Annotated in this window: 86 protein-coding genes and 4 pseudogenes (1 of these 90 running past the window's edge); 26 read left to right on the top strand and 64 right to left on the bottom strand. The window is 71.6% G+C overall.

Annotated elements, in window-relative coordinates; genetic code table 11:
* From ASC60_RS24765 to ASC60_RS24675, 19 genes are all read right to left on the bottom strand, one after another.
* Positions 1–1,630 carry the 5' portion of a hypothetical protein gene (locus ASC60_RS24765; RefSeq protein ID WP_055554590.1) on the bottom strand. Its footprint begins 539 nt before the window's first position, so 1,630 of the gene's 2,169 nt are visible here — the first part of the coding sequence; it begins with the start codon at positions 1,628–1,630; its stop codon lies off the left edge, out of view.
* The gene (locus ASC60_RS24760) at positions 1,627–5,439 is read right to left on the bottom strand and encodes a putative baseplate assembly protein (RefSeq protein WP_055554588.1); all 3,813 of its coding nucleotides are present in this window, start codon (positions 5,437–5,439) and stop codon (positions 1,627–1,629) included. Before ASC60_RS24760 ends, ASC60_RS24765 begins: the two co-directional genes overlap by 4 nt.
* Positions 5,436–8,627, bottom strand: a complete 3,192-nt coding sequence (locus ASC60_RS24755) for a putative baseplate assembly protein (protein ID WP_055554586.1) — start codon at positions 8,625–8,627, stop codon at positions 5,436–5,438. Before ASC60_RS24755 ends, ASC60_RS24760 begins: the two co-directional genes overlap by 4 nt.
* On the bottom strand, positions 8,624–9,007 hold the full coding sequence (locus ASC60_RS24750; RefSeq protein ID WP_055554584.1) for a GPW/gp25 family protein: 384 nt from the start codon (positions 9,005–9,007) through the stop codon (positions 8,624–8,626). Before ASC60_RS24750 ends, ASC60_RS24755 begins: the two co-directional genes overlap by 4 nt.
* A complete protein-coding gene (locus tag ASC60_RS24745) occupies positions 9,004–9,351 on the bottom strand; it encodes a hypothetical protein (RefSeq protein WP_055554583.1) in 348 nt (115 codons plus the stop codon). The genes ASC60_RS24750 and ASC60_RS24745 overlap by 4 nt, the downstream gene beginning before the upstream one ends.
* Positions 9,352–9,386: 35 nt before the next feature.
* Positions 9,387–9,920, bottom strand: a complete 534-nt coding sequence (locus ASC60_RS24740) for a phage baseplate assembly protein V (RefSeq protein ID WP_055554581.1) — start codon at positions 9,918–9,920, stop codon at positions 9,387–9,389.
* 30 nt (positions 9,921–9,950) lie between these two features.
* Positions 9,951–11,090 (bottom strand): hypothetical protein, encoded by a 1,140-nt coding sequence (locus tag ASC60_RS24735; RefSeq protein WP_055554579.1) that lies wholly within the window; start codon positions 11,088–11,090, stop codon positions 9,951–9,953.
* Complete coding sequence (locus ASC60_RS24730) at positions 11,080–11,475, bottom strand: hypothetical protein (protein WP_055554577.1); 396 nt, start codon at positions 11,473–11,475, stop codon at positions 11,080–11,082. Before ASC60_RS24730 ends, ASC60_RS24735 begins: the two co-directional genes overlap by 11 nt.
* Before the next feature lie 6 nt (positions 11,476–11,481).
* Positions 11,482–12,168 (bottom strand): hypothetical protein, encoded by a 687-nt coding sequence (locus ASC60_RS24725; RefSeq protein WP_055554575.1) that lies wholly within the window; start codon positions 12,166–12,168, stop codon positions 11,482–11,484.
* A complete protein-coding gene (locus ASC60_RS24720; protein WP_159043305.1) occupies positions 12,165–12,701 on the bottom strand; it encodes a hypothetical protein in 537 nt (178 codons plus the stop codon). Before ASC60_RS24720 ends, ASC60_RS24725 begins: the two co-directional genes overlap by 4 nt.
* A gap of 153 nt (positions 12,702–12,854) precedes the next feature.
* Complete coding sequence (locus ASC60_RS24715; protein WP_079038585.1) at positions 12,855–19,487, bottom strand: DUF4157 domain-containing protein; 6,633 nt, start codon at positions 19,485–19,487, stop codon at positions 12,855–12,857.
* Positions 19,484–19,807: a hypothetical protein gene (locus ASC60_RS24710; RefSeq protein ID WP_055554572.1), complete on the bottom strand. Its 324-nt coding sequence runs from the start codon at positions 19,805–19,807 to the stop codon at positions 19,484–19,486. Before ASC60_RS24710 ends, ASC60_RS24715 begins: the two co-directional genes overlap by 4 nt.
* A complete protein-coding gene (locus ASC60_RS24705) occupies positions 19,798–21,840 on the bottom strand; it encodes an ATP-binding protein (protein WP_055554571.1) in 2,043 nt (680 codons plus the stop codon). The genes ASC60_RS24710 and ASC60_RS24705 overlap by 10 nt, the downstream gene beginning before the upstream one ends.
* Before the next feature lie 36 nt (positions 21,841–21,876).
* Positions 21,877–22,857, bottom strand: coding sequence for a DUF4255 domain-containing protein (locus ASC60_RS24700; RefSeq protein ID WP_055554569.1), 981 nt, complete (start codon positions 22,855–22,857; stop codon positions 21,877–21,879).
* A 6-nt stretch (positions 22,858–22,863) separates the two neighbouring features.
* On the bottom strand, positions 22,864–23,577 hold the full coding sequence (locus ASC60_RS24695; RefSeq protein ID WP_055554567.1) for a hypothetical protein: 714 nt from the start codon (positions 23,575–23,577) through the stop codon (positions 22,864–22,866).
* Positions 23,570–24,319 (bottom strand): hypothetical protein, encoded by a 750-nt coding sequence (locus ASC60_RS24690; protein WP_055554565.1) that lies wholly within the window; start codon positions 24,317–24,319, stop codon positions 23,570–23,572. Before ASC60_RS24690 ends, ASC60_RS24695 begins: the two co-directional genes overlap by 8 nt.
* A 65-nt stretch (positions 24,320–24,384) precedes the next feature.
* A complete protein-coding gene (locus ASC60_RS24685) occupies positions 24,385–24,909 on the bottom strand; it encodes a phage tail protein (protein WP_055554563.1) in 525 nt (174 codons plus the stop codon).
* Positions 24,910–24,916: 7 nt separating this feature from the next.
* On the bottom strand, positions 24,917–26,764 hold the full coding sequence (locus ASC60_RS24680; RefSeq protein WP_055554561.1) for a phage tail sheath C-terminal domain-containing protein: 1,848 nt from the start codon (positions 26,762–26,764) through the stop codon (positions 24,917–24,919).
* Between the two features lie 493 nt (positions 26,765–27,257).
* Positions 27,258–27,647 carry a VOC family protein gene (locus ASC60_RS24675; protein ID WP_055554560.1) on the bottom strand — a complete coding sequence of 130 codons (390 nt, stop codon included), beginning with the start codon at positions 27,645–27,647 and terminating at the stop codon, positions 27,258–27,260.
* A 111-nt stretch (positions 27,648–27,758) separates the two neighbouring features.
* Here ASC60_RS24675 and ASC60_RS24670 point away from each other — a divergent pair, with 111 nt between their 5' ends.
* Both ASC60_RS24670 and ASC60_RS24665 read left to right on the top strand, forming a co-directional pair.
* Positions 27,759–28,646 (top strand): LysR family transcriptional regulator, encoded by an 888-nt coding sequence (locus tag ASC60_RS24670; RefSeq protein ID WP_055554558.1) that lies wholly within the window; start codon positions 27,759–27,761, stop codon positions 28,644–28,646.
* A 218-nt stretch (positions 28,647–28,864) separates the two neighbouring features.
* On the top strand, positions 28,865–30,034 hold the full coding sequence (locus ASC60_RS24665) for an aminotransferase (RefSeq protein ID WP_055554557.1): 1,170 nt from the start codon (positions 28,865–28,867) through the stop codon (positions 30,032–30,034).
* A gap of 37 nt (positions 30,035–30,071) precedes the next feature.
* Here the strand turns inward: ASC60_RS24665 and ASC60_RS24660 are convergent, their stop codons facing one another.
* Both ASC60_RS24660 and ASC60_RS24655 read right to left on the bottom strand, forming a co-directional pair.
* Positions 30,072–31,373, bottom strand: a complete 1,302-nt coding sequence (locus ASC60_RS24660; RefSeq protein WP_055554555.1) for an MFS transporter — start codon at positions 31,371–31,373, stop codon at positions 30,072–30,074.
* A 133-nt stretch (positions 31,374–31,506) separates the two neighbouring features.
* The gene (locus tag ASC60_RS24655; RefSeq protein ID WP_055554553.1) at positions 31,507–32,730 is read right to left on the bottom strand and encodes a CdaR family transcriptional regulator; all 1,224 of its coding nucleotides are present in this window, start codon (positions 32,728–32,730) and stop codon (positions 31,507–31,509) included.
* 172 nt (positions 32,731–32,902) lie between these two features.
* On the opposite strand from ASC60_RS24655, the gene ASC60_RS24650 reads away from it, so the two are divergent.
* Positions 32,903–33,709, top strand: a complete 807-nt coding sequence (locus tag ASC60_RS24650; protein WP_055554551.1) for an SDR family NAD(P)-dependent oxidoreductase — start codon at positions 32,903–32,905, stop codon at positions 33,707–33,709.
* A gap of 75 nt (positions 33,710–33,784) precedes the next feature.
* Positions 33,785–34,067 (top strand): annotated as a pseudogene (locus ASC60_RS43125) (hypothetical protein); the annotation flags it as partial.
* Between the two features lie 4 nt (positions 34,068–34,071).
* Here the strand turns inward: ASC60_RS43125 and ASC60_RS24645 are convergent.
* The 8 genes from ASC60_RS24645 to glyA all read right to left on the bottom strand — a co-directional run bounded on the left by ASC60_RS24645 (position 34,072) and on the right by glyA (position 43,747).
* A complete protein-coding gene (locus ASC60_RS24645) occupies positions 34,072–35,268 on the bottom strand; it encodes an FAD-dependent monooxygenase (protein ID WP_055554549.1) in 1,197 nt (398 codons plus the stop codon).
* A gap of 142 nt (positions 35,269–35,410) precedes the next feature.
* The gene (locus ASC60_RS24640; protein ID WP_079038584.1) at positions 35,411–36,103 is read right to left on the bottom strand and encodes an HAD family hydrolase; all 693 of its coding nucleotides are present in this window, start codon (positions 36,101–36,103) and stop codon (positions 35,411–35,413) included.
* 51 nt (positions 36,104–36,154) lie between these two features.
* Positions 36,155–37,255, bottom strand: coding sequence for a winged helix DNA-binding domain-containing protein (locus tag ASC60_RS24635; RefSeq protein ID WP_055554546.1), 1,101 nt, complete (start codon positions 37,253–37,255; stop codon positions 36,155–36,157).
* 102 nt (positions 37,256–37,357) lie between these two features.
* Positions 37,358–38,005 carry a sarcosine oxidase subunit gamma family protein gene (locus tag ASC60_RS24630; RefSeq protein WP_055554543.1) on the bottom strand — a complete coding sequence of 216 codons (648 nt, stop codon included), beginning with the start codon at positions 38,003–38,005 and terminating at the stop codon, positions 37,358–37,360.
* Positions 37,998–40,895, bottom strand: coding sequence for a sarcosine oxidase subunit alpha family protein (locus ASC60_RS24625; protein ID WP_055554542.1), 2,898 nt, complete (start codon positions 40,893–40,895; stop codon positions 37,998–38,000). The genes ASC60_RS24630 and ASC60_RS24625 overlap by 8 nt, the downstream gene beginning before the upstream one ends.
* Positions 40,892–41,188 carry a sarcosine oxidase subunit delta gene (locus ASC60_RS24620; RefSeq protein WP_055554540.1) on the bottom strand — a complete coding sequence of 99 codons (297 nt, stop codon included), beginning with the start codon at positions 41,186–41,188 and terminating at the stop codon, positions 40,892–40,894. The genes ASC60_RS24625 and ASC60_RS24620 overlap by 4 nt, the downstream gene beginning before the upstream one ends.
* An 11-nt stretch (positions 41,189–41,199) precedes the next feature.
* Positions 41,200–42,420 (bottom strand): sarcosine oxidase subunit beta family protein, encoded by a 1,221-nt coding sequence (locus tag ASC60_RS24615; RefSeq protein ID WP_055554538.1) that lies wholly within the window; start codon positions 42,418–42,420, stop codon positions 41,200–41,202.
* A gap of 13 nt (positions 42,421–42,433) precedes the next feature.
* Positions 42,434–43,747 (bottom strand): serine hydroxymethyltransferase, encoded by a 1,314-nt coding sequence (gene glyA / locus ASC60_RS24610; RefSeq protein WP_055554537.1) that lies wholly within the window; start codon positions 43,745–43,747, stop codon positions 42,434–42,436.
* Between the two features lie 94 nt (positions 43,748–43,841).
* On the opposite strand from glyA, the gene ASC60_RS24605 reads away from it, so the two are divergent.
* A complete protein-coding gene (locus ASC60_RS24605) occupies positions 43,842–44,507 on the top strand; it encodes a GntR family transcriptional regulator (RefSeq protein ID WP_055554535.1) in 666 nt (221 codons plus the stop codon).
* An 89-nt stretch (positions 44,508–44,596) separates the two neighbouring features.
* Positions 44,597–44,734 carry an aldehyde dehydrogenase family protein gene (locus ASC60_RS41770; protein WP_199831036.1) on the top strand — a complete coding sequence of 46 codons (138 nt, stop codon included), beginning with the start codon at positions 44,597–44,599 and terminating at the stop codon, positions 44,732–44,734.
* A 12-nt stretch (positions 44,735–44,746) separates the two neighbouring features.
* On the opposite strand, the gene ASC60_RS24600 is transcribed toward ASC60_RS41770, so the two are convergent.
* The 3 genes from ASC60_RS24600 to ASC60_RS24590 form a co-directional block, all read right to left on the bottom strand.
* Positions 44,747–46,003, bottom strand: coding sequence for a serine hydrolase (locus ASC60_RS24600; protein ID WP_199831035.1), 1,257 nt, complete (start codon positions 46,001–46,003; stop codon positions 44,747–44,749).
* 197 nt (positions 46,004–46,200) lie between these two features.
* Positions 46,201–46,872 (bottom strand): response regulator transcription factor, encoded by a 672-nt coding sequence (locus ASC60_RS24595; protein ID WP_055554820.1) that lies wholly within the window; start codon positions 46,870–46,872, stop codon positions 46,201–46,203.
* Complete coding sequence (locus tag ASC60_RS24590; RefSeq protein ID WP_055554533.1) at positions 46,859–48,049, bottom strand: sensor histidine kinase; 1,191 nt, start codon at positions 48,047–48,049, stop codon at positions 46,859–46,861. Before ASC60_RS24590 ends, ASC60_RS24595 begins: the two co-directional genes overlap by 14 nt.
* A gap of 47 nt (positions 48,050–48,096) precedes the next feature.
* Between ASC60_RS24590 and ASC60_RS41765 the strand changes: the two genes are divergently transcribed.
* The gene (locus ASC60_RS41765) at positions 48,097–48,765 is read left to right on the top strand and encodes a hypothetical protein (protein ID WP_159043304.1); all 669 of its coding nucleotides are present in this window, start codon (positions 48,097–48,099) and stop codon (positions 48,763–48,765) included.
* A gap of 145 nt (positions 48,766–48,910) precedes the next feature.
* On the opposite strand, the gene ASC60_RS24580 is transcribed toward ASC60_RS41765, so the two are convergent.
* The 10 genes from ASC60_RS24580 to ASC60_RS24535 all read right to left on the bottom strand — a co-directional run bounded on the left by ASC60_RS24580 (position 48,911) and on the right by ASC60_RS24535 (position 66,117).
* Positions 48,911–49,417 carry an inclusion body family protein gene (locus ASC60_RS24580; protein ID WP_055554531.1) on the bottom strand — a complete coding sequence of 169 codons (507 nt, stop codon included), beginning with the start codon at positions 49,415–49,417 and terminating at the stop codon, positions 48,911–48,913.
* A gap of 4 nt (positions 49,418–49,421) precedes the next feature.
* Entirely contained in the window at positions 49,422–51,254 is a 1,833-nt protein-coding gene (locus ASC60_RS24575) for a thiamine pyrophosphate-binding protein (RefSeq protein WP_055554530.1), read from the bottom strand.
* Positions 51,251–53,293, bottom strand: coding sequence for an FAD-dependent oxidoreductase (locus ASC60_RS24570; RefSeq protein ID WP_055554528.1), 2,043 nt, complete (start codon positions 53,291–53,293; stop codon positions 51,251–51,253). Before ASC60_RS24570 ends, ASC60_RS24575 begins: the two co-directional genes overlap by 4 nt.
* A gap of 304 nt (positions 53,294–53,597) precedes the next feature.
* Positions 53,598–56,273 (bottom strand): endo-beta-N-acetylglucosaminidase, encoded by a 2,676-nt coding sequence (locus tag ASC60_RS24565; protein ID WP_055554526.1) that lies wholly within the window; start codon positions 56,271–56,273, stop codon positions 53,598–53,600.
* Positions 56,186–58,510: a glycoside hydrolase family 3 N-terminal domain-containing protein gene (locus ASC60_RS24560; protein WP_055554525.1), complete on the bottom strand. Its 2,325-nt coding sequence runs from the start codon at positions 58,508–58,510 to the stop codon at positions 56,186–56,188. Before ASC60_RS24560 ends, ASC60_RS24565 begins: the two co-directional genes overlap by 88 nt.
* Entirely contained in the window at positions 58,497–59,798 is a 1,302-nt protein-coding gene (locus ASC60_RS24555) for a hypothetical protein (RefSeq protein ID WP_055554523.1), read from the bottom strand. Before ASC60_RS24555 ends, ASC60_RS24560 begins: the two co-directional genes overlap by 14 nt.
* Before the next feature lies 1 nt (position 59,799).
* Complete coding sequence (locus ASC60_RS24550; RefSeq protein WP_079038583.1) at positions 59,800–60,669, bottom strand: carbohydrate ABC transporter permease; 870 nt, start codon at positions 60,667–60,669, stop codon at positions 59,800–59,802.
* Positions 60,669–61,628, bottom strand: coding sequence for a carbohydrate ABC transporter permease (locus ASC60_RS24545; RefSeq protein ID WP_055554521.1), 960 nt, complete (start codon positions 61,626–61,628; stop codon positions 60,669–60,671). The genes ASC60_RS24550 and ASC60_RS24545 overlap by 1 nt, the downstream gene beginning before the upstream one ends.
* A complete protein-coding gene (locus tag ASC60_RS24540; protein WP_055554519.1) occupies positions 61,625–62,920 on the bottom strand; it encodes an ABC transporter substrate-binding protein in 1,296 nt (431 codons plus the stop codon). The genes ASC60_RS24545 and ASC60_RS24540 overlap by 4 nt, the downstream gene beginning before the upstream one ends.
* Positions 62,917–66,117, bottom strand: coding sequence for an alpha-mannosidase (locus ASC60_RS24535; RefSeq protein WP_055554517.1), 3,201 nt, complete (start codon positions 66,115–66,117; stop codon positions 62,917–62,919). The genes ASC60_RS24540 and ASC60_RS24535 overlap by 4 nt, the downstream gene beginning before the upstream one ends.
* A 153-nt stretch (positions 66,118–66,270) precedes the next feature.
* On the opposite strand from ASC60_RS24535, the gene ASC60_RS24530 reads away from it, so the two are divergent.
* Positions 66,271–67,392: a LacI family DNA-binding transcriptional regulator gene (locus ASC60_RS24530; protein WP_079038582.1), complete on the top strand. Its 1,122-nt coding sequence runs from the start codon at positions 66,271–66,273 to the stop codon at positions 67,390–67,392.
* Positions 67,393–67,487: 95 nt separating this feature from the next.
* On the opposite strand, the gene ASC60_RS24525 is transcribed toward ASC60_RS24530, so the two are convergent.
* From ASC60_RS24525 to ASC60_RS24510, 4 genes are read right to left on the bottom strand one after another with little or no spacing between them, the layout of a single operon-like run.
* Positions 67,488–68,648, bottom strand: a complete 1,161-nt coding sequence (locus ASC60_RS24525; protein ID WP_055554515.1) for an FAD-binding oxidoreductase — start codon at positions 68,646–68,648, stop codon at positions 67,488–67,490.
* Positions 68,649–68,708: 60 nt separating this feature from the next.
* The gene (locus tag ASC60_RS24520; protein ID WP_055554816.1) at positions 68,709–69,461 is read right to left on the bottom strand and encodes an amino acid ABC transporter ATP-binding protein; all 753 of its coding nucleotides are present in this window, start codon (positions 69,459–69,461) and stop codon (positions 68,709–68,711) included.
* 8 nt (positions 69,462–69,469) lie between these two features.
* A complete protein-coding gene (locus tag ASC60_RS24515) occupies positions 69,470–70,420 on the bottom strand; it encodes an amino acid ABC transporter permease (protein WP_055554513.1) in 951 nt (316 codons plus the stop codon).
* On the bottom strand, positions 70,417–71,328 hold the full coding sequence (locus tag ASC60_RS24510) for an ABC transporter substrate-binding protein (RefSeq protein ID WP_055554511.1): 912 nt from the start codon (positions 71,326–71,328) through the stop codon (positions 70,417–70,419). The genes ASC60_RS24515 and ASC60_RS24510 overlap by 4 nt, the downstream gene beginning before the upstream one ends.
* 131 nt (positions 71,329–71,459) lie before the next feature.
* On the opposite strand from ASC60_RS24510, the gene ASC60_RS24505 reads away from it, so the two are divergent.
* Positions 71,460–72,413 (top strand): LysR family transcriptional regulator, encoded by a 954-nt coding sequence (locus ASC60_RS24505; protein WP_055554509.1) that lies wholly within the window; start codon positions 71,460–71,462, stop codon positions 72,411–72,413.
* Positions 72,414–72,522: 109 nt separating this feature from the next.
* On the opposite strand, the gene ASC60_RS43120 is transcribed toward ASC60_RS24505, so the two are convergent.
* The 4 genes and pseudogenes from ASC60_RS43120 to ASC60_RS24490 all read right to left on the bottom strand — a co-directional run bounded on the left by ASC60_RS43120 (position 72,523) and on the right by ASC60_RS24490 (position 76,136).
* Positions 72,523–72,864, bottom strand: a complete 342-nt coding sequence (locus tag ASC60_RS43120) for a helix-turn-helix transcriptional regulator (RefSeq protein WP_234357119.1) — start codon at positions 72,862–72,864, stop codon at positions 72,523–72,525.
* Between the two features lie 15 nt (positions 72,865–72,879).
* Positions 72,880–73,332 (bottom strand): annotated as a pseudogene (locus ASC60_RS43115) (tellurite resistance TerB family protein); the annotation flags it as partial.
* 184 nt (positions 73,333–73,516) lie between these two features.
* Positions 73,517–74,131, bottom strand: a complete 615-nt coding sequence (locus ASC60_RS24495; protein WP_234357107.1) for a transporter substrate-binding domain-containing protein — start codon at positions 74,129–74,131, stop codon at positions 73,517–73,519.
* A gap of 64 nt (positions 74,132–74,195) precedes the next feature.
* On the bottom strand, positions 74,196–76,136 hold the full coding sequence (locus ASC60_RS24490; protein WP_055554506.1) for a beta-N-acetylglucosaminidase domain-containing protein: 1,941 nt from the start codon (positions 76,134–76,136) through the stop codon (positions 74,196–74,198).
* Between the two features lie 243 nt (positions 76,137–76,379).
* Here ASC60_RS24490 and ASC60_RS24485 point away from each other — a divergent pair, with 243 nt between their 5' ends.
* The 4 genes and pseudogenes from ASC60_RS24485 (at position 76,380) to ASC60_RS24470 (ending at position 81,161) form a co-directional block, all read left to right on the top strand.
* Complete coding sequence (locus ASC60_RS24485) at positions 76,380–77,960, top strand: FMN-binding glutamate synthase family protein (protein WP_055554504.1); 1,581 nt, start codon at positions 76,380–76,382, stop codon at positions 77,958–77,960.
* Positions 77,961–78,063: 103 nt separating this feature from the next.
* Positions 78,064–78,693, top strand: a pseudogene (locus ASC60_RS24480) (CocE/NonD family hydrolase C-terminal non-catalytic domain-containing protein); the annotation flags it as partial.
* Positions 78,694–78,905: 212 nt separating this feature from the next.
* The gene (locus tag ASC60_RS24475) at positions 78,906–80,003 is read left to right on the top strand and encodes an AI-2E family transporter (protein ID WP_055554500.1); all 1,098 of its coding nucleotides are present in this window, start codon (positions 78,906–78,908) and stop codon (positions 80,001–80,003) included.
* 57 nt (positions 80,004–80,060) lie between these two features.
* Positions 80,061–81,161: an alpha/beta fold hydrolase gene (locus tag ASC60_RS24470; RefSeq protein WP_055554498.1), complete on the top strand. Its 1,101-nt coding sequence runs from the start codon at positions 80,061–80,063 to the stop codon at positions 81,159–81,161.
* 53 nt (positions 81,162–81,214) lie between these two features.
* On the opposite strand, the gene ASC60_RS24465 is transcribed toward ASC60_RS24470, so the two are convergent.
* The 8 genes from ASC60_RS24465 to ASC60_RS24430 form a co-directional block, all read right to left on the bottom strand.
* Positions 81,215–82,915, bottom strand: coding sequence for an ABC transporter ATP-binding protein (locus ASC60_RS24465; protein WP_055554496.1), 1,701 nt, complete (start codon positions 82,913–82,915; stop codon positions 81,215–81,217).
* Positions 82,912–93,810, bottom strand: a complete 10,899-nt coding sequence (locus tag ASC60_RS24460) for a non-ribosomal peptide synthetase (RefSeq protein WP_055554494.1) — start codon at positions 93,808–93,810, stop codon at positions 82,912–82,914. Before ASC60_RS24460 ends, ASC60_RS24465 begins: the two co-directional genes overlap by 4 nt.
* Before the next feature lie 96 nt (positions 93,811–93,906).
* On the bottom strand, positions 93,907–95,694 hold the full coding sequence (locus ASC60_RS24455; protein WP_055554492.1) for an ABC transporter ATP-binding protein: 1,788 nt from the start codon (positions 95,692–95,694) through the stop codon (positions 93,907–93,909).
* Complete coding sequence (locus ASC60_RS24450; protein WP_055554490.1) at positions 95,691–96,755, bottom strand: iron-siderophore ABC transporter substrate-binding protein; 1,065 nt, start codon at positions 96,753–96,755, stop codon at positions 95,691–95,693. Before ASC60_RS24450 ends, ASC60_RS24455 begins: the two co-directional genes overlap by 4 nt.
* An 85-nt stretch (positions 96,756–96,840) precedes the next feature.
* Positions 96,841–97,674: an ABC transporter ATP-binding protein gene (locus ASC60_RS24445; protein ID WP_107097163.1), complete on the bottom strand. Its 834-nt coding sequence runs from the start codon at positions 97,672–97,674 to the stop codon at positions 96,841–96,843.
* A gap of 123 nt (positions 97,675–97,797) precedes the next feature.
* A complete protein-coding gene (locus ASC60_RS24440; protein WP_055554486.1) occupies positions 97,798–98,877 on the bottom strand; it encodes an iron chelate uptake ABC transporter family permease subunit in 1,080 nt (359 codons plus the stop codon).
* Positions 98,874–99,932, bottom strand: a complete 1,059-nt coding sequence (locus ASC60_RS24435; protein WP_055554484.1) for an iron ABC transporter permease — start codon at positions 99,930–99,932, stop codon at positions 98,874–98,876. The genes ASC60_RS24440 and ASC60_RS24435 overlap by 4 nt, the downstream gene beginning before the upstream one ends.
* 3 nt (positions 99,933–99,935) lie before the next feature.
* Positions 99,936–101,264, bottom strand: a complete 1,329-nt coding sequence (locus ASC60_RS24430) for a lysine N(6)-hydroxylase/L-ornithine N(5)-oxygenase family protein (RefSeq protein WP_055554482.1) — start codon at positions 101,262–101,264, stop codon at positions 99,936–99,938.
* A 247-nt stretch (positions 101,265–101,511) separates the two neighbouring features.
* Between ASC60_RS24430 and ASC60_RS24425 the strand changes: the two genes are divergently transcribed.
* Positions 101,512–102,459 (top strand): methionyl-tRNA formyltransferase, encoded by a 948-nt coding sequence (locus tag ASC60_RS24425; protein ID WP_055554480.1) that lies wholly within the window; start codon positions 101,512–101,514, stop codon positions 102,457–102,459.
* A 32-nt stretch (positions 102,460–102,491) separates the two neighbouring features.
* Here ASC60_RS24425 and ASC60_RS24420 read toward each other — a convergent pair whose 3' ends face one another.
* Complete coding sequence (locus ASC60_RS24420) at positions 102,492–102,818, bottom strand: hypothetical protein (RefSeq protein WP_234357106.1); 327 nt, start codon at positions 102,816–102,818, stop codon at positions 102,492–102,494.
* A gap of 148 nt (positions 102,819–102,966) precedes the next feature.
* Here ASC60_RS24420 and ASC60_RS39595 point away from each other — a divergent pair.
* Positions 102,967–103,173, top strand: a pseudogene (locus ASC60_RS39595) (LacI family transcriptional regulator); the annotation flags it as partial.
* A gap of 82 nt (positions 103,174–103,255) precedes the next feature.
* On the opposite strand, the gene ASC60_RS44135 reads toward ASC60_RS39595, so the two are convergent.
* Positions 103,256–103,333, bottom strand: a complete 78-nt coding sequence (locus ASC60_RS44135) for a 50S ribosomal protein bL37 (protein ID WP_370443954.1) — start codon at positions 103,331–103,333, stop codon at positions 103,256–103,258.
* A gap of 173 nt (positions 103,334–103,506) precedes the next feature.
* Here ASC60_RS44135 and ASC60_RS24415 point away from each other — a divergent pair, with 173 nt between their 5' ends.
* The 4 genes from ASC60_RS24415 to ASC60_RS39590 are packed head-to-tail and all read left to right on the top strand — an operon-like array spanning position 103,507 to position 105,335.
* Complete coding sequence (locus tag ASC60_RS24415) at positions 103,507–103,689, top strand: ribbon-helix-helix protein, CopG family (RefSeq protein ID WP_055554478.1); 183 nt, start codon at positions 103,507–103,509, stop codon at positions 103,687–103,689.
* Position 103,690: 1 nt separating this feature from the next.
* A complete protein-coding gene (locus tag ASC60_RS24410) occupies positions 103,691–104,038 on the top strand; it encodes a glyoxalase/bleomycin resistance/extradiol dioxygenase family protein (protein WP_055554476.1) in 348 nt (115 codons plus the stop codon).
* Between the two features lie 31 nt (positions 104,039–104,069).
* Entirely contained in the window at positions 104,070–104,927 is an 858-nt protein-coding gene (locus tag ASC60_RS24405) for a class I SAM-dependent methyltransferase (RefSeq protein WP_055554474.1), read from the top strand.
* 48 nt (positions 104,928–104,975) lie between these two features.
* On the top strand, positions 104,976–105,335 hold the full coding sequence (locus tag ASC60_RS39590) for a SpoIIE family protein phosphatase (RefSeq protein ID WP_370592961.1): 360 nt from the start codon (positions 104,976–104,978) through the stop codon (positions 105,333–105,335).
* On the opposite strand, the gene ASC60_RS24395 is transcribed toward ASC60_RS39590, so the two are convergent.
* Positions 105,313–106,014 (bottom strand): type 1 glutamine amidotransferase domain-containing protein, encoded by a 702-nt coding sequence (locus ASC60_RS24395; protein ID WP_055554470.1) that lies wholly within the window; start codon positions 106,012–106,014, stop codon positions 105,313–105,315. The genes ASC60_RS39590 and ASC60_RS24395 overlap by 23 nt on opposite strands.
* Before the next feature lie 111 nt (positions 106,015–106,125).
* On the opposite strand from ASC60_RS24395, the gene ASC60_RS24390 reads away from it, so the two are divergent.
* The gene (locus tag ASC60_RS24390; protein ID WP_055554468.1) at positions 106,126–106,746 is read left to right on the top strand and encodes an L-threonylcarbamoyladenylate synthase; all 621 of its coding nucleotides are present in this window, start codon (positions 106,126–106,128) and stop codon (positions 106,744–106,746) included.
* A gap of 2 nt (positions 106,747–106,748) precedes the next feature.
* On the opposite strand, the gene ASC60_RS24385 is transcribed toward ASC60_RS24390, so the two are convergent.
* Positions 106,749–107,039 carry a hypothetical protein gene (locus tag ASC60_RS24385; protein WP_055554466.1) on the bottom strand — a complete coding sequence of 97 codons (291 nt, stop codon included), beginning with the start codon at positions 107,037–107,039 and terminating at the stop codon, positions 106,749–106,751.
* Positions 107,040–107,306: 267 nt separating this feature from the next.
* Here ASC60_RS24385 and ASC60_RS24380 point away from each other — a divergent pair, with 267 nt between their 5' ends.
* The 5 genes from ASC60_RS24380 to ASC60_RS24360 are packed head-to-tail and all read left to right on the top strand — an operon-like array spanning position 107,307 to position 112,841.
* On the top strand, positions 107,307–108,911 hold the full coding sequence (locus ASC60_RS24380) for an ABC transporter substrate-binding protein (RefSeq protein ID WP_055554464.1): 1,605 nt from the start codon (positions 107,307–107,309) through the stop codon (positions 108,909–108,911).
* A 1-nt stretch (position 108,912) separates the two neighbouring features.
* Positions 108,913–109,842, top strand: coding sequence for an ABC transporter permease (locus ASC60_RS24375; protein WP_055554462.1), 930 nt, complete (start codon positions 108,913–108,915; stop codon positions 109,840–109,842).
* Positions 109,843–109,856: 14 nt separating this feature from the next.
* Positions 109,857–110,822: an ABC transporter permease gene (locus ASC60_RS24370; RefSeq protein ID WP_055554460.1), complete on the top strand. Its 966-nt coding sequence runs from the start codon at positions 109,857–109,859 to the stop codon at positions 110,820–110,822.
* Positions 110,819–111,802 carry an ABC transporter ATP-binding protein gene (locus tag ASC60_RS24365; RefSeq protein ID WP_055554458.1) on the top strand — a complete coding sequence of 328 codons (984 nt, stop codon included), beginning with the start codon at positions 110,819–110,821 and terminating at the stop codon, positions 111,800–111,802. Before ASC60_RS24370 ends, ASC60_RS24365 begins: the two co-directional genes overlap by 4 nt.
* 40 nt (positions 111,803–111,842) lie before the next feature.
* On the top strand, positions 111,843–112,841 hold the full coding sequence (locus tag ASC60_RS24360; RefSeq protein WP_055554814.1) for an ABC transporter ATP-binding protein: 999 nt from the start codon (positions 111,843–111,845) through the stop codon (positions 112,839–112,841).
* Positions 112,842–112,872: 31 nt separating this feature from the next.
* Here ASC60_RS24360 and ASC60_RS24355 read toward each other — a convergent pair whose 3' ends face one another.
* Entirely contained in the window at positions 112,873–114,063 is a 1,191-nt protein-coding gene (locus ASC60_RS24355; protein WP_055554456.1) for an alginate lyase family protein, read from the bottom strand.
* Between the two features lie 147 nt (positions 114,064–114,210).
* Positions 114,211–114,528, bottom strand: coding sequence for a hypothetical protein (locus ASC60_RS43110; RefSeq protein WP_234357104.1), 318 nt, complete (start codon positions 114,526–114,528; stop codon positions 114,211–114,213).
* A 362-nt stretch (positions 114,529–114,890) separates the two neighbouring features.
* On the opposite strand from ASC60_RS43110, the gene ASC60_RS41760 reads away from it, so the two are divergent.
* Positions 114,891–115,262: a hypothetical protein gene (locus ASC60_RS41760; RefSeq protein ID WP_055554453.1), complete on the top strand. Its 372-nt coding sequence runs from the start codon at positions 114,891–114,893 to the stop codon at positions 115,260–115,262.
* Positions 115,263–115,343 lie beyond the last annotated feature (81 nt).

Below are 115,343 nucleotides of genomic sequence, written 5' to 3'. Positions count from 1 at the left end.
TGACCTCGATGGTGCCGAGGACGCTGCGCTCGATCTGCACACAGGCGGTGGTGCGCTCCAGGACCAGGCTGGGCTCGTCCGGGGAGCGCGGCTCGCACTCCGGCTCCAGGGACCAGCCGGGCACCAGGGTGCAGTGGCGCAGGACGACGGTGCCGACCGGGCCGGTGACATTGAGCCCGCGTCCGGCGATGAGCAGTCCGTCCAGCACGATGCGCGGGGCGTCGCGGCGTCCCGCGCACTCCTCCGGCGCCCGGATGTTGAGCGCGTCCGGCCGGTTGCTGTACCAGTCGAGCAGCCGGATCACGGGCCGTGTGCCCTCGGCGGCGCGCACCTGGAGCCGGTCGCCGGGGTCGAGGTCGAAGTCCAGTTGCTCCTGGTAGGCGCCGCTGTGCGTGATCTCGATGATGCCCTCGGGGCCGCATCGCCCGGCCCGGCGGTCGTTCTTCCACTGCTCGTAGGCGTCCATGATCCGCTGATGGCCGCATCCCGGGCCGACCCGGTAGATCCGGGCGTCCGGCGGGGTCGCGCGGTCCTCGCGCGCGTACTCGCCGCCGCCCAGGTCGTCGGCGAAGGCGTAGTGGTAGGTCACCCAGACGCCCTGCCGTGGCGCGGAGCGCGATCCGAAGGCGATCCGGCCGAGCACCGGGTCGATGGCCACCTGCCCGCGCTTCGGGCGGTAGCGCCAGTCGGTCAGGTCGGCCACGACGAGGTCGGACGGCGGTACGGGCTCCTGGTGTCCGTCGCGCCAGATGGCGAAGGACTTGCCCGGGCCGTAATAGTCGGCGAGCCGGTCCGCGAGCTGTCTGCGGCGGATGTACGCCGGGACGTTGTCGATGGCGGCGATGTGCGAGGCCGACGGTTCCGGCTCGGGCCGGGTCACCAGGGGTGTGTCGTTGCCGAGGATGGAGAAGGTGTACAGGTCGCGGGCCCGGTCGACGCAGTACGCGGGGGCCCGCGTCACCGGGTACGGCTTCAGCCGCCACACGAACAGGCCGACACCGGCCGGGGTGCAACCGCCCTGCCCGCGCCGGGAGTCGGCGCGCCGTACGTCCACCGAGCGGGCCACCGCGGAGAACGGGCCGCCCGCGAGGTCGAGTGCCGAGCCGTCCCTCAGGTCGGCGAGGCGTCCGCGGGCGAGCCTGCGGGCGTCGGTGTCCCCGTTGCCGGTCAGGAGCCTCACCGGCTGCTGGTGGGAGACGAGCCGGGACAGCTCCACGGCCCGTGCGGGCCATCCGGCGACCGACGCCGACAGCTCCTCCAGCAGCGCGAGGGTGCCCTTGCGGCGCCGGTGGCCGACCGTGGCGGCCACGTCCCGGCGCGGGGCCAGGGCCTCCGCGAGCCGCCGCCGGGAGGCGTCGGGGCGTCCGCCGTCGCGCAGGCCGGTGGCGAGCACCCGCTCGTAGCCGGGCAGCGGGCGGTAGCCGACCAGGTCGCCGAGGTAGGGCAGCACCCAGTCGGCGGCGGTCTCCACGAACCAGTCCTCGTATTGCCGCTCGACCCCGTCGCGTACGAGGTCGGCCTGCTCGGCGATGACCGCGAGCAGCGCGCGCAAGGGCTCGCCCGCCTCGGCGTCCCGGAGCCGATGCCACTGCGGGAGCAGCTCGGCGAGCCCGTCCGGCTCCCTGGTCATGATGTGACCTCCGTCAGAATCAGCGTGTCGGGGACGTCGGGCGTGAACAGCGCGAGCTGTGCGGGCCTGATGCCGCGGAAGACGAACACCGAACGGCCCTGGGGCAGGCGGGCGGTGTCGGTGATGCCGGGGTTGAGGCGCAGCAGTTCGGCGAGGGTGATGCCGCCCTGTGCCGCGATGTCGGTGAGCGTCTCGCCGTCGGACGCGGTGACGCGGTAGGTGTCCTCGGCGTAGGTGGCGGACCGGGCGGGGACGGTGGCGCTGGGTGTGGTGAGCTGTTCGGCGAGCCGGCTCAGCTCCTGCGGGGTGCTGGAGGCGGGGACGCCGGTGAAGGCGTCGACGTCGACGTAGTCCACGCCGGGCACGGACTGCGCGGTGGCCAGCACCTCCGACAGCCGGGCGGGTTGGCCCAGCTCCCGGCCCGGGTAGCCGAGTTTCGCCAGCAGCGCCGCGCGCACGCGCGGCTCGACGAGCGCCCAGGTGTGGTCGGGCGCCACTTTCACCCGCGCGGCGAGCAGGAGGAGCACGAGTTCGCGCGGCTCGACCCGGACCGGGAGCCGCGCGTCGCCGTACTCCGCGAGTGAGGCGCGCAGGGCGCGCAGCACCTCGGCGTCGTCGGCGATCGGCACGTCGTCCACTCCGGCGACCGTCACGTGCAGCACCTTGCGTCGCCCGTCGTGGAGTTCGGCGGCGTGGGCGCGGCCTATGCCCGCCCGGGAGCGGGCGAAGTCCTCGTAGTCCTGGACGGAGACGAGGCGGTCGAGCGCGGAGACCGCGAGCGGGATGGTGCGGCGGGTGAGGCCGGGGCCGTCGCCCACGGCTCCGCCGGTGGCGGGCTGGGGGTTGGTGACGGCGGTGACGCCGAGGGGGCGGGTGAGGGGCTGGGTGATGCGGTTGGCGGGGACGTTGGCCGCGCCGTGGGGGCCGCCGGTGCCGAAGCGGTAGCGGGCGCGGACGTTCTCGTGGCCGGTGGGGAGGCGGGCGCCGTGGACGCCGTCGCCGAAGGTCACCGTCGTACGCCCGTCCGCGGCGGTCCCGATGACGTAGATCCGCTCACGCGGCCCGCGCCCGGCGAGACTGTCGGCCCGGTGCCAGAGCAGCCCGTCGACGCGGATTTCGAGGGCCGGGGTCGCGCCCAGCGGATTGCCGGCGGGCAGCCAGGTCAGCGGGGACTGCCAGAGCGCGAAGGTCTGGTGGGCGCGAGTGGCGTCGCCGCTGCCGATCGGCTCGTCGCGGCTCTCGCCGTGGGTGGCGGGGACGACGTTGCCCAGCACGCGGACGGTGTCGCGGCGGTAGCGGTGGCCGAGGTCGGCGGTGAGCGTGAGGACCGTGTGGACGTGGTCGCCGGGCAGGTCGGGGTCGACGCGCTGTTCGACGCCCGCGACGACCGCGAGTTCGGTGCCGCGGACGGCGGCGGAGCCCGGGAGGTCGGTGCGCTCGCCGGAGACGACGACGCGGCGGCCGGGACGCAGCCCCTGATACAGCTCGGCCAGTTCGAGTTCGTTGCCGTGCACGTCCTCGCCGAGCGGTTCGTCGGCGAGGCGGAGCGGTTCGCCGCCCGCGTGGACGGTGGTGTCGCGGATCGCGGAGAGGACGACGTCGTGTTCGTCCAGCCAGGGATCGGCGAGGGTGAGTTCGGTGCCGCGGCCGGTGATGCCGTAGGTGGTGTACGCGGCGGTGCGCACGGCGGTGACGCGGGTGGTGACGAAGGCCAGCTTCTCGTCGCCGGGCACCCCGCCCTCCGCTCCCTTGCGGGGGCGCTCGATGGCGACCCAGCTGCCGACGGTGATGCCGCTCAGGACGGAGTCGAGCGCCAGGACGTAGCGGTCGGCGGGTTCGGGGACGGTCGCGATGCCGATCTCGACGGCCGGTGGCTCGCTGCCCGGGGTGTAGCGGATGGTCAGTTCGTACCGGCCGAGGGGGACCTGCTTCTGCTCGCCGCGCGCGAGCCGCCACTGCGGGGACTCGCCGCCCTCCACCTCCACCGCGATGTGCACCCGGCCGTCCTCGGCGGGGCGGGAGACGAACAGGGTGTACGCGGGCAGGCCGGGCAGGAGCCTGGCGGTGACACCGGGCTCCTGGGTGTCGACGGGGCGGCGGCTCAGCCAGCTCAGGTCGTGGTCCTGGCCGGTGCGGGTGGACAGTTCGATCCGGCCGGGCGGGAGGTCGAACGTCGCGTTCTGTGGCAGGTTCTCACCGCGTTGCACCGAGGTGCCGGTCTCGGTGTGCTGGAACTCGGCCTTCACCGGCACCTTGCCCGCCGTGTCGTACACGACGCGCATGCTGGTCAGCGCGCCGCCGGTGAGCGGCCAGTCGACCTGCCGGATGACGCGGCCGCGGTCGTCCTGCACGGCCTTCAGCGGCGCGGTCGCGCCGAAGGGCGCGGCGGTCACGCGCATCGCCAGCAGTTCGCGGAGCAGCGTGGTGGCCTGCTGGGGCGGGGCGGCCTGCCGCCAGGCGGCGTACAGCCCGGTCCGAAGGCGCGGGTCGAGGGCGGCCAGGAGCTGCGGGGCGAGGTCGGAACCGGGCGCGAGGAGACGCCCGGCGGGCCCGGCCCCGGCCGCTCCTGCCGGGGGCCGTACGACGCTCGTGCGCAGGGCGGGGAGTACGGCGCCGAGCGCGCGCAGGGCGGCCGGGGCCCGGGGGCCGGTCTCCTCCGGACGGTCGTGGGTGAGCTGCGAGCGCGGGCCGACCTGGGCGGGCTGTGCGGTGTCCAGTTCCCCGGCACGCTCGGCCAGTTCGCCGATCACCGCCTCCAGCCGCTCGAACCAGGCCGCGACCTCCTCGTACGGGGCGGCCAGCGCCTGCGCCTCCGCCAGCCGGGCGTGCGGTTCGGCGAGCCGCCGGGCGAGCTGGCCGGGGCGGGTGATGTCGTCGAGGTCGGCGCGGAGGGGGCCGAGGACCTGGGCGTCGAACTCCTCGATCAGCCGGCTGACGGGGCGGGGGTTCGGATGGTCGGGGGTGGGTTCGGGGTCACCGGTGTCCGGGTCCGGCTCCGGTGGGGTGATCCACTGCCGGAGTTCGTCCACCAGCTCCTTGAAGGAGGCGGGCGGGGACTGCGGCAGCCCGATGGCCGTCACCTCCTCGTCCCGGTCGATGCGGATCCGGGAGACCGGCAGCAGCAGGCGCTGTCCGTCGGTGCCTTCGCCGGAGCCGGTGAAGACGAAGAGGAGCTGGTCGCCAGTGGCCAGGCCGGTGGAGGTCCCGGCGACGAGCAGTTCGGAGCGCTGCTTCAGGTCGTCGGGGGTCAGCAGGGCGGGGCGGCGGCGCCGGACCGCCAGCTCGTTCCAGGACCAGTGGGCGGTCAGGTCCTCGTCGGTCTCGAAGGTGTGCGACTCCTCGTCGGAGGCGGCGGGCACGCTGTGGCTGATGGCGCCGCGCGGGATCGTGACAAGGACGTCCTCGGCGCGCGGGTCGCGGTCCACGGTGTACGCGAGGTGGGTGTCGGCGGCGACGCCCGGGCGCGGCACATGTCCGACGAGGCGGCCGAGCAGCGCGAGTGAGCGGTCGTCGGCGGCCGTGCGCAGATACCCCTCGTCGGCGATCCGCTCGGAGTGGAAGGTCAGCAGGTCACTGAGGACGGCCCAGGCGTCGAGCAGTCCGACGGCCGGGTCGTCCGGGGTGCGGACCGTCAGGTCGCGCAGCGCGGGGTAGGCGGGCGAGGCAAGCCGGTCGAGCATGGCGGCGAGGAACGAGCCGTACTCCCCCACCCGGTAGTCCAGGGCGGCGCGGCCGGGCGGGTTGTAGAGGGCGCCGGGGGCGCGGCGCTCGTCGTGGCCGCCGCAGCCGCAGGCGCAGCCGGCGCTCATCGCGCACCTCCGTCGTTCCGTCCGTCGTTCAGGGTGATCTCGATGCGGCCGCGTTCCGGCCGGTCGGGGTCGTTGTCGCATTGGGCGACCTCCAGCGGGCCGAGCCGCAGCACGCCTGCCTCCCTCTCTCCGTCGTCGGGGTGGAACATCCGCCGCAGCCGGGTGACCGCCACGCTCTCGACACCGGGTACGGCCGCGGCGACGGCCACCAGGCGGCTGAGGCGGACCGGTTCGCCGAAGGTGAGCGCGTCGGGGTGGAAGAAGCCGAGCCGTCCACCGGGCAGCGGGCGGCTGCCGAGCACCCGGTACAGCTCGGCCAGGATCTGCCCGTGCTGGTGGCCGGGCGCGGCGCACACCTCGACGGCGATGTCCAGCGGTACGGGGTGGGCGGGCCCGACGACCAGGTCGTGCCCGATCCGGCGGTACCGCTCCAGGGCGTGCGCGACGGAGTCGAGCAGGGCTTGCCGCGGTGCGCCGGTCCCGTGCGCGTCGATGGCGATGTGTGCTTCCCCGGTGCTTCCGGTCCAGCGGATCTCGGCCGCGGCCCGCTGTACGCCGGGGAGTTCGGTGGCGAGCGCCGCGTAGTCCTCGGCGGTGATGGCCCGCAGCCGGGTCCGCTTGAGGTCCAGCGGGGCGAGCTGGCGTACCTGCTCGACGGCCTCGGGTCCGGTGCCGCCGACGGCGGGCAGCGGATTGCGCACCTTGGCCACCGGCATCGGCTCTCCGGTGGCCGCCTCGTCGGGGTCGTCCGGATCGCGGGCGAGGACGAGGTGGTTGATGGCCTCCGCGCCGACATTGCCCGCGGTGCCGCCGCCGAGCCGGTAGTGGAGACGCAGCCGGGCCCCCGGGGCCGGCCCGGCGCCGTGGCGGCCGTCGCCGAAGCGCAGCGCGATCCGCCCGTCGTCCCGCAGCTCGCCGACGAAGTGGCGGTCGCGGGGGCCGGATGCGAGCAGATCCCGGCGCGGGGTCCAGGTGTCGTGCCCGTCTTCGACGCGTACGGCGGGCAGCGCGGCCCGGGGGTCGGGGGTGAGCGCGGCGGCGGGGCCGTGCAGCACCGGATCGTCCGGGTGCAGCCCGTGTGCGTACGCCCGGCCCCAGCTGTGGCTGATCTCCCAGGCGATGTGCGGGCCGAGGACCGTGCCCGCCCCGGCGCGTGCGGTCAGCACGGCGAGGCGGCGCCGCTTCGCGGCGAGCAACTGGTCCGAGCGGTGCAGCAGTTCACGGAGCGCGCGCACCGGGTGGCGGGCCAGTTCCAGCCGTTCCAGCAGACGCGGCCCGAACAGCACGGTCAGCTCGCCCGTCTCGTCGTCCGAGAGCCCGTCGTGGTCGCGGGCGCCGCGCCACAGCTCCAGCAGACGGTGCCCGACCCGGTCCGGGATGGCGGCCAGCCGCTCGGCCTGGCCCGCCGCGATGTGGCGCGGGTCGGGGAACGGCACGGTCTGGGCGACGGGCGAGCGCTGGAGCACCGGCCGGAAGCGGGGTGCGATGCCCGGGTAGAGGCCCTGCGCGAGCAGCGTCCTGAGCGCCTCGGCCTGGGCGTACGCGGTGCCGGGCACGACCCGCTCCCGGCGCTGCCCGGCACGCTCCAGGCCGAGCCCGGCCCGTTCGGTCCGGTCCTGGCCGACGACGGTGAACAGTGCGGTCACGTCAGCGGCGGTGAGCTGCCCGCCGTGGCGGGTCTGGTCCAGGAGGGAGCCGATGAGCCGGGCGGGTTCGTTGCCCGCGTCCTCGTCGAAGCAGCCGAAGGCGGGCGGCGCACAGGACCCGGCGACGGGCGGAACGGGAGGGACGGCGACCGTATCGGGCAGGCCCGGCTCGCACCCCCAGGTCAGCGAGCGGCCGTGGTCGGCCGGGGCCACGTTGCCGCGCGCCACGGTCACGTCCTCGACGAGGGCGCACTCCGTACCGGCGCGGGTGGCCAGGCAGAGCGGGAACGGCAGCGCGTCCGCCTCGGCCCAGGTGACCTCCAGCACCGGCTGCTGCGCCAGCCGGTCGACGGCGGGGGTGACGGAGGTGAGGCGTACGGCGTGCCGGTGGGCCGGGTCGGCGTCGCCGGGGATGCCGGAGCGGGGGCCGCGAACCTCCTCGAAGAGCAGCAGATCGCCGGGGCTCAGGTCGAGGGCCCGCTCCTGGCAGCCGTCGTCGGTCCACTCGTCGCGTAACGTCGCGGCGCTCGCGCCCCTGGGCAGCGAGCAGACCTCTCCGCCCCAGGTCCACAGCCGGATCGCGTTGTGCGCGGGCCGCAGCCGCAGGGGCCGGTCCGACACCGGTTCGAAGACCTCCACCGTGCCGCGCTCGTCCAGCACGGCGAGGTCGCGGTCGTCGATGACGGTACCGATCTCGGGCCGGTCGCGGGGCGCGAGCGTACGGACGTCGACGGCGGCGAAGCGGTACGTGCCCGGGCGCAGCGTCAGCCGCTCGGCGGCTTCGACGGCGACGTACGCGCGGGCGGCGCAGCCGTCGTGCATCGGGTAGTCGATGAGCCTCACGTGGCGGCGTACGGAGACGCGACGGCGGGCGGTGTCGAGATAGGCCTCGGTGGCGACGGCGTCCTGGTGGTAGCTGATCTGATCGGCGGTGTGGGCGAGGAGTTCGGCCAGGGTGGTGCCGAGGTCGGCGGCGTTGCGCTCGATCCATTCGGGGGTGGTGAGGCGGAGCCGGTCGAGGACCACCGCGCGGAGGGTGTCGTAGTCGCGGGCGGTGTAGTCGATGACGGGGGCGGGCCGATAGGTGGCCGGGCCGTCGTCCTCCCCCTCCTTACAGTCGAAGGGGGTGGGGCAGTCGGGCCTGAAACGGAACTCGGCGCGGTAGTAGCGCTGGTCGAAGCCGGGGAAGGGTTCGTCGCCGGGGCGGCCGTACGGGTCGGTTTCGACGAGGGAAAGCGTGTACGGCGACGTATCCCCGGCCCGATCGACGGTGACGTACAGCTTGTCGTCGAGCTCGGGGTCCTCCTCCCGCTCGACGGAGATGTCATCGACGGTGATATCGGTGATCCGCCGCCCGCCGTCGATGCGCACGTTCTCGGGGGCCAGGCCGTGGGGGGCCTTGCCGAGGAAGGAGACGGTGAGGGTGAGGCCGTCGTCGGCCACTTCGACGGCGTCGACGCCGTTGAGGTGGGCGGCGCGGACGCGGTGACGCCGGGTGGGAGTGTGCGGGGTGTGCTGGGTGTGCGGGGTGTGCGGGGTCATGCCGCTCCCCTCCCCTCGAACACCTCGTCGCGGAGGCTCGCGGTGGAGCGCACCACGTACCGCAGATGGACGCGCACGACGTTCTCCTCGCTCACCACGCCCAGCGCCTCCACGTCGATCAGCTCGCCGAGCCAGCGCTGGAGCGCGGCCTGGACGGAGAGTTCGAGGGCCGAGGCCAGCTCGGGGCTGTTGGGCGTGAACACCAGGTCCAGCAGCCCGCATCCGAAGTCGGGCCGCATGACGCGCTCGCCGGGGCTGGTGAACAGCAGTTGCTCGATCAGGTCCCGTAGGTGGTCGTCGTAGTCCGCGTGCGCGGTGCGCCCGCGTCGATCGATCCTGAACGGGAACGCGATGTCCGTACGCGATGTTCGTGCCCTCACTGGCACACCACTCCTTGTCGTCCCTGTCCTGTGGCGGCCACGACCGGCGGGCCCTGGGGAACCATGGCCGCCGTGAAGCACTGCGCGGCGGTGGTGTCGAGCAGCACGGGTGCGCCATCGACCAGCACGCCGTCGCGGTCCGGGATCCACCGGACGGTGGTGCACGGCACGGGCAGCCCGTCGACGGTGTGCGGGCAATCGATGACGGCGAAGGCGTCGGCCGCGCCCGGCACGGGCTGCCCGTCGAGGAGCACCCCGGAGGACGGAACGGACACCGGACGCGCCCGTCCGCCGTGGGGGCAGCTGATGGTGGTGGTGTGGCTGACGAGATTGCCGGATGGCACTGCGGTCCCTCCCCGTTTGCGCTGGTGCTCCGCGCTTATCGCTTCTTGGGCACGGTCAGCCGGCCCTGGTTGATGTCGACCTGGTCTCCGCGGAGCGACACGGACGCCCCCTGGCCGTTGTCGATGTGCACTCCGGTGGCGTCGATCCTCAGCGACGCGCCACCGGGCGCCTGGAGGAGAATCCCCTCGGCGGGCACGTCGGACATCACGAACTTGTGCTTGCCGGGCGTCTGGATGACGACGGGGTGGGCGGTCGCGGGGTCGGGCCGCGCGTCCTCCGGCAGCTGCTCCCGCGCCCCGAACCAGCACCCGGTCCAGATGGGGAAGCTCGGATCTCCCTGCTCGAACTCCACCCACACCCCCGCCCCGACGGACGGCACGACGTACTGCCCGGCGGGGCGCCCCTGATCCCCGGCGAAGGGGAAGCACGGCATGGCCCACGTGCTGGGCTCGTCACCGAGCACGTCCGGCACGTCGGCGGTGATCCTGCCGATGCCGAGCGGATCCTGGTTGTCGCGGACCCGTCCCCGGAACTTGCCGAGGAAGCGGTTGTTGGGCGCAACGGCCATGTGGTGGTCCTGATCCTTCCTGGCGGGGACTCACGGTCGAACGGTGCTGCTGCGGGCGACCAGTCCTTCGCGGGAGATCGTGAAGTTCTGCTGGAACGACCCGGGGCGGATGGTGTGGGTGACGGACTTGACGTAGTACTCGCCGTCGTACGTCTTGCCGGCGCCCCGCACGCCGACCAGCTGGCGCGGCTGGAGGATGTACCCGTGCCGGTTGACGTCCAGCGACCCGGACCCGGAGATCGCGTCCGCGGAGGTCGCCGCCCGCGCCATCGCCTCGGCCTCGGCCTGCCCCCGGTCCATCTTGGCCGTCCCCGAGAGCGTCTTGCGTTTCAGCGCGGGTGTGGGCCGTTTGCCGAGGGGCGGGCGGAGGGGGCTGATATCGGGCTGCGGGAGGAGCGTGGAGTCCCGGGTCCTGGGGTCTTGGACCCGGGCCTGTGGTTCCTCCCGTGCGGTGCCGTCGTAGGCGAAGGTGAGCTGGTCGACGGTGGAGTTGACGTCCATGTTGACGTTGAGCGCGTGCTGCGGCCGGCCGATGCGCCGCTCGGGCCCCCAGTAGGCGAGGGAGCGCTCGGGGGTCGGCCCGGGTTCGAGGTAGAACGTGAACCCGTTGGCGCGGGCGAGTTCGTTCAGGTATTGGAGGTCGGTGCCGGTCTGGTAGTCCACGCGCTGCTGGACGTTGGGGGTCTGCGGGATCTTCTCGTCGATGATGTGGGTGCGGATCCCGTAGTCCTTGTACTTCTGAAGGATCCGCTCGACGCGTCTGGCGGGGCGGAGGCCGGGGTACCGGTCGGTCCGCTCCTCGAGGTCCATCAGCAGGGTGAGGTCCTCGCCGGTGACGGTGAGAGTGGTCTGCCCCGGCTGGTTGCTGGCCCCGACCTCCTGCCGCACGATCAGGCCGTCGAGCAGCACGATGGGGGTGCCCTTGACGGCCGCCGTCATGATCACCCTGGTCCGGGGGTCGAAGAACCCCTCGGGCAGCAGGCGATCGATGATCGCGCCCTTCTTGGTCAGGTCGAAGGCGATCTGAAAGCCGCTCCGCTCCCCCGCGGTCATGGTGATCTGCGCGGAGAGCAGCGCCTCGGTCACCTCGGGCGGTACGGGGCGGGTGAGCTGGGGCCCCATTCTGAGTTCCAGGTGGATGGGCCCCTGCCCCACGGGCTCATCGGCCATGGCCACCTCCGGGGAATCCGCCCGGCAGCGGAATCTCTATCTCTCGGCCGGGCTCGGCGGTCAGCTCCCGGGGGTCGAGGGTGGGGTTGACGTCGGCGATCCGCCACCACTGGCCGGGGTCTCCGAGGTACCGCTGGGCGAGCTGGTCCGGCCGCTCGCCGCTGCCGACGGTGTGCGGCACTGTCTCATCCTCGGCTTCGGCTTCGGCTTCGGCTTTGGCTTCGGCGAGGGGTGGCAGCAACCGGCGCTTGACGTACCGCACTTCGGTCCCGTCGGGCTGGGTGTGCACCCCGATCTCGGCGTCGTGATACCGGCTGGTGCGGGGGTACGGGTGCGACCCCGGTACCCCGTCCAGCGCGCTCTCGTACGGTTGAATCCCGGCCATCTGCCTCTACACCCTCCCCAGCCCGATGTCCCCGTTGCTGAGCCCCAACGCGCTCAGCGCCCCTCCGCGCGCTGCTGCGGCCAGCCGCTCCTTCTGGGCAAGGTGCGCGAGGTACAACTCCGCGCCTCGGTGCCCCGGGGGGAGGTCGCTGACGGTCAGCACCTTGAGGCCGATGCTGAGCGAGGCCCGTATGGGGTTGAGGTTCACGTCGAAGGCCGACTCGTTGATCGACAGCTCGGTGATGCGGACCGGCATGACGCGCTTGCTCCCCCAGGTGAAGAGGGTCAGCGGCATCTCGATGGGGGTGATCTCGATGGTCCCCTTCTTCGACAGCCGCGAAGCCTCGCGTAACTTGGCCGTGGTGGGCTGCACGAGCATTTCCAGCACGGCGAGCTGCGGATGAATCCCGTCGGGTGCCGCCACCTCGAACTGATCGGTCGCGTCGATCTCGGCGGTGAACTTCCACGTCTCCTGGGCGGGGCCCTTGAGTCTGAGGGCCTCGTTCCTGTCCCCGCTTCCACTGCCCCCTCCGCCGCTGTCGGCCTGGTCGCCGGCGGATTGGGGGGCGAGAGAGCGCTCCAGGGTGTCGGGGTTGAACTGCAGCACGATGATGCGTTGGGGGGTGCCGCGGTCGGGGTCGACGATGACGATGCCGGAGCGGATGGGTTTGGGGATGTCGGCGTAGCGGGTCACAGGCGGGCCTCCAGCCTCTGCCGCAGGGGCTCATAGTCGTATTCCGGGAATTGCTCTGGAAATTTCTCCAGCATGACATTGAGGCCGACGGCGGTGGTGTGCATTTCTGTCGTGTTGAGGTCGACATCCGCGAAGAGATACTGCCAACCGCAGGTACCCTTGGTCACGAGTACGGCGTCGAGGTATGCAAGGTAATCCAGGTCCAGCCGTTCCAGTCGGTGAAGCCCTGCGTCGTAGAACCAAATCTCATGCTGATCACTTGCTGTCACATACATTCCGGTCACACTGCCTGATCCGCTGTGCGGTTCACTGTCGATGACCTTGAGAGCCCCCAACTTCGCATAGTCGGACACGGGAAGAGTCGGGTCATCGGGAGGGAATTCGTCACCAGTAAAGCTCTTGTGGAGATGCACGAGGCAGAACTCCCCCACGATGAGCGGGCCCTCCACCGAACGCCAAATGGCATGAATCTCGTCAGCGCCGAGAAACAAGCGATCGACCCCATCCAGAGGGAACCCCAACACACGTGACATCTCACGAGCCGCACTCCCTGCATCCGCGCGGACCCCGGAAAGAGGTGAGATACTGTGATTCCCCAAGCGAAAAAGTGGACTATCGGACAAGTCTTGCACGGAGGCGGCGACCCTGACCTCATAAGAAGGATTATCAGACATTTCAAGAGCCCCTCAGTTTCGAGAATTTTCAAACGGAGCGTCCCACAGGATATCTCGCTTCCGAGCACGAATCTTTTTCATGATGCGCACGATGTTCGCCAGTTTGAAGGAATCCTTCAGATTCTTGTTTTTTTGCAGATCAAACATGAACCCCTCTACATCTTTCGGATTATGGAAGACCTGGCGAGGAATGGGCACCTTGCCGTTCTCAGAGTCACGGGTATAGCGCGCACCATCACCCGTGAGCCCTGCCAGATACCTGGCCGCCCTTTCCGTCAGCGTCTCTTTGCCGAGGAAGTTCCTTATCGTCTCCGCGCCCGCACTATTAATCGGCAGTTTTCCGTGTTCGGCAGGATCCGGCTTGGGTATACTCGACTGAGAATACGTATCTTTCGCGCCTTCATCTTTGTCCCAGTCACGAGGGGACCGACCCGTCCCCTTCTTGTGCGTATACGTTCCGTAGGACGACTTGATATAGCTCGGGAACCCCGGGAAGTCGGCATAACCGAACTGCGCCTCCGACTCGTACCAAATCATTCTTTCCGTATCTGGCACGTCCTCGTAGGCATCTCCTTCGATCTCTCGGTAAAAGGTGAGATTGGTCTGCTGACTCCTGGCGGGCACCAGATTTTTTCCGCCCGCCGACCCCCCTAGAGCTTCCGGCAGAAGATGCATACGCACCCAGGCGGTTCCCTTTGTCATTTGCTTGTGCAGGACGTACTGCCAACCGAGCGGTTGACCATCTTCTGCCAAGTTCGGCTTCTCGCCCGTACCCTTGACCACCTTACTGAGAAACTCCCCCTCGGTCTTCTTTCGAGAGATGTTCGGGACACCATTCATATAGTCAGCGACCGTGGCGGGAATTGGGTCTTCCGCGCGCTTGGTTATTTGAGGGTCCGGGAGCTTCTGCTCCTCCAGGTAGTCCGTCCTCGCTTTCGAGTCAGGGAATCCGTCGATCACCTTATCCGGAGGGTTCAGCCTCGCGTGGTCCTCAAAATGACCGCGACCACCGCGCCGCTCCAGAGAGGCAAGCCGATACCACCGTCGTAGGACTAAAAGGGTGCCGCGGTGAAGTGCCTGCGCAACTCCAGGCCGTAGCAGCTTCTTTAGGATCGCCCGGATTCGCTCCACTGCGTTGTTCAGCCTCTTCTGCTTGGCGCCCCCAGAATTTTCGTCCTTCTTCTGCTTGCCCTTCTCCGGCTTGGACTTCGGCCTGCCCGGGCCGCTCTTGTCGGGGTGGGGCTTGCGCTTGTTGGGGCCCTTCTTGTTCGGCCGCCTGCCGGGGCCGTCCTTGTCGGGTTCGGGCTTTCGGGGACCCGGCTTATCGCCGCCCTTGTCCGGCTTGGGCTTCTTGCCGTCGCCTTCCTTGGGCCTGGTGGGCTTGTCGCCGTCCTTGTCGGGCTTGGGCTTCTTCGGGTCCTCCTGGCCGGGCTTGGTGGGGTCCTGGTCCTTGGGGTCCTTGGTCGAGGGCTTGTCGTCGTTCTTCGGCCGGTCCTCGGGGCCCTTGTCGTTCTTGGGGCTGCCCGGGGATTTGTCGTCCTTGGGGTTGGGCTCGGTGTGCGGCTCGGGCTTCGGCTTGTCCGGGGGTTCCGGCTTCGGCTTGGGTTTCGGGGATGGGGTTGGGCGGGTGTCCGGGTGATCTTCCTCGGGCTTGGGTTTGCCGTTCTTGTCCTTCGTGGTGGGGGCCGGGGTCTTGGTGTCGTGTGTGGGCTTGGGCCTGCCGGGGGTTTCGGGCCCGGGTTTGGCTGGGGAGTGCGATTGCGTTGTGGGGCTCTTGGGAGGAGCCTCGGTACCCGGCTTCGGCTTCGTGGTCGTTGGCGTTGATGTCGGGCGCGTCGTCGTTTTCGGTGCGGTCGGCTGCTCGGGCCTCTCGTCGGGCTTCGGCTTGCCGCCCCGGCCACCCGCGCCCTCCCCGTCCGCACCGCCCTTCCCTCCCGCGCCGCCCTTGCCACCCTTCCCCTGACCCAGCTTCGCGGCGATGGCCTTGAAGCGCCGGCCCACCTTCGCGACGTACTTGCCGATGCCGGACAGCAACGCCTGGTAGGCCAGTTCCAGGAGCGCCACGATGCCCGCCGCGACGGCCTTCGCGAAGAGGAGGCCCGCGCCGCCCATGCGGACGAGCTTCAGCCAGTCGAGGACCGCGCCCATCGCGCGCAGGATGGCGCCGAGCGAGCCGATGGCCGTGCGGATGGCGTCGATGACGGCCATCACCCAGCCGGCTCCCGGGATCAGCTTGGCGATGACCTTCGTGATGACGATCTCGCCGATGATGAAGGGGAGTTGGGGGACGATCGCGTCCCAGGTCTCCTTGACGATCTGCTCCAGGCTGAAGCCGCCCTTGAGCAGCCTGTCCAGGATGGCCTTGGGGACGCCGATGATCTCTTGGATCTTGGACTGGAACCACTCCTTGACGGCCGACTTGACCTCGCGGAAGAGGTGGTTCTTCGCCCCGTCCACCGCCGAGTTCTTGGCACCGCTCAGCCAGCCCCCGGGGTCGGAGAGGAAGTCGACCGCGATGAGCATGAAGTCACCGAGCGCGCCCAGCAGTTTGGAGGCGAAGTCCAGGACCTGTTTGACCGCGTCCACAACGGCCTTGACCACGTCGAGCAGAGCCTTCTTCAGGACGTCCAAGATGCTGCTCAGCAGCTTGCCGAGGGCGTTCAACAAGTCGGTGATGGCCTGCTTGAGCATGGTGGCGAGTTTGTTGACGAGGGCGATCGCCGCCTCGATGAGTCCCGTGATGAAATTGCGGATGCGCTTGGCCAGGTCGATGACGGCCCGGACCATCGCCTTGGCGAACTCGATCAGGTCGTTGATGAAGTTCTTGATCGCGTCAACGATGGCCTTGCGGGCGTCGTTGATCCAGCGCTCGACCGTGTCCTTGAAGTTCTTGATGAAGCCGACGACCGCGTCACGTGCTTCCCTGATGACGCGGACGATCGCGTTCTTGATCTCGATGACCTTCTCTTTGATCCAGTCGAAGGCCTTGGTGACCCAGTTGCCCGAGTCGTTGACGCTGGCGTCGCGCTTCTTCTCGGCATCCCGCTCGGCCCGGTCGCCCCTGTCCCGGATCTTCTTGTCGCTGTCGTCCTTCTCCTTGTCGACGTCCTTGTCGGTCTTCTCTTCTTTGTCCTTGACGTCCTTGCGGATCTTCTCGTGGCGTTCGGTCTTCTTGTCGCCGAGGGACTTAAGTTCCTTGTCCTGCTCCGTGCGCCAGTCCGCGCGCTTGGCGGTGACCTCTGTCATCGCTTTCTGGCGCTCGCTCGCCTGGCTCTTGGTGTTGGTCGCGATCTCCGCGTTGACCTGCTGCTTGTGCTTCTGCTGACCGTTCCGGAAGTCGCGGTCCTTGGCCTTTCGGCCCTCGGACATGCTCTTCTGGCCGTCGGAGAACGCGGCCTGGAACTGCGGTCCGCGTTCGTGCTCCGCCACTTCCGAGGCGGCCTCGGGCGGGACCGCGCCGGTCGCCGCACCGCCCTGCGGCGCACCGCCGCCCCCGCCACCCCGCCGGCCGGGGACCTTCGCCTCCATCTGCTCCTTGGGAGCGTCGGGATAGACTTGGTCCTCGCCCATGCGACGGCCGGCATCGTCGCGACCCGCGGCGACGGTCTCCTGGCCCTTGGTGTCGACGGCCGAACCCTGCTCACCGGCCGTCTGGTCGGCGGCGCCCTGCATCTGTACGCCCGGTGCGTTACCTGCCTGGGCCTGCTTCAGCGCCTCGTCCCTGGTCGGCAGTCCGGCGAACTTGGCGGCCAGCTCCTGCGCGTCCACCTTGAAACCGACCCAGCTCAGGAGCTTGCCGACGCCGAAGCCCAGGGCCATTTTGAACGTGTCCCAGCCGCCGGGCTCCTCGGCCTTCTCCGCCTCGATCTGGCCCTCGGGCTCCTTGGCGCCCGTGACCTTGGCGTCTTCCTTCTCCGGGGCCTCGGACTTCTGAGCCGGATCCTGCGAGTACTGGCCCGGGGCGTCCGTCTTCGGCTTGCCCTGGAGGGTCTGCGGGGCGCCCGCCGGGCGCTGCATCGACGGTGGGGCGGCGGCGAGGGCCTTGTGTTCGTCACCGACGGTGCGGTCCACCGAACCGCTCACGCCGGTCATGGCCTGGAGGGCCACGTGGGGCTTGAGTCTCGAGGCGGTGGACAGGCCCGCTTCCGGGGAGACCTGGGAGAGGTTGGGGGCCGGTGCGGAGCCCTTCTTCTTCCCCTTGGCCGAGGCGGACGCCTTGCCACCTCCGCCGCCTCCACCCGCGCCACCACCGCCGGGCGGTGTCTTGGGGGTCGGTGCCGACCTGGGCGTGGTGGGCTTCGCTCCCGACGCGGGCTTGGCCGCCGGTGTCTCCTTCGGTGGCGTGGGCGCGGGGGCGGCGCTCTTCGCGGGTGCCGGGGCGGACGGCGCCGGCTCGGCAGCCGGTGCCTCCGTACGCTCCGCCGGCATGCTGGGCTCGTTCCGCGCCCCGCTGCTCGCCCCGCCCGGCGTGTCCGCGTTGGACCCGCCGGTGACCTGGGTGTCCCGTGCGGGTGAGGGGGACTGTGCGTCGGCCGTCGGCTCGCTCTTGCCCGCGGGTGCCGCGTCCGTCTCCTTCTGCTCCTCCTTGGCCGCGGGCTCCTGCCCCGCTGCCTGACCGCCCGCCGCCTGCTGGGAGGCCTTCTCCTGCGCACCGCCGGTCCGGTCGCCTGCGGCAGGGGTGCCCTTCTCCTCTTTCGCGGCCTGTTCCCGTGCCTCGCTGCCGCCTTCGGACGTGCCCGTGGCCTGCTGCACGGTCAGCTGGGCGGCGACGGGCCCGTCCTTGGGGTCGGCTCCGCTCTTCGGGTCCCGTGTCGTGGCCGGTCCAGGCCGGCTCTCGGCCGTCTGTTCCAGGGCAAAACCGTCGGGACCGCCCTCTCCCTCCGGACCTTCGTCCGCCTCGGCCGACGGTCCGGTATCGGTGGCCGAGTCGGCGGCGTCCTCCTCGGGTTCGGCCTCCGCCGCCTCGTCCTCGGCGTCCTCCGCGTCCCGCTCGGCTTGCACCTTGTCGGCCTTGGTCACCGGAGGGGCCGGGAACGAGGGGACCGGTGGGGTGGCCGACGAGGCGGGGTCGAGCTTGTCCGCGGTGGGGACGCCGGACACATCGAGGTCCTGCTCCGGCAGGAAGTCCTCCGGCTGGAGCCTGATGTCCCAGGCGCTCTTCTCCTCGCCCCCGACATCGACTTCCGACTCGTTGCCTGAGCCGAAGGGATCCTCCTCGACCCGCTCCTCCGGGCCGTCGAGATCCTGCGCCCGTACGCCGTCGAGGGTGGAGACCGGGCCGGGCGGCTGGGTGTCCTGACCGGATGCCGTCGGCGAACCCGTGGGCTGCTTTTCCGACCCCCGCTTGTCCTCCTGTTTGAGCTGCCGGCCCGCCACGAGCGCGTCGACCGCGCCCGGACGGTTCCTGGCCGCCGACTCCTCCTCGCTCGGTGTCGCGACGCCCTGCTCGTCCCGCTCCTCCTTTCCTCCGCTCCCTTGCTCGTCCTTGTCGGAGCCCTCGGACCTCCCCTCGGAAGACGAGGAGGACTGCTGCTGGGACTGGGGTTGCGGCGCGGCGGCCGGTGCCGCCGAAGTGGCGGGGGCCGGTCCGCCGGGTTGCCCACCGGACGGAGAGTTCCCGTCCCTTCGCGCGCCGGCGCCGGTGCCCGGCTTCTGCTTCTGGTCCCCGGCCTGCCGTTTTGGCTGCGGTCCGTTCCGCGGCGTTCTGCCCGCGGCGCCCTCCTCGGTGGCCTGGTCTTCCTCCGGGCCCGGCGCCGGGGGGATCCGCCGCTCTTCCTCGCGCTTCTCTTCGGCCCTCCGCCGCTCGAACAGCAGCTCCTCGGCCTGATCCGGCTCCACTGTCGGCGCGTCCAGAGCTTCCCGCTCCAGGTTGCCGTCCGCCTCGACCTCGTCGACGAAGTCGAGCACCCGCTCGTGCTCCGAGCTGAGGAGCCTGGTCTCCAGGCGGTCGAGGACCGCGTCCCGCACCTCGTCGGAGATCCGCGCCAGTTGCATACGGGTGCGCTTCGAGTGGTCTTCCGGATCGCCGCGCAGGGAGCGGATGACGACGTTGGCGAGGCGGTCGACCAGGGTGGCCGGGTCGAGCTTCTCCATGCGGTTGCGGTCCGCGTCGACCGTGGCGTAGCGAAGCCAGCCCGGGGTGGCGGACTCCTGGGGTTCCAGGTGTGTTTCCGGCTGACCGTTACGTAGGAGTTCCTGCGCCGCGCCCTCCGCCTCGCGTTCGATGGATTGCTGCGGCAGGCTCACCGCGCCCAGGTCGCGGCCCGCGCGGAGGGCGCCCAGGCCGTGGGGGTTCTGGACGGTGTGCAGCAGCTCGTGGGCGAGGAGGCGCCGGCCGTCGGTGGTGCCGGGGTGGTAGGTGCCCTCGCGGAAGAAGATGTCCTGGCCGACCGCCACCGCGTCCGCGCCCAGCATCTCGGTGAGCTGACCGGCGTCGCGGTCGGTGTGCAGGCGGACCCGGCCGAAGTCGTGGCCGAGCGCTTCCTCCAGTTCGCGGCGGACACTGAGGTCGAGGGGCTGGCCCGCGCCGCTGACGATGGCCTTGGGCTCGGGCGTACGGGTGCCCGCGGCGCGCTCCTTGCGCTTGCGGCGCTTGGCGGACCGGGCGGTGCGGTCGTCCTGGGTGGCGGCCTGGTTCCTGCTCATCGCCTCGGCCTCCGTTTCTCCGCGGACGGCTCACCGCGCCCCGACAGGCCCGCGTGCACGGCTCGGGCCAGGGCCTCGCCGAGGCGGGCCGGGGAGGTGGTCCGGGGCAGCGGGGGCAGGCCGGAGAGGGTGTCCAGGGCCGCGCCGTCGCCGGAGGCGGCCAGGGGGACGCCGCGGTCCCGCAGCAGGCGGGTCAGTTCGGAGTGGAAGGCCGCCGAGACCTGGTCGGGGTCCATGCGGGTGTCGAAGCCGTCCAGGACCAGTGCGCCGATGTCGACGCGGATCGCGGAGGTGCGCGGTGTCGTCTCGTTCAGACCCATCCGTGGACCTCCGAGGTCGTGAGCGAACGGTCCAGCTTCAGGTACTCCGTACGGGCCGCCGCCAGCATGTGGCGCATCTGGAGGCGGTCGCCCTCCTCCGCGGCGAGGAAGGCTCCGGAGAGGGCGATGTTGCGGATCGAGCCGCCCGCGACGGTGAGTTGGGCGAGGCGTTCCGCGTCGATGTCCTTCATGGGGGCCCGGGCGGGGAGGACGCGGCGCCAGATCTCGGCGCGTTCGGTCTCCCCGGGGAAGGGGAAGTCGACGACGAAGCGGATGCGGCGCATGAAGGCCGGGTCGAGGGCCTTCTTCATGTTGGTGGTGAGGATCGCCAGGCCCCGGTAGGCCTCCATCCGCATCAGCAGATAGCTGACCTCGAGGTTGGCGTAGCGGTCGTGGCTGTCCTTGACCTCGCTGCGCTTGCCGAAGAGGGCGTCCGCCTCGTCGAAGAGGAGCAGCGCGCCGCCGCGTTCGGCGGCGTCGAAGACCTTGCGGAGGTTCTTCTCGGTCTCGCCGATGTATTTGCTGACGACCTGGGAGAGATCGATGATGAACAGGTCCAGGCCCAGCTCCTTGGCCATCACCTCGGCGGCCAGTGTCTTGCCGGTGCCGGAGCCGCCCGCGAAGAGCGCGGTGACGCCGAGGCCGCGGCGCAGGGTCTCGGCGAAGCCCCACTCCTGGTGGACGGTGCCGCGCCGGCGTACGTGGGCGACGATCTCGCGCAGGATCCGCAGCTGCCGTTCGGCCAGCACCAGGTCGCCCCAGGCCGCCTCCGGTTCGATGCGGCGGCCCAGTTCGTCGAGGCCGATGCGGGCCTCGGTGAGCCCGGCGTGCCAGGCGAGTTCGGTGGCGTCCCGCTCGTCCTCGTCGGGGAGGTCGCGTCGTACGGACGCGGCGGCGGAGCGGATGACGTGCGGCGGCAGCTGGAACTGGGCGACCAGGGAGCGGAGGTGGGCCTCTTCGACCTCCGGTACGTCGGCGAAGGCGTCGGCCCAGAGGCCGTACTGCTCCTCGTCGCCGAGCCGGGGCACGGCGACCCGCTCGCCGCGTGGCCGGTCGGTCCGGCGCGGGTCCTGGCTGGAGACGACGAGGGGGACTGCGGCGGTGGCGAGGAACGCGTCGGTGGCGGCGGCCTGTTCGCGGTCCAGGTCACCGGCTTCGAGGAGCAGGGCGGCGGGCAGCAGGATCGCCTCCCGCTGCCAGAGGCGGGCGAGGCGGTCGCGTTCGGCGGGGTCGGTCGGGAGGTCATCGGCGGCCATCGCGTACAGGCCGAGCCCGGAGCGGTGGGCGGCGGCCGCGGCGATGTCGTGACGGCTGCGCAGGTCGGCGCCGACCAGCTCGACGCGGAGCGGGGCGTCGGGCCGGGACTCGGCCCATCCGGCGGCGACGCGGCTCGCGGCACGGTCGTAGGAGGCGGTCAGCGCCCGGGGGGCGGGGGCGCGGCGCAGCAGGCCGTGCAGGCGGGCGTCGAGGTAGGGGGAGCCGGCGAGGAAGTGCAGGATGCGCTCGTCGAGGCGGAGCCGGGTGGTGGTCAGCCGGGTGTCGTCCTCCAGCTCCACGAGCCGCCAGCGGCGCAGCGGGGCGACGGGGGTGAGCGCGCTCCAGTGGGGCGCGGGGAGGGCGGCGAGGGCGAGGGAGAAGGTGGGGTACGTGCGCGCCGGATCGCCGCTCGCGGCCGCGCAGCGGGCGGCGGCGGTGGGCTCCAGCTCGGCGGCGGCGGCCAGCAGGACGACGTCGCGCTCGAAGGGGCTGAGGCTGAAGCAGGTGACGAGCGCGTCCAGGGTGGCGGGGGTGGGTGGCGCGGCGGGAGACGCCCCGTCGGGGGCCGGTACGGCGGGGGTGGCGTGCGGTGCGTCCGGGGTGCCCGTAGCGGTCGTCTCCCCGCCGCCTCCGGGCTCGTCGGTCCCGGCGGTGGCGCGGCGGGCGTGGGCGTCTACGTGGGCCAGGACGGCCCGGACGGCGGCGGCCAGCGCCGGGCCGTCGTCCACGGCGGCGTCCGCCGTGCCCGGCGCGCGGGTGTCGTGCGTCCGGCCCATGCCCTCCCCTGCCCCCGTCCCTCGTCGCACCGCGTCTCAGCTCTCCGTGCTGTCGGACGACCCGGCCGCGCTCGGTCCGTCCGAACCGCCCGACGCACCCGATGCGCCCGAGCCGCCCGAGCCGCTCTGCCCGCCGCCGCGCGGCCTGCCACGGCCGGTGGCCTTGCGCGTGCGGGCGGGTGAGGCGGCGGACTTGGCGCCGCCGGTCTTCGGTGCGGCACGCTTCTTCGCGGGCAGCCGGGCTCCGGCCTCGGCGGAGGTGTCCGCCCGGTCCTGGTCGGCGGCCGAGGCCTCGCCCTCCGTGGGCGCGGGCGGGCGGGGAGGGGCAGGGGGCCCGGCGGCCCCGTCAGCCGAGCCCGCCCCCGGCCCCGCCTCCTCCAGGGGGCCCGACGGCTCCGGCGCGCCCGGGGCACCGAACGGGACCACCCGCACCGTGTGCCGTTCCACCGGCTTCGCCGGGACCGGCTTCTCGCGGCCCTCGATCAGGACCAGCGCCCCCTGGTAGCAGACCGAGAGGCTGTACGGGGTCTGGTAGAGCATGCCCCAGAGCTTCGAGGTCTCGTCCACGTCCATCTGCGTGGGTGTGAAGCGCACTCGCTGCACCGACTCGGCCAGGTCGCTGCCCTCCAGATACGGGACCCGGGCCACCTCCTCGATGATTTCCCTCGGCAGGACGGGGATCTCGTGCAGCGTGCGCACCACGCACCCGATCAGGCGCTGCCCGACCAGCTCGGCCTCGTCCCCGTAGGCGCTGATCAGGTAGTTCAGGTCCATCGCCGCCGCCGGACGTTTGAGCAGCGTGCCGTCGGAGGCGCGGGTCGGCAGATCGGTGTGGCGCATGGAGGCGTTCGGTGTGACCTGGTAGAGGAAGACGTTGATCGTCGGATCGAGGGGCGGTTCGGCCGGGGGCTTCTTCGTATCGACCGTGACCGCCATGTCGATCTCGGGGCTCAGGTTGTTCGCGATCAGCAGCGCCAAGGCCTTGGTGACCGTCGCGAAGGCGAGTCCGTTGCTCATGTGTCGTCAGTCCCTCTTCTCGCCGCGCGCCAGGTAGTCGTCCAGGCTGAGGGCGGGCTCGCGCCGGCCGGCCCGCTCGGGGCGGGGGGCCGGGCGGGGGCCGGACAGGTCGGCGGCGCTGACCTCGAGTCGCCCGATCTGTACGTGGACGACGCGCTCGGCGGTCCTTGGCCGGCGCCGTCCGGCGGCGGAGCGGGCCGCGGCGCGGTCCGGCCCGGCGTCGGCGGCGCGTGTCGACGGCGGTGCGCCGAGGGCCGGGCGGGCGGCCGCCGGACCCATGGGGCGGGCGGTGGGGACAGCGGTGGGCCGCGGCCCACCGGGGGCGCCGCCGGGTGCGGCGGACCGCCGCTCGGGGCGCGGGGCGCCGGGGGTGGCGGGGCGCGGCCCGGGGCCGAGCGGAGCAGCGGGGCGCAGCGGCGGGGCGGGCGTCTCGGGCTCGGCGGTGCGGTCCCCCTCGGCGCGCGGGACGGACCCGGTGTGGCGTACGACGGTCTCGCGTTCGGTCCTGATCTCCCGCACGATCTGCCCCTCCGGCGCGGGCGGGGAAGGGAGCGGGGCGGCGAAGGGCGGCACGGGCTCGTCGAGAAGCGGTTCGGGGGCCCGTAGCGCCTCGATCCGTTCGAACGGCCCGGGCAGCCGGGGCCGTACGCGCGGCGTCACCGGGCCGTGGGCGGCGGCGGGGGCGTGGCGCGCGATCAGCCGGTCGAAGTAGTCAGCCATCTGCGCAGAGCTCCAGGTAGTAGCGGCGCCGCAGTGGGCTGAGCGCCAGGATCTCCGGCTCGCTCCAGCCGTACGCGGTGGCGAGCAGGTGGACGTCGAGCAGCAGGTCCCGTGCCCAGGAGTCGAGTTCGGTCCAGAGGTAGGAGGCGATGTCCAACTCCGCCCGGGTGGCCTCGCCGCACTCGGGGCAGGCCACGTTCAGCGTCACGTCGGCGGCCGGGTCGGCGGCCGCCGCGGCTTCGGCGAGACGCCGCCGCAGGGAGCCGGGCAAGGCGGAGGGCAGCCGGTCGGCCGGGACCGGCCGCCCCGCCCGTACGGCCGAGACGGTGCAGCGGGCCAGGAGGTCGTGCGGGGCCTCGGGACCGGTTCCGGCCGCGGCCTCGATGTCGGCGACGGTGGGCAGCCGGAACTCCACCACCCACTCGCCGTCCGTCACGCGAAGGGGCCCGGCCGACTGCTCCGGCCCGACCGCCGCCAGGTCGCGCGCGTCGAGGTCGAACTCCATCGCCTCACCGCACGCGCCGCACTCCACCCGGGTCTGCATCCGCTCGCCGAACAGCGCGCGGCGCAGGGCGAAGAGATCCGCCTCCCGCTCCCCCACCGGAACCGACCGCAAGGCGTCGGTTCCGGATTCCGGGCGGGCCGCCCGGTGCAGCAGCAGGGCGCGGCCAGGGCCGTGGTGCGTCAGGCCCGCCTCCCAGATGGCCAGCAGTTCAGCGGGCCCGGTCCCCGTGTCCACCATCCCTCAAGCCCGTTTCTTTTCCGTTCGGTTCCGTGCCGTTCGGATCCGCTCCGTCCCGTTGCCCCCTACGCGGGGTGGGTGAAGGACGGCTCCTCCGGCTCCGGAACCTCGTAATCCCGTTCCCAGCCCTCGCATTCGAGCTTGAGGCTCTGGATGGCGACCGCGTTGGCGTTGGCGTCCAGCTCGCCCAGCACCTGGTATTCGCTGGGCCAGGCCCGGTAGAGCTTGTGCGAGACGGCGACCTGGCCCGCCTCGTTGAGGACCTGGACCACGATGTCCTTGCGGAAGTCGGCGAGTGAGACCTCGGAGCCGAGCCCGGCGCCGACCTGCCACACCTTGTTGGCCCAGCGGTCGAATTCGGGATCGTGGGTGACGCCGCGCTCCAGGGTCACGCCCTCGAATTCGGAGCGGCCCGGAGACTTCCGGGGTGAGCTGGGGTCGCCGCCGTGCCGGTGTTTGACCACCTCGGTGGTGCGCTTCAGCGGGCTGATCTTGCTGATGCCAGCGACCGTACGACCGTCCCACAGGACCAGAAACTTGAAGTTCTTGTACGGGTCGAAGCGATGGGCGTTGATCTGAAACTCTGCCATCACATTCCTAAATCTCGAACTGTCCGGCCATCTGCTGGATCTTGACGATCACGAACTCCGCGGGCTTGACGGGCGCGATGCCGACCACGACGTTGACGATGCCGCCCGCGATGTCCTCGTCGGTGGTCGTGTCCTTGTCGCACTTGACGAAATAGGCCTGGCGCGGGGTGGTGCCCTTGAAGGCGCCCTTCTCGAAGAGGGTGTGCAGATACGCCGACGCGTTCAGCCTGATCTGCTGCCACAGCTGCTCGTTGTTGGGCTCGAAGACGACCCACTGCAGTCCGCGGCGCAGGCTCTCCTCGATGTGCAGGGCGAGGCGACGGACCGGTACGTATTTCCACTCGCTGTCGGCCGCGTCCGAGCCCTCCAGCGTGCGGGCTCCCCACACCAGCGGGCCCACCAGGGGGAAGGTGCGCAGGCAGTTGATGCCGAGGGGGCCCAGCAGCCCGTTCTCGCGGTCGGTCAGCTTGACGGTGAGCGAGCGCACCCCGGCGAGCCGCGCCTCGGTGCCGGCCGGGGCCTTCCAGACGCCGCGCTCGCCGTCGTTGCGGGCGATGACGCCGGCGAGCGCGCCGGACGGCGGGAAGGAGCGCAGCCGCCCGGTGAGGGGGTCGGTGAGCTGCAGGTGCGGGAAGTACAGACCGGCGTGGTTGCCGCGCACGGGTTCGAACGCGGCGATCCCGGCGCGCGCGGCGTCCACGCTGCCCCAGGCGGAGGGCGAGTCGACAAGCAGGAAGATCCGGCGTTCCCGGCAGAGCCGCTGGGCCGCCGAGATGACGGTGACCATGTCGTCGACGGACTCGTACGAGGCGAGCTCCGGCAGCGACAGCAGGTTGACGTCCTCGATGTCACGCAGCGCCTGCAGGCCGGTCTTGCGGGCCTCGCCGCCGATGAGGTCGCCGGGGCCGGGCAGGCCGCCGTCCTCGCCGCCCGAGAGCGGGAAGACGGGCGGATTGACGGAGGCTTCGAGGCCGAGGTCGTTCGCGCACTCCCCCAGGAAGCGCACGACGTCGTCGGGGTCGACGGACCCGGCGACGACCTGGAGGCGGCGGCCGAAGGCGGTGACCTGCGCTCCCGCGTAGGCGTGCCGGCCCGGGGCGTCGGGCAGCGCGCGAAGCTTGTGCTCCAGGAGCAGGGCGAGTTCGGTGACGTCGCGGGGCGCCTCGCCGTCGCAGTCCGGGTCGTGGAGCGTGAACTCGCGCTCGATGTCGCCGATCTTGACGGTCAGTTCGACGTTGAGGTCGGGGAGTTCGCCGGCGAACCTCTTGGACACGGTGCCGGACGGGTCGGGGCGGCCCTCGCCGACGACCTTGACGCGGATCAGGCCGGAGCCGGAGCCCACGACCGTCTCGGCGTAGCGGCCGTGACTCGCGTCCATGGACAGGCCCGAGAAGGTCTCGCGGGCGGTGCCGCGCGCGTCGAGGACATGGAGGTTGAAGGTCTCCTCCGGGTGCCTCGTGTCGTAGTCGACGGCCAGCCGCAGACCGGAACCCCATACCCCGGGTTCCTTGGCGTGCACCTCGAGCACGGGGCATTCGCTGTGCCCCTCGGTGGAGTGGAGCGTGACGCGGGCCGCCTTGCCGGTTCCCGCCTTGGCCACCCGGACGATGACGGCGACGGTGCCGCCGTTACCGAAGAACTGGTGCACGGCGTAGCCGACCGCGCTCTGCGAGGTGAGGCCGCCGAATCGGCGTTCGAAATCGGCGAAGCTGGTGATCCGCACGGGGGTGTTCAACGGACCCCGGCGGGTGTGCCCTACGAAAGCGGTCACCGATGTGGTGACCGAGGCGATGGTGCGTACGCTGCTGGGAAGTTCTTCGACGTAGACGCCGGGATAGCCCGCTTGTGTCGGCATTCCCCCTCCATTCTCTGCGCGCATCAAGAGATGAGGAGAGGAAGTGAAGAAAGCGCAAGCACGGCGCCGCCATGCACACACTTCCTCCACCAGTTCCCCCGTCGCACACCCCGCGAAATCGGTATCGCGAGATCCGACACGCCGCTTGCGGCTCCTGATGCATGGGTGCCATTGGCAGTTTCGAACGCGACGGAATGAGGGTCAAGAAGACTTTCCGGCCATCCCGTACGACAATGCGACGGGGCGCGAACTCGGCCGACGTGGCCTGAATGAGAACCATATGACCTGACGTGTCCCGCCGCACCACGCATGATCAATTTTTTTACGGGCACACCGAGGCGACAAGAACAAGCCGAATAACCCGCACCTCGGCGCGCCAATTTGTGACCATGAAAAGGTCGGGATAAAGCCCTCCAAAGGATCATGGCAGCGCCCGATTCAGGGAAATCGAACGTGCCCGGTGGTCCAACCAATGGCACTCGTGAAATACACCTCAGGCGTCCTGCGGGTACCAGCGCAGTTCCACGGTGTTGCCGTCCGGGTCCGCCACGTAGAGCGAAACCGCGGTGCCCCGGGCACCGAAGCGCTCACCGGGGCCGTCCAGCACCGTGAACACGCCGGAGTCGATGACCTGCTGCCAGTCGGTCGGCTCGACGACCAGGCAGATGTGGTCGACGTTGGAACCTTCCGGCCGCCCGTCGGGCGCCTCGACGAGGTCGATGATGGTGGTGGGGCTCACCCGTACGGACGGGAAGGAGACCTTGCCCGCCCTCCACTCCTCCAGGCGCACCGGCTCCAGGCCCAACGGGCCGGTGTAGAAGGCGAGCGAGCGCTCGGTGTCGGCGACGTTCAGGACGAGGTGGTCGAAGGCGATCACGCGCATGGGTGTCTCCGTGGGGTCGGGGCGCCGGTCGGTGCTCCAGCATCGCCGAGCAGGGATCCATCGGTCCAACACATGCTTGTCATGCGAGCCATCGTGTTTCACGATGAATCAATGGACCTCCGGCAGATGCGCTACGTCCTCGCGGTGGCGGAGACCGCGAGCTTCACCCGCGCCGCCGAGCGGTGCCATATCGTCCAGTCCGCGCTCAGCCACCAAGTGGCCCGGCTGGAGAAGGAATTGGGCGTCCGGCTGTTCGAGCGGACCAGCCGCCGGGTGCGGCTGACCACCGCCGGAGAGGCGTTCCTGCCCGCCGCCCGCCAAGCCCTGGAAGCGGCCGAGCGCGCCTGGGCGGAGGTGGCGGCGGCCACCGGTGAGATCCGGGGCAGGCTGGCCGTCGGCTCGATCCCCACCGTGGCGGCCGTCGACCTCCCGGCCGTGCTGCGGGACTACCGCCTGCGCTACCCCCAGGTGCGGATCAGTCTGCGGGTCGACTCCAGCGAAGGACTCGTCGAGCAGGTGCGCGACGGCGGACTGGACGCGGCGTTCCTCGGCGTACAGCCCGGATTCCGGCCACAGGGCGTCCGTGACCGGGAGCTCGCCCACGGGCAGCACGTCGCCGTGGTCGCCCCGGGCCACCCGCTGGCCACGGCGCAGGAGGTGGACCTCCGCGTCCTCGCCGAGGAGGTCTTCGTGGACTTCGCCGCGGGCAGTGCCGCCCGCGCCCAGTCGGACGAGGCGTTCGCGGCGGCCGGCCTGCGGCGCGAGGTCGCCTTCGAGGTGTCCGGCGTCGAACTCGTGGCCCGGATGGTCCGCCACGGCTTGGGCATCGCCCTGCTGCCCGCGCCGTTCGCCGCCGAACTGCCCGGCCTGCGGAGCGTACCGGTCACCGATGGGCCGGTACGGGTGGAGCGCCTGGCCTGGAGCCGGTTCACCCCGTCCCCCGCGGCCTGCGCGTTCCTGGCCCTGCTGGGCGTCGACACCGCACCTCCGGCCGGATGACCACTGTGGAGGCGTCCGCCGCCGGTCGCCTCCCACCGGCGCGGCGCCGCGAGTTCCGCTGCCCATCCGAGGCGGACGCCTCCGCTCGTCCCGTGGGAGCTGAGCGACCGGCTCTGCTTCCGGGCCGGCCACGGCTGAGGCCCGGCTGACGCGGGAGGAATGTCGATAGCATCGCGGGGAGACGGCAGCGGCCGACCAGCCTGTGAGGGAGTACCGACGTGCGACTCAGCCCGCGAACCGTGCGCGAGACCGATTCGCCGATGGGTGCGACGTACGCCCTGCTGGCGGGCCGCAGCGGCGAGCGGGCCCTGCTCGATCTGGCCCAGGCCGCGCCGAGTTACCCGCCAGCGGCCGAGATGATCGAGCACGTCGCCACGGTCGCGCGCCGGCCGGACGGTGCGGCCTACGTACCGGCGCCCGGGCTGCCCCGACTGAGGGAGGCGTTCGCCGCCGACCTCGGTCAGGGGTACCGGAGCCCGGTGGGAGCCGATCAGATGGTGGTCACCGCGGGGTGCAACCAGGCGTTCTGCCTCGTCGCCCAGGCGCTCACCGAGCCGGGTGACGAGGTCATCGAAGTCCTGCCGTACTACTTCAACTACGACATGTGGCTGCGCATGAACGGCGTCGTGCCGCGCTATCTGGAGCCCGGCCCGGATCTCGTGCCGACCCCGGAGGCGGCCGAAGCGCTCATCACGCCGCGCACCAAGGCGATCGTGCTGGTCACTCCGGGCAACCCGAGCGGCGTCACCCTTCCGCCGGATGTGCTCGCCGGTTTCTACGCGGTGGCGAAGCGGCACGACATCGCGCTGATCGTGGACGAGACCTACCGCTCGTTCCGCGGCACCGCGCAACCGGCGCACGAGCTGTTCGCCGAGCCGGACTGGGCGGGGACCCTGGTGAGCCTGCACAGCTTCTCCAAGGACCTCGCCATCCCCGGCTACCGGGTGGGCGCGGTCGTCGCTTCGCCGGAGCTGAACCGCGAGGTGATGAAGTTGCTCGACTGCGTGGCGATCTGCCCGCCGCGCGTCGGGCAGGAGGCCGCCTGGGCCGGGCTGACCTCGGCCCAGGAGTGGCGGGCGGAGCGGGCGGAGGAGATGACGGAGAAGCGGCGCTGGCTGGAGACCGTGATGGCCGACCGGCCGGGCGGTTTCGAACTGCTGAGCCGCGGAGGGTTCTTCGGCTGGGTCCGCCACCCCTTCGCCGGGCGCGGCACCGACGACGTCGTGCGCGACCTCATCACCCGCTACGACACGCTCGTCATCCCCGGCACCGCCTTCCTGCCCGACGACCGTCAGGTGTTCCGGGTCAGCTTCGGCAACGTCGACCGGGCCGGGCTCACCGAGTTCGCCGGGCGGCTCCGGCTGATGGCCGAGGACGTATCCGGCTGATGGCCGAGGACGTCCCCGGCCGACCCTCGTCGGCCGGTCAGGTTGTCTCCAGGTCGCTGGTGTGGGTCTCCTTCAGGAACCACACGCACAGCGCGGAGACCAGGGCGACCACCACGATGTAACCGGACACCGGCACCGACGAGCCGGTGGAGGCGACGAGCTGGGTGGCGAGCAGGGGCGTGATGCCCCCGCCGACGATGCCGCTCGCGTTGTAGGCCACGGAGGCGCCGGTGTAGCGGTAGCGGGTGGCGAACATCTCGGGGAGGAAGGCGCCCATCGGGCCGTACAGGGCGGCGAAGGCGAGCATCCCGACGGACATCGCGAGCCCGATCAGCAGGGGCTCACCCGTGTTGATCAAGGCGAACATGGGGTACGCCCACAGCGCGGCCAGCACCCCCGCGCTCAGGCAGACGTTGCGGCGGCCGACCCGGTCGGACAGGACGGCCAGCAGTGGGGTGGCCAGCCCCAGGACGAGCGCCGCGGCCATCGCGCACAGCAGCAGCATGTCCTTGTCGAGGTCCAGGACCGTGGTGCCGTACGAGAGGGCGAAGGTGGTGATGGTGTAGAAGAGCGTGTGCGCGAGGATGAACGCGCAGGTCGCCAGGGCCAGGGTGGTGCCCTGACGGCGGACCACCTCGACGATGGGCGTCTTGGCCCGCTCATGCTGTTCCAGCGCCTTCCGGAACACCGGTGTCTCGGCGATCCGCATCCGGATGTAGAAGCCGACGACCACCAGCAGCGCGCTGGCGAGGAAGGGGATCCGCCACCCCCAGGACTCGAAGGCCGCGTCGTCCATCACCCGGCCCAGCAGCAGGAACGAGCCGCCCGCGGCGATGAAACCGATGGCGGGGCCCATCTGCGGGAAGCTCGACCACAGCCCTCGCTTGTCGCGGGGCGCGTACTCGGTGGCCAGCAGCACCGCGCCGCCCCACTCGCCGCCCAGCCCCACGCCTTGCAGGAACCGGCACAGCACCAGCAGTACCGGTGCCGCGATCCCGACGTCCCGGTAGGTGGGCAGCAGTCCGATGGCCACCGTTCCCGTCCCCATGACGAGGAGGGAGGTGACCAGCATCGTCTTGCGGCCGGTGCGGTCCCCGAAGTGGCCGAAGATCACTGCGCCGATCGGGCGGGCGACGAAGCCGACACCGAAGGTGGCGAACGCGGCCAGGGTGCCCGCGAGCGCGGAGAAGGTGGGGAAGAAGAGCTTGCCCAGGACCAGCGCGGCGGCGGTCCCGTAGATGTAGAAGTCGTAGAACTCGATGGCCGTTCCGACGAAACTGGCGACCGCGATCCGCGCGGTGGACACCGTACGGACGGCGGGTGGGGCGGTGGTGGACATGACGGCGGCTCCCAGATGACCTTGGACTGCGGACGGAGTATCGGGCGCGGCGGCGGAGCGCGCCACCGCCTCCTGTCGGGAATCGGCCGGGTGCTTTCCTCGCTTTGTCGAAATCCGGTCGAGGGCTCATGGCTCACCTGTGGTCGGCCCCGCGCATCAGCGCGTGGAGGCGGAGCCCCAGGTGGAGGGCGAGCCGGTGGTCGCCGTCGGCCAGGTCGAGCCCGGTGAGTTCCGTGATCCGCCGCAACCGGTAGTAGAGCGAGGTGCGGTGGAGGTGGAGGGCGTGCGCGGTGCGCGGGGCCGAACCTCCGTGGTCGAGGTAGGCGGTGAGGGTTTCGGTGAGACGACCCGACGGGTCCCGGGCGAGGAGGGTACGCAGCGGTCCGGGCAGCAGCGCGGGGGTCAGGCGGTCCGGCGGGAGCAGCGACAGCGGTGCCAGCGCGCCCAGTTGCTCCCAGTGGACGATGCCGTCGCCGCCGGACCGCACACCGGCCGCCCGGGCGGCACCGATGGCCTGCTCGTACGACATCCACGCCGCTTCGGCGCCGCCTTCCACGCATTCGCCGATCCCCGCGACGCACTCCGCCGTCCCGGCCAGCACCGACCGTGCCTGGTCGAGGAGGGCCGACGCGCGGGCGCGGAGCGGCTCTTGACGCATGGGGCGGTCGGAGAAGGTCAGCAGCACGCCCTGGGGGCCGGTGAGGCAGAACTCGGTGCGCCACGACCTGTCGGCCGCCACCCGCTCCAGTCCCGTACGCAGCGCCACCTCCACCGCTCCCGCGCGGTCCGCGGGCGGGTCGCCGGCGATCCGCGCGACGGTGACGGTGGCGTAGCGGGACGACGGCAGCCGTCCGCCGCGTGCGAGGGCGTCCCGCCCGGTTTCGCGCCCGGTGGCCGACGCGCTCAGCAGCTGGCGCAGCGCTCCTTCGCGGGCCATGCGTTCGGTGTCGCCCGCGGCGAAGTCCTGGTACATCAGGGGCGCGAGGGTGCGGGTGGCGGCGGTGACGGCGTCGATGCTGGAGCCGGGCAGGGAGCCGTCGGGGTCGATGACGATGAGCAGGCCCAGCAGGTGGTGCCGCCAGCGGATCGGTGCGCACAGCCGGGCCCGCATGCCGAGGTCGGCGCGCGGCGGGATGACGCCGGGTTCGGTCCAGCGGTCGACGCCCTGGGCGAGGATGTGACCGGCGGCGGCGCTCCCCGCGTCGCGCTGCAGTACGGCGCGCACCCGCACCCGGTCCTCGTCTCCGAAGTGGCGGCTGGCGCAGAGGATGTGAACGCGTGGATCGTTGACCGCGACGGAGCGGCCTATGCGCTCCGCCACCTCGTCCACGATCTCCTGGAGTCGCCCTCCGAGCATCGTGCGCTCCCTCCCACCGGACGCTGCCGCTGTCCCTGGAAGATCATTACGCATGTTCGGGGCCAGGTGAAGGGCTATGACCTGGCGTTTTCTACAGAGCGAGGATCCGGTACGGCAGGTTTGCGACGGTCGTCGGTGGTCCGGGGCGCACCGCGGCGCCCAGGATCGGGCCATGCGCAGGGGACGACGACTGGCCGACCGCACCGCACTCGTGTTCGGGGCCGGCTCCAGCGGTGGCGGAGTGAGCAACGGCAAGGCGGCCGCGCTCGCGTTCGCCCGCGAGGGCGCGCGTGTCGCGGCCATCGACATCGACGCCGGCCAGGCACGGCGTACGGCCGAGGCGATCGTGGCCGAGGGCGGTGAGGCGCTGGCGCTGACGGCCGATGTGACGGTCGAGGAGCAGGTGGCCGACGCCGTCGCGGCGGCCGAACGCGCTTTGGGCACGCCGACGGTGCTGCACAACAACGTCGGCGTGGCCCGCTTGGGCGATGTCACCGAACTCGATCTCGCCGCGTGGCGGTCCGCCCTCGCGGTCAACGTCGACGGCGTCTTCCTGACCTGCAAGCACGTGCTGCCGCGGATGGTGGCCGCGGGCGGCGGAGCTGTCGTCAACGTGTCGTCGATCGCCGCGATCCGCGACACCGGCTACCCCTACCCTAGCTACAGCGCCGCGAAGGCGGCGGTCGACCAGCTCACGGTCGTCCTCGCGCTGCGTCATGCCGCCGAGGGCATCCGCGTCAACGCCGTCCTTCCGGGGCTGATCGACACCCCGCTGGTGGCCCGGCAGATCGTGGCCGGTGCGGATGATCTTAAGGCCGCGCTCGCCGCCCGCCACGCGGCGAGCCCGACCGGACGCATGGGCAGCCCCTGGGACGTGGCGGCGGCGGCCGTCTTCCTCGCCTCCGACGAGGCGGCGTACGTCAACGGCGTGTGCTTGCCGGTGGACGGCGGCCTCACGGCGCGCTGCACGACACCTTGACACCTCGTCACCCATGCCTTGTCGTGATACCCGCACAAAGTCGAACGCCCGCGCACAGCAACGCACGGACGACGCAGCAACCGCTCCTCCATGGCCGAGCGCACCGCGCTGCACGAGATCGCGCACACGATCGGCGTCGGCACGAGCGGCCGCTGGGCCTCGCTCACCAGCGGCGGAACGTGGCGTGGCGCGGAGGCCACCCGGCTGGTCCGGCAGTACGACGGCGCCAGTGCCACGCTGTCCGCCGGAGGCGGCCACTTCTGGCCGTACGGCCTGAACCTACGACAACGAGTTCTCCCAGACCACCGCCGACCGGCACGTCAACATCGTCGCCGCGATGGTGCGGGACGGCCTGTAGCCCGTCATTCGACGTGGCTGTAGTCCGGCAGGATCAGGCCGGTGTAGGCGGCGCTGAACTCGGGTTCCGCCAGCGTGGCGGGGTTGCGCAGGGCCTCGTTGCGGGCGTCGAGCATGTCCCTGGTGCCGGGAACCATGACGGTGCCGCCCGAGGTGGCGAGGGCCTGGTTCTGCTCGGCGAACGAGCGCGCCGTCCGCTCGTAGGCGGCGAAGGCGTCCGCGTGATCGGCGTGGGTGGCCAGCTCCCCGGCCAGGATGTACGCGCTGACGAGGGCGACACTGGAGCCCTGGCCGGAGAGGAACGAGGTGGCGTGGGCGGCGTCGCCGACGAGGGCCACGCGGCCGCGTGCCCAGGTGGGCATGTGGATCTGGCTGACGATGTCGAAGAACAGGTCGTCGGCCTCGCGCATGGCGGCCACCAGGCGCGGGATGTGCCAGGCGCGTTCGGGGAACGTGGCGGCGACGAGGTCGCGCTGGGCCCCGGGGTCACGGAAGGCGTCGAAGGGCGGCTCGTCCTGCCCGAAGACGAGGAACCCGTACACGGGGTCGTGGGGTTCGTGGGCGTAGAGTACGGCCGCCCTGCCGGGGGTGTTCCAGATGACCCCCTCATGTGCGAGGCCGAGGTCGTTTTCGAGGGTGAAGCCCGCGAAGGCGTGGCCGAGGTAGCGGTGGAACCGCTCTTCGGGGCCGAAGACCAGACGGCGGGTGTTGGAGTGCAGCCCGTCCGCGCCGATGACCAGGTCGAAGGCGCGGTGGGCGCCGCTGTCGAAGGTGACCTCGACGCGGTCCCCGCGGTCGTCCAGAGTGGCGATGGAGTCGTTGAACATGAACTCGACCTGGCCGCGGACCGGTTCGTAGAGAGCCTCCGCCAGATCTCCGCGCCGCACTTCGAGGTCCAGGCCCGCCTCACTGCCGGTGAGGGCTTCGGGACTGAGGGAGCCGACGGGCTTTCCGCCCACGTCCACGAAGGAGACCTTGTTGGTGCCGACGTGTGCCTTGCGCAGCCGCGGAAGCAGCCCCATACGGTCCGCGACGTCGCGGGCGGTGCCTCGGATGTCGATGGAGTAGCCACCGCCGCGGATCGTGGATGCCTTCTCGACGACGGTGACCTCGAAGCCGTAGCGGTTGAGCCAGTAGGCGAGGGACGGACCGGCGATGCTCGCGCCGGAGATGAGGACCTTGCGGTGCGTGGAGTGGTTCATCGGGGGCTCCTTTCGTGGGACGGCCCCGCTACATCTACCTACCTTAGGTATCTTTTTTCGGGGCGACCGCGATGCTACAGATACCTAACTTAAGTAAGCAAGTTCGGGGTGAGCGCTCCTCGGTCTCAGCCGCTCCTCGGCCTCAGCCCAGCAGCTCCAGGACGGGCGCGAGCCCTGCCGGACGTTGGTCGACCGGCAGATGGTCGACGAAGCGCACCGGGCACCCCAGCGCCTCCGCACCACCGTCCGCGGCGTGATTGTCACCGACCATCAGCACGTCGGAGGGTGCCAGGCCGAGCGTGTCGCATGCGGAACGGAAGATGGCGGGGTCGGGTTTCCGCGCCCCCAGCTCGAAGGAGAGCGCATAGGCGTCCACCAGCCCATCCAGCCCATGGGCCCGGAAGACGGGCCGCAGATCCCAGCCGATGTTGCTGACCACGGCCACCGGGATCCCGCGGCGGCGCAGTTCCCGCAACGTCGCCTGGGTGTCGGGGTAGGGCCGCCAGGCGGCGGGCGCCTTGTGACGGTCGTAGAGCGCCGGTATCAGCTCCGCCCTCGGTAGCCCGGCCTCCGCGATCAACCCGCTGTAGGCCTCCCGGTGCTGATCGGCGCCCAGGTCCCTTTCGCGCCACAGCCTTTCGAGGCGCGCGGGAATCCGCTGGGGCGCCGGCCCGCCCGGCAGCGCTCCGCACTCGGTCAGCCGCCGCACCCAGTCGGAGAACTCCTCGCCGTCCACGGAGACGGCGGTGTCCGCCAGGACCGCGCCGAGCCACTCCTCGACCGACTCGCTGCGCATCAACGTTCCCGAGAAGTCGAACATCACGCCACGGACCATGCCCGTCATCGTAAGCGCCCGGGGCCGGGTGAGGCTCGCGGATGTGCCGTTTCAGCGGGACGACGCGGCGATCCGTACGCGATCGCTTTCCTTGTCGGACAGGAACGACGCCAGGGCCTGGCCCTCCTCGGTGACGGCCGTGTGCTCGGCTCGGGAGAAACCGCGCAGCGGGGTGACGGTCACGGTGCCCGCGTCGACGGTCCAGGTCGCGGCGACCCGGCCGTCCACCAGGAGCAAGCGGGCGCCCGTGACGGACAGGCCGCGGTGGGCGTCGTCGATGATGCGGCTCCGGTCGTCGTAGCCGAGGATCGCGTTGTCGAACGCGGGGAGGAACCGCACCGGGGCGGGGGTGTCGGGGCCGGGGCGTGGCGCGTCGGGCAGGTCGAGCAGTTCGCGGCCGCGCGCGTCGCGGAAGGTGACCAGCTCCGCGCGGAGGGCGGCCACCGCGGCGGGCAGTCCGGCGAGGCCGCACCAGGCGCGCAGGTCGGCCGAGGCCGCGGGGCCGAACGCGGCCAGGTAGCGGCGTACCAGCGCCTCGCCGACCGGGTCGGTTCCCTCGGCGGCGGGCGGGTCGATCTCGCGGCCCAGCCAGCGGGACAGTGGGGTGTTGCGCACCCCTGACTTCGCGCGCCACAGCCCGCGCGGCGGCAGCTGCACGACGGGGACGAGGGCGGCGATCGCCATCTCCCCCAGGGCCCTCGGGCTCGGGGTGGGCCAGCGGTCGGCGAGCGCCCGCGCGACCTCGGCCATCGAGCGGGGCTCGCCGTCGGCCAGCACCGCGCGGGCCGCGCCGGCGAGTTCGTCGAGGTCGACCCCGTCCATCTCGCGGCGGTAGGCGGCCATCGCCCGCTGGCGCAGCATGGGGTCGTGGCGGGCCCGCCATGCCAGGACGTCGTCGGCGGTGAGGAGGTGAACGGTGCGGCGCATCAGGTGGGTTCGCACCACGCTCCGCCCGGTCAGCAGGCCGTCCAGCGCCGCCGGGTCGAACGCGCGCAGCCGCGACCAGAGACCGGTGAAGGGTTCCTGCGGCTCCTGCGCCTGCAGCCCGCCGAGGTGCGCGACGGCGTCGAGGACCGGTAGGTCGGCGCGGTCGAGCAGCAGCTGCCGGGCCAGCGTCGCGCGGCCCAGCGCCCGGTTGTCGAGAACGGTCATCGGCTTCCTTCGGTTCCGGTCGCTGTCGGGTGCGGGACCACGATCGCAGGGGATGCGGTCAGGACGTGACCGCATCCCCCACCGCGTCCCCCGCCCGCGTCCTTACGGCAGCTCCGGGCCGCGGTACTCGCCCATCGCGTCGATGAGCCAGCGCGCCAGGTAGTCGGCGAACGAGGACCGCGGCAGCAGCCGGTACGTCGGCGCGTCGTCGACCTGCCAGAGCAGCACCGCGACAGGGCCCACCGTGGTCGAGACCGCCCGGCCGGGGCCGAAGGCCCGGGGGTGGAGGTCCAGGGGGCAGCCCTTTTCCAGCACCTGCCGGGCGGCCGGGCCGCGCAGCTCCAGCGTGGTGCGGTTCGCCGAGACGTCCACGGCCGACCCCGGGTCGCCCGCGAGTGCTTCCCGCAACTCGGCGGCCACGGCGTGTCCGTCGGCCTGGGACAGCACCAGCCACTCGTCGGGGCCGAGCCACAGGACCTTGTGGCAGCCGGAGTCGGTGGTGTCCCCGCACCGGCGTGGGAGCGGCGCGCCCAGGGTCTTCTCGACGCGGCCGGCCGTCTCGGAGGCGGGGACGACGCGCAGGTTCACCATGGCGACGAACGGCCACTCGCTGAGCGTGACGCCCCGCGCGCCGGTGACGGCGGCGGCGCGCATCCGCTCCTCCAGGTGGGCCAGGGGGCTGGTGCGCAAGTTCACCGGGCCCGCACCCGCGTCGGTCGTCGGCTCGGTCGGCTCGGTCGGCTCAGCCATCTCGCTTGGTCCCTTCGGGGTCGTACAGGACACAGTCGGCCACCTCGACGGGCACCAGGTCCTCGCCCACCGGGGCGAGCAGGGTCTGGCCGATCCTGGCCCGCCCGTCGGCGACGAGGGCGAGGGCGAAGGGGCGGCCGAGGGCCGGGCTGTGGTAGCTGGAGGTGACGTGGCCGAGCATGGGCACCGGCCCGGCCTCGGGGGTGATGGGCACGTCCGGCGCGACAAGCTGGGCGCCCTCGGGCAGCCGGGTCCTGCGGTCGCTCGGCAGCAGGCCGACCAGCTGCTTGCGGTCGGTGCGGGAGGTGTCGACGCGGGCGTAGGACCGCTTGCCGATGAAGTCCTTCTGCTGGGAGACCACCCAGGACATGCCCGCGTCCTGCGGGGTGACGGTGCCGTCGGTGTCCTGGCCGACGATGATGTAGCCCTTCTCGGCCCTCAGGACGTGCATGGTCTCGGTCCCGTACGGGGTGATGTCGTACGGTCGGCCGATCGCGTACACCTCCTCCCAGACCGCCCGGCCGTACCACGCGGAGACGTTGATCTCGTAGGCGAGTTCACCGGAGAAGGAGATCCGGCAGATGCGGGCCGGGACGCCGGAGGCCAGGGTGGTCTCGCGGAAGGCCATGAAGGGGAACGCCTCGGCGGACAGGTCGACGTCCGGCGCGAGGTGGGCGACGACCTCGCGGGAGCGGGGGCCGACGACGGCGATGGTCGTCCACTGCTCGGTCACCGAGGTGCAGTGGACGTCGAGTTCGGGCCACTCGGTCTGCAGCCACTCCTCCAGCCAGTCCAGGACCCCGGCGGCGCCACCGGTCGTGGTGGTCATGAAGTAGCGGTTGTCCTCCAGGCGCAGCGTCACCCCGTCGTCGAAGATCATGCCGTCGGGCTTGCACATCACGCCGTAGCGGGCCATGCCGGGCCTCAGTTTCTTGAAGCCGTTGGTGTAGATACGCCCCAGGAACTCGCCCGCGTCCGCGCCCCAGATCTCGATCTTGCCGAGGGTGGTGGCGTCCATGAACGCCACCCCCTCGCGTGCCGCGCGGCACTCGCGGGCCACGGCCGTGTCCATGTCCTCGCCGGGCCGGGGGTAGTACCGGGGGCGCTTCCACTGCCCGACGTCCTCGAACACCGCACCGTGCGCGAGGTGCCAGCCGTGGATGGAGGTCGTGCGCTCCGGATCGAACAGCTCGCCGCGCTCACGCCCGGCCAGGGCGGCGAAGCCCACCGGCGTGTACGGCGCCCGGTAGGCCGTGGTGCCGATCTCGCCGGGTGACGCGCCCGCGCCGAGCGCTTCGGCGATGACACCGATCGCGTTGACGCCGGACGTCTTGCCCTGGTCGTTCGCCGTGCCGAGCGAGGTGTAGCGCTTGACGTGCTCGACGCCGCGCATGCCGGCGCCGACCGACCGCCAGACATCGGCGACCGTCACCTCGCGCTGCAGGTCGACGAAGTGGGTGTCCCAGGTGGCGGGTTCGCCCTCGGAGGCGGGGACGAGCCACAGCGCGCGCACCGGGCCCGAGCCCCGGGCATCACCGGACGGCGGTGCGGGCACGGCGACCGGGAATCCGGCGTCCGTCGCGGCCCGGGCGCCGGCCCGCGCCCCTTCGGCCAGGCAGCCGTCGAGGCCGTACGTCCCGCGGGCCGCGCCGACGACCTGCTGGTCCCGTACGGTGCCGTCGGGCACGAAGGCGGCCACCTCCTCGTCCCAGCGCAGCCGGCCCTGGCGCTGGCTGTGCAGATGCACCACCGGGCTCCATCCACCCGAGACGGCCAGCAGGTCGCAGTCGAACGACTCGGGGGCACCGGCGAGCCCACCGTCGCCGTCGAGGGCCCGGACGGTGACGCCGGTGAGGCGGCTGTCGCCCGTGGTGTCGACCACCGCGCTGCCCGTCAGCACCCGCGCCCCGGTGGCCACCGCGACCTCGGCGGCCCGGTGGGACAGCTCGGGGCGCGCGTCCACGACGGCGGCGATGTCGATCCCGGCGGCGTGCAGATCGGCGACCGTGTCGTAGGCGCTGTCGTTGGTGGTGCTCACCACGGCCCGCGAGCCCGGGGCCACGGCGTACTGGTTGAGGTACGAGCGCACAGCCGCGGCGAGCATCACCCCGGGGCGGTCGTTGCCCGCGAAGACCAGGGGACGCTCGTGGGCGCCGGTCGCCAGGACCACCTGGCGGGCCCGGATGTGCCACAGCCGCTGCCGCGAGACGCCACTCGACGGCTCGGGGGCGTCGGCGCCGAGGTGATCGGTGCGCCGCTGCAGGGCCAGCACATAGTTGTCGTCGTAGGCGCCGAACGCCGTGGTGCGTGGCAGGACGACGACCTCGGGGGCGGCGTCGAGCGCCGCGCGGACCTCGGCGGCCCAGGCGAGGGCGGTCTGCTCGCCGACGGTCTCGGTCCGCCCGGAGAGCAGCGAACCGCCCGGTTCGGGCCGCTCGTCGAGGAGGATCACACGGGCGCCGGAGCCCGCGGCGGCGGTGGCGGCGGCGAGCCCTGCGGGTCCGGCGCCGACGACGAGGACATCGGTGTGGACGTACTTCTTGTCGTAGACGGCGGGGTCGGGGGCCGGGTCGAGCCGCCCCATCCCGGACAGCGTGGTGGCGGACAGGCCGTCGTACAGCTCGGCCGTCGTCGCGGGCAGCATGCCCTCCGAGCACGGGCCGTCGATCTGCACCAGGGCGCCTGGCTCCTCGGCGCCCGCGGTGACGATGCCGCGCGGGCGGCCCCGGTAGATCGACGGGGCGACCTCCACGACCCCGCCTGCCAGCATCGCCGAGGCGACGGTGTCTCCGGGGTGGCCGGTCATCTCACGGCCGTCGACGGTGAACCGCAGCACGGTGCCGCGGTCGACGCGGCCCCCGCCCGGGAGCCGGAATGGCTGGTCGGTCATCGGTTCCCTCCGGTCTGGGGCAGTTCGGGGCGGGGCTCGTCGAGCCGGTAGACGGCCAGCACGTCGTGGCTCGCGGTGTCGCGCAGGAGGTTGAACCAGCGGCGGCATCCGGTGCTGTGCATCCACCGCTCGGCGAAGGGCCCCTTGGGGTTGTCGCGGTAGAAGACATACGCGGCCCACTGCTCGTCGGTGAGGTCCGCGGTGTTTGCGGGGTAGGGGACGTGGGCCTGGCCCCCGTAGTGGTATTCGGTCTCGTCGCGAGGACCGCACCATGGGCAGGTGATCAGCAGCACGGGCTCTCTCCTCAGTGGGCCACGGCCGCGGCGCCGTGTTCGTCGATCAGTGCGCCCGTCGTGAAGCGTTCGAGGGCGAACGGGGCGTTCAGCGGATGCGGCTCGCCCGTGGCGATGGTGTGCGCGAAGGTCCACCCGGCGGCCGGGGTGGCCTTGAAGCCGCCGGTGCCCCAGCCGCAGTTGACGTAGAGGTTCTCCACGGGAGTGGCACCGATGATCGGGGAGGCATCCGGGGTGACGTCGACGATGCCGCCCCAGGTGCGCAGCACATGGGCCCGGGCGAAGACGGGGAACAGCTCCACGGCGGCCGCCATCTGGTGCTCGATCACATGGAAGGAGCCGCGCTGCCCGTAGCCGTTGTACGCGTCGACGCCCGCGCCGAGCACCAGCTCGCCCTTGTGCGCCTGGGAGACGTAGACGTGCACATGGTTCGACATCACCACGGTGGGGTGCACCGGCTCGTGCAGTTCGGAGACCAGCGCCTGCAGCGGATGGGACTGCACCGGCAGCCGGAAACCGGCCAGCTCGGCCAGGACGCTGCTGTGCCCGGCCGCGGCGAGGCCGACCCGGCCGGCGAGGATGCGGCCGCGGCTGGTCTCCACGCCCACGACCCGGTCGCCGTCCTTGAGGAAACCGGTGACCTCGCAGCCCTGGATCAGATCCACGCCCAGCTCGTCGGCCCGCCGGGCGAGTGCCCAGGCGACATGGTCGTGCTTGGCGATCCCGGCCCGGGGCTGGAAGGTGGCGCCGAGGACCGGATACCGGGTGCGGGGCGAGACGTTGAGGATGGGACACACCTCGGCGACCTGCTCCGGCTCCAGCCACTCGGCGTCGATTCCGCCCAGGCGGTTGGCGCCCACGCGGCGTACGCTGTCGCGGACGTCCTGGAGGGTGTGCGCGAGGTTGAGAACGCCGCGCTGGCTGAACAGGAAGTCGTAGTCCAGCTCCCCCGGCCACCGCTCCCACAGCTTCAGCGCGTGCTCGTAGATCGCCGCGCTCTCGTCCCACAGGTAGTTCGAGCGGATGATGGTGGTGTTGCGCGCCATGTTGCCGCCGGCCAGCCAGCCCTTCTCCAGGACGGCCACATTGGTGATGCCGTGGTTCTCGGCGAGGTAGTAGGCGGTGGCCAGGCCGTGGCCTCCCGCGCCGACGATGATGACGTCGTAGGAGGAACGCGGCTCGGGGTTGCGCCAGAGGAAGTCCGGGTGCTCCGGCAGCGGCTGGGTGGTCATGCCGCGTCTCCGTTCAGCTGGGGATGTTCAGGTGGGGGTAGAGGGGGAACGCGGTGGCGAGCTTGTCGACCCGGTCGCGCAGCAGGCCCGCCTGCTCGTCGCCGAACCGCTCGTCCTTCAGGGCCTGGGCGATGATGTCGGCCACCTCCCGGAACTCCGTCTCGCCGAAGCCGCGGGCGGCCAGGGCCGGGGTGCCGATCCGCAGCCCCGAGGAGACCATGGGCGGACGCGGGTCGAACGGCACCGCGTTGCGGTTGACGGTGATGCCGACGCGGTGCAGCCGGTCCTCGGCCTGCTGCCCGTCGAGCGCGGAGCCGCGCAGGTCCACGAGGACCAGATGGACTTCCGTGCCACCGGTCAGCACCGTGATCCCGGCCTCCGCCACATCGTCGGCCAGCAGCCGTCCGGCGAGGATGCGGGCACCGGCCAGGGTGCGCTGCTGGCGCTCGGTGAACTCCTCGCTCGCCGCCACCTTGAAGGCCACCGCCTTCGCCGCGACGACGTGTTCCAGCGGGCCGCCCTGCTGACCGGGGAAGACCGCGGAGTTGATCTTTTTGGCCAGGTCGGCGCGGCTGAGAATCACACCGCCGCGCGGGCCGCCGAGCGTCTTGTGCGTGGTGGTCGTCACGACGTCGGCGTACGGCACCGGGCTCGGGTGGAGGCCCGCGGCCACCAGCCCGGCGAAGTGCGCCATGTCCACCATCAGATACGCGCCCACCGCGTCCGCGATGCGGCGGAAGGCGGCGAAGTCCAGCCGGCGGGGGTAGGCCGACCACCCGGCGACGATCATCTTGGGCCGGTGTGCGAGAGCGAGCTGCTCGACCTCGTCCATGTCGACGCGCATGTCGGACGCGCGCACGTGGTACGGCACCACGTCGTACAGCTTGCCGGAGTAGTTGATGCGCATGCCGTGGGTCAGATGGCCGCCGTGCGCCAGGTCCAGGCCGAGGATGGTGTCGCCGGGATCGAGCAGCGCGAACATCGCCGCCGCGTTGGCCTGGGCGCCCGAATGCGGCTGGACGTTGGCGGCCTCCGCGCCGAAGAGCTGCTTCACCCGGGCGATGGCCAGCCGCTCGATGACGTCGACGTGCTCGCATCCGCCGTAGTAGCGGCGGCCCGGGTAGCCCTCCGCGTACTTGTTGGTGAGGACCGAGCCCTGGGCCTCCATGACCGCGGCCGGAGCGAAGTTCTCCGAGGCGATCATCTCCAGGGTCGACTGCTGACGGTGCAGCTCGGCGTCCACCGCGGTGGCGACATCCGGGTCGAGTGCGCTGAGCGGGAGGGAGAGGGGGGAGGTGACCGTGGTGATCGACGGGTTCGTTGCCATCTGTGCACCATCCTGAGAGCCAACTAATGGGCAACTGATATATTAGCCTCTGCGGTAAGGTATGGGAGCCCGCTGGACAGGTCAAGGGGGTTTCATGCGGCACGTGGCGACCGAGCCGAGGGGCGAGGAGCTGTCCCTCGCCGAGCGCGCCTACCGCGCCATCCGCGACCGGCTCGTCATGCTCGAAATCCGGCCCGGCGCGCCGATCAACGAGGACCAGCTGGCCCAGTCCCTCGGCGTCGGACGGACGCCGGTGCGCGAGGCGCTCAAGCGGCTCCAGTACGAGCGCCTGATCACGACCTACCCCCGGCGCGGCACCTTCGCCACCGAGGTCAACATCACCGATCTGGCGCATATCTCCGAGGTGCGCCAGGAGCTGGAGCCGCTGGCCTCCGCCCAGGCCGCGCGGCGCGCCACGGCCGCGGACCGAGCAGACCTGACCGCCGCGCTACGGGAGCTGGAGAGCGTGGCTTCCCGTCGGCCGGACGCCGACGAGCTGATGCGCCTGGACCTCTCGGTCCACCGCGCCATCTACGCCGCCACCCACAACCCGTACCTGGAGGACACCCTCGTCCGCCACGACAACCTGGCCACCCGCATCTGGTGCCTGTTCATCGACCGGCTGTCCGACATGGCGGGCCACGTCGAAGAGCACGGACCGCTGATCGAGGCGATCGTGGCCGGTGACCCGGAGAAGGCGGCCCAGCTCGCCCGCGACCACGTCGAGAACTTCGAACGGGCCATTCGCGACGCCATCTGAGGCGCCGTAGGCACTACGTGGAGCGCGATCCGCGTCAGTGGGCGGTGTCCCGTGGATCGTCGCGGCGCAGGCGGGGCCTGCCCGCCAGGGTGAACTCCCACCTCGTGCTGGCCGCCGAGGTCCCCTGGGGCGGATTCAAGGGATCCGGCTACGACCGGGACCTGTCGGTCTACGCGCTCCAGGACTACTCCCGCACCAAGCACCTCATGCACAACCACGGGCGTTGATCCCGCCCTTGGCTACGGGAGGCCGTTGAGCATGGCGCAGATCGCGGTGTTGACCAGGGCCTTGTTGGCGGTGGCGGCCTCGGGTTCCTTGATGCCGAAGTTGGTGCCGGTCAGCACCGCGACGCTGCGGCGGCCGCGCGGGTCGGTGTAGATCTCGCTGGAGTAGCCGGGCTGGCCGCCGGTGTGGCCCCAGACGGTTCCGCAGGGAGCTTTCACCTCCATCAGGCCCAGTCCGTAACCGCCGCCCTCCTCGGGGGCGGGGACCGTCGTGCGCATCTGCCGCATCTGGGCCTCGGGCAGGAGCTTGCCGGACATCAGCGCGGTCTGGAACCGCTGCCAGTCCTCGGCGGTGGACACCATGCCTCCGGCCGCCCAGGCCCAGCTCGGGTCGATGGCGCTGGTGTCGACGTTGCCGTGGGGGCGCCCGGGGCCCGCGAATCCGGTGCCCTCGGGCAGGTGCAGCTCCGGAGGGAAGATGCGGCGGAGGCGTTCGGCGTTCGGCTCGTAGCCGGTCACGTGCCGCTTCCCGGAGGGCCAGTCCGCGTTGGTGGTCAGGAAGGAGTCCTTCATCCCCAGCGGGCCGGTGATCTTCTGCTCTATCAGATCGGCCAGGCTCTTCCCGGTGGCCCTTTCGAGAATCAGCCCGAGGGCCGCGTAGTTGGCGTTGCTGTAGGAGTACTTCTCACCGGGAGCGGCCGGCGGATCCTGCGGAGGGGTGATGGCGAGGAGTGCCTCGGGCCGCCAGCCGCGCCGCTCCTTCCCGGTGAGGGAGGGCAGGAACTCCGGGGTCAGCAGGTAGTCGCCCAGGCCGCTGGTGTGGTTGAGGAGCATCCGTACGGTGATGTCCCGTCCGCCCGGGACCAGTCCCGGCAGCCACTTCTCCACCGGGTCGGCCAGCTCGACCTTGTGCTGGGCCACCTGTTGCAGGACGAGGGTGGCGACGAGCGTCTTGGTGTTGGACGCCACCCTGAACTGGTCGTTCACCGCGAGCCGGTGATCGGCCTTGGTCCACGCGGCCTGACGCGCGATCTCCACGGGGTTCCCGCTGCCGCCCTTGTCGATCCGGACGATCACGCCCAGGGAACCCGCGTCAGCCGCCTTCTGGGCGACATCTGCCAATCGCTGGTCGGCCGATGTCTTCGCCGCGACCTTGCCCGGACCCGGGTCCGGGTCCGAGCAGGCGGTGAGCCCCGCGCTCATACCGGTCGCCAAGGCCACGGTCAGTGCCCAGCGCAGGATCCGGCGGCGAGGCGATGAGTGTGCGGGCATGACAGTTCCTTCCGGCGCATGACGGGTTGCTTCGTGTGTCGAGGGCCCGGGATTCCTCCCCGTTACGGGGGCTTTCGCGGCGGGCCCGCACACATGAACCATTCAGCCAGGTGCGACCGCCCGGTACATCGCGCGATGGAGGGGGTCCCGCGGGCTCCGAATCACTCGGAGGAATGACATGAGCTGCGGAGGGGCGGTCAGGCCAGCGTGTTCCTGGCCAGCACCGCCGCCTGCGCCCGGCTCTGGCAGCCGGTCTTCGCGAGCATGCGGCTGACATGCGTCTTCACCGTGTGCAGGCTCACCACGAGCCGATCGGCGATCTCGGCGTTGCTCAGCCCGTCCCCGACGAGCCGCAGCACGTCGCGCTCCCGCGTGGTCAGCTCCCCGAGCCGGGCCAGCTCCCCGTCGTCCGGCCGGTACCGGGCCGTCAGATGCCCCTCGATGATGCGGCGGGTCACGGCCGGGCTGAGCGCGCTGTGCCCGGCCGCCGCCGCCCGGACGGCCCCGGTCAGCTCCTCGTACGAACTGTTCTTGAGCAGGAATCCCGCCGCCCCGGCGGCGAGCGCGTCGTCGACGTACTCGTCGAGGTCGAATGTCGTCAGCATCAGCACCCGGGCCCGGCCCGGCCCGAGCAGCCCGCGGCGGCCCAGTTCGGCCAGCGCCCACATGCCGTCCCGGCGGGGCATACGGATGTCCAGCAACACCACGTCCGGCCCCAGCCGCGCGCACTCCTCGATGGCCTCCTCACCGTTCTCCGCGGTGCCCACCACGGTGAGGTCGGCCTGGCTCTCCAGGATCGCGCCCAGCCCGGCGCGGATGATCCGCTCGTCGTCCACCACGAGCACGCTGATCCGCTCAGACACCGGCAGCCTCCAGCGGCATCGTGGCCACGACGCGGAACCCGCCGTCGTCGGTCGGCCCCGCGGTGAGTTCGCCGCCCAGCGCGTCCACCCGTTCACGCATGCTGACCAGGCCGAGCCCGGCCCCCGCGCCGGTCGTGCCGCCACCCGCCCCGCGGCCGTTCGCCACCTCGAACCGCAGGTGCCCGGCGATGCCGTCGACGGTGAGCCGGACCGGCGACCCGGGCGCGTGGCGGCGGGCGTTGGTCAGTGATTCCTGCACGATGCGGTAGCCGGCCAGTTGTACGGGACTCGGCAACGACGCCAGTTCGGTCCCGACCCGCACGTCGACCGTTCCTCCCGCGGCCCGGTGGCTGTCCAGCAACGCGCCCAGATCACCGAGCCCGGGCGTCGGCCGCAGCGGGGCCGCGTCCGCCGGATCACGCAACATCCGCAGCAGATCGCGCAGTTCGCCGCCGGTCTGCCGACCCGCCGCGGCAAGCCCGTCGGCCTGCGTGCGGGCCCACGCGGGCAGTTCACCACCCCGTGCGCGCAGGGCCTCCGCGTGCACGACGAGCAGGGTGAGCGAGTGCGCGACCACGTCGTGCATCTCGCGGGCGATCCGCACCCGCTCCTGCTGTGCGGCCCGCTCCGCCCGCAGACGCTGCGCACGGGTCGCGTCGGCCACCCGCTGCTCGGCCGCGGCGAGCAGCGCACGCCGGGTACGCGCGGCGAACCCCAGCGCCCACGCCAGCGGCATCGGGGCCAGGACGGCGAGTACGTCGACACCGCCCCGGAAGTCACCGGCGGTGACCGTCGTCCGGTTCACCCCCAGGCCCACCAGGATCAGCGCACCGCCGCACAGCATCGCCAGCACGGTGCGCGACCAGTGTGCGCAGTGGCTGCCCAGGTTGTAGAGGAGCACCGCCAGCGGCAGGAACACCAGCGGGGACAGCTTGACGCCCTCCCCCGCCCCGCCCGTCACCGACACCACGACCGCGCCGACGACGGTGACGAAGGCCGTGACCGGCAGCCGCCGTCGCAGCACCAGGACCAGCGCGGCCACCGCCTCGTAGCCGATGAGCAACGACCACGCCGTCCCCGACGTGTCCGTGCTCGGCTGCGACAGCGGTGGCGGCAACAAGGTCAGCGCGACGAGCCCGGCATCAGCGCCCCACGCGGGCCACCGGCTGGAGATTTCCCTCATCCGGCCCACACTATGAACGCGCACACCGGCCTTCGTCACTCCAAGGAATGACTTCCGCCCTCCCAGACGGCGTGGTCGTGGGCGAAGAGCACACGGCGCGGATCGAAGTCGGCGAGCCGGTCCAGCCAGGGCCGGTACGGCGGAAGCGGCGGGGCCAGGCCGTCCCGGGCGGCCTGACGGGCCAGGTGGCCGGAGGCGAACTCGGACGCGAAGTCGTGGGCCTGGCCGGCCAGGACGACCGTGCCGTCCGGCTGACGGACGATGAGGGACTGGTGTCCGTCGGTGTGCCCGGGGGTGGGGACGATGGCGCCGGGGGCTCCCGGCGCCCGGGCGAGTCCGCCCTCGCGGCGCTCCGCCGTTCCTTCGACTCCGCGGTCACGGCGCGGGACCCGGTCGCGGGATTCGCCGGACCGGACTTCTCCCGCATGATCACCAACAGTCCCACCCTGTCGGCATGCCTGCGCGGCCTGCACGATCAGCGCGAACAGGCGCTGGCCGAAGCCCTCGCCGAGGCCGTCGGCGCCGCGCCGGACGACATCACCGTCCGCACGGTCGCGGGGCTGCTCGGCGCCGTGCACCGCGTCCTGTTCCAGCGCATTCAGGAGCTGACCCTGGCCGGGCACACCAATGACGAGATCGCCACGTCCGTCGCGGAGGAGGCGGTGCGCGCCTTCGACCTGCTCGAACCGGCTCTCGGCGACTACGCGGTCGGCTGAGCCCGCACCGCCCCGGGCCGGGCGGTGCTCCGTGACGCCCGGACTCCACCGGAATTCATTGACGAATCGGCGGCCGGCGCCCCGTGGACGGCGCGGGCATCGCGCCGTCCACGGGGCCGCTGTCACCCGACCGCGGCGTGGGCCGTCAGGAGCGTTTGTCGATGGTGATGAACGGGTCCCACTGGAAGTACCCGACCAGATGCCGGTCGCTGTCCAGGAGCTGGAAGTAGAAGCGGTACGTGACCCGGCCGACCTTGCGGACGTCCGCCTCCCAGTAGTGGTCCTGGTAGTCCTGGGTGACGAAGTCCGGCTGGTCGACGGCCCCGTCCTTCGGCATCGGATACGTGCCGTCGCCTGTCACGATCCGCGGCTTGCTGATGAGGGGATCGCTGCTCACGTACCGGTACAGCAGGGCGCAGTATTCGCCGTTGAGCGACAGCGTCGTCTCGCGCCACCTGATGATGTCCCGGGGATTGGCCCGGAAGTTCAGCTCGGCTCCCGAGGTGCCGACGATCCGGTCGTGACGCGTCGTCATGTAGATCAAGTCGTGGTCGACCTGGGTCGGCGCGTCGGGGTTCCGCGACGCGTTGGGGTAGCGCTGGGCGATGGTGAACGCGTCGAACGCGATCATCACGTTGATGAACTCGGACATGTTCCTAACCCCTCTTCTGTTGCACCTTGTATGCCATCGCCCGCGGGTAGTCGTGCCGGTGCAGGCGGACGCGGACCAGCAGTGGTCCGGCGTTGAGCGGGTCGGTGGGGTCGGCGAGGCGGGCCAGCAGTGCGTCCAGCTCCGAGGTGTGCGCGATGCTGATTCCGTTCGCCGGGGTCTTCTTGCCGGAGAAGACCTCCGCGAGGCGGTCGTAGCGCCATGGGTGGAGGACGTTGTAGAAGTCCGCGTCGTCCGTGGCGTCGTCGGCGTAGTAGGACGGGTGCACCAGCATCTGCTCGATGCCGTAGAAGTGCCCGTTGTCCATGACGAACACCACCGACCGCAGCCCGAGCCTGGTGTGGGTGGAGATCTCCTGGCAGGTTTCCTGGAAGGCGCCGTCGCCGACGAACACCATCGGGCGGGCGTGCTCGCGCTCGGGGGCGAGCGCGGCGCCGGTGGCCGCGCCGACGGACCAGCCGATGGACAGCCAGCTGATCTGCGACAGGAACCCGCCCGCGGGCAGGCTCAGGTTCATCGAGCCGATGAGGGAGAACGCGGCGTCGGAGACGACCGTCCAGTCCGCTTGCGTCTCCTGGCCCAGGAAGTGGTTGATCCGGTCGAACACACCGTCGTAGGTGAGCCGTTCGTCGTGCCGGGACCGCGAACCGCTGGTGCGGAGGGTGGCCCGGTGGTTACGGAGGCTGGCGGGGCGGTCGCCGGGCGCGCCGTGGTGGGCGTGGGCCTCGGCGTAGTAGTCGGCGGCCAGGCCTCCGGATCCGAAGCGCTTCACCAGCGCGTCCTGGAGGGCGGGCAGCAGCCGTTCGAGCTGGACGTCGGGGAAGTACCGGGTGCCGACGCTGACGCCGCCCTGGGCGGCCATCACCCAGTCGGTGCCGACGCACTGATCGCCGCCGAGGTTCTTCGACGTGGACCAGGCGCCCAGGCCGATCCGGCAGGTGGCCCAGTCCTTGAAGATCCAGTGCACATCCGGGTGGCTGGCGTCTCCGTTGTAGACGCCGTGGAACTGCCGCAGGTCCTCGTCGACGACGGCCTTGGCCCCGACGGTGGTGCAGAAGGGCACTCCGGTGGCGTCGGTCAGGTCGGTGAGCTGGTCGCCGAGGCGGAACCGGTCGATCTCCTCACCGGCCCACACGATCGGGCGGGGCCTGCCGTCCGGGCCGGGGTGTTCGTCGATCAGGGTGAGGACGGCGTCCACCGCGCTGTCCAGCATGGTCTGGTTGCGGGTGCTGAACGGCCGCTCACGGCGGACGAGGGGCTGCTCGGCGGCGGCGCAGGGCTCGTCCCACAGGTCCTCCATGACCTCCAGGTAGACGGGCCTGCGCTCGGACAGGCAGGCGGTGAGCGCGGCGTCGATCTGGCCGGGGGCGAGGCCCGGGTTGGAGATGACCTGCGCTTCCACGGTGACCTGCCGGTAGACGTCCAGGTTGCTCTCCCGGCGGGGGCTCATATGGGAGGTGAGCATGCCGAGGGCGCGGTAGTTCTGCCACTGCTCGTAGGGCGGGCAGGCGTTGATGGCGACGAGCGGGATGTGCTCGACGTACGCGCCGCCGCAGGCGCCCAGGAGGTTGAACGCGCCGACGCTGTAGGTGACCGCGGCCGCGCCGATGCCGTGGACGCGGGCGTAGGCGTCGGCGGCCTGGCCCGCGCCGCCCTCGGTGGGGGTGCCGACCCAGTCGACGTCACCCTCGTCCCGCAGGGTGGTGAGGAACGGGCCCAGGTGGTTGCCGGGGACGCCGAACAGATGGGTGATGCCCAACTCGGCCAGGCGGCGGGCCAGATAGCGGGCGACCGTGCACTCGGGGAAGATCGCGGTCATGAGCGGCCCTCCTGGTTCGGGCCCGGGGTGGTGACCCGCGGGGCCCGGTGGACGGCGGTGGCGGCGCGGACGGCGCTCTCCAGGGCGCCCTCGATCCAGGCGTGCTTGAGGGAGGTGTGCTCCCCGGCGAAGTGGACGGGGCCTTCGGGACGGGAGACGTCCAGGTGGAAGCTGGTCATCTGGTGCGCGGTGTAGATGGCGGCCTCGCCGAACGCGTACGGGTCGCGGGCCCAGCTCTTGGTGGCGCCCCGGCCGGTGAAGAACACCTCGATGCGGCGGCCGTGCAGGGCCTGGAGGTTGCGCAGGGCGTAGACGTAAGCCTCATCGCCGCGCATGGAGTCCCAGCGCGCGGCGTCGTCGGACCAGGAGTACGAGGCGAGCACCACGCCGCCGGTGCTGCCCTCGACGCGGTGCGAGGGGTAGTACATGAACCGGTTGGGGTTGTCGGTGGCGGAGCCCCCTCCGAAGCAGTGGGAGGCGGGGCGGACGGCGGGGCCGCGCAGCGGCATGGTGCTGTTGAGCCGCCGCATGTCCTCGGTGACGCCGCTGTCCTTGACCGCGGCGCCGAGCAGGTCGGCACCGGCCTCGGCGAGCAGGGTGGCGGGGGCGGTGCCGGCGTCCTGTTCGCCGTTCGGCTGGTAGTGCTCGTAGAGGCCCGGCGCGATGCTCTCCAGTTCGTTGCGCCAGTCCTGCTCGGTGAATTCCCACCACCGGTGGCTGAACTCCAGCAGCACCTTGGTGGCCTGGTCGTAGTGGGTCTCGATGATGGCGCGGCGCTTCTTGTACGACATCGAGGGGACGATCTCCACGAAGCGCAGGGCGGAGAACGGGATGGTGACGATCGCCAGGTCAGCGGTCCACTGGCGCGGCGGGGCCGTCGGGTCGTTCTCGGCGACGGTCCGCACCGCCACGCCCCACCCGTCGGGTCCGACGGCGTCGGCGCCCTCGGGGGCGGCATCGCGGCTGGGGTCGTGGTACTCGAGGCGGATCATGCGGTGGCCGGCCTTCACCTCGTCGCGCAGGCCCTGGTGCAGGGCGTGGGGCAGACGCCAACTGCCACCGGGTATCTCCCAGTAGCGGACGCCGGGGTTGATGTCGCTGCGGCTCAGGAAGCTGTGGAAGAAGGACAGGTGCAGCCGCGAGGACATGTTCTCCAGCGTTCCGACGGCCTCGATCGCCTCGTCGCTGAGCCCGCCGCAGTCGCGCAGGAAACCGCCCATGGAGTAGCCGTCGAAGTCGCGGATCACCCGGGCCCAGCCCTCGACCCACTGGTCGAACGGCTTGTTGACGCGCCGCCCGTCGACGATGTCGGAGTAGTAGTCGCGTACGTGCTCCAGCGCGTCGTCGACCATCTTCACCACCGGGGCGCGGACCTCGTCGTCGGTGAGATGGAAGCCCTCGTTGATCCGTTCGGGGGCGGTGTTGTAGTCGGCACGCCGCACCTGGACGCGGTTGGCGCGGATCCAGGAGTTGCCGCGCTTGTCGGGTTCCCGGAAGCCGGTGCCGTCCTCGCCATGGGTCCAGGTGTGGCCGGTGAAGGAGGTGTACGTCACCGGGGGCACCGCGACGCCGGGGCCGCTGCCGGTGGAGGGGTCGATGTCCACGTTGTAGAACTGCCGGCGGCCCAGCCCGAGCTTGTCGACGAGGGCGAGGACGAGCGGATGGAAGTCGGGCAGCCGCATGGCCCCGGCCTCGGCGTACTGGGCGGGGTCGCCGAACGGCTGGTGGTGCTTGGTGGCGCGGAAGGTCTTGATGCGTCCGCCGACACGGCTGGCGTTGGCCTCCAGGATGGTGACGTCGTGACCGGCGTCCTTGAGCAGACGGCCGGCGACGAGGCCGGTGATACCGGCGCCGACGATGAGGATCTTCTTGCGCGGGTGCGGGGTGGCGCCGAGGTCACCCGTGTCGATCAGGGTCCGCAGATAGCCGAGCTTGAGGTCCTCGTTGTCCGGCCCGACGAGGAGGAGTTCACGGGCGAGCCGGAGACACGTCTGCCAACGCGCACGCGTGGCGGAGTTACCGCTCGGGGTGTCCGTCATAGCCCGCGATCCTAAGGACGCGGAAACGGTTATTCAGTTATCCCGACAGGCAATGCATTGGCAAAGTCCAAAAAATGACGGACAGGCTTTGACGGAATCTCACCTTGCCCGCCATTTCGGGGAAGGGACTGAAGTCCACGCCCGGGGCAGAAGGGGAGCGGGGACGGCACGGGTGGCGTCAAGAAAGCGCGCCGGGCCAGGTCATCGAACTGGCCGGCGCATACCAACCCTCACCAATGCGCCAGGCCAACGGAATTCGAACGCGAGCACGCCCTCGCACCGCCGAATTCCATGGCCAACGACTTTACGATCGCAGCACCGTGGTGGTCTTGTTCCCGGCGTAGTCCTCCAGCACCGCCACGACCTGGCTGTTCGGGCTGGACATCGTCACCGTCATCGCCGCACGGGTGGTGCGGCCGCGGACGATGTACGGTTTGCTCCCCGAACCGTAGGTCGTGGCGAACGACTTCGGCTGACCGTCTTCGAGGACGGTGAGGGTGTGCCAGTCCGGGAGGGTGGGACGGGAGAAGGTGAAGGTGTTCCCCGCGACCTTCACGGCGGACCGGGGGTAGGGGCTGATGTCGGCGTCGGCGAAGGCGCCACGTACGCCGGTGGCCGTGCCACCGGCGGTCCTCACCGTGAGGAGGTACTTGTCCCCGTTGACCGGTACGCCGGTCAGGGTCACGCTCGACCGCTTGCCCGGCACCGTGACCTCCTTGGTGTAGGGATGGGAGGTGTCGAGGGCCCGGACGACCACCGTGACCGGCTCACCGGTCTGCTTCGGGGCCCAGGTCGCCTCGAGGGTGCCGTCGGGGGCCGCCTTGGCGGTCACCTCGGCCGGCGCGGTGGACAGGTCGAACGAGACGGTCGCGGGCTTGCTCCGGGTGCCGTCGGGGCCGACCGCCACGAGCCGCAGCTTCCCCGAGGTGGCGGTGAACCGCTTGACGTAGTAGACGTCGTCGTAGATGCCACCGAGGTAGGTGTCGTCGAGGTAGACGTCGTAGCGGCGCACCGTGTCGTAGTCGCTGCGCTGCCAGGACAGGAACAGCTCGTCGCTGCCGGGCAGCAGCTGGTCGATGCGCAGCTTCTTCGGTGTCGCCGGGGTGCGGTCGACGCCGTCGTGCAGCGCCAGGGCGCCCACGTTGACCTGGTAGTTCTTGATCGGCTGGGCCCCCGCTGCGACGACCAGGCCGAGGGAGGCGATGCGCTCACCGGCGTACTTCGACAGATCGGCGGAGACGGTGGTCCAGCCGCTGGTGCGCTTGCCGGTGCCGGACAGGGGCACCTGCACCACCTTGTCCGGGTCGGAGGCGAGCACCAGCGCGAGCCGCAGCTGGGAGTCGTCGTCCGCCGAGGGCTTGGTGTAGGTCAGGTCGAGGGTCGAGGCCGGTTCGACGCTCAGGTCGGTCTTGTAGAGGCGGACGGTGTTGTCGCTGTCGAGCGTGCCGCTGAGCGCCAGGGAGCTGCCGCCGTTGTAGGCGCCGATCTTCTGGTACGAGAAGCGGTCGGCGGGCGTGTACTCGGGGCCGTAGTCGAAGTCGGCCTCGAGGGGCGAGCGTGCGGCGTCGATCCACCACTGCCAGGTCACCGGGATGTCCTGGAGGTTGATGTTGCCCCACTCCGCGTCGCCCGAGAGCTTGCCGTCGCGCCACGTCGACAGGCCGTGCCCGGTGTTGAAGGACGTCGCGAAGGTGCTGCCCTTGATGACGGAGCGCTCGGCGATGTATTTCGAGATGCCCTTCCAGTTGCCCTCGGGTGTGGTGGCCCCCTGGGACGAGCCGGTCCACCAGCGGCGCTCCCGGTCGAAGACGGCCGACTGGGCCGTGTCGTCGGTCTTCTTGGCGTAGTCGGAGGAGACGAAGTCGGCGCCGAGGGTGGCGATGCCGTTCATGGGGGCGCCGTCGGTGTCGAGGTTGTCGTCGAGGTCGTACGGCTGGTCGAACTGGTACATGCCCGCCTCTACACCGGCGAAGACGCTTCTGCGCGGGTCGAGGCCCAGGCCCTTCGCGTAGGCCTTCGACCGGGTGAGCTTGGTCTTGTTCCACCAGTAGTTGAGGAAGATGGAGTCGGACACGTCACCCTGGGCGTTGTCCCGGACGAACGGGCCGTTCACCGGGTTGAACTCGTTCTGGTACGAGATCCTGCCGGTGGAGTTGTCGATGGAGTCGTACCACTGCACGTACAGGCCGCCGTCGCGCAGCTGCTCGAGGAACTTCTTGTAGGCGGGGATGTCGGCCGGGGCGACCGCGTCCTCCTGGTTGATGAAGTAGCCGTCGAAGCCGTAGTACGTGGCGACCTCGATGAGCTTGGCGGCGGCGGGGAAGGTGCCGTCGGCGTCCCGCTGGAGCAGTTCGGTGTACGCCTGGTCGCCCCGGTCGTTCGGGGAGAAGAAGACGCAGCCCAGCGACCGCACGCCGTTGGCGTGGGCGGCGTTGGTGTAGCCGGGGTTGGGGAGGTTGACCGCCCCGAACTCGAACCACTTCTCCTTCCAGTCGAGGTTCGGGTCGTAGTAGTCCACGGGCACCCCCTCGGTGGGCATGCCGTGCCAGGACGCGTACACGTCGGCGTACTGCCAGTAGTTGAAGAGGTACTGGCTGAACTCGCCTGTGTACGGGTGGCTTTCGAAGAACGCGTTGCCGTAGTCGCCCGCGAGGGTGAGCATCTGGGTGTCGGCCGGAAGCGCCGGTGTGCGCTGGGTCGCCGCGTTGGGGGCTATGCGGGTCTGGAGGGGCACCTTGGCGCGCAGCAACTCGGCGTCGGTGTCGTCGGCGGGGTTCCACCGCAGCAGATCGGTGGAGGAGTAGCCGTGCTGGTAGGGCTGGTGGGCCCCGACGGCGCTCTCCCCCGGCCAGGGGAGGGTGTCGCTCGCCAGGGCACTGCCGGCGCCCAGGATCAGGGCCAGCGCCCCTGCCAGAGCGCCGGTGCGTATCCGGGCCGGGGTCCGTCTTCCGCTGCCGTGGTATCGCCGTTGTCGTGCCATGCCATGTCCTCGCTTCCCTGGTGGGGGCGGATCGTGGTGCGCAGATCGCTCACGTACAGGTCTGTGCGGGCCCGTGCGGTGGCGCCCTCGGCGAAGCAGCGCGCGGCGGGCAGCTCCCAGGCGACGGTGAGGTGGCCGCGCGGCGGGACGGTGACCCGGCGGAAGGCGAGGAGTTCGCGTCGCCGGGGCAGCACCGTCCCGCCGGTGCGGTGGCCGAACAGGGGGACGATGACCTCGGCCTCGGTGGGGGCGGGGTTGGTGAGACCGACTTCGACGCGTACGGAGCGCTCGGACACGTGGGCGGTGAGGTCGCCGAAGGCGACGGTCCCGTAGCGCAGGCCGTGCCCGAAGGGGAACAGTACCGGGTCCGGTACGTCCCGGTAGACGTCGGTGGCCGCGTGGCGGTCGTTGTACCGCACGGGTACGGCTCCGGAGTGGCGGGGCGCGGTGAACGGCAGCAGGCCGACGGGTTCGTGGCCACCGAGGAGCGCGTCGGTGAGGGCAGCGGCGCCGTGGGGACCGGGGTAGCCCGCCCACAGCACGGCGTCCGTGTGGTCCGTCACGGTGGTGAGGACGTGTGGTCTGCCCGCGACGACCACCGCGACGACGGGGCAGGCGGAGCGGGCTCGTACGGCGGTGACCAGGTCGTCCTGGCCTCCGGGCAGGGACACGTCCGCGAGGTCGACGCCCTCTCCCGCGGTCGCCACCGCGGCGTGGCCCGCGACGGCCCCGTTGTCGGCGAAGTCGTCGTCGTAGGCGCGGTGGCTCGTCCCGCCGAGGGCGAGGATCACGACGTCGGCGCCGCACAGGTCGGCCCGGGAGGGCGGGCCCGGCGGGCACACGATCTCGGTGTGGGGCAGCGCCCGGCGCAGCGCGTGTTCCAGGGAGAGTGCCGATGACGCGGGGAGCGGCGGCACGTAGTCGCCCAGCATCGCGGTGACATCGTGGGCGTTGGGCCCGGCGAGCACGACCTTGGTGAGGGATGGCGGGGCCAGCGGCAGCAGCCGGTCCGGGTTGTGCAGCAGGACCAGGGACTGGCGGGCCAGGCGCCGGGACAGCCGGTCCGTCGTGTGCCCGGCCAGGGTGAGCCGCTCGCGGCCGGGCACGGGCCGGGGCGGGCCGGGGGTTTCCGGCAGCAGGCCCAGGCGGTGTTTGAGGGTGAGCACCCGGCGGCAGGCGGCGTCGACCAGCTCGGCCACGCGGGGGTCCCGGGCCGCGGCGGTTTCCAGCAGGGCGAAGGACTCGTCCCACAGCGAGAGGTCCACACCGGCCTCGAGGGCGGCCACGGCCGCGGCCTCCGGGCTTCCGGTCATCGCGGTCAGGCGGTCCACGGCCCGGCCGTCCGCCATGACGACGCCGGCGAACCCGCACTCGGCGCGCAGGAAGCCGGTGAGCAGATCGCGGTTGGCGCAGCAGGGCACGCCGTCGATGTCGTTGTAGGCGGCCATGAAGCCCAGCGCCCCCGCCTCGACCGCTGCTCTGACACTCGGCAGATGCAGTTCGCGCAGGTCGCGGGGGCCGATGACGGAGGACTGGCCGTTGCGTCCGCCGACCGCCTCGCCCTGGGCCGCCAGGTGTTTGAGCACGACGGCGACGCCGTCCGCGCCGGGCGCACCGTCGTGCCCGCCCTGCATCCCGGTCACCACGGCGCGGGTGAGTTCCGCGGCGAGCAGCGGGTCTTCCCCGAAGCACTCCTCGGCCCGCCCCCAGCGCGGGTCGCGCAGCAGGTCCAGCGCCGAGACCAGCGCCAGATGCACCCCGCTCGCCGCCAGCTCGGCGGCGACGGCCGCCGCCGCCTCGGTCAGCAGATCCGGGTCCCAGCCCGCGGCGACGGCCAGGTTGGTGGGCAGCAGCGTTCCGCCGAGGGCCTGGTGGCCGTGGGGTGCCTCTTCCGAGAGGAGCACGCCGATGCGGTGGCGGCCCGCCCGGGCCACTTCCTCCTGGACCAGGGCCGCGACCTCGGCACGCTCCTCGGGCCGGATGCCGTCGTGCCAGGAGCGGCCCGACCAGGCGTCGGCGCGGAACAGCCCGTACAGGGCCCCGAGGCCGCCCCAGCGGTCGATCTCGGCGCGGGCCCGGCGGGTGAGCCGGAAGCCGCCCCGAGGGGCGCGTTCGACGGCCTGCCAGCCGTACAGGCGCTGGTTGAGCTGGCCGGCCTTCTCCCGTGGGGTCAGCTCGGCGAGGAGGCGTTCGACGGTGGCGGGGGCGGTGATGGGGTCGTGTTCAGTGTTCGGCATGGGTGTGTGCCCGATCGAGTACGGCCGCGTCGCTGACCGAGGTGTAGAAGGTACGCCCGGTCGGTTCGGCGGGGACGAGGGAGGTGATGCCTCGGGCGCCCAGCGCGCCCGGGTCGGCGGCGGTGGCGGACGTGACCAGGGCGGGACGTGCTCCGGCGCGGGCGCGTCGCATCCATGTCTCGAACACGCCGCCACCCGGGGACAGTTCGGCGCGGGATACGGGGACGTCCTCGCCGTCGACCGGGACCGCGACGGCTTCCCGCCGGGGCGAGGGGCGCGGTCGGCCGCGGAGTTCCGCGGCGAGTGCGGCGAAGCGGTGGCCGATCGGCTTCACCGCGCCGTCGGCGCCGATGAGACCGAGGCTGTGCTCGAGGTCCGGGAAGTCCGCGAGCCGGCGGTCCACGTCGTGTGAGCACCACCAGGTGATGCCCCACAGCGCCTCGCTGTCGGCCGCCGCTCGTACGGTCCGTTCGAGGAAGTCGGGCGCCTGGTCCTCGGTGAGGTGGTTGAGCGGGGCGCCGACCTCCTGGAGCCACACCGGACGGGCGGGGTCGGCGGCGAAGGCGCGGGACAGCTCGATGAGGTAGGCGGCGTGGTGGACGGACTCGTGGGACATGGCGCCGTAGCCCTGCGCCGTGCCGTTGAAGATCCACGAGTGGACGACGCTCATCCGGCCGTGCCGTGTGGAGTGGGCCGGGACGAAGGCGTGGCCGTCGGCGTACCAGACGGCGTCGTATTCGGCGTTGAGCCGGAAGTGGCGGGGGTCGCGCGGGCCGGTGCCGTGGAGGGCGTCGAGCCAGGAGGTCACCTGGTGCGGGGTGGCGGCCATCGGGTTGGGGTGCACCGCCGAGGTGAACTGGTTGACCTCGTTGCCCAGGGTCAGCCCGAGGAAGTTGGGCAGATCGTGCAGCTGCTCGTCGAACGCCTCGACCAGCCGGGCCTGGGCGGCGATGGCTTCGGGATCGCTGAACATGCTGCGACGGTGCCAGTCCGCGAGCCAGCTGGGCACGAAGTCGAAGCCGGACAGATGCCCCTGGAGGACGTCGACACTCGCGTCGAGACCGGCCTCGCCGGCGATTTCCACGACCGCGCGGATGTCCTGGAGGGCGCGGTGACGGATCAGGGTGCGGTTCGGTTGCACCACGGGCCACAGCGGCAGGACGCGCACGTGATCGATTCCCAGGCCCGCCAGGGCCTTCATGTCGCGGCGGGTGTTCTCCGGGTCCGGGGCCAGCCAGGAGTAGAACCAGTCCTGGGAGGGCGTGTAGTTGACTCCAAACCTCAGCATCTCAACCTTTCAGGCCGCCGGCTTCCAGCCCGCGGAAGAAGTGGCGCTGCAGGACGGCGAAGAACGCCACGATGGGGACCAGGGCGATGATGGTGCCGGCCGCGATGAGGCGCGGGTCGTCGTAGAAGGTGCCGCGCAACCGGTTCAGGCCGACGGTGAGGGTGTAGTTCTGTTCGTCCGACAGGACGATGAGGGGCCAGAGGAAGTCGTTCCACGAGCCGACGAAGGCGAAGATGGCCACGACCGCGATCACGCCCTTGACCTGCGGTACGGAGATCCGGATGAAGCGCTGCCAGGCGTTGGCGCCGTCGACGACGGCGGCCTCTTCCAGCTCGCCGGGAAGGTTGCGGAAGGCGTTGCGCATGAGCAGCACGTTCAGGGCCGCCACCAGGGTCGGCAGGGCGACCCCGAACAGCGTGTTCACCAGCCCGGTGGCCCTGACGGTGAGGAATTGCGCGATCAGGACGGTCTCGGAGGGGACCAGCAGGGCTGCGACGCAGATCGCGGTGGCCACGCCCCGGCCGCGGAAGCGCAGCTTGCCGAGCGCGTACCCGGCGCAGGTGGCTCCCACGACGTTGCCCACCACGGCCATGGCCGCCACCGCCAGGGAGTTCAGCAGATAGCGGGGTACGGGCACGCGGTCGAGCACCGTGGCGAAGTGGTCGAACGTGGGGTGTTGGGGGATCAGCCGGGGCGGCCGTGTGTAGAGGGGTTCCCCCGCGCCCTTGAGGGACAGCGAGAGCTGCCACACCAGCGGTCCCGCCAGGAGCACGGCCATGAGCACGAGGATCAGGTAGCGTGCCGCGGAGCCCGGCGAAGCCCTGCGCCGCCGGGCGGTGACGGTGGGGGTGCGCGGAGAGAGCCGGGCCATCAGGAACTCCTCTTGCGCCGCAGGGCGAGTTGCGCGAGCAGCATCCCGCCGAGGATCACGAACATGAACAGGCTGATGGCGCCCGCGTAGCCGGTGCGCGCCTGCAGCCCGGTCCCCTCGCGCTGGATCAGCATGGTCATGGTGAGATCGCCTCCGCCCACTCCCCCGGTGCCGCCGGTGAGGACGTACACCTCGCCGAACACGCGGAAGGCCGCCACGGAGGACAGCACGGCGATGAGCGCCATCGTCGAACGCACGCCCGGGACCGTGACGGCCAGGAAGCTGCGCACCGCGCCGGCGCCGTCCATCGCCGCCGCGTCGTACAGGCTCCGGTCGATGGTGGCCAGGGCGGCGAGGTAGATGACCATGTAGTAGCCCAGGCCGGTCCACACGGTGACGAACATGGCGCTGAAGAGCAGCAGCCATCGGCCGGTGAGGAACGGGACGGGCTCGGCCACCGCGTCCATCGTGGAGAACAGGGCGTTGACCAGGCCTCGTTTGTCGAGCATGTTCGTCCAGATCAGACCGACGACCACCGGCGACATGACCACGGGCAGGTACATGGTGGTGCGGAAGAAGCCGGTCAGCCGTCCCGCGCTGCTCACCAAGGTGGCCAGGACGAGCGGGAGGACCACCATGCAGGGCACCACGCACACCGTGTAGAGCGTGGAGTTCAGCAGGGCGGTGGTGAACCGCTCGTCGGCGAACATCCGGCGGAAGTTGTCCCAGCCGACGAACCCGCCCTGCCGCAGCAGGGTCGAGTCCGTGAACGACAGTCCCAAGGTGTTCGCGAACGGCACCAGGACCATCAGCACGATGACGGTCAGTCCCGGCAGCAGGAACAGCCACGGGGTCACGCTCCAGCGGTGCGTGGCCAGGACGGTCCCCCGGCGGCGGGACGGGCGATCGGCGCGCTCGGCCCGCTTCAGGGGGGTCCCGCGCTGAAGGGAGATGGTCACTTGTCCGCTTTCAGGCGCTCGTTGGAGTACCGGACGGAGGCGTCCAGCGCCGCCTTCACGGACTTTTTGCCCAGCAGCGCCTGGGCGATCTGCTCCCGCAGGGTCTGGCTGTCGGCCGCCCCGGAGAACGCGGGCGGCCACCACACGGCCGCCTTCCTCACCTGTGCGGCGCTGTTCCGCCGCACCTTGGTGGCCGGACTCCCGTCGTCCTTGGTGAAGTACGCGTCGTCCAGCGTCCCGGCGGAGGAGGGGAAGACCGAGGCCTTCTTGGCGAAGGTGAGCTGGTTGGCGGAGTTGGTGACGTACGTGGCGAAGGCCGTGGCCAGGGACTGGTTCTTGCTCGCCGCGTTGACGACCAGGGACTCCAGGTACATGTTGGGGGCGCCGTTGCTGATGCGCGGGCCGATGCCCAGGCTCTTGTACACGTCCGGTGCGGTGGTCCTCAGGTCGTCCAGCGTGTACGAGCTGCCGGGCAGGTAGGCCAGGCGGCCCGCCTTGAACTCCTCCACCTCCTTCGTCTGGAGGTTGTTCAGCGCTTCCTCGCCGATCCCCTTCTTGGCGTAGAGCGTGCGGAACCGCTCGACGTACTCCACGCCCTTGGCGTTGTTGTAGGTGAACTTGCTCCCGCGGGCGTCCATGAGCGGCACGCCGTACTCGCCGAAGGTCTCGATGGCGGGCATCCGGGCGATCATCATCGTGTCCGAGCACTTCTCGGCCATGGTTTCCGCCTGGTCGAACAGCTCGTCGTAGGTGGCGGGCAGCTTGCCGGGGTTCAGACCGCACTTGGTGAACAGGGCCTTGTTGAAGAAGGACGGCCCGGTGTTCAGATACCACGGGTAGCCGTACGTGCCGCCGTCCAGGCCCTTGAACGTCATGGCCTCCCAGGCCTTGCCGGCGTAACGGCCCTCGGCCTTCGGGTCGGCCTTGTTCAGGTCGAGCAGGACTCCCGCCTTCGCCAGGGTGTAGGCGGCCTCCGGCCCCATGTCGACGACGTCGGGGAGGGATCCGGCCGCGGCGTCGGCCGACAGCTTGTCCTGGTAGCCCTCCGCGGGCTGGTCGACCCATGTGATGTCGGTGCCCGGGTGGGCCTTCTCGAACGAGGCGACGAGGCCGTTGAAGTACGAGGTGAACTTGTCGTTCTTCAGGTTCCAGGTCTGGAAGGTGATCTTGCCGGACACCTTTCCGTCCGATGCCTTCGTCGTCCCGCCGCCGCCCATGACGCAGGCGGACAGCATCAGCGATCCGGCAGCGAGTCCCGCGATGCGCGCGGCCCGTCTTCCCGCTGGCGTCATTGGTCTTCTCCTCGTCCGGGGTGTGTGGTGGCGCGTGCGTGTCGGGGGGCGATCCGCAGGGTCGCCACCTGGAAGGGGCCGAGGTGCAGGGCCGCGCCGTCGGCGGGGCGGGGCGTACCGGCCGGTGTCCGGGGCAGGGCGGTGGGCAGGGCGTCGCCGGGCGCCCCGGACGCCCCGGGCACGTCGGGCACATCGGATACGTCGGATGCTTCGGGCACGTCGGGCGCGAGTTCGCGTTCCAGCAGGTCGGTCTCCGTGACGACGGCGTCCGCGCCGAGTTCCGCGCAGGGGCGGAGCTGGGCCCGCGCCCGGCTTCCCCGCGTTTCGTAGACCCGCACGACGAGGTCCCCCGAACCGTCGTCGGCGAGTTTGATCCAGTCGACGACCGCGTGTCCGCGCAGCAGCTCGATTCCCACCAGCGGTGGCAGTGGCGGGAGCGGCGGGAGGTCGGGCGCGTTGAACAGGGAGGCGGCCTCGACCGTGGCGGGCACATCCGCTCCGGGGAGCAGCGCCCAGCGGAAGTGGTGGGTTCCCGCGTCGGCGTCGGGGTCGGGGAAGCGGCTGCCCCTCAGCAGCGACAGCCGGACGACGGTGGCGTCGCGGTCGGCGCGCGCGTCGGCGCCGTACATGGTGTCGTTGAGGACGGCCACGCCGTAGTCGCCGTCGCCCACCTGGATGTACCGGTGCATGGCGGCCTCGAACATCGCGTCCTGCTCCGCGGTGTTCACCAGGAGCGGCCGCTCGACGTATCCGTACTGCGTCTCGAACCGTGCCGTCCGCGCCATGACGTGGACCGGAAGGGCGACCTTGAGCAGGCGCTCACGCTCCTGCCAGTCGACCGCGCACTCCGTCTCGAACCGGCCGGTGCCCGCTCTCAGCCACATGGTCAGCGTGGCCGTCGAGGCGCCGAAGCGCCGGATGACCTCGACCCCGGCGTCGGGTCCGTCGTGGACCACCGTCCGGCTGGTGACATCGTCGACCACCTGGAAGTTCCGTAGGGTGTGGCGGTCCACGTCCCACGCGTCCCATCGCACCGGCTCGTCACGGAACAGCTGCAGTACGCCCGCACGCCCGCCGGGCGGTACCACCTCCCGGCCGCCGCGCAGGTCGTGGAGCGAGGTGAGGTGGCCCTCGGCGTCGACGACGACCCGCAGCAGGCCGTCGTCCAGAACGGTGGCACCGGCTTCCCCGTCGGTGACGCGGACGGGGTCCGCACCGGCGGGACGTGCCGGGACGAACGGAGGGAGCAGCCCCGCCGTCCGTCCAGGGGCCGCAGTGCTCAGCTCCTTGGCCGCCTGTCCGATGAGCCCGCGCAGCCGGGACTCGGTCGCCCGGTAGGTGGCGCGGGCCTCGCGGTGCACCCAGCTGATGGAGGTGCCCGGCAGGATGTCGTGGAACTGGTGCAGGAGCACGCCGCGCCAGATCTCGTCCAGGCTCTCACGCGGATAGGGCGCACCCCGCAGGACCGTGGCCGCGGCACCCAGGTACTCGGCCGCCCGGAGCAGCGATTCACAGCGCCGGTTGTGCCGCTTCATCGCCACCTGGGACGTCAGGGTGCCCCGGTGCAGTTCGAGGTACAGCTCGCCCCGGTGGACGGGCGCCAGCGGCCGTGCGGCCGACTCGACCTCGCGCAGTTCCGCCTCGGCGTCCTCGAAGAACCGCGCCGGGGTGCGGGACTCCACGCGTGGCGCGCCTTCCAGGTCGGCGAAGCGGCGCAGCCGTTCGGCCATCTCCGGGGTGGGGCCACCGCCGCCGTCGCCGTAGCCGTAGGGCAGCAGCGAGTGGGAGGCGATGGCCTTGTCCTTGAAGGTGGTGACCGCGTGGCGCAGTTCGCGGGCGGTGACCTCGGCGGCGTAGGTCTCCGCGGGCGGGAAGTGGGTGAAGATCCGGGTGCCGTCGATGCCTTCCCACCAGAAGGAGTGGTGCGGGAAGGCCGTGGTGTCGTTCCAGGAGATCTTCTGGGTCAGGAACCAGCGGGCCCCGGCCCGGCGGGCCAGTTGGGGCAGCGCTCCCGAGTAGCCGAAGGAGTCGGGCAGCCACACCTCCCGCGTCTCGATACCGAAGCGGCTGAGGAAGTACCGTTTGCCGTAGGTGAGTTGGCGGACCATGGACTCACCGGTGGGGATGACACCGTCCGGCTCCACCCACATGCCCCCGACGGGCACCAGCCGCCCGCGCTCGACATGGTGCCGCACCCGCGCGAAGAGGTCCGGGTAGTGCTCTTCGAGCCAGGCGAAGTGCTGCGCCGCCGACATGATGTAGACGAGATCCGGGTGGGCGTCCAGCAGGGCGAGGGCATTGGAGACGGTCCGGGCGAGTTTGCGCACCGTCTCACGGAGCGGCCACAGCCACGCCGAGTCCATGTGCGCGTGTCCCACCGCGGTGATCCGGTGGGCGGAGGCGTGCGCGGGTGCGGCGAGCAGTGGCGCGAGGTGGGCGCGTGCCCGGCGGGCGCTCGCTTCGGAGTCCGCCGCGTCGTAGGTGTCGAGGGCGCGCTCGATGCCGTACAGCAGGCGCCAGTGCCGCGGTTCGTCCTCGGTGAGTTCGGCGGCCAGCCCGCCGAGGACGTCCAGGTCGGACAGGAGGGCGTGCACCTCGGGCGAGAACACGGCGGTCTCCGCGCGCCGTAGCCGGAACCGCTCGAAGGGTTCCCGCGCGCCCTTCTCCCCGTGCTCGGTGGCGACGAAGGGCGGCAGGCCCAGCAGCAGGGGGTTCGCCGCGGCCTCCACGTAGAGCACGAAGCGGCCGTCCGGGCCGAGCAGTCCGGGACCGGTGTCCCCCTCGCCGAGCCGGATCGCGGTCTGCCGCGGGTGCAGACCTTTGACGATGGTGCCGTCCGGGGTGAAGACCAGGCCTTCGCAGTGGCCACCGACGGAGTGGTCGAACCAGCCCAGGTCGAGCAGCAGGTCGACCGGTCCGGGGAGCGGCGGCTCGACCCGGCCGCTGACGCGGAACCAGGTGGTGGACCACGCGGGCCCCCATGCCTCCCCCAGGGCGAAGGGCCGGTAGTCGGGGCGGCCGCGCCGAGCCTCCGTCATCAGCCCGAGCGCATGACGGGGGCTCACCGGCTCACCGTCGTCCCCGACCGTCCATGCCTCGGTCTCGACGTCCCCGAGGCGGCGGTGGAGCCGGGGAAGGATGCGCTCACGACGTACGCGGTCGAGCCGCTCAAGTGTCCTGCCGAAGTGACGGTGCATGAGTGGTCCTCACCGCAGAGGAGGAGCAACAGGTCGTCTAATACGTTTTAGTAGAATCGCGAGTGGCCGCAGATTAATACGTTTCAGTTCGTCAGTCACCGCGGCGGATCATCACGGTTGCGTAAAGTCGACGTGGGTCACGATGGAGGGTCGATGCCACCGAAGAACCGTGCCTCGTCAGGAGCCGGGGCGGGCTCGGGCTCCCCCGGCCGCCCGCGCGCCGAGGATTCGCCGCCCCGGCCGCGCAGCACCGACATCGCGCGGCTCGCGGGCGTCTCCGTCGCGGCGGTGTCCATCGCGGTCAACGGGCGCCCCGGGCTGAGCGACGCGACCCGCAAGCGCATCCTCGATGTCGCGAACGAACTCAACTGGCGCCCCCACCTGGCCGCCCGGGCGCTCAAGGGCGCGGCCAACGACGTGGTCGGCATGGTCATCGCGCGTCCCGCCCGCACGCTCGGTGTCGAGCCCTTCTTCGCCCAGTTCCTCTCCGGCCTGCAGTCCTGCCTGTCCAACCGGGGAATCGCCACGCAGTTACTCATCGTCGAGGACACCGAGACCCAGGTGGCGGTCTATCGGCGCTGGGCCGCCGAGCACCGGGTGGACGGCCTCGTCCTGCTCGACCTCGCGGTCGACGACGTCCGGCCCCAACTCGTCGCCGATCTGGGCATCCCGGCCGTGGTGCTGGGAAGCCACGGCAAACCGATGCCGCTGACCAGCGTCTGGGTGGACGACCACGCCGCCACGGTGAGCATCCTGCGCCATCTGGTGGCCCTCGGGCACCGGCGCATCGGCCACGTCAGCGGCACGGTGGCCTACCAGCACACCCGGCGCCGTCTGCGGGCCATCGACGACGTACGCGAGTCCACCGGCATCGACGTGACGTCCGTCGCCACCGACTACTCCGACGCCCAGGGCGCGTCGGCGACCCGCCGCCTGCTCGAAGCCGACCCCCGCCACACGGCGATCGTCTACGACAACGACGTGATGGCTGTCGCCGGGCTCGGGGTGGCCACCGAGATGGGCATCCCGGTTCCCGGCGCGGTCTCCGTGGTGTCCTTCGACGATTCCGTACTCACCACCATGGCCCACCCCTCGCTCACCGCGCTCACGCGCGACACCTTCGCGCTCGGCACGCTCACGGCCACCGAACTGCTGCGCGTCATGGCCGAGCGCCCCGAGCCCCGCTCCGTGCAGGCGCCCACTCCTCAGCTGGTCGTACGACAGAGCACCGCCCCTCCCGGCCAGGGACAGCACACGGGTGCCGGTGGCGTGTGAAACCACGCGAGGTCCGCCGCGGCCGTCGGCCGGCCTCGCGAGGTTGTTCGCGGATACCGGCGGTGCTGACCACCGCCCGCGGGCCGGTGGGGTGGTCAGCCGGCTTCGGCGCGGTGGCCGCTCATCACGGCCAGGCTTTCGTCGCGGATGGGCTGTGAGGTGTCGCGGTCGGGGCGGTAGGGGGCCAGCTCGGGTGCGGGGGTGGCGGTGGTGAGTTCTGCGGTGGCGAGGGCGGCGAGGAGCGGGGCGAGGGTGACACCGCTGTGGGTGGCGATGGTGTAGAGGCCGGGTGCCTGGGGGTGCGGGCCGACCAGGGGGAGGCCGTCCTCGGGTACGGGACGGACACCGACCCGGGTGCCGCCCAGGGCGCGGACGGCGGGCAGGACGGCGGCGCACCGGCTGAGGAGGTCCGCTTCGGGCGGCACCCGGGTGGCCGGCGTCGGGTCGAGGAGGGCGTCGACCGGCCAGGAGATGGCGCAGACCCGGTTGCCCGGGGCGGGGCGCAGGTCGACGCCGGGGGTGGCGACGATGGCGCGCAGTGGCTCGGCGAGGGGGACGGACTCGCCCACCAGGCCGGGGATCTGGCGCAGCGGCAGCCGCATCCCGGCCAGTTCGGCGATGCGTCCGGCGCCGGGGCCCGCGCAGTTGACGACGTGGTCGGCCTCGAAGCGCCGGCCGCGCGCCTCGGCGCCGCGTATCCGGGTCCCGTCCCGCAGCAGGGCGGTGACGGGGGTGTCGTAGCGGATGTCGGCGCCCAGGGCCGCGGCCCGGTCCAGGAGGGCGCGCGCGAGGAGGGGCGCGTCGTACCAGGTGGCCTCGTCGTGCACGACGAGTTCGGTGGCGCGGCAGGAGGCGGGGTCGACGGCGGGTACGAGGGTGCGCAGTTCGGCGGGGTCGGCGGTGCGGCAGGGGTGGCCCCACTCGGCGAGGCGCTCGGCGCGCGTGCGGAGGGTGCGTTGTTCGTCCTCGGTGTGGCCCCACTGGACGAGCGGTGCGGGGTGGCGCCAGCCGGGGGCTCCGGTGCGGGCGTGGATGTCCTGCTCCAGTTCGCGGTGGAGCGCGGCGCTGCGCTGGTTGAGCAGGAAGTAGGAGTGGGGGGTCTTCAGGTGGGTGACGTCGATGGAGAAGGTGGCGCCCGAGGTGCCCGGGGTGGGTCCGCCGGCGTCGAGCACGGTGACGCCGACACCCGCCTCGGCGAGGCGGTGGGCGGTGGCGGCGCCGATCACTCCGGCGCCGATGACGAGGGCACGGGTCATGTCGGACTCCTTCGGTGGCAGTCGGGGGAAGGGGGCGTGCCGGGGTGGTCGGAGCACCTTTCAGAGCACCTTGCTGAGGAACGCGCGGGTGCGTTCGTGGCGCGGGTCGCTCAGCACGTCCGCGGGCGGGCCGGTTTCGATGACGACGCCGTCGTCCATGAACACCAGCGAGTCGCCGACTTCCCGGGCGAAGCCCATCTCGTGGGTGACGACGACCATGGTCATGCCGTCGTCGGCGAGTGCGCGCATCACCTCCAGCACCTCTCCGACGAGTTCGGGGTCGAGCGCGGAGGTGGGCTCGTCGAACAGCATCAGTTCCGGCTCCATGGCCAGGGCGCGGGCGATGGCCACCCGCTGCTGCTGGCCGCCGGAGAGCTGGGCGGGGTAGCTGTGGGCCTTGTCGGCGAGGCCGACGCGGTCCAGCAGTTCCGCGCCGCGCCTGCGGGCCCGTTCCTTCGGCTCCTTCGCGACCTGGACGGGTGCCTCGATGACGTTTTCCAGCGCGGTCATGTGCGGAAAGAGGTTGAAGCGCTGGAAGACCATGCCGATGCCGCGGCGGCGCCGGGAGACGGCCCTCTCGCTCAGTTCGTGGAGCTTGCCGTCGCGCTCTTCGTAGCCGACGAGTTCACCGCGGACGTACAGGCGTCCCCGGTCGATGGTCTCCAGGTGGTTGACGCAGCGCAGGAAGGTGGACTTGCCGGACCCGGACGGGCCCACCAGGCACATCACCTCGCCGGGGGCGACGGTCAGGTCGATGCCCTTGAGGACGTCGGTGCGGCCGAAGCTCTTGTGCACGCTCTCGGCGCTGATCAGGGCGGAGGTCAACGTGCGGTCTCCTCACGGTGTTTCCGGGTCGCGGCGCGCAGCCGCTGGAGCGGGGTGGGCGGCGGGGTGCGGCTGGTGCCGCGGCCGAAGCGCCGTTCCAGGTAGTACTGGCCGACGTTGAGCACGGAGGTGGCCACCAGATACCAGAAGCAGGCGACGACCAGCAGCGGCACCTGCTGGAAATTGCGCGAGTAGATGCCCTGGATGGAGGTCAGCAGCTCGGGCACGGCGATGGCGAACACCAGCGAGGTGGTCTTCAGCATGGAGATCGCCTGGTTGCCGGTGGGCGGGATGATGATGCGCAGCGCCTGCGGCAGCACGATGCGGCGCAGGGTCTGCCCGCGGGACATGCCCAGCGCCTGGGCGGCCTCGCTCTGGCCGTCGTCGACGGAGGTGATGCCCGCGCGGACGATCTCGGCCATGTACGCGGCCTCGTGCAGCCCGAGGCCGAGGACGGCGGCGGTGAGCTGGGTGATGAGGGTGTTGGTGTCGGCCTGGATGAAGGTCGGTCCCCAGGGGATGCCGAGGCCGATCGTGGGGACGATCGCGGAGAGGAAGTACCAGAAGAGGAGCTGGACCAGCAGCGGGGTGCCGCGGAAGAGCCAGATGTAGCACCAGCTGAGCCGGGACAGGATCGGGTTGGCGGACATCCGCAGGACGGCGAGGACGACCCCGCCGACGATGCCCACCGCCATGGCGAGGACGGTCAGCAGCAGGGTGGTCCGCAGCCCCTCCATGATCACTGGCGAGAAGAGGAATTCGCCGACGGTCCCCCACTGCATACGGGGGTTGGTGATCCAGCCCTCCAGGAGGAAGACCATCAGGAAGGTCACGGCGACCGCGGCCACGCGCAGCCCCGGGCGGCGCACGGGGACGGCGCGCAGGGTCTCGGCGGCGGGCCCGGAACCGGTGCCGCCGGACTCCGCCCGGGTGAGGGTCTCGGTCATGCCGCTCCCCCGTTCACCGTGGCGCGCTTCAGGGCCCCGGAGGCGATGTTCCATGCCTTGAGGATCTTCGCGTAGGTGCCGTTGTCGATGAGTTTCTGCAGGGCACCGCGGACAGCCCGTACCAAGGTCCGCTCCTCCTTGTTGATCAGGATTCCGTAGGGCAGGAAGCGGTACGGCTCGTCGGCCGTGCGGAACCTGCCGTGCGACATCTCGGCCTGGTAGACGACGGTGGGGGTGCCGCCGACGAACGCGTCGGCGCGGCCCGTGGACAGGGCCTGGAAGCAGCCGACGGAGTCGGGGAAGACCAGTTTCTCCAGCTCGGGTTTGCCGTTCGCGGCACACTTCTTCGCCTGCGCCGCCACGTCGTCCACCTGCGAAGTGCCCTGCTCGACGGCGACCTGGCCGCCGCACAGGCTGCCGAGTGAGCGGATGGTTCCGGCGGCCTTCTCGGAGGCGAGGATCGAGCTGCTGGTCTTCATGTAGTCGACGAACGTGACCTGCGACCGGCGTTCCTTCTTGTCGAGCATGGCCTGGATCGCCACGTCGTAGCGGTGGGACCTGACCCCGCCGATGATGCTGTCGAAGTTCGCCTGCACCAGGTGGACGCGGAGGCCGAGGACCTGGCCGACCGCGCGGATGAGGTCGGGTTCGGCGCCGATGACGGTCTTGTTGTCGATGTCCAGGAGGGACAGCGGCGGGTAGTCGTTGCCGACAGCCGAGGTGAGTGATCCCTTGTCGCGGATGTCGCGCGGGAGCAGGGCACGGAGTGCGGGGTCGACGCGCTGCTCGGGCACCTTGGACTGGTTGACGGTCGTGGTGCCGCCGCACGCCGTCACGGCCGGCGTGAGCAGTGCCGCGAGTGCGAGGGGAAGTGCGGTGGCGCGGGCTCGCGCCTGCCTTCCGGGCACGGTGCCTCCCTTCTGGGCTGCTGGCCGGGGGACCGGTACGGGGCTGGTGGACGCCCAATCTGCGCGATGGCGGCGGCCCGGGCAAGATCAGGGAGAGTGAACGTTTCCACGCGGAGTGTTAAGTTCGTCTGATGCTGACCCCGCCGCAGCTGAAGGCGATATGCGAGGTGGTCGCCGCGGGCTCGTTCCGTTCGGCAGCCCAGCGCCTCGGCTACACGCCCTCCGCCGTCTCCCAGCAGATCTCCACGATCGAGCGGGCTCTGGGCGTCGCGCTCTTCGAGCGCTCACCGCGCAGCGTGCGCCCCACTCCGGCCGGGCTCCAGCTCGCCCGGCGCGCGGGCCGGCTGCTGGCCGACCTGTCGGCGACGGAGAACGAGATGCGCGCCTACGCCGCCGCCGAGCGGGGGCGGCTGCGGCTGGGCAGCTTCTGGTCCGCGGGGTTCCGGCTGGTGCCGACGGTGCTGACGGGGTTCCTCCGGGACCGGCCCGAGGTCGACGTCCGCTACGAGGAGGGCGACCCGCAGGTCACCGTGCCCGCGGTGGTGGAGGGTCGGCTGGATCTCGCCGTGATCTTCGAGTACGGCGTGGTGCCGCGCAGCCGGCCCGACGGCCTGGACCATACGCTGGTACGGGAAGAGCCGCTCTATGTGCTCCTGCCCGCGGGGCACCCGCTCGCCGGGCGGCGCCACCTCCGCCTCGCCGATCTGCGGGACGAGCGCTGGATCAGCTACCACGAGGACACCGACGCCGCCCGCTGTCTGCGCCACATCTGCGCGGCCGGTGGCTTTGTGCCGGAGGTGCTCTTCCGTACGAACGACTACAACCTGCCCTACGAACTGGTCCGGCAGGGCCTGGGGGTGGCGATCGCACCGGAACTCGCCATCGCGGACACCTCCGCCTCCCCCGACACCTCCGGCACCCACCTCGTCCGGCTCACCGACCCGACCCACACCCGCCGGGTCTACGCCACGCGCCGCACCAACGACCCCAACCCGTTCCTCCCCCAGGCCCTCACCCTCCTGCACACCGCGGCGGCCGCCCTGCCCGAGCGGGACGGCGGGGCCTGCGCCACGGTCACCGGCTGACGCCGAACGCGGCGCCGTCGTTCACGCGGGCGCGGCGGGCTCACCGACGGCGGCGGGGCGCCCGGGCCGCGCGGGAGCGGCGCGTACCGCCTCTCCGGTGCGGCCGGGGTCATCGGCGGTCCCGCGCTTCGGACGGGGCGAGAAGGTAGGACTGGAGCTGCCCGAGCAGTTCGCTGATGCCCTCCCGGTCGGCGCGGTAGCGGACCAGCTTGCCGCTGCGCGTCGACTGGAGCAGGCCGCCACGCCGGAGGACCGCGAGGTGTTCGGAGGCGGTCGACGGGCCGAGCCCGGCCCGTTCGGCGATCTCGCCTACGGTCAGCTCCTCCCCGTCGGCGAAGTGGGAGAAGACCCGCTGCCGGGTTCCGCTCGCCAGCGCCTTGAGGAAGACCTGGAGGTCGTCGCCGGGCAGGGCGGCCCCGGGGCCGTCCGGGGCCCGGTACTGCCGGGGCACACGGAGGGCCCGGTGGAGGTCGAACTCGGCCAGCGGGATGTCCAGGGCCGAGCAGACGTCGCGGACGACGGCCCGTTCGCTTTCGTCGAAGTAGCCGTCGGCGCAGCCGATGACGATGCCGATCTGGATGACGGCCCGTGCCTCGGCGGGCTTCCTCTTCGCCTTGCCGATCTCCCGCATGGCGCTCACCTTGCCGAGGGTGAAATCGGCGCTCAGCTCGTCGAGGTGGTCCTCGAAGCGGCGGTGGAGATCGTCCGAGGGGAAGTTCTGGAGCACGTCGTTGGTGGCGATGAGCTGGGCGACGCGCTGCCGTTCGGACGGGTCGATCGTGCCGTCGGCCGCCGCGACCAGGGCGCACATCGCCATGCTCGCATCCCGGAACGCCCCGCTGCGCAACTCCTGCTTTCTCGCCGTGAGCTGAGCCTGCATCGCCTGGATCGAGTCCCTGAGGCGGTCCCACAGCGCCATCCGCATCTCCTTGTCGGTACTCCCCCAATGATCGCCCATCGCCCGTCGCCGAGGTGACGGGCGGTCCGGTCACGGCTCCGCGGGCGCGGCGCGCGAGGGGTCCCGTCCGGACCGGCTCAGCGCCGGGGCGACGAACCCGGACGCCGTCAGGTGGGCCACCGTCTCGCTCAGGAACCGCACCGTCTCAGGCCGCCGCGTCCGCGTCGTCCCGACGGCCTGCCGGATGATCATGAACGCGGGCTCGACCAGGCGCGGCCCGGGCCGTTCGGCGACGTGCGCGGTGAGGGGCTGCCGGATTCCGGCCGCGGCCTCCGGATTCCCGGCGTGGAAGACGTCCGCCCCCTCCGCGCCCCGGACCACGGTGGCGTGGCGCAGGGTGCGCGTCAGGTACAGGTCGTAGGCGAAAGCCCTGCTTGACCTCGATGCGGACGCCCTCGCGGTCCACGTCTTCCGGTGGCCGCGGCGTGGACTCGGCCGGGACGGCGTACACCCGCTCGATGTGCGCATACGGGGCGGTGAACGCGATCTCCGCCTCACGGGCCGGTTCGACGGCGAGGAAGCACAGGTCGGCGCGGCCGGCGGCCATGGCCTCGTAGGACGTGCGGGCCGCGTCGAAGCACAGGAACTCCACGGGCAGGCCGAGGCGCCGCGCTATCTCACCGGTGAGATCGACGGTGGCCCCGCGCGGCGCGTCCGGGGTGCCCTGGGCGAGGACGGGGTTGCCGGGATTGACGGCGGCGCGCAGCGCTCCGGCGGGGGCGAGGTCGCGGGCGAGCGCGGCGGGATCGGTGATCTCCATGGGCCGAGTCCGGGCACGGCCACCGGCCGTGCCCGGACCGCTCTCGCCCATCGGAGCCTCCACCTCACCCAGGGGACCCGCCGAGCCCGGGCGCGGCCGCCAGGAAGGTGTCGAGCACGCCGTCCGCGATGCGGACCGGGCCCTCGGGGCGGGTCTCCCCCGGGATCGTGCGGATCCGCCCGGCCTGCCCGGCCAGCGACGACGCCTCGGCGAACCACCGCTCGGCCCTCCGGGTGTCGCCGTCGAGCCGGGCGCCCAGCGCGTCCAGGGTGCGTTCGAACGCGCGGCCCCACAGCGCCAGCGCGTCCAGCCACGGCGCGCAGTCCGCCACGAAGCCGCGGTCGGCCACGCCCGCCCTGATGGTGGCCGGTGCCGTGGCCAGCCGCGCCGCGGAGGGGCGCAGGGCGGCCAGCGCCGCCCGCCGCCGTCCGGCGTCCCAGTCGGTACGGAACCGGGTCAGCCGGGCGGCCAGTTCGGGCGCCTGGGGCTGCCAGGGTTCGGCGCCGAAGGTGGGCGCGAGGTGCTGGGTGTCGAAGAAGGACAGCAGCGCGGAGACGGTGGCCGCGTCCGGTTCTCCGCCCGCCAGGTACGCGGCGGCGGCCCGCCAGGTGCGGTCCGGGTCGTACGCGGTGTCGTTCCAGGCGAAGGCCGCCCCGCCGAAGAGGGCGACCTTGCTGGCGGCGGCCTGGTTCATCGGGTTGAGGACCAGCCCGGAGAGCTGCTGGTGCAGACCGGCCTCGCGGGCGTCGTACGGGGCGAGCAGCAGCCGTCCCTCGGCCTGGCCGTAGTCGTTGACGGGGTAGTTGTCCCAGACGAACACCTTGCGCCCCCACACGGCGGCGGCCCGGGCGGCGTCGGCCACGGTGATCCGCGGCGGCACCACGTCGGTGCCGGTCCACATGACCTCGACCCGCGGGTCCAGCCGCTCGCGCAGGGCCTGCTTGTACGCGGTGTCGGTGACGTCACCGTATTCGGTCGGCACCGTCTGGAGCGGCGCGGTGCCCTCGCGGGCGTCCAGGAACTCCTTCTGCACCCGGTTCAGCAGATCGGCCTGCGCCTCGCCCGCGGCCCGCCGCGAGGGCTCGCCGTAGGCGGCGCGGTCGGCATCGCAGTTCCACCGGGTGTAGCTGATGTCGTCCAGCGGCACCGAGAAGCTGCGCACGCCGAGGTCGTACATCGCCCCCAGCTTGGTCCGCAGCGCCGTGAACTCGGCGGGATCGCTGTAGCAGAGGGAGTTGCCGGGCGAGAGCGCGAAGGTGAACCGCACATGGTGGGCGGTGGCCTGCCGGACCAGCTCGCCGAGCTGGGCGAGCCGGTCGGCCGGGTACGGCTCGCGCCACTTCTCCCGGTGGTACGGGTCGTCCTTGGGCGCGTAGACGTACGTGTTCATCTTGACGTCCCCGTAGAACGCCAGCTGGTCCATGCGCTCGGCATGGGTCCACGGGCTTCCGTAGAACCCCTCGATCACCCCGCGCAGCGGCATCAGCGGATGGTCCACGACCGAGACCGAGGCGATCGTGCGGGCGCCGGTGACCAGCTGGCGCAGCGTCTGCGCCGCGTAGTACGTCCCGTCGGCGTCCGCGCCCGCGAGCGCCACCGCGCTCCCCCTCGCGGCGAGCGCGTACCCTTGCGCGGGCAGCTCCCCGGGCACCCGGCCCCCGGCGGACCGCAGCGCCTTCGCCACCCGGGCCTCGGCGAGCCGCCCCACGGTCACGGTCAGCCCCGGCCCGGAGCCGCCCCGCAGGAGCTGCGCCCCCGCCCGGCGCAGCACGGCGGCGACGAGTTCGCGCGTGGGCCGGTCCACCCCGTCGCCGTAGACCACGCGCACCTCGGTGGGCACCCTGACGTCCGGGCCCAGCCGGGCCATCGCCTGCGGACGCGGGACGACGGACGGCAACGGTCCGGACCGCGCGCCGGTGGCGGCGGTGGCGCCGGTGGGCAGCAGCAGCCCGAGGAAGGTGAGGAACGCGATCACAGCGGCCAGAGGGCGGGAGCTTCGGCGCATGGAACTATCTCCTCCGTGGCATGGCGTGGCGTGGCGTAGGGCGGCGGTGCACGACGGTGACACGTGGAGCGGAGTGAACGGCGGGACGGATGCGGTGCCCGGTGCGCGACTTCCCGTCAGACACATACCCATGGCCCGGGACCGGCGAATCCCCTGGTGGTCCCGGGTCCGCCGACAGTGCGCTTGAAGATCTCTTGACCGCACCACGGGCATGGAGTAAAGCCGCTGGGCAACCAGCCGAGCATGACACGCATCGGAATCGTCGTCCTGATGGTGGTCGCGGCCCTTGCGTCGGGCGTGGCCGCGGTGGGGATCTCGCCCTGGTGGTGGCCGGCCGCCGTACCGCTCGCCCTGCTGGGCCTGCTGGGTTCCTGGGACCTGCTGCAGCGCCGGCACTCGGTGCTGCGCAACTATCCCGTTCTGGGCCACGCCCGCTTCCTCATGGAGCGGATACGCCCCGAACTCCAGCAGTACTTCATCGAGCGGAACTTCGACGGGCGCCCCTTCGACCGGGACATCCGCAGCATCGTCTACGAGCGGGCGAAGGGCACCGACGCCGAGGAGCCGTTCGGCACCGAACGGGACGTCTACCAGCCCGGCTACGAGTTCCTGGTGCCGTCGATGGCTCCCTGCCCGGTGCCCAAGGCGGCGCCGCGGGTGCGCGTCGGCGGGCCCGACTGCGCCCGCCCCTACGACATGGCGCTGCTGAACGTGTCGGCGATGAGCTTCGGCTCGCTCTCGGCGAACGCGATCCTCGCCCTGAACGGGGGTGCGGCGGCCGGGGGTTTCGCCCATGACACCGGCGAGGGCGGCCTGTCGGAGTACCACCTGCGGCCGGGTGGCGACCTCATCTGGGAGATCGGCACCGGATACTTCGGCTGCCGCACCCGGGACGGCGGCTTCGACCCCGGCGAGTTCGCCGACAAGGCCGCGCACGACCAGGTGAAGTGCGTGTCGCTCAAGCTCTCGCAGGGCGCCAAGCCGGGCATCGGCGGGGTCCTGCCGGGAGCCAAGGTCAACGCCGAGATCGCGCGGGTGCGGGAGGTGCCCGAAGGGCGGACGGTCATCTCGCCCCCGTACCACCGGGCGTTCTCCACCCCGCGCGAACTCGTCCGCTTCATCGCCCGGATGCGGGAGCTGTCCGGCGGCAAACCGGCCGGGTTCAAGCTCTGCGTGGGCTCGCGCCGGGAGTTCCTCGCCGTGTGCAAGGCCATGCGGGAGGAGGGGACGGCCCCCGACTTCATCGTCGTGGACGGGGCCGAGGGCGGTACCGGCGCCGCGCCCCTGGAGTTCGCCGACCACATCGGCGCCCCGCTCACCGAGGGGCTGCTCACCGTGCACAACGCCCTCGTCGGCGCCGGGCTGCGCGACCGGGTCAAGATCGGTGCGAGCGGCAAGATCGCCACCGGTACCGACCTGGTCAAGCGCATGGTGCAGGGCGCCGACTACGGCAACGCCGCTCGGGCGATGATGTTCGCCGTGGGCTGCATCCAGGCCCAGCGATGCCATACGAACACCTGCCCCACCGGCGTCACCACCCAGGACCCCCGGCGGGCCCGCGCCCTCGACGTCGGCGACAAGACGCCCCGGGTGCGGCGCCTGCAGGAGGCGACGGTGGCGAGCGCGCTGCAGATCATGGCGTCGATGGGGGTCACCGATCCCGCGCAGTTGCGCCCGCACATGCTTCGCCGGCGTATCGACCCCTCCACGCTGCGCTCGTACGAGGAGCTGTACGAGTGGCTCGGACACGGCCAGTTGCTCGCCGAGCCCCCCGAGTCCTGGGCGGCCGACTGGAACGCCGCCGACCCCGACCGCTGGAACTGACACGACGTCTCGTCGTGTGCTGGTGGCAGTGGGTCTGGCTGATCGAGCGGCCCTCGACGGCCGGGGGTCGTTCGGCGAAGCGCGGTATCTCGCGTTCGGCGGCGCCCCCGAACCGCTGGAACCCGGCCGGCGCTACCGGGCCACCGTGCGACTCAACGGCGTGGCCCAGGCGTTCCCGCCCGGGCACCGCATCCGGCTGTCGCTGTCCACCTCGTACTGGCCCCTCGCCTGGCCCCCGCCGCGGCCGGTCCTGCTGACCGTGTACGAGGGCTCCAGCACCCTCACCCTGCCGGTGCGCGGAACCCATGAGCCCGACGAGTCCCCCGAGCGCCCGTTCGGCGAACCGGAGGGCACACCGCCCGTCGCCACCACGCAGGTGACCCCGCCGGAGATGCGGTGGGACGTCACACGCGACCTGGTCGGCTACCGCTCCGCGCTGGAGATCGTCAAGGACGCGGGCACGGTGCGCTACGAGGACACCGGCCTCGATGTCGACCGCCGCGCCCACGAGCGCTACACGGCGGTCGCGGACGACTTCACCTCGGTCAGCGGCGAGTCCACCTGGACCATGCGCTTCCGGCGCGACGACTGGAATGTGCGCGTCGTCACCCACACCGTGCTGCGCTCCAGCGAGACGGACCTCTTCGTCGACGCCACCTTGGACGGCTACGAGAACGACCGGCGCGTGTTCTCCCGCACCTGGAACGAGACACTTCCCCGCGACCACCTGTGAGCGCACAGGTCCGCCACCGCCTGCTCGAACGGCGGCCGAAAGCGCCGCCGGCCCCGGGGCCGGCGGTCCCCCTCGCGTATCGGCGTCAAGATCGTCACTGCCGACTGCCCCGGTACGCTGCTTCCACACCCCCGGGCCGTCCGGGCCCGGGCGGAAGAACGCGCCGTTGAACAGCGGCGATAGCGAAGCGCGAAGAGAGTACCGGTGGTCCCATGCCTGCCATGCTGAATTCGACGAGAACCCGCGCAGCGCTCCGCGCATCGGCCCGTATTTCCCTTGAGTCGCTCCTGGTCCTGGTGATGGCCGCGGTGCTGCTGTGGCTTCTGGGCCGCATGTGGTCGGTCGTGTGGCCGCTCATAGTCGGCCTGCTCCTTACCACGCTGACATGGCCCCCGGCCCGTTTCCTGCGCGGGCGCGGGTGGCCTCCGGCGCTGGCCGCCTCGACCGTGACCGTGGGGTTCCTGCTGGTCGCCGCGGGCATCGTGGCGCTGATCGCGGTACCGGTGGCATCCCAGTCCGGCCAACTGACCGACGGCGTGGCCGCAGGCATCCACGAGGTGCGCCAGTGGACCGCCGGGCCACCGCTGAACATCGGCGATGCCCAGATCTCGGAGGCCTCCGACGCCGCGGCCGCCCGCATACAAAGCGGCGCCGGAAGCATGATCACCACGGTGGTCACGGGGCTGAGCACCGTGGTCGACGGTGTGGTCACCGCCGTTCTGGCGCTCTTCCTGATGTTCTTCTTCCTCAAGGACGGCCCGCGTTTCCTGCCGTGGCTCACCCGCCAACTGCCCGGCCGGCTCGCCACCGACATCCCCGTCGTGGCCGCGCGGGGCTGGGACACTCTGGGCGCCTTCGTGCGCTCCCAGGCCCTGGTCGGCCTGCTCGACGCCGTCCTCATCGGGCTCGGACTGTGGGCTCTGGGGGTGCCCCTGGTTCTCCCGCTGGCGGTCCTGACCTTCGTCTCCGCGTTCGTGCCGATCGTGGGTGCCCTGTTCGCGGGCGCGGTCGCGGTGCTCATCGCGCTGGTGTCCAACGGCGTGACGGACGCGCTGATCGCGCTGGCGATCATCGTCGTGGTGCAGCAGCTCGAGGGCAACGTGTTCCAGCCCATGATCCAAAGCCGGGGGCTCGGCCTGCACGCCGCGGTGGTCCTGCTGGCGGTGACCCTGGGCGGCAGCCTGGCGGGCATCGTGGGCAGCCTGCTCGCCGTGCCGGTTGCCGCGCTGATCGCGGTGGTCTGGAACTACCTGCGCGAGCAGCTCAGCGACCCGCGGCACGAACCGGAGACCAGCGAACACATCACTTAGGCTAACCTAAGTGACGGAGGCTTATCCGCGGCCCTTCCTTCTCCCGAGGAGACGTTCATGCGCCTGGGCACGGCCGGCATCGGCAACGCCTTCGTCGCGTTCGGAGTGCCCGGCGCACCCGGCACCGACGCGTTCTGGGACGCGGTGGGGACACCCGCCTCGATACCGGCCGCCGACGGCGGTTGGGTGACCCTGTTCCTGTGGCGCGGGTCCCCGGCGACCGTCGTCTTCGAAAGCTGGTCGGAGCCCGTCCCGTTGCGCCGGTGGGGCGAGACGGACTGCTGGTACGCCGAGGTGCGCATGCCCGCGCGGCTGCGGGTGACCTACCAGTTCCTCGTGGACGACGAAGCGCACGCCGACCCGTTCAACCCGGCCGGCGCCGGCGGCGACCGGTCCATCGCCGCGACCCCGGACGCCCCGGCCCAGCCGCACTGGCCCGCCGTCGGCGACACGGACGTGCTCCCCCTCCCCCGCACCCGGATCCGCTGGAGCAGCGAACGGCTCGGCGGGCGGCGCACCGTGCGCATCCATCCGGTGGGCGGCGGCGGGCCCGTGGTCCTGCTGCTCGACGGGGACGACTGGCTGTATCTGCACCCGGCGATGACCGCGTTCGACGCGGCTCACACCGGTGGCGAGATGCCCGCCGTGACGCTCGTCTTCCTCCCGGCCAAGGACCGGGAGGCGGAGTTCGCGTGCGGGCCCGGGCTGTGGGAGGCGATCCGGGACGAACTGCTGCCGCTGGTGGCGGAATCCGGCGCGCCCGCCGACCCGGACCGGCTGGTGGTCGCCGGGCAGAGCCTGGGCGGGCTGAGCGCGATGTACGCGGCGCTGGAGTTCCCGGACCTGGTGTCCCGCGTCGCCTGCCAGTCGGGGTCGTTCTGGTGGAGCCCGGGCGCCGCGGATCTGCCGGACCCCTTGGGCGGCCCGGTCGGCGGTGCCCTCGCCGCGCGCCTGCGGGAGCGCCCGGACCTGTCCGGCCTGCGGGTCGCGTTCGACGTGGGGGAACACGAGACACGGATGCTGCCCCACTGCGAGCTGACCGAGACCCTGGCCGAGCGGGCCGGCGCGACCGTACGGGTCTCGCGGTCGGCGTCCGGCCACGACCGGGCGGGCTGGCGGCACGCCCTGCTCAGGGATGTCGCCTGGGCACTGGGCTAGGCGGTGTCTTGTGGATCATGCCGGGCTCCCGACGCCCGGCACGGCACCTCGGTTCACCGCGCCACCGCCGCGCAGTAGCCCTCGTCGGTGGCGAGGAGATTGCGGTGGGTGTCCTCGGCGGTGATGACGCCGTCGTCCAGGACGAGGACCCGGTCGGCGGCGTCCAGGAGGGCCGGACTGCTGGTGATCACGATGGTGGTGCGGCCCCGGCGCGCCTTCGCGACGTTGCGTGCGATGAGCTGTTCGGTGACCGCGTCGACGGCTGTCGTCGGGTCGTGCAGGACGAGGACGTCGGTGTCGGCGGCGAGGGCGCGGGCCAGGGACAGCCGCTGACGCTGCCCCCCGGAGAGGTTCGCGCCGCGGTCGCGCACACCGTAGTCGAGCCCTTCGCGGTGGAGGGCGACGACATCGGTCAGCATGGACGCCTCGACGGCCTCGGCCACTGTCCGGCTGGTGCCCGACGGGTCGATGTTCGTACGGAGGGTGCCTGCGAAGATCTCCCCGTCGTACGGGTTCACCAGGACGCACGCGCGGACCGCCTCGACCGACAGGTCCGCCAGCTCCTGCCCGCCGACCCGCACCGCTCCCTCGTACGCGCCGGGCGGGACGCGCACGGCCAGGATCGACGCGAGGTCGGCCGCCGCGCGCGGCTGATAGGCGGCGATCGCCACGAACTCGCCCGCGGCCACCTGGAACTTGAGCCTGCGCAGGGCCCCGTACCGGACGCAGTCGACCTCCAGGTCTCCGCCCGCGTCCGGGCGGCCCGGCCCCGGGGTCGTCACCGGGGGCGCGGACAGCACCAGCGCCATCCGCTCGGCCGACGCGCGCGCCATCATCACGTACTTGGGCATCTCCGAGAACAGTTTGAGCGGTTCCATGATGAACTGCGCCAGCCCCACGGCCATGACCAGTTCCCCGATGGTGATCCGGCCGCTCCACGCCAGCGAGCCCGCCGTCAGGGTGACGGCGGCGGCGAGGACCGCGTTGAGGGCCAGCGCGGTGCCCGCGTACACGCCGTTGACCTTGGCGACCGTGATCGCCTGGTGCTTCGCCTCCGTGCTGACCTCGCGGTAGGACCGGAACGCCGCGTGGTTGCCGCCGAAGCCGTGCAGCGGGCGCAGGCCGGTGATCAGGTCGGCGACCTTCGCGCCGGCCCGCGCCACCCGGGCCTGCTGTTCGCGGGTGCTGGAGCCGATCCGCTTGGACAGCACGCTCAAGGCCGACAGGATCGCTACGGTCCCCACGATCACCAGCAGGCCGAGCCGGACGTCGGCCAGGCCCAGCGCGACGGCCGCGACCAGCACCGCGACCAGCGAGCTGATCAGCAGCGGCACCACCTCGATGATGTCGGCGGTCTGGTCGGCGTCCTCGGTGGCGATGGTCAGCACCTCGCCGGACTTGAGGTCCACGTCCCTGGCCACCGGCTGGAGTCCACAGCCCGCGACCTTCACCCGCCAGTGGTGCGCCTCGGTGGTGTTGGCCTTCTGCAGGACCCGCATCCCGAACCGCCACGACAGCGACACCGTCGTGATGATCACCGCCAGCGCGGCGATCGACAGGCCGAGCGCGCCGAGGCTCCGGTCGCGCATCGTATGTTCCACGATCAGGCCGAGCGCGATGGGAAACGCCGTCTCACCCGCCTGGTACAGGCCCATGAGGACGGTGCCCCAGGCCATGGCGCCGAGGTTGCGGCGCAGCGCGGTGCGGAGGATGTCGGACCCCGGGCGGGGCCGCTGCGTGTCCGGAATCGTCATCGGGGATCCTGGCAGTCGAGGTGTCGGGCGATCGCTTCCGGGGTGCGCAGGGTGAACAGGTCCCGGATCGTGATCACGGGACCGTACTCGCGGCGGAGCAGCCCGATCAGCCGCACCGCCAGCATGGAGTGCCCTCCCAGGGACACGAAGTCGCTCACCGCGCTCACCTCGTCGTCGTCCAGATCCAGTGCCTCGGCGAAGAACTCGCACACCGCCGTCTCGGTTTCCGTGGCGGGCCCCCGCTCCCCCGCCGTGGTCAGCGCGCCCAGCGGCTTGGCCTCCGGCAACGCCTTGGTGTCGGCCTTCCCGTTCACCGTCAGCGGGATGCTGTCGACCCGCGCGTAGTGCGTCGGGCGCAGGAAGTCCGGCAGCCCGGCGCCCACCTCGGCGGCGACGGTCGCCAACTCGGCGCCGTCCAGCACCAGATAGGCGGCCAGCCGGTACGCGCCGTCGGCCTGCGGGTCGGGCTGGGCGACCGCGGCGACGAACCGCACCGCCGGGTGTGCCACGAACGCGGCCTCGATCTCGCCGGGTTCGACCCGGTGGCCCCGGATCTTGACCTGCTGGTCGGTGCGGCCCAGGTACATCAGATTGCCGTCGGGGCGGCGGACCACCAGGTCCCCGGTGCGGTACATGCGCGCGCCGGGTTCGCCGAACGGGCAGGCCACGAAGCGGTGCGCGCTCCGGGCGGGCTGCCCGAGATAGCCGCGCGCGATGCCGATGCCCGCCACGTACAGTTCGCCGGGCGCTCCGTCGGGCAGCGGCCGCAGCCATGGGTCCAGCACATACACATCGGTGTTGTCGATCGCCACCCCGACCACCGGGTCCTGGCATTCGAAGGTGCCGACGCCGAGGGTGTTGATGGTGTACTCGGTGGGCCCGTAGAGGTTGTAGCCGACCGTCCCCTCGGTCCCGGCGAGCCGCTGCCACAGCGCCGGGGTGACGGCCTCGCCGCCCAGCAGCACCAGCGCGGGCCGCCGGTCCGGGTCGTCGAGCAGGCCCTCGGCCACCAGTTGCTGCGCGTAGGTCGGGGTCACGTTGATCACGTCGATGCCGTGCTCCTGGCAGTAGGCGACCAGCCGGGGCGCGTCGCGGCGCAGTTCCTCGTCGCAGATGTGCACCTCGTGGCCGTCGGCGAGCCACAGCAGTTCCTCCCACGACATGTCGAAGGCGAACGACACGGTGTGGGCGATCCGGAAGGTCCGGTGGCCGTGTTCCGCCAGCACCGGTTCGAAGATCCGGCGCTGGTGGTTGATCAGCATGTTGGTGAGCCCGGCGTACTCGGTCACCACACCCTTGGGCGTGCCGGTCGAGCCGGAGGTGTAGATCGTGTACGCGGGGTGCCGCAGCCGGTCCGGGTCGTCCGGAGCGTACGTCACCCACGGCTCGGCCTCGGGCAGCGGGCGGTCCAGCTCGATCAGATCGCCGGTGAGCCGGGGCGATACGGCGCTCACCGTGAGGATCACCTCGGGGCGGGCGTCCGCGACGATCGCGGCGATCCGCTCGTCCGGGTGGTCCAGCTCCAGCGGCACATACGCGGCGCCGACGCGCAGCACGGCGAACAGCGCCACGATCGAGTCGAGGGAGCGCGGGACCGCGAGACCCACGGTCCGCTCGGGGCCGATGCCGCGCCGGGCGAGCACTCCTGCCACGGCGCGGCTACGGTCCCTGAGCTGGGCGAACGTCAGCGTCGAGCCGTGGGCGACGAGCGCCACCCGTTGCGGGTCGCGGTCCGCCGCCCGGTCGAACCGGTCGACCACGGTGTCCGTGCCGATGTCCGTGCGCGGCCCCCGCGAGGGCCACGGGCCCAGCCCCGGCAGCGCGCCGACCGGTCCGGTGGAGCGGGCCAGGTCGTCGAGCACGCGCAGGTAGTCGCCGAGGAGACGGCGGGCGCGCCCGGTGTCCTTGTCGCGGTACTCCAGTTTGATGTCAAGCCGGTCGCCGGGGGTGATGACCCAGGTGAACGGGTAGTGGGTGGAGTCGTCGGCCTTCACCGAGGTGATGCCGTGCCTGGCGTTCATCTCGGCGAACGCGTCCAGGTCCAGGAAGTTCTGCAGCACGAACAGGTTGTCGAACAGGGTGTCGTGCCCACTGGCCCGCTGGATCTCGCCGAGCCCCAGGTGTTCGTGGTCCATCGCCTCGACCCTGGCCGCCTGGACGGCCGACAGATAAGCGCCGACCGTGTCCTCCGGCCGGGCCCGCGTCCACATCGGCACGGTGTTGAGCAGCACGCCGACGATGCCGTCCAGGCCCTCGCCCTCCCGGCCGGAGACGGTCACGCCGAACACGGCGTCGCCGCGGCCCGTATGGGCGCCCAGCAGGAGGCCGAACGCGCCGGTCAGTACCGAGTTCAGCGTGACGCCGTGCGCCCTGGCCGCTTCCCGCAGCAGCTCCGACTGGGCGGCGGAGAGCGTGTGCACGAGCGTGTCCGGCAGGTCGTCCGACAAGGACGGCGCCGGTCCGGCGAGCAGCGTCGGGCCGGGGAGGCCGGTCAGGTGCTCGGCCCAGAAGCGCTCCGATACGGCGGAGTCCCTGGCGGCGAGCGCCCGCGCGTGGTCCTCGAAGCTCGGCGTGGCGGGGGTGGCGTCCAGTGGTTCGCCCGCGAGAACGGCCCGGTAGGCGTCGAACAGGTCCCGCAGCACGATCTCGCGGGACCAGCCGTCCCACAGCAGCAGGTGGTAGCTGAGCAGCAGCCCGTCGCGGTCGTCGGGCAGCCGCACCACGGTCAGCCGGATCAGCGGCGGTTCCGCCACGTCGAATCCCGTGTCGCGGTCCCGGGCGCGCAGGGCGTCGACGTCCGCGTCCGTGGCGAGCGCGATCGTGCGGACATCGACGCGTCGGCCCGCCCTCAGGACCTGGACCGGGTTGCCGTCGTCGTCGGTGGCGAATCCGGCGGCCACGCCCGGGTACCGCGCGATGACCCGCGCCATCGCCTCGGCCAGCGCGCCCGTGTCCAGGCGCCGGTCGAAGGTGAACCAGCTCTGCGCGACGTAGTGTCCGGCCGGGCCCGCCATCTGGGCCTGGAAGAACAGGCCCCGCTGGAGCGGGGTGACGGGGGCGGTGCGCTCGGCCGTCGCGGAGGCGTCCGCGACGCGCCGCAGTGCGCTCCGCCAGTGCTCGGTGATCTCGTCCGGGACGCCCTCGGCGAGGGTGAAGTCCGCGTGGAGGCTTCCGGTGGCCGCGTCGGTCCAGGCGTTGACCTCGACCGCGTACGGGCCGCGCTGGTCGCCGCCGGTGAGGCGCGGCGCCTGGGACTCGCCGCCCCGGCCGAGGTAGTTGAACAGCACCTGGGGGTGGCGGGTGAGCAGCGGGGCCGTCTGCGGGTTGAGGTACCGGAGCTGCCCGTACGCGATGTGTCCGCGCTCGTCCGGCTGACGCTCGGCGACCTCGTGCGCCGCCGCGACGGGGTCGGTGTGCGGGCTGAGCCGTACGGGCGCGATGGAGGTGAACCAGCCGACCGTGCGGGTGTAGTCGTGGTGTTCCAGCGCCGGGACCCGGCCGTGCCGCTCCAGGTCGATCGCGAGATCGGTGGGCGGGGACTGGATATGGGTGAGCGCGGTGCGCAGGGCGCCGCACAGCAGCTCGGTGAGGCCGACGCCGAGCGCTGCGGGCGCGCTGCGCGTCACGCGGTCGCTCACGTCGGGCGCGAGCACGACGGTGGTCTCACGCGACTCCCCTACGGCCGGCAGCAGTCCGGGCGCCTGGAGCGTGCCGGTCCAGTGCCCGAGGTCGGCGGTCGCGTGGGCGGCCCGCGTCGCCAGCGCGTCGGCGTACTCGGCGTACGGCGTGGTCGGCGGCGCCAGGGGCTCACCGCGCAGGGCGGTGGTCAGGTCCTCCAGCAGGATCAGCCAGGACACCGAGTCGACGGCGAGGTGGTGCACGGTGACCACGAGGGTCCGGCTCGCCTCCAGCCATGCGAACGCGGCCACGTTCCCTGACTCGGGGTCGAGCCGGGCGGCGGCCTCGTTCGCCACGGCCGTCGCGTCGGTGGCATCCGTCGCCACGACGGCGACCTCGCCGGTGGGCTCGGTGCGCAGGGCCCACACCCCGTGCTCGGCGCGCAGCCGCAGCCGGAGGGCCGGGTGCGCGGCCACGACGGCGTTCGCGGCGCGCTCGGCGTCGGCGGTCCCGGTGCCTTCCGGGGCGACCAGCGTTCTGGCCTGGGCGAAGCGGGCGAGTGATCCGCCCAGTTCCCGCTGGCGCAGGATGATGGGTGTCGGCGTCAGCGGGCCGTCCGCGCGGCGGGCGGGCGCGGGCTGTGGGGCGGCCCGCGGTGTCCGCGTTCCCAGGTGCTCGGCGAGCGCGCTCGGTGTCCTGCACAGGAACACGTCCCGTGGCGCGATCGGCAGGCCGAGCGCCCTGGCCCGGTTGATCACGGTGATGGCGACGATGCTGTCGCCCCCGGCCCGGAAGAAGTCGGTGTCACCGTCCACAGCGGTTCCGGGCAGGGCACCGGCGAAGATGTCGACCAGCGCGCTGAGCGCGTCGCCACCCGAAGCCACCGGCGGGTGGTGCTGTGCGGCCCGCTCGGTCAGGGCCTTGACGTCGAGCTTGCCGTTGACCGTCAGGGGCAGGACGTCCACCGGCAGCACCCGGCCCGGCACCATGTGCGCGGGCAGTTTCGCGGACAGCAGGGCGGTGAGGTCGCCGGGCGCCCGGCCCACGATGTGCGCGACCAGGTGGTCGCCGCCGTCCGCCACGGTGACGGCCACGTCGGCCACACCGTCGAGTTCCCTGATCGCGGCCTCCACTTCCCCCAACTCGATGCGGTAGCCCTTGAGTTGGACCTGATCGTCGGCGCGGCCGGTGAACTCCAGCTCACCGTCGAGGGTGCGGACGGCGAGGTCGCCCGTGTGGTACATGCGGGAGCCGTCGCCCGCGAACGGGTTGGCCACGAACCGGCCCGCGGTGAGCCCCGGCCTGCCCAGATAGCCGAGCGACACCTGGTCCCCCGCGACATAGATGGCGCCCACCCGGCCCGGCGGCACCGGTCGGAGCCGGTCGTCGAGCAGATAGGTGACCAGGCCCGGGACCGGACCGCCGATCGGACTGGTGTCGCCACCGGGACGGAAGTCCTCGTCGGTCAGCACCCGGTGGGTGACATGGACGGTGGTCTCGGTGATGCCGTACATGTTGACCAGCTCGGGCGATCCGGTGCCGTGCCGCTCGACCCAGCCGCGCAGCCGCCCGAGGTCCAGCGCCTCGCCGCCGAAGATGATCCGGCGCAGCGCGGGCAGGGGCTCACCGGCCTGCCGGTCGGCCTCGATGAACTGGTAGAACGCCGACGGGGTCTGGTTGAGCACGGTCACCCCGCGCTCGCGCACCAGCCGGTGGAAGTCGACCGGTGAGCGGGTCAGCCCGTACTCCGGCACCAGCAGCTCACCACCGTGCGCCAGCGCGCCCCACAGCTCCCAGACCGCGAAGTCGAAGGAGAAGGAGTGGAACTGGACCCAGACGTCGTGCGGGCCGAAGTCCATGCCGGGCCGGGTGTTCACGAGCAGCGACACCACACTGGAGTGCGGGACGACGACGCCCTTGGGCCTGCCGGTCGATCCGGAGGTGTAGATCACGTACGCGGGGTCGTGCCAGCCGGCCTCCGCAGCGGGCCCGGTGGCGGTGCGCGGCGGCTCCTCCCCCGGTACGAGCACGCGGGCCGGTACGCCCGCCCGGGCCAGCAGCCGCGTGAGGCGGCCCCGCTGCTCACGGTCCACGAGAACGACGTCCGGAGCGGCGTCGGCGAGGATGTACTCCAGCCGTTCGTCCGGGTACGCCAGGTCCAGCGGTACGTACGCGCCGCCGGCGGTGACGACCGCGACCAGGGCGACCACCTGCTCGACGGAGCGCGGGACGGCGACGGCGACCCGCCGGCCCGGCCCGGCCCCGGCCGCGCGCAGGGCCGAGGCCAGCTCGTCCTTGGCGTCCGCCAGTTCGCCGTAGGTCAGTGAGCGGGCGCCGCCGTCGAGACCGCACCAGGTGACGGCGGTGGCGGCCGGGTCGCGACGGGCGGCGGCGTCGAACAGCGCGCCCAGGGTGGCCGGGGTGACCGGCGGCGCGGCACGCCGGGCATCCCCCGGCGCCAGGGTGTCGACCGGGGCGTCCGGGCGGGTGAGCAGGCCGGTGAGGGCCTGGGTGAAGGTGCGCAGGACCGACCGGGCGGCCGCCTCCCGCAGCAGCGCGCCGTCGTAGATCAGGTTGAAGCGCGGGCGGCCGTCGAGCGCGCGCTCGACCACCAGCGTCAACGGGTAGTGCGGGGCGCCCTCGTTGACGACGCCGGTGATGACGAGCGTGTCGCCGGGCCGCCGCAGCCCGTCCACGTCGGTCGCCACGTCGAACACCACCAGGGTGTCGAACAGCGTGCCCGCCCCGGCCCTGCGGCCGATCCTCGCCAGCGAGACATGCTGGTGCGGCAGCACCGCGCTCTGGTGTTCGCGCACCGAGGCGAGCAGGTCACGGGCCGTGGTGGTACCGGTCCACCGGGCGCGTACGGGGATCGTGTTGATGAACAGCCCCACCATGTCCTCGATGCCGGGCACCTCCGGGTCCCGGCCGGACACCGTGGACCCGAACACCACGTCCCTGCCGTGCAGGATGCCGCCCAGCGTCACCGCCCAGGCGCTGTGCACGGCCACGCTCAGCGGCATCCCGGCCGCGCGGGCGGCCGCGTCGATGTCCTCCTCCGGCACCACGGCGGTGTCCGCGAACCGGTCGGACGGGGTGTGCCCCTCGGCGACCAGCGAGGGACCGGGCAGTCCGGCGAGCTGATCGCGCCACACCCGGTCGCTCTCGTCGTCGTCGCGCCTGGCGAGCCGGCGTACGTAGCCGGGGAAGCCGCCGAGCGGATACCCGGACCCGGGCGCGTGGTATTCGGCGAGCAGGGTACGGAGCATCGGGGGCACCGACCAGCCGTCGGCGACGATGTGGTGCACGGTCTGCACCAGAACGTCGCGGCCGGGGCCCCCTCGGATGAGGGTGTACCGCATCAGCGGGCCGGTGGCCAGGTCGAACCCGGCGCGGCGGTCCCGCTCGGCCACGGCGCGGATCTCGTCGTCGGTGATGCCGGGGCGGTCCAGGGTGGTGAAGGGCGCCTCCACACCGCTCTCCAGCACCGAGACCACGCGGCCGTCGGCGAGGGCGGTGAACCGCGCGGCCAGGTTCGGGTACAGGGTGAGCAACCGGGTGGCCGCCGCCGAGAGCCGGTCGGGATCCACCTCGCCGTCCAGGGTCAGCAGCTGCTGCTCGACGTAGGCGCCCGTCGAGTCGTCGTCGAAGACCGAGTGGAAGTACAGGCCCTCCTGCAGCGGGGTCAGGGGCAGGATGTCGCGCAGCGCCGGGCCGTCCAGGGCGTCGACGTCGGCCTGGGTCAGCGGCACCGGGTCGAAGTCGCCGGGAGAGTGGCCGCCCCGGTCGAGCGCGGCCAGCCCGGTCAGGGCCTGACGGAAGTACGTGCCGAGGGTCGTGATGTCCTCGTCGGTGAACACGCCGTCCGGCCAGGAGATGGCGGTGACGAGTTCGTACGCGCCGGCCGCGGCCGGTTCGGTGATGGCGTTGAACTCCAGGGCGCGCGGCAGGCGCATCCTCGGATCGCGCCGCTCGCCCAATTGCCCGGTGGGTCCGGCAAGTTGCCAGTCCCCGGAAGCTCCCGCGTCGAAGCGGCCCAGGTAATTGAACAGCACCTGCGGTGCGGGCGCGTCGAACTCGGCGCCGCGCAGATACCGCAGGGCGCCGTAGGAGAGCCCGTTCCCCGGCACGCGGGCGAGGTCTTCCTTGACCGCCTTGAGCGCGGCGCCCAGGGAGGCGGGGGCGGTGTAATCGGCTGCCGGGCCGGGGTCCACGGTCACCGGGAACAAAGTGGTGAACCAGCCCACGGTCCGCGACAGCTCCGGTTCGAATCCGGCGGCGTCCGCCACGAACCGTCCTTCGCGGCCGTGGCCCTCCAGCTCGATGTGCGCGAACGTCTGCTCCTGACCGAGGTCACGGCGCCACCGGGCGAGGGTGACGGCGAGCGCGGTGAGCAGCACCTCGCCCACGCCCGTGTGGAACTTCGCGGGAATCTCGCCCAGCAGCGCGGCCGTCACCTCGGGGCCGACCGAGACGGTCCGCACCCGCTCCCGCGCGACGGTGTCGGCGTCGGTGAGCGCGCGCCTGCCCACGGGCCCGTCCACGCCCGGCAGGGGACGCCGGTAGTACGCACCGTCCGCCTCGAAATCGGCCTGTGCCAGCAGCTGGGTCCAGCGCCGGAACGACGTGCCCACCGGGGGCAACGCGATCGGCGCGCCCGAGGCGAACTGCCGCCATGCCGTGGCCAGGTCGTCCATCAGGACACGCCAGGACACGCCGTCGATCACCACGTGGTGGACGACCATGACCAACTGCCGTGCCTCGCGTCGCCAGACGGCCCGCAGCATCACACCGCCCGCCGGGTCCAGGCCGCCGGTGGCGAGCGCGACGCACTCATCGAGCGGCCGGTCGCTCTCCCGCCATCCGGCGACGGCCCGGTCCGCCGCCGGGATGTCGAAGCTCCAGCGGTCGCCGCGCACCAGCCTGGCGCGCAGCATGTCGTGCCGTACGACCACGGCGGTGAGGATCGCGTCGAGGGCGTCGGCGGTCAGGTCCGCCGGGGTGTTCACCACGACCGACTGCACGAATCCACCAATCGCGTCCGTGGTCTCGCCGAGCCACCGCACGATGGGCGATCCCACGACGGAGCCGGTCGCCACATCGGCGTGGTCCGCGGTGGCGGTGTCCTCGACGCTCGCCACCGCCGCCAGCGCCCCCACGGTGCTGTGGGTGAAGATCTGCCCGGTCGTGAGGTGGAGGCCCGCGTCGCGCACCGCGCTCAGCAGCGAGATGGCCAGCAGGCTGTCCCCGCCGAGCTGGAAGAAGTCCTGGTCGACACCGACCGCGTCCAGCCGCAGCACCTTGGCGACCGCCGCGCACACCACACGCTCGTTCTCGGTGGCGGGCGGGACGAGCGGGCCCTTGTCCGTCGCGGGTTCCGGCAGCGCGCGGCGGTCGAGCTTGCCGTTCGCGGTGAGCGGGAACTCCTTCATCACGACGATGTGGGCGGGCACCATGTACTCCACCATGTGCTCGGCGGCCCACGCCTTGACCTGGTCCGCGCGCAGATCCTCGCTCCCGGCGGCCGGGATCACGTAGCCCACCAGGTGGGTGGCGCCCGCCGCGTTCTTCTTCGCGACGACGCAGGTGTGGCGTACCCGGGGGTGCTCCGCGAGGCCGGCCTCGACGTCCTCGATCTCCAGCCGCATTCCGCGGATCTTGATCTGGTTGTCGGCCCGGCCGAGGAAGTCCAGCGACCCGTCCGGGGCGAACCGCGCGAGGTCACCGGTCCGGTACAGCCGGGACCCGTCCCCCGCGAAGGGGTTCGCCACGAACCGGGACGCCGTCAGACCAGGCGCGCCGATGTACCCGCGCCCCAGGAGGAAGCCTCCGACGTACAGTTCGCCGCCGACCCCGACCGGGACCGGGCGCAGTTCGTCGTCCAGCACGTACAGCTGGGTGTTGGGGTTGGCCTTGCCGATCGAGGTCGACAGGCGTTCCGCCGCGCCCCGGTAGACGACGTGTGAGACACCGATCGTGGTCTCGGCCGGGCCGTAGCCGTGGTAGAGCGGAATGCCGAGCCGGGTGCGGAACCGTTCGTACAGTTCCGGGGTCAGCACCTCGCCGCCGCACCACACGTGCCGCAGGCCGGCCAGCCGTCCGGAGTCGCCCGCGATCTCCAGCAGCACGTCCAGCATGGACGACACCAGGTAGGTGAAGGTGACGCGCTGCCCGGCGATCACGCTCAGCAGATGGTGGGGGTCGCGTTCGCCGCCGGGCCGCAGGATCACCAGCCTGCCGCCGTGCACCAGCGGCAGGAAGATCTCGTTGATGGAGATGTCGAAGGACAGCGGCGCCTTGAACAGCGACGCGTCGTCAGGGCCGAAGCCCAGGATCTCGTGGCCCTGCCACAGCAGGCGCTCGCTGATGGCCGCGTGCCGGATCATCGCGCCCTTGGGCCGCCCGGTCGAACCGGAGGTGAAGATCACGTAGGCCAGGGCATCACCGGGGACGGCCACCTCGGGCCCCTGCGCGGGGAAGGCACCGTAAGCCCAGTCGCCGAGGTCGACGGCCACGGCGTGCGGTTCACCCGGGTCGTGCTCGCCCGAGTCGTTGAGCTGCGCCACGACCTGGGCGTCGTCGATGACGACCGCCCGGCGCGCGGCGGGCCACCCCGGATCGAGCGGTACGAACGCGCACCCCGCCCGGAGCACGCCGAGCAGCCCGATCACCATGTCGGCGGAGCGGCCGAGGGAGATGCCGACGACCTGTTCGGGGCCGAGTCCGCGCTCGATGAGATGGTGGGCCAGCTGGCCGGAGAGCCGGGCTGCCTCACGGTAGGTCAGCGAACGGTGCTCGTCGACGATGGCGACGGCGTCCGGCCGGGTGCGCGCCTGCTCGCGGAACATCTCCACGATGGTCGGGCGGACCCGGTCGGCGTGGGTGTCGTTCCACTCGGCCAGGGCGGCGAGCCGCGCCGCCACGCCGGACGGGCCGATGGTGCCGAGGGGCCGGTCGGGGAAGTCGGCCAGGTCGTCCAGCGCGAGCTGCGCGTCGGCCGGTACGACACCCTCGGGGAGGGTGATGCCGCGGCCGTCCGCGCCGACCTCCCAACCGCCGGGCGCGGTACCGCCGTTGTCGGCCCAGCCGAGGACGTCGGCGAACAGGGTGGCGGGGGTGAGGTCGATGCCGTCGGGGCTCCGGCCCGTCGCCCAGTACGACAGCCCGATGGCGCATGCTTCGGCGATGGTCCGGTCGGAGAAGTCACCGGCCCGCCGGCGTACGCCGGAAAGGCGCGCCGGCGACAGCAGTACGCGACGAGCGCTCGGTTCCATCATCGAAGACTCAGCATTCCTTCCACGTCACGAACACCACGTCACGAAACCCACGTCATGAACCCACGTCATGACGACCTCACCTGCGTCAGGGCGTGCCTAGCCGCCTTCTCGCCAGGCGCGCCACAGCCGCGCGTACCGGCCGCCGAGGGCCACCAGCTCCTCGTGCGTCCCCTGCTCCACGACGCGTCCCGCGTCGAGCACGGCGATCCGGTCCGCCGCCATCGCCTGGGTCAGCCGGTGTGCCACGAACAACGTGGTCCGGCCCGCGCACGCGGCCAGCACGGCCCGCTCCAGTTCGGCGGCGCCCTCGCTGCCCGCCTCCGCGGTCGACTCGTCGAGCACCACCACCGGCGACCGGCGCAACACCAGCCGGGCCAGGGCGATCTGGGCGACCTTGGTGACGTCCAGGCGCTCGCCGCCCTCGCCGACCGTGGTGTGCAGCCCGTCGGGCAGCGCGTCGGCCCATCCCCCGGCACCGACCGTGCGCAACGCGTCCATCAGCTCGGCGTCGGTCGCTTCCGGCGCGGCGAGCCGCAGGTCGTCGGCGAGCGGACCGGAGAACACGTGCGTGTCCTGCGTGAGGATGCTCACCAGGGCTCGCGCCCCGGCCTCGTCCAGACCGGCCAGGTCGGTCGGCCCGATGTGCACCGACCCGGCCTGCGGGGTCCCGATGCCCGCGATCAGTGCGGCCAGGGTCGACTTGCCGGCTCCCGTCGCCCCCACCAGCGCGAGCGAACCCCCGGCCGGGATGGTCAGGCTGACGTCCCGGAGGACCGGGTCCTCGGCGCCGGGATAGCGATACGTCAGCCCCGTCACCGTCACCGGGTGCGGCACGGCGTCCGGCGGCGCGATGGCCGTGTCGCCCACCAGCCGGTCCTCCGCGGCCTCTCCCATCACCCCGACCAGCCGGGTCAGGCTCGCGCCCGACTTCTGCGCCTCGTCGAAGGTGAACATGATGGAGCCCAGCGGTGTGAACAGCCGGTGGAACATCAGCGGGGCCGACGACACCTCGCCCAGGCTGGCGGCGTCGGCCTCCAGCAGCGCGTATCCCACCACGATGATCAGCACCAGCCCGATGAACTCGGCGCGGTTCTCCCGGCCGACGAACCGGCCGAAGAACCGGAACACCTCGATACCGAGATCGCGCACCCGCCACGACTCGCGGGTGACCTTCTCGCGGAAGGCGCCCTCCAGGCGGTAGGCCCGGACCGTGTCGATCCCGTTCAGACCGCTGATCAGCGCCTGTGCGCGGTCGGCCTGGGCCGCCCGCTGCTTCTGGTAGAGCGGGGCGGACCGGGGAAGGTACCAGCGCAGGGCCAGCGCGTACGCGGGCAGCGCGCCGGCGCCCGCCAGGCCGAGCCGCCAGTCGAGACCGAACATCCCGACCGTGGCGATGAGGACCAGCACGCCCGCCGAGAACACCGTGGGGACGGCCGTGCGGATGCCCTTGGACAGCACGGCCACATCGTCGCCGACCCTGGAGAGCACATCTCCCCGGCCCACCTGCTCGATCCGGGCGCTCGGCATCCCCAGCACCGCGCGGACGGCGCCTTCCCGCAGCCGCGCGAGCAGATCCGCGCCCAGCCGTCCGATCAGATAGGTCGACACCGCGGTGGCCGCCGCGCCGAGCAGCGCGGCGGCCCCCATCAGCACCCCGACCGTGACCAGGGCCGACCGCGGTTCGCCCTCGACCACCCCGTCGACCACCCGGCCGAGCAGAAGCACCGGGAGCACTTGGAGCGCCGCACCGGCCACGGTGGTGAGCACGGCGGCGGCCGTCAGCCACGGCACCTCGCGGCAGTGCGCCGCGACCCATCGGGTGGCCACGCGTCCGGTGGCCGTGCGCAGGGTGGCCGGGGCGACAGGGGCGTCGGTGACGCTCACCCCTGGCCGGCCGACGTGAGGAGCTGGTCGATCGCGTACGGCAGGGACAGCAGGGTGCTCTGGGACATGGCCGCGCCGACGGCCGGGCCCTCACTGTCCAGCAGGTACGACACCTTGCCCTTCTTCACGGCGTCCAGGTTGGTGAACAGCTTGAACTTCTTCAGCGCCCGCTGGTCCGCCGCGTCGTTGATGACGAAGACGCGGTCGGCGTCGGCCAGGTCGACGCGCTCGGGCGAGAGGACGGTGAAGAACTTCCCGTCCGCGGCCTTGTCGACCTTGGTCTGGTAGGTGAAGCCGATGCCCGTCACCAGTCGTCCGCGCACATCGGTGGAGGTGAACGGCGCCACCGAGTTCTTGTACCAGGACACCGCGACGGCGGTCTGCCCGGCGAACTTCGGATGCGCCTTCTTGGCCGCGTCGAGCTTGTCCTGGACGCCCCGCACCAGTTCGGCGCCCTCGTCCTCCTTGCCCAGCGCCTTGGCGATCTGCGCGGCGTTGTCCTGCCAGGGGGCGCTGAACGGCTCCTTCTCACCCTTGGTACGGCCCACGGTCGGGGCGATCAGGGACAGCTTGTCGTAGGCGGCCTTGTCGATCTCGGAGTAGACCGCCACGATCAGGTCCGGCCGCAGTGAGGCGATCTTCTCGTAGTCGGGGCCGGTGTCGCCGTTCTTCATGACGACCTCGGGCCGGGTGTCGCCCCACTTGTCCTTCACCCAGGGCCACTGGGTGTTGATATCGGGCTCCTTGCCCGCCGGGTTCGGGTACTGGTCGACCATGCCGACCGGCTTGACGCCGAGCGCCAGCATGGCCTGGTCGTCCGTGTAGCCGAGGGAGACGACCCGCTTGGGCGCCTCAGCGATCTTCGTGGATCCGAACGCGTGCTCCACGGTGACCGGGAAGGCGCCGGAGGCGGCGGCCGGGGCGTCGTCGCCCGTCGTGTCCGCCGAGTCCGCCGAGCCCCCGCCACATCCGGCGAGGAGACCGATGCCGAGGGCCGCGGCGGAGAGTGCCGCCGCTAACCGCCGCCCCGGCGTCGTACGCGTCGTTCTCTGGAGGAGCATCCAAAATCCCTTGCTGTCGCGCCACCGTTACGCCCTGACTAAGGACAGGCAAACCTTATCCCGCCCAAGTGAGGCCAGCCTAGCCTTACTTGGATATTTCTTGGCCGTAGCCCGGCCGGGCCCTGGCCGGGACCCGCTCCGGCCGGACGTGGGTGCGCCCGATCGGCACGATGAGCGGCCGGTCGCCCACCGGGTCGTCGACGACCGTGGCGCGCAGCCCGAACGCCTCGTCCAGCAGCTCGGCGGTGATCACGTCACGGGGGTGCCCCTGCGCCAGGATCGAACCCGCCCGCATCACCACGAGGTTGTCGCTGTACCGCGTGGCCAGATTGAGGTCGTGCAGCACCATGACCACGGTGCACCCCGACTCGTGGAGATCGTCCACCAGGTCGAGCACATCGATGGCGTGCGCCAGATCCAGGTAGGTGGTCGGCTCGTCGAGGAGCAGCAGCTCGGTGCCCTGGGCCAGGGTCATGGAGATCCAGACCCGCTGACGCTGCCCGCCGGACAGCGAGTCGACCGGGCGGTCGGCCAGATCCGACACCCCGGTCATGGCCAGCGCGCGCTCCACGACGTCCGCGTCGTCCGAGGACCACTGCCGCAACCAGCTCTGGTGCGGATGGCGGCCCCTGGCGACCAGGTCGGCCACCGTGAGCCCCTCCGGCGCGACCGGCGCCTGCGGCAGCAGGCCCAGCTTCTTCGCCACGTCCCGGGTCCTGAGCCGGGCGATGTCCTCGCCGTCCAGCACGACAGTCCCCCTGGCGGGCCTCAGCAGCCGGGTCAGGGTGCGCAGAAGCGTGGATTTCCCACAGCCGTTGGGCCCGATGATGGTGGTGACCACACCCGGCGGGATCGCCACATCCAGGTCGTCGATGACGTTCCGTCCGCCGTACCCGACGGTGACGCCCCGGGCCGCCAGCCGTGAGAGGTCCTGGGCCCCTGATGCGGTCTCGGTGCCGGTCCCGGTGCCGGCCTCCGTCCCGGTGACGCACTCGGCGCTCACACGTCCCCCTGTCTTCACGTTCGCCCCATTCATTGCCATCTACCTGAGGTTCGCCCGCACCAGCAGGCAGACGAGGAAAGGGCCGCCGATCGCGGCGGTGACCACGCCCACCGGGAGCGTGATCGGCAGCGCGGTGCGCGCGATCAGATCCGCGCCGATCAGCAGCAGCGCGCCCACCACGCCGGAGGCCACCATCGGCGGTGTCGGGCACCGGACCAGACGCATCGCCACCTGCGGCGCCACCAGCGCGACGAACGGGACCGGGCCCGCCACGCTCACCGCCACACCGGCCAGCAGCACCGCGCACAGCAGCAGGACGGCCCGCACCATCGAGTACCGGACGCCCAGGCCCGCGGCGACCTCGTCGCCCAGGTGCATCGGCTTGAACTGGAACGCGGCACAGGAGACGACGGCCAGAAGGACGAGCGTGCACCACACGCCCATCCGGACCTCGCCCCAGGAGCGGTTGTCCAGCGAGCCGACCAGCCACGCCTGAGCCCGGGCCACATCCTTGATGTCGGCCGTGGTCAGCAGCCAGGTCGTGATCGCCTCCATCACGGCGCTCACCGAGATGCCGATGAGGATGAGCCGGAAGCCGTCGATCCCGCGCCGCCACGCCAGGAAGTACACCAGCAGCCCCGTGCCGAGACCGCCCGCGAGCGCCGCCACGGACAGGCCCACGGCGCTGACGACCGCCGCGCCGGCCCCGCCCGACACCGTCACCAGGAACACCGAGACCACACCGGCGCCCCCGGTGATCCCCAGAATGTCCGGGCTGGCCAGCGGGTTGCGCGCGACGGACTGCGTGATCGCCCCGGACACCCCCAGCGCGACCCCCACGACGAGCCCGGCCAGGGCCCGTGGCATCCGCAGGTCCATGATGACGAACCGGTCGACCCGCTCGCCCCCGCCGAGAACCGTGGCGACCACCCGGGACAGGCCGATGGAGAACTCCCCGACACCGATGGACAGGCAGAACACCAGGAAGGCCGCCGCCGCCAGCAGCAGGGTGACGCCCATGAGCCAGGGCCGCCACACGAACGACAGCCGGCCGAGCCGCACCCCCGGCGCGACCACCGATGGCTTCGCGACCGTTCGCTTCACGTCTGTTCCGCTCATGTGTCCTTGAACTTCCCGCGCCACACCAGGGCCGCGAAGAACGGGGCGCCCAGGAGGGCCACCACCACACCCGCGTCCAACTCGCCCGGCCGCACCACCACACGCCCCACGATGTCGCAGACCAGCAGGACGACGGCGCCGAGCAGGCCCGCGTACGGCACCAGCCAGCGATAGTCCGGCCCGGTCAGATACCGGGCCACATGGGCCACCATGAGCCCGAGAAACGCGATGGGGCCGCACGCCGCCGTCGCCGCGCCCGCCAGCAGGGTGATCGCGACGATGCCGATGGTCCGGTTCAGCGCGATGTTCACACCCAGCCCCCGCGCCACGTCGTCCCCCAGGTTGAGCAGGTTGATGGCGGGCAGCGTGATCACGGCCAGCACCAGCCCGACGGCGATGAACGCGGCCACCGGCCAGATGACGTCGAATCCGACACCGGCCACGGAACCCGCGTTCCAGAACCGCAGCGCGTTCAGCGACTTCTGGTCCGCCAGCGCGACCGCCGTGGTCATCGCCGCCAGGAACACCGTGATCCCCTGCCCGGCCAGTGCGAGCGTCAGCGGATTCCCGGCGCCCCGGCCGATGCTCGCCAGCCCGAACACCACGACTCCGGCGACCGCCGCCCCCAGGAAGGCGAACCAGACGTACTGGAACGGGTCGGCGAACCCGAACACGGCGATCACCGACACCACGGCGAACGAGGCACCGGCGTTCACCCCCAGCAGGCCCGTGTCCGCGATCGGATTGCGCGTGTACCCCTGGATCAGCGCCCCGCCGACCCCGAGGGCGATGCCCGCCACGATCGCGAGCACCGTCCGGGGCACCCGCACCGTCCGCACGATGAGCCTGATCCCGGTGAGCCGCTGGTCGGAGTCCGGCCCGGCGAACAACCCGTGCCACACCTCGGCGGGACTCAGCGCGCGCGCACCGACGGCCAGCGACACCGCCGCCACGGCCACCAGGACCACCACCAGCGCACCCAGGCCCGCACCCCGCCGCCGGCGGGACTCTGCCGCGCCCCTCGATACGGGGCGCTCCATCACCGTCGTGCCCATGTCTCAGTACGTCATCGCCTCGGTGGAAGCGGACGTGACGCCCCGGTCGAGGAGCGAGTCCAGGATCTCGCCGACCCTGATCGCGGTGTTGGACAGCAGCGACGAGGTGATGCCGTGGGTGTGCTCGGTTCCGCCCTGCAGATAGATGCCGCAGCGCAGGCCGGGGTCCGTCGCGACGCGGTAGTCACGCTCGACGCGGACCCGGCCCTCGTCGTCGCGGAGGCAGTGACCGGCGGCCTCGCCGAGCAGTCCGATGGGGTCGACGGGGCTGTAACCGGTGGCGAAGACCACGACGTCCGCGTCGAGGAAGGTCTCCTCGCCGGTGACGAGGGACCGCACGGTGGCACGGACCTGGGCGGGTGTCTCCTTGACCTCGGTGATCCGGGACACGTTGAGGAAGCGCAGCCGCTCGGCGCCGAGGACCTTCTCCCGGTACGTCTGCCGGTACAGGTCGTCGATCAGGTCGATGTCCACCACGGAGTAGTTGGTGTTGCCGTGGTAGTCCATCAGCCGCCGTTTGACGTCCTCGGGCGCGGCGAAGTAGTCGTCGACCGCCGCCGGGTCGAAGATCCGGTTGGCGAAACCGCTGTCGTCGGCGGGGCTGTAGCCGTAGCGGGAGAAGACCGCGCACACCTCGGCCCCGGGGAAGCGGCGGTGCAGATAGGCCACGTTCTCGGCGGCGCTCTGCCCGGCGCCCACGACGATGAACCGGGAGGGCGAGGTGCCCTCCAGCTGGCCGGCCTTCGCCAGCAGTTCGGAGGTGTGCCAGACGCGGTCACCGCGTTCCACGCCCTCCGGCATGAAGGGGCGCAGCCCGGTGCCGATGACGAGGTTGCGGGCCCGGTGGACCTCCAGCCCCTCCTCCGACCGGACCGTCACGTCCAGGTACTCCACGGCGTCGTCACACAGGACGGGCGCGACGCCGACGACCTCGTGGCCGTAGGAGGCCATGCCCTCGACCTTGGCCGCGGCCCACTCCAAGTAGTCGTGAAACTCCACCCGCAGCGGGAAGAGGTTCTTGTGGTTGATGAAGTCGATCAGCCGCCCCTTGCTCTGCAGGTAGCAGAGGAAGCTGAACTCGCTGGCCGGGTTCCGCAGCGTCACCAGGTCCTTGAGGAAGGACACCTGCATGGTGGCGTCGTCGATGAGCATGCCTCGGTGCCAGCCGAAGCGCGGCTGCTGCTCGAAGAAGCGAGCGCTGATCGCCCCCTGCCCCCCGGCGCGTGCGTTGTGCTCGCTGAGTGCGATCGCCATGGCCACATTGGACGGCCCGAAGCCGATGCCTATGAGGTCGTGGACCGGTAAGGCGTCACCAGGAAGAACCTGTGACATGTCACTCCCATCGTGCGGGGCAATCGCCTTTCAGGCGTGCGGAAGATGCGAAGGGGCGCGCCGACGAAGCGACACGCCAAGAACTTAGGTGAGCCTAAGCTAAACCAGCAAGGCTGTCGATAGGCCACCGCGGGGAATCCGGATTATCCGCGGGCACCAACTGGCTGACCACGGAGGATCGTTGCGCAATAAGGTAAGCCTTGCTTTACTTGCCCCTCGGTCATTCCCTGCTGCGAGGAGGAACCCCATGCGGGTCGTCATGTTCGGTTACCAGACCTGGGGGCACCGCACCCTGCGAGCCCTCCTGGACTCCGAACATGACGTGGTCCTGGTCGTGACGCACCCCAAGAGCGAGCACGCGTACGAGAAGATCTGGAGCGACTCCGTCGCCGACCTCGCCGAGGAGCACGGCGTCCCGGTGCTGATCCGCAACCGCCCCGACGACGAGGAGTTGTTCGAGCGCCTCAAGGAGGCCGACCCGGACATCATCGTGGCGAACAACTGGCGGACGTGGATCCCCCCGCGCATCTTCGGCCTGCCGCGTCGCGGCACGCTCAACGTCCACGATTCGCTGCTGCCGAAGTACGCCGGGTTCTCCCCGCTGATCTGGGCCCTGATCAACGGCGAGTCCGAAGTGGGCGTCACCGCGCACATGATGAACGAGGAGCTCGACGCCGGGGACATCGTCCGGCAGGAGGCGGTCCCGGTCGGGCCGAAGGACACCGCCACCGATCTCTTCCACAAGACCGTCGACCTCATCGCCCCGGTCACGATCGGCGCGCTCGACCTCATCGCCACCGGGCAGACGGAGTTCACCCCGCAGGACCGGTCCCGGGCGAGCTTCTTCCACAAGCGGTCCGTCGAGGACATCCGCATCGACTGGACCTGGCCGGCGGAGGACCTCGAACGCCTGGTCCGCGCCCAGTCCGAGCCGTACCCCAGCCCCTACGCCTTCCACCGGGGCAAGCGCCTCGAAGTCCTGGCCGCGGTCGTGTCCCAGGGCCGGTACGGCGGCACTCCCGGCCGCATCTTCTACCGCGAGGGCGACGGCGTGGTCATCGTCGCCGGCGCCGACGCCCGCACCGGCCGCAACCACGGCCTGGCCATCACGCGCGTACGGACCGAGGAGGGCCACGAGATGGCCGCCACCGAGTACTTCACCTCCATGGGCGGCTACCTGACCAGCCGCCCCTGACCCCCGGCCCCGGGACGAGCCGTGGCGGTGGGTCAGAGACCGGCCGCCGCGGTGTGCGGGTTCTCGGCGGCCGGGGCGAGCCCCTCGGTCCGGGAATAGGCGGCGTCCTCGTGCTCGATGTTCACGGCCATGTCCGGGTCGGCCTCCGCGAGCGCGCACAGGAACTCGGTCCAGTAGGCGGTGTCGTGTCCGAGGCCGACGGCGACGGACTTCCACGCCGGGTTCTCCGGCCAGGCGTTGCGCCAGAAGCCGCAACCGGTGGGCACCTTGCCGGGGGCGTCGGCGGGCACGCGGGTGAACGACGAGTCCAGTACGCCACGGATGTCGGCGCCGGGGCAGAGCGTCGCGTCCTTCGCCACGGCGTGGAACACCAGGGGGCCGAGCCACTTATGGAGGGCACGATGTCCATGCCCTGCCACATCAGGTGCGAGGGGCCCATCTCCGCGCCGGCGTTGGTGGCGCCGGTCTCCTCGACCAGCCACTCAGGGTGACCGGGGAGAACACCAGGTTCCCACCGCCGTGGTCGCCTTCAACGACCAGCGCGCCATCGGCGTCCTGGCCGCCCTCTCCCAGGCCGGTCAGAACGCCGAGCAGCAGGCCCGGCAGGCGGTGGCCGCCGCCGTCGAACGCCTCGGCCAGGGCCGCACCGACCTGCGCGAGGTCGTCCTCAGCCCGCAACTCGTCGTGCGCGGCACCGTGGCCGAGCCCGCCTGACCCGCCGCACGCGAAACGAGGGACTCCCCGTACGCCATGCGCGCGGGGAGTCCCTCGGTGCCACTCGGCAGAGCGCCTCAGATCAGGACTGGGGGCGGCTACCGTGGTTGGCGCCGTTCTTACGACGGGCCTTCTTCTTGCGACGTCGCTTCGACGACATGTCGCCCTCCTTCCAACGATGCCCTACCTGTGCCGATCACATCGGTGTCTCACGCGGTGATCATGGCGCGCATACCCGGCTCGTCACGTCGCATGCCACCCCCCATTGTGAAGGACCTCACGTCACCGCCACACCATGGTTGCCTAGCTTGCTAGGATGCTAGCATTGCCCGCGTGGGTGATGAGGACGTCAAACAGTTCAACGTGTACCTGCCGATCGGGCTGATCAAGCAGGTCAAGTACCGCGCCATCGAGTCGGGCATGTCACTGTCGGCGCTGGTCGCCGACGCGCTGCGCGCCTACCTCGACGACACCGACAGGTCTTCCGGACAGCGATCGACCGAGCAGGAGAGCTGATATGACAACCGAAGGCATCGAGGCCGTGTTTCTGACGACACACAACTGGGGCAAGGCGGCGAAGTTCTTCCAAACGCTCGGCTACGAGCTGGAGTTCGCCACGGACCACAACTCCGGACAGCTCCGCAACGGCGACGGGCCCTATGTGTTCATCGCCGAGGTCCCCGAGGACCAGGAGCCCCAGACGCGGATGGTGCTGAAGGTGCCGGACGCGGACGCGTTCCGGCCCGATCCGGCTGCTGTCGAGGTGGTCACCCCGTTCGCGGACACCCACTACGGGACCAGGGAGATGACCGTGCGCGACCCCGACGGGCGTCTGTGGAGCCTCCAGGCTCCCGCGGGCGACTGACCCACGACGGCCGGGGCGAAGGGACAACACCATGGCTGACGAACACATCGGGGCACCCGACAGCACCGCGGTGCGGACCGCGCTCTGGCGGGCCATGCACGTGCGGGTCGACGCGCCCCCGTACGTGATCGAGGACGAGGTCGGGCTGCGGCTGGTGGCGCCCGGTGAGGACTGGCGGGAGCGGCCCGACATGGACCCGCACACCACCAGCGGGTTCCGGGCGGCCATGGTGGCCAGGGCCCGTTTCATCGAGGACCTGATCACCGAGCAGGCCGGGCGCGGCGTCGCCCAGTACGTCATCCTGGGCGCCGGTCTGGACACCTTCGCCCAGCGCAAGCCGGAGATCGCCTCCCGGCTGCGGATCTTCGAGGTCGACCAGCCGGGCCCCCAGTCCTGGAAGCGCCGCCGCCTCGCCGAACTCGGCTATGGCATCCCCGAATGGCTGCACCTGGTGCCGTTCGACTTCGAAGCCGGTGCGTCCTGGCTGGAGCGGCTGGCCGCCGCCGGTTTTGATCCCGGGCAGCCGGCGGTCATCGTCTCCACCGGCGTCAGCATGTACCTCACCAGGGACGCCACCACCGCCACCCTGCGCCGGATCGCCGGGCTCGCCCCCGGTTCGACGCTCGCCATGACGTTTCTGCTGCCGATCGAACTCGTCGAGGACGCCGACCGGCCCGGCCTCCGGGCGAGCCAGGAGGGCGCGCGAGCGTCCGGGACGCCGTTCCTCAGCTTCTACACCCCGCAGGAGATGCTGGCCCTGGCCCGCGAAGCGGGGTTCCGTGAGGCGCGCCATGTGTCGGGCGCGTCGCACACCGCGCGCTACTTCGCCGACCGCGCCGATGGCCTCCGTCCGTCAAGCGGCGAGGACCTGCTGTTGGCCACCACCTGACCTGCGGAGAAACCGCGTCGCGTGGTCGAGGAAGGCGTCGGCCGCGGCATGCGTGGGGACATCGGGCCGGCCGATGTCGACCTGCCGCCCGACGAGCTTCTCACCCACCTCGATGACCTGGTCGTCCGTCTCACCGATGACGGGCAGGACACCATCGCCGAGGAGGTCATGGACACCGGCGCGGACCAGGCGGCCACCGGTGGGGTGGGAGCGACCTGTCTGTACGCGGTCTACGATCCGGTCTCCCGGCACTGCGCGCCGGCGTCGGCCGGACACCCGCTGCCCGTCCTCGTCTCCCCCGACGGCGGGGCCGATCCGGCTGGGGAACACGCCAGACCACCGCCGGGAAGACCATCTGGTGCGAGCAGAGGCTGCTCGCAGGCGGTTACTCCTGGCCCAGCTTCTTGAGCAGCTCGGTGGCCAGGGGGCCGGAGGAGGCGGGGTTCTGGCCGGTGACGACGTTGCGGTCGACCTCGACGTGCGGCGCCCACGCCTCGCCGGCCTCGACGGTGAGCCCGGCCTCGGTCAGCCGGTCCTGCAGCAGCCACTTGGCGTTGCCGGCGGTGCCGGCCAGCTGCTCCTCGGTGTTGGTGAACGCGGTGATCCGGTAACCGGCGTAGGCGTTGGTGCCGTCCTCCTTGACCGCCGCCAGCAGCGCGGCCGGGCCGTGGCACACCACGCCCACCGGCAGTCCCCGGTCCACCGCCCGCGTCAGGAGGCGCCCGGAGTCGGCGTCGACGGTGAGGTCCTCCATGGGGCCGTGGCCGCCGGGAACGTACACCGCGTCGAAGTCCTCAAGCCGCACATCGGCCAGGGCGGCGGGCCGGCGGAACTCGGAGGCGGTCTCCACCACCTTGGTGAGCCGCGCGGCCTCCTCGGCGCCGCCGGCGGCCTCCGGGGCCAGGCTGACCGGGTCGACCGGCGACACCACGCCGCCCGGAGTGGCCACGGTGACCTCATGCCCCGCGGCCTTGAATGCCTCCAGCGGGACGACGGCCTCTTCCGCCCAGAAGCCCGTGCGGTGGGTGCTGCCGTCCGCCAGTGTCCACGCGTCGGCGCCGGTCATCACAAAAAGTATCTTCGCCATGTTTCTCTCCTCGTAACGGTGTTTTCACAGTGCGGTGAGGCGCCGCCCTCCCCGCGACCTTTCCGGATCACCACTCTGCGCAGGATCCGGACGATCGACTACGCTCGGCGGATGGCGAAGTACTTCGATGTTCACCCCGACAATCCCCAAGCGCGCACCATCGGCAACGTGGCCGACAGGATCCGTTCCGGCGCGCTGGTCGCCTACCCGACGGACTCCTGTTTCGCACTGGGCTGCCAGATGGGCAACCGCGACGGTATCAGCCGGATCCGGTCGATCCGGCATCTCGACGACCGCCACCACTTCACCCTGGTGTGCCAGGACTTCTCACAGCTGGGCCAGTTCGTGCACATCGACAAGGACGTGTTCCGGGCGATCAAGGCGGCGACACCCGGCAGCTACACCTTCATCCTCCCGGCGACCAAGGAGGTGCCGCGGCAACTGCCGCACCCGAAGAAGAAGACGGTCGGGGTGCGGATTCCGGACCACACCGTCACCCAGGCACTGCTCGCCGCCCTCGGCGAGCCGCTGCTGTCCAGCACCCTGTTGCTGCCCGGCGAGGACGAGCCGATGACCCAGGGCTGGGAGATCAAGGAGCGGCTCGACCATGTGGTGGACGCCGTGGTCGACTCGGGAGACTGCGGCACCGAGCCGACCACGGTCATCGACTTCTCCGACGGTGAGGCCCAGATCGTACGCCGGGGAGCTGGCGACACCGCGCGGTTCGAATAGGTCTAGTCGTCGATGCACTTGGGGTACTTCGAACCCCGGTTGCAGTCGTGGTAGTCGTACTTGCTGACCCGGAACTTCTTCTCCGCGCCTCCCTTGGCGGGATCGACGACCAGATAGAACTTCTTCCCGTCCTTGACCTTCTCGGTGACCTTCCCCTCCGGGCCTTTGCCGAAGTCCTGCGCGCACCCGGTGAGTGCGAGGGCGGTCACGGCCACGAGGGCGAGGGCGGGGGCGAGGCGGCGTTGCACGTGGTGCTCCTGATCGACGTGAAGACCAGGGCAGTCTAAGGTCATCGGCCGCCCCGCCGAGCGGGCAGGGTGCACCGATCACACCCCCTTCACACACCGCGCTTCACACCGGCGCACCGGCACGCCGGGAAGCGGCCTGCCGAGACCCCGATGGTGGGCCAACGGCGCCTTTTGTCAGATCCCTTGACGCCCCGCCACCTCAGCCTTAGCTTCGGCGTTTATAAATGCAGACCGAGTACGCAAGTGTAGACGACCAGGTCGAGTGTCGTGTCTCCCGCGGCACCGCGTCAGCATCCTCGGAGGTCGCCCGGGATGAGATCCTCCGTACGCTCCAACCGGCGGCCGAGGCGGGGCCGGGCGCGCCCCGGGTTCACCCTCGCGGTCTCCGGGACCATGCTGCTGACCAGCGCGTGTGCCGTGGCGAACGGTGACGCCGCGGGGGATGCCGGAAGCGCCGGCGGCGGCACGCTGCGGGTGGTCCTCACTCAGGAACCCCCGACGCTGGAGCCCTGTGAGTCCTCGTTGACCGCGACCGGAGTCGTCGTCCGCTCGAACGTCACCGAACCACTGGTTGAACGGGACCCGACCTCGGGCAAGCTCGAACCGCTGCTGGCGACCGGCTGGCAGCGGACCAGGCCCACGACGTGGAGCTTCGGCATCCGCTCGGGTGTGACCTTCCAGAACGGGCGGCCGTTCACCGCTCAGGACGCCGCCTTCTCCATCGAACGCGCCGTCAACTCGGATCTCGCCTGCAATGTGGACGGCTATGTCTTCGGCGACGAGAAGCTTCGCGTGCGCGCGGTCAGCCCCACCCGGCTGACCGTCACGACCGAGAAGGCGGACCCCATCCTCCCGCTGCGGCTGAGCTTCATCGAGATCGTGCCGCGCACCACCGATACCCGGGCCAAGGTGCGCATACCGATCGGGACCGGCCCCTACGCCGTCAGAAAGTGGGAGACCGGCGTGTCGATCTCCCTTGCCCGCAACGAACGTTACTGGGGCAGGGCGCCCGCCTATCCCCGGGCCAGATACGTCTGGCGCAGCGACGCCAGTGTGCGGGCCGCGATGATCGACAAGGGTGAGGCCGACATCGCGACGGCGCTGGACCCCGTGGACGCGTCCAAGGACACCACCGTCGCCTACCCCAACAACGAGACGACCGCCCTGCGGCTGGACGGCCGAGAGGCACCGCTGGACGACATCCGGGTGCGCAAGGCGATCGGCATGGCCATCGACCGCACGGGCATCGTGGACGCTCTGCTCGGGGGGCTCGCCAAGCCCGCCGCGCAACTCGTACCGCCCGGTGTGGTGGGCCACAACGACGACCTCGCCACCACCCCGTACCAGGTGGCCGCGGCCCGCGCGCTGGTCGGGCGGGCGGCCGCCGACGGCGTACCCGTCCACCGGAGGATCACCCTCGTCGCGCGCAACGGCCAGTTCGCCGGGATCGCGGAGGTGGCCGAGGCGCTGCAGTACCAGATGGCGCGCATCGGGCTGAACGTGCGGATCCGGATGGCGGACACCGCCACCCACCTCCAGTACCAACTGCGCCCGCTCCCCCGCGGCGTCGGGCCGATCGCGCTGCTGATCATGCACGGCAACCAGGCCGGGGACGCGGCCTTCACCACCAGCCAGTACCTGCTGAGCGACGGCCCCCAGTCCACCTTCGGCACCCCGCGGCTCGACCGCCGCATCGCCGCGGCGAACGCGCTGTCCGGCAAGGCCCGGCAGAGGGCCTTCGCTCGCGTGCTCGCCTACCAGAACGAGAAGGTGGCGCAGTACGCCTATCTGGCGCATATGCGCGGGCTGCTCGGTCTGTCGTCCTCGGTGCGATACCGCCCGGACTCCGCCACCGGGGACGAGATGCGGCTGGCCGAGGTGCGGCCGGTGAAGCCACGGAAGGCGGCGAACCCCTGATATGGCGTCCTTCCTGCGCAAGCGCATCATCTCCAGCGCGATCCCCCTGGTGTTCGTGGTGCTGGGTGTGTTCTGCCTGGCCCGTCTGACCGGCAACCCCGTCGACCTCTACCTCCCGCTGAGCGCCACCCCCGGGCAGCGCGCGGACTTCTCCGCCGCCCACGGATTCGACGACTCCATCCCGGTGCAGCTGTGGGACTACCTCGGCAACGCCGCGCGGCTCGACTTCGGCACCTCGCTGCGCACCGGGGAGTCCGCCGACTCGATGGTGCTGGAGGCGTTTCCCGTGACCCTCCAGCTCGCGGGCATGACCATGCTGCTGGCGGTCCTCGGCGCCCTGCTGGTCGGAAGCCTGGCCGCCTACCGGCCCCAGTCGGCCGTCGACCGGCTCGCCGGTCTGCTGTCGATGACCGCGGCCAGCATTCCCGACTTCTGGTTCGCGATCATGGGTGTGCTGGTCTTCGGAGTGGGGCTGGGCTGGCTGCCGACCTCCGGCACCCTGGGCGGTCCGGAGGTGTGGGTGCTGCCGCTGGCCACCTTGCTGATCCGCCCGTTCGGGGTGCTCGTGCAGGTGGTCCGCGGCAGCATGGTCGGCGCGCTGTCCGCGCCCTATGTCAAGGTCGCCCGCAGCAAGGGGGCCGATGCCACGCGCGTGGTGTTCGGACATGCCCTGCGCAACGCCGTCACGCCCGTGCTGACCGTCGCCGGAGATCTCGCCGTCGGCCTCGTCAACGGCGCGGTGGTGGTGGAAACGATCTTCGGCTGGCCCGGGATCGGCAAGCTCATGATCGACTCGATTCTGCAGCGGGACTTCGCGGTGCTGCAGGCCGCCGTCCTGCTCACCGCCGTGACGATCTTCGCGCTGAACATCCTCGTCGACGTCTGCCACGCGCTGATCGACCCCCGAGTGCGCCAGGCGGTACCGGCGTGAGCGAAGGAGCCACCATGCCCGCCCCCGACGGCCGCATCCCCTCCGACGCGGCCACTCCCCCGTCGCGCTCCCGTCCGCCCCGCTGGTGGCTGCTGCTCGGCAGGGACCGGACCGCGGCCGCCGCGGCCGTCGTGCTGGCCCTGGTGTTCCTCGTCGCGCTGTTCGGGCGGCTGTTCCTCGGCGACCGGGCGGTACGGCAGGACCTGCGCGCCTCGCTGCGTCCGCCCTCCTTCGACCACGGGCTCTCCGGGCTGCTCGGCACGGACGTCCTCGGACGCAGCGTGCTGGCCCGGCTGGTGGACGCCGCGGGGACGACGCTGTCCATCGCGGTGCCCGCGGTGCTGTGCTCGCTGCTGATCGGCTCCGCCCTGGGGCTGTGGGCGGGGTACCACGGAGGCATGCGCGAGAACGTCGCGATGCGCGCGGCCGATGTCATCCTCAGCTTTCCGTCCCTGCTCATCGCGGTGGTCGTGCTGTACGTCTTCGCGCCCAGCGCGATGAACATCGTGCTGATCCTCGCCGTCGCCCGTGTCCCCGTCTATCTGCGCACGGCCCGCGCGGAGTCGGCCGAGCTGAGAAGCCGTCTGTTCGTCGACGCGGCCCGGACCTTCGGCACGCCCAGCTCGGCCATCATCTACCGGCACCTGCTGCCGATCGCGCTGCCGACGCTGCTGACCGTGGCCACGCTCGACTTCTGCTTCGTCATGCTGACCGAATCGTCGTTGAGTTTCCTCGGTGTCGGCATCCAGCCACCCGAGGTGAGCTGGGGGCTGATGGTGGCCCAGGGCCGCCAGTACCTCCGGACCGCCTGGTGGATCGCCGTGCTGCCGGGACTCGCCATCATGCTCACCACCGTGTCGGCCACGGTGCTCGCCGCCTGGGTGCGCCTGGCCACGGACCCCGGACAGCGGTGGCGGCTGACGCTGCCCCGTAAGCGGCGCGGCAACCGGGCCGCCGTACCCCCGGAGATAGTCGCGTGAAGCCACCAGCCGCCCTTGAGGTCGAGGGGCTGTGCGTCGATCTGCACACCCCCACCGGCACGCTCCGCGCCGTGGACGGCGTCAGCTTCGGTGTGCACAGGGGGCGCACCCTGGCGCTCCTCGGCGAGTCCGGCTGCGGGAAGTCGATGACCGCGCTGTCCATCGCCGGGCTGCTCGACCCGGTGGCCGAGGTGACGGGCGGAGCCGTGCGGGTGTCCGGCACCGATGTGGTGCGGCTCGGCCGGGCCGAGCGCCGAAAGCTTGCCGGTCCCGTACTGTCGATCGTCTTCCAGGACGCGCTGGCCGCGCTCAACCCCGTGCAGCCGGTCGGCCGGCAGCTCGCCGAACCGTTCCGCATCCACCGCGGGCTGTCTCGGCGCCAGGCCGCGCGGAAGGCGGTGGAGCTGATGACGCGCGTCGGCATCCCCGAGCCCCGGCTGCGGGCCCGCTCGTATCCGCATCAGTTCTCCGGCGGCATGCGCCAGCGGCTGCTGATCGCGATGGCCGTCGCCCTGGACCCTGATGTGCTGATCGCCGACGAGCCGACGACCGCGCTCGACGTCACCGTACAGGCGCAGATCATGCGGCTGCTGAGGGATCTGCGGACCGAGCGGGACATGGCGCTCGTGCTGATCACCCACGATCTGGCGGTGGTCGCCCGGCACGCGGATGACGTCGTGGTGATGTACGCGGGCACCGTGGTCGAGACCGGCCCGGTGCGGGAGGTCTTCGCCCGCCCCCGCCACCCCTACACCAAGGCGCTCCTGGGCTCCGTGCCCGAACACACCGTCAGGGGCCGCCCCCTGCCGGCCGTACCGGGCAGCCCGCCCGAGCTGAGCGCGGTGCCGTCCGGCTGTGTCTTCCGGGCCAGATGCCCGCTGGCCGGTGAACGCTGCGTCCGGGAGCGCCCGACCCTGGAGCCGGTGGCCGCCTCGCGCTCGGCCGCCTGCCACTTTTCCGAGGAGCTGGACCGTGGCTGAGAACGTGCCCGGGAAGGTGTCCGGGAAGGTGTCCGGGAAGGTGTCCGGGAGCTTCGGAACGCCGCTCCTCGACGTCCGCGGCGTGACGAAGTCGTTCGGCCACGGCCGCCGCAGGCTGACCGCGGTGGACGGGGTCGACCTCCGGGTGGGTCACGGAGAAACCCTCGGCCTGGTGGGCGAGTCCGGATGCGGAAAGTCGACCCTGGCCAGGGTGGTGCTCGGGCTGGAACGGCCGGACGCGGGAACGGTGCGCTTCGACGGCACCGACCCGTTCACGCTGAAGGGCCGGGAGCTGCTGGCGTGGCGGCGCCGGGTGCAGATGGTGTTCCAGGACCCGTTCGCCTCGCTCAACGCCCGTATGTCCGCGGCCGATCTCATCGGCGAGCCGTGGCGCACCCACCGCGACATCCTGCCCACGGCGCGCGAGCGGGAGCGCCGGGTCCTTGAACTGCTGTCCCTCGTCGGACTGCGCGAGAGCGACGCCCACCGCTACCCGAACGAGTTCTCCGGCGGGCAGCGGCAGCGCATCGGCATCGCCCGCGCGCTGGCCCTCGAACCCGACCTCATCGTGTGCGACGAGCCCGTGTCCGCGCTGGACCTGTCGGTGCAGGCGCAAGTGCTGAACGTGCTCTCCGAGTTGCGGACGCGGCTCGGCGTTTCCTATGTGTTCATCTCCCACGACCTGTCCGTGGTCCGCTACATCTCCGACCGGGTGGCGGTGATGTACCTGGGCAAGGTCATCGAACACGGCCGCGCCGACGATGTCTTCGACCGGCCGCTGCACCCTTACACCGCCGCCCTGATGTCGGCCGCTCCCCGGCTCGATGTGTCCGGGGCGCCCCCCGGGGAGGAGATTGCCCTGTACGGGGAGATCCCCTCCCCGTACGGCATCCCCTCGGGCTGCCGGTTCCGGACCCGCTGCTGGAAGAGCGAGCCCCGCTGCGCCGCGACCGCTCCCCCGGCCGTCGCCCGCGACGCCACGGCGGACCCGGGCCGGGAGCCGCACGAGGGCCTGTGCCACTTTCCGCTGGACGGCTGAGGTGGAGCGGTCGGGCACCTCACGTGGCCGCTCAGGACGGGTTGTCCGCGTGGGTGAGGGTCGTCCAGGCGTTGAAGTAGTTGTCGGTGCCGGACGGCCGGTGCGCCTCGGTGTACTTCTGGGTGTTGGACATGGCGATGCCCAGACGGTTGTGGAGGGCGTTGAAGCCGACCTCGGTGACCTCGCCGAGGCCCTTCTTGACCGAACCCCCGCACAGCCAGGACGGCACGGTCGCGCCGTTCTCGTAGGAGGTGTGGAGACCCAGGGCGTAGCGCAACCGGTCCTGGATCTTCGGGTAGAGGTCCTGGCCCTGGATGCGGCTGGTCTCGGCGATGTCCGCGATGGAGGCGAGGCCCCAGCCGGTGTGCCCGAAGTCGCGGCAGGTCTCCTGGGAGAGGCCGTCGGCGAAGGTGCTCTGGCCCTGCCAGTACTTGACGATCTCGGCCTTGGTGTCGATGCTGCTGCCCGCGGGCGGCTTGGGCAGATCACCGTCACTGGTCAGATAGACGTACGCCGGGACACGGGCGAGGTAGGTGCTGACGGCCTTGTCGTAGCTGGTGCGGTCCTCGATGAAGACGGAGATGCCGATCGCGGCCTCGGTCATGACCAGTTGCCAGTTGCCGTTCTTGGTCTCGGCGCCGCTGATCACCTCGGGGAGGTAGACGTCGCGCAGCATGGTCGCGAAGCGACCGGCGCCCGACCAGCCGCCGTCGTAGGTGTACTTGATGATCTCGGCGGCGCGCGGCCAGGTGGATCCGGCCCAGCCGGTCTGCAGCGGGGCGTTGCTGTTGGTGTGATCGGTGATGGTCGCGGACCAGGCGTCCATGATCTCGATCGCCTTCTTCGCGTAGCGGCTGTCCCGGGTGAAGTACCAGGCGAGCGCGTCGGTGTAGGCCGCGATGGCGTCCTGACGCTCGTCGGTGCAGCCGTAGTTGGGGTTGGAGGACGATCCGCACTCCACGACGGCGCGGGGCTTGGGGTTACGCGACAGTGAGGCGTAGGAGCTGCCCATCATGTCGTCGTAGGCGGCCTTCCAGGGCTGCTGGCCGGCCTGCGCCTTGGCCCGGGCGTAGTCGAGTTGCCCCCGGCTCACCAGCACTCCGGGGTGGGTGAACGTGGCCGGCGCGGCGGCGGCGCGGGGGACCGGTCCGGTGAGCTGAAGGCTCAGCAGCCCGGCCAGCAGGGCGAGCACGCCGAGCAGCGCGGTTCTGGTTCGTGCCATCCGATGACCTCTTCCATGCTCGATGGGGGACGCGGTGGCGCAGGATTGGCCTGGACCATAGGGAGAGGTCGTGAACATGTCAATACCCATATGTGGCTCGCGTTCATCCCCTTGTCCAGGCGATGTGTCCGGTGGTCGGTCAGCTGTCTACTGGCCGGGGTCTGGGTGCCTGCCGCGGGAAGCCGGCTCGGACAGTGCCGCGTGCCGCAGGTGTTCGGCAAGCGCCGCGGTGGCCGTCGAGGCGGTCCGGGACTTGGCGCCCCAGGCCAGCAGATGCCGGCGGCGCGACCAGGCGTCCTGGAGGTCACACACGTCGAGCAGTTGGCTCGGGCTCGCCGTCGTGCCGCGCCGCGCCATGAGGCCCGGACAAGGACGGAGGGACGACGCGATGACCACCACCACCCGGGCCACCAATCCCGTCGCCGCCCACTGCCTGCGCTGCGGCCGGGCGCTGCGCAACGCCACCACCGACGCTACGGCCCCAAGTGCCGCGTCAAGGTCCGCGCCGCCGCCCACGCCGAGGTCGTCGCCCGGTACAAGCCTACAAGCCGCACCAGGTCGCCAAGGCAGAAGCGCTGATCGAACAGGGCGGCCTCATCCCGCTCCGCGGGCGCCGGGTCTTCTACGCGGTCAGCAGCGACGGCGCCACCGCCTACAAGGCGCACCGGGCCGCCTGCACCTGCCCGGCGGGCATCAAGGGGCCTCCACCCCTGCAAGCACCGCATCGCCGCCCACATCCTCAGCCTCGCCGCTTGACCCACTCGCCCCGGCCGGGCGCCAGCCACAGCGCCCGGCCCACCCAGCGCCCACGAAAGGAACACCCGCTCATGAAGGTCCGAACCGGCGCGATCCGCCAGGACCGTCTCACCGGAGCCTTGCCCGCCGCTACGGCGGCCGTGACCGCCAAGGCCGTTGCTGAAATGCACGCGCAGGGCCTGACGCATGAGCAGATCCGCCAGCAGTTCGAGCGCAAGAAGGCCGAGGCCGAGCACTCCGGCAACGCCAAGCGCGCCGCCGTGGCAGACGCCATGCTCACCGTTCACGCCGGCATCGCGGCCGACGAGGAGGCGCAGGCGCGGCCGGCCCTCCCCGCCCCCATGCCCGAGCTGGAGCCCGCGACCGCGCCCGCCACCTACGCCGGCGTTCCCGTCCCGGCCCCCGTCCGCGACCGCTGGGCCCGCGCCGGGCAACGGGGCTGATCACCGTTCAGGGGATGTGCGCGGGCTGTCGGCCGGGCTGTTCGGTCTGCGGAAGTCCCCTGATCTCGAAGTGGCTGCGAT

Origin of the sequence: Streptomyces sp. NBRC 110028, assembly GCF_001417735.1 — a bacterium.
Taxonomy (GTDB): Bacteria; Actinomycetota; Actinomycetes; order Streptomycetales; family Streptomycetaceae; genus Streptomyces.
This window is presented reverse-complemented; position numbering and strand designations above follow the sequence as displayed.

What these genes read in the sequence shown, in the direction of transcription:
- ASC60_RS24760 (WP_055554588.1), bottom strand. Translation starts at nt 5,439, where the DNA reads ATGAGCGCCGGCTGCGCCTGCGGCTGCGGCGGCCACGACGAGCGCCGC.
- ASC60_RS24755 (WP_055554586.1), bottom strand. Translation starts at nt 8,627, where the DNA reads ATGACCCCGCACACCCCGCACACCCAGCACACCCCGCACACTCCCACC.
- ASC60_RS24740 (WP_055554581.1), bottom strand. Translation starts at nt 9,920, where the DNA reads ATGGCCGTTGCGCCCAACAACCGCTTCCTCGGCAAGTTCCGGGGACGG.
- ASC60_RS24735 (WP_055554579.1), bottom strand. Translation starts at nt 11,090, where the DNA reads ATGGCCGATGAGCCCGTGGGGCAGGGGCCCATCCACCTGGAACTCAGA.
- ASC60_RS24730 (WP_055554577.1), bottom strand. Translation starts at nt 11,475, where the DNA reads ATGGCCGGGATTCAACCGTACGAGAGCGCGCTGGACGGGGTACCGGGG.
- ASC60_RS24720 (WP_159043305.1), bottom strand. Translation starts at nt 12,701, where the DNA reads ATGTCACGTGTGTTGGGGTTCCCTCTGGATGGGGTCGATCGCTTGTTT.
- ASC60_RS24715 (WP_079038585.1), bottom strand. Translation starts at nt 19,487, where the DNA reads ATGAGCAGGAACCAGGCCGCCACCCAGGACGACCGCACCGCCCGGTCC.
- ASC60_RS24710 (WP_055554572.1), bottom strand. Translation starts at nt 19,807, where the DNA reads ATGGGTCTGAACGAGACGACACCGCGCACCTCCGCGATCCGCGTCGAC.
- ASC60_RS24705 (WP_055554571.1), bottom strand. Translation starts at nt 21,840, where the DNA reads ATGGGCCGGACGCACGACACCCGCGCGCCGGGCACGGCGGACGCCGCC.
- ASC60_RS24700 (WP_055554569.1), bottom strand. Translation starts at nt 22,857, where the DNA reads ATGAGCAACGGACTCGCCTTCGCGACGGTCACCAAGGCCTTGGCGCTG.
- ASC60_RS24695 (WP_055554567.1), bottom strand. Translation starts at nt 23,577, where the DNA reads ATGGCTGACTACTTCGACCGGCTGATCGCGCGCCACGCCCCCGCCGCC.
- ASC60_RS24690 (WP_055554565.1), bottom strand. Translation starts at nt 24,319, where the DNA reads ATGGTGGACACGGGGACCGGGCCCGCTGAACTGCTGGCCATCTGGGAG.
- ASC60_RS24685 (WP_055554563.1), bottom strand. Translation starts at nt 24,909, where the DNA reads ATGGCAGAGTTTCAGATCAACGCCCATCGCTTCGACCCGTACAAGAAC.
- ASC60_RS24680 (WP_055554561.1), bottom strand. Translation starts at nt 26,764, where the DNA reads ATGCCGACACAAGCGGGCTATCCCGGCGTCTACGTCGAAGAACTTCCC.
- ASC60_RS24675 (WP_055554560.1), bottom strand. Translation starts at nt 27,647, where the DNA reads ATGCGCGTGATCGCCTTCGACCACCTCGTCCTGAACGTCGCCGACACC.
- ASC60_RS24670 (WP_055554558.1), top strand. Translation starts at nt 27,759, where the DNA reads ATGGACCTCCGGCAGATGCGCTACGTCCTCGCGGTGGCGGAGACCGCG.
- ASC60_RS24660 (WP_055554555.1), bottom strand. Translation starts at nt 31,373, where the DNA reads ATGTCCACCACCGCCCCACCCGCCGTCCGTACGGTGTCCACCGCGCGG.
- ASC60_RS24655 (WP_055554553.1), bottom strand. Translation starts at nt 32,730, where the DNA reads ATGCTCGGAGGGCGACTCCAGGAGATCGTGGACGAGGTGGCGGAGCGC.
- ASC60_RS24650 (WP_055554551.1), top strand. Translation starts at nt 32,903, where the DNA reads ATGCGCAGGGGACGACGACTGGCCGACCGCACCGCACTCGTGTTCGGG.
- ASC60_RS24645 (WP_055554549.1), bottom strand. Translation starts at nt 35,268, where the DNA reads ATGAACCACTCCACGCACCGCAAGGTCCTCATCTCCGGCGCGAGCATC.
- ASC60_RS24640 (WP_079038584.1), bottom strand. Translation starts at nt 36,103, where the DNA reads ATGGTCCGTGGCGTGATGTTCGACTTCTCGGGAACGTTGATGCGCAGC.
- ASC60_RS24635 (WP_055554546.1), bottom strand. Translation starts at nt 37,255, where the DNA reads ATGACCGTTCTCGACAACCGGGCGCTGGGCCGCGCGACGCTGGCCCGG.
- ASC60_RS24630 (WP_055554543.1), bottom strand. Translation starts at nt 38,005, where the DNA reads ATGGCTGAGCCGACCGAGCCGACCGAGCCGACGACCGACGCGGGTGCG.
- ASC60_RS24625 (WP_055554542.1), bottom strand. Translation starts at nt 40,895, where the DNA reads ATGACCGACCAGCCATTCCGGCTCCCGGGCGGGGGCCGCGTCGACCGC.
- ASC60_RS24615 (WP_055554538.1), bottom strand. Translation starts at nt 42,420, where the DNA reads ATGACCACCCAGCCGCTGCCGGAGCACCCGGACTTCCTCTGGCGCAAC.
- glyA (WP_055554537.1), bottom strand. Translation starts at nt 43,747, where the DNA reads ATGGCAACGAACCCGTCGATCACCACGGTCACCTCCCCCCTCTCCCTC.
- ASC60_RS24605 (WP_055554535.1), top strand. Translation starts at nt 43,842, where the DNA reads ATGCGGCACGTGGCGACCGAGCCGAGGGGCGAGGAGCTGTCCCTCGCC.
- ASC60_RS24600 (WP_199831035.1), bottom strand. Translation starts at nt 46,003, where the DNA reads ATGCCCGCACACTCATCGCCTCGCCGCCGGATCCTGCGCTGGGCACTG.
- ASC60_RS24590 (WP_055554533.1), bottom strand. Translation starts at nt 48,049, where the DNA reads ATGAGGGAAATCTCCAGCCGGTGGCCCGCGTGGGGCGCTGATGCCGGG.
- ASC60_RS41765 (WP_159043304.1), top strand. Translation starts at nt 48,097, where the DNA reads ATGACTTCCGCCCTCCCAGACGGCGTGGTCGTGGGCGAAGAGCACACG.
- ASC60_RS24580 (WP_055554531.1), bottom strand. Translation starts at nt 49,417, where the DNA reads ATGTCCGAGTTCATCAACGTGATGATCGCGTTCGACGCGTTCACCATC.
- ASC60_RS24575 (WP_055554530.1), bottom strand. Translation starts at nt 51,254, where the DNA reads ATGACCGCGATCTTCCCCGAGTGCACGGTCGCCCGCTATCTGGCCCGC.
- ASC60_RS24570 (WP_055554528.1), bottom strand. Translation starts at nt 53,293, where the DNA reads ATGACGGACACCCCGAGCGGTAACTCCGCCACGCGTGCGCGTTGGCAG.
- ASC60_RS24565 (WP_055554526.1), bottom strand. Translation starts at nt 56,273, where the DNA reads ATGGCACGACAACGGCGATACCACGGCAGCGGAAGACGGACCCCGGCC.
- ASC60_RS24560 (WP_055554525.1), bottom strand. Translation starts at nt 58,510, where the DNA reads ATGCCGAACACTGAACACGACCCCATCACCGCCCCCGCCACCGTCGAA.
- ASC60_RS24555 (WP_055554523.1), bottom strand. Translation starts at nt 59,798, where the DNA reads ATGCTGAGGTTTGGAGTCAACTACACGCCCTCCCAGGACTGGTTCTAC.
- ASC60_RS24550 (WP_079038583.1), bottom strand. Translation starts at nt 60,669, where the DNA reads ATGGCCCGGCTCTCTCCGCGCACCCCCACCGTCACCGCCCGGCGGCGC.
- ASC60_RS24540 (WP_055554519.1), bottom strand. Translation starts at nt 62,920, where the DNA reads ATGACGCCAGCGGGAAGACGGGCCGCGCGCATCGCGGGACTCGCTGCC.
- ASC60_RS24535 (WP_055554517.1), bottom strand. Translation starts at nt 66,117, where the DNA reads ATGCACCGTCACTTCGGCAGGACACTTGAGCGGCTCGACCGCGTACGT.
- ASC60_RS24530 (WP_079038582.1), top strand. Translation starts at nt 66,271, where the DNA reads ATGCCACCGAAGAACCGTGCCTCGTCAGGAGCCGGGGCGGGCTCGGGC.
- ASC60_RS24525 (WP_055554515.1), bottom strand. Translation starts at nt 68,648, where the DNA reads ATGACCCGTGCCCTCGTCATCGGCGCCGGAGTGATCGGCGCCGCCACC.
- ASC60_RS24515 (WP_055554513.1), bottom strand. Translation starts at nt 70,420, where the DNA reads ATGACCGAGACCCTCACCCGGGCGGAGTCCGGCGGCACCGGTTCCGGG.
- ASC60_RS24505 (WP_055554509.1), top strand. Translation starts at nt 71,460, where the DNA reads ATGCTGACCCCGCCGCAGCTGAAGGCGATATGCGAGGTGGTCGCCGCG.
- ASC60_RS24495 (WP_234357107.1), bottom strand. Translation starts at nt 74,131, where the DNA reads ATGGAGATCACCGATCCCGCCGCGCTCGCCCGCGACCTCGCCCCCGCC.
- ASC60_RS24490 (WP_055554506.1), bottom strand. Translation starts at nt 76,136, where the DNA reads ATGCGCCGAAGCTCCCGCCCTCTGGCCGCTGTGATCGCGTTCCTCACC.
- ASC60_RS24485 (WP_055554504.1), top strand. Translation starts at nt 76,380, where the DNA reads ATGACACGCATCGGAATCGTCGTCCTGATGGTGGTCGCGGCCCTTGCG.
- ASC60_RS24475 (WP_055554500.1), top strand. Translation starts at nt 78,906, where the DNA reads ATGCCTGCCATGCTGAATTCGACGAGAACCCGCGCAGCGCTCCGCGCA.
- ASC60_RS24470 (WP_055554498.1), top strand. Translation starts at nt 80,061, where the DNA reads ATGCGCCTGGGCACGGCCGGCATCGGCAACGCCTTCGTCGCGTTCGGA.
- ASC60_RS24465 (WP_055554496.1), bottom strand. Translation starts at nt 82,915, where the DNA reads ATGACGATTCCGGACACGCAGCGGCCCCGCCCGGGGTCCGACATCCTC.
- ASC60_RS24460 (WP_055554494.1), bottom strand. Translation starts at nt 93,810, where the DNA reads ATGATGGAACCGAGCGCTCGTCGCGTACTGCTGTCGCCGGCGCGCCTT.
- ASC60_RS24450 (WP_055554490.1), bottom strand. Translation starts at nt 96,755, where the DNA reads ATGCTCCTCCAGAGAACGACGCGTACGACGCCGGGGCGGCGGTTAGCG.
- ASC60_RS24440 (WP_055554486.1), bottom strand. Translation starts at nt 98,877, where the DNA reads ATGAGCGGAACAGACGTGAAGCGAACGGTCGCGAAGCCATCGGTGGTC.
- ASC60_RS24435 (WP_055554484.1), bottom strand. Translation starts at nt 99,932, where the DNA reads ATGGGCACGACGGTGATGGAGCGCCCCGTATCGAGGGGCGCGGCAGAG.
- ASC60_RS24430 (WP_055554482.1), bottom strand. Translation starts at nt 101,264, where the DNA reads ATGTCACAGGTTCTTCCTGGTGACGCCTTACCGGTCCACGACCTCATA.
- ASC60_RS24425 (WP_055554480.1), top strand. Translation starts at nt 101,512, where the DNA reads ATGCGGGTCGTCATGTTCGGTTACCAGACCTGGGGGCACCGCACCCTG.
- ASC60_RS44135 (WP_370443954.1), bottom strand. Translation starts at nt 103,333, where the DNA reads ATGTCGTCGAAGCGACGTCGCAAGAAGAAGGCCCGTCGTAAGAACGGC.
- ASC60_RS24410 (WP_055554476.1), top strand. Translation starts at nt 103,691, where the DNA reads ATGACAACCGAAGGCATCGAGGCCGTGTTTCTGACGACACACAACTGG.
- ASC60_RS24405 (WP_055554474.1), top strand. Translation starts at nt 104,070, where the DNA reads ATGGCTGACGAACACATCGGGGCACCCGACAGCACCGCGGTGCGGACC.
- ASC60_RS39590 (WP_370592961.1), top strand. Translation starts at nt 104,976, where the DNA reads ATGCGTGGGGACATCGGGCCGGCCGATGTCGACCTGCCGCCCGACGAG.
- ASC60_RS24395 (WP_055554470.1), bottom strand. Translation starts at nt 106,014, where the DNA reads ATGGCGAAGATACTTTTTGTGATGACCGGCGCCGACGCGTGGACACTG.
- ASC60_RS24390 (WP_055554468.1), top strand. Translation starts at nt 106,126, where the DNA reads ATGGCGAAGTACTTCGATGTTCACCCCGACAATCCCCAAGCGCGCACC.
- ASC60_RS24385 (WP_055554466.1), bottom strand. Translation starts at nt 107,039, where the DNA reads ATGACCTTAGACTGCCCTGGTCTTCACGTCGATCAGGAGCACCACGTG.
- ASC60_RS24380 (WP_055554464.1), top strand. Translation starts at nt 107,307, where the DNA reads ATGAGATCCTCCGTACGCTCCAACCGGCGGCCGAGGCGGGGCCGGGCG.
- ASC60_RS24375 (WP_055554462.1), top strand. Translation starts at nt 108,913, where the DNA reads ATGGCGTCCTTCCTGCGCAAGCGCATCATCTCCAGCGCGATCCCCCTG.
- ASC60_RS24370 (WP_055554460.1), top strand. Translation starts at nt 109,857, where the DNA reads ATGCCCGCCCCCGACGGCCGCATCCCCTCCGACGCGGCCACTCCCCCG.
- ASC60_RS24355 (WP_055554456.1), bottom strand. Translation starts at nt 114,063, where the DNA reads ATGGCACGAACCAGAACCGCGCTGCTCGGCGTGCTCGCCCTGCTGGCC.
- ASC60_RS41760 (WP_055554453.1), top strand. Translation starts at nt 114,891, where the DNA reads ATGAAGGTCCGAACCGGCGCGATCCGCCAGGACCGTCTCACCGGAGCC.